119 protein-coding genes, 9 pseudogenes and 2 other annotated features (2 of these 130 only partly in view) are annotated in these 115,343 nt (G+C 39.9%); of the genes and pseudogenes, 36 read left to right on the plus strand and 92 right to left on the minus strand.

Features of this window, described 5'->3' with window-relative positions:
- The 5 genes from rsmH to AC1DVK_RS00855 all read right to left on the minus strand — a co-directional run.
- Positions 1 to 655, minus strand: partial view of a 16S rRNA (cytosine(1402)-N(4))-methyltransferase RsmH gene (gene rsmH, locus AC1DVK_RS00835; RefSeq protein ID WP_318680654.1) — the 5' portion only. Its footprint begins 278 nt before the window's first position; the window shows 655 of its 933 coding nt (coding positions 1–655); the start codon lies at positions 653 to 655; the stop codon falls past the left edge of the window.
- Between the two features lie 52 nt (positions 656 to 707).
- The gene (gene mraZ / locus AC1DVK_RS00840; RefSeq protein WP_061462319.1) at positions 708 to 1,139 is read right to left on the minus strand and encodes a division/cell wall cluster transcriptional repressor MraZ; all 432 of its coding nucleotides are present in this window, start codon (positions 1,137 to 1,139) and stop codon (positions 708 to 710) included.
- Between the two features lie 342 nt (positions 1,140 to 1,481).
- On the minus strand, positions 1,482 to 3,110 hold the full coding sequence (gene bshC / locus AC1DVK_RS00845; protein WP_477625672.1) for a bacillithiol biosynthesis cysteine-adding enzyme BshC: 1,629 nt from the start codon (positions 3,108 to 3,110) through the stop codon (positions 1,482 to 1,484).
- 109 nt (positions 3,111 to 3,219) lie between these two features.
- The gene (locus AC1DVK_RS00850; RefSeq protein WP_089362409.1) at positions 3,220 to 3,612 is read right to left on the minus strand and encodes a DUF3397 domain-containing protein; all 393 of its coding nucleotides are present in this window, start codon (positions 3,610 to 3,612) and stop codon (positions 3,220 to 3,222) included.
- A gap of 4 nt (positions 3,613 to 3,616) precedes the next feature.
- On the minus strand, positions 3,617 to 4,501 hold the full coding sequence (locus AC1DVK_RS00855) for a 2-dehydropantoate 2-reductase (protein WP_477625673.1): 885 nt from the start codon (positions 4,499 to 4,501) through the stop codon (positions 3,617 to 3,619).
- 469 nt (positions 4,502 to 4,970) lie between these two features.
- Between AC1DVK_RS00855 and AC1DVK_RS00860 the strand changes: the two genes are divergently transcribed.
- Positions 4,971 to 5,459, plus strand: a complete 489-nt coding sequence (locus AC1DVK_RS00860; protein ID WP_089362407.1) for an N-acetyltransferase — start codon at positions 4,971 to 4,973, stop codon at positions 5,457 to 5,459.
- Positions 5,460 to 5,501: 42 nt separating this feature from the next.
- Here the strand turns inward: AC1DVK_RS00860 and AC1DVK_RS00865 are convergent, their stop codons facing one another.
- The 4 genes from AC1DVK_RS00865 to AC1DVK_RS00880 all read right to left on the minus strand — a co-directional run bounded on the left by AC1DVK_RS00865 (position 5,502) and on the right by AC1DVK_RS00880 (position 7,875).
- The gene (locus AC1DVK_RS00865; protein WP_089362406.1) at positions 5,502 to 6,122 is read right to left on the minus strand and encodes an RsfA family transcriptional regulator; all 621 of its coding nucleotides are present in this window, start codon (positions 6,120 to 6,122) and stop codon (positions 5,502 to 5,504) included.
- A gap of 79 nt (positions 6,123 to 6,201) precedes the next feature.
- Complete coding sequence (locus tag AC1DVK_RS00870; protein WP_477625674.1) at positions 6,202 to 7,023, minus strand: enoyl-CoA hydratase/isomerase family protein; 822 nt, start codon at positions 7,021 to 7,023, stop codon at positions 6,202 to 6,204.
- A 91-nt stretch (positions 7,024 to 7,114) separates the two neighbouring features.
- The gene (gene rpmF / locus AC1DVK_RS00875) at positions 7,115 to 7,288 is read right to left on the minus strand and encodes a 50S ribosomal protein L32 (protein ID WP_034313929.1); all 174 of its coding nucleotides are present in this window, start codon (positions 7,286 to 7,288) and stop codon (positions 7,115 to 7,117) included.
- A gap of 65 nt (positions 7,289 to 7,353) precedes the next feature.
- Positions 7,354 to 7,875, minus strand: a complete 522-nt coding sequence (locus tag AC1DVK_RS00880; RefSeq protein WP_410860240.1) for a YceD family protein — start codon at positions 7,873 to 7,875, stop codon at positions 7,354 to 7,356.
- A 218-nt stretch (positions 7,876 to 8,093) separates the two neighbouring features.
- Here AC1DVK_RS00880 and AC1DVK_RS00885 point away from each other — a divergent pair, with 218 nt between their 5' ends.
- Complete coding sequence (locus AC1DVK_RS00885; protein WP_477625675.1) at positions 8,094 to 9,299, plus strand: nucleotidyltransferase; 1,206 nt, start codon at positions 8,094 to 8,096, stop codon at positions 9,297 to 9,299.
- A 114-nt stretch (positions 9,300 to 9,413) separates the two neighbouring features.
- Here AC1DVK_RS00885 and AC1DVK_RS00890 read toward each other — a convergent pair.
- The 3 genes and pseudogenes from AC1DVK_RS00890 to AC1DVK_RS00900 form a co-directional block, all read right to left on the minus strand.
- Positions 9,414 to 9,888, minus strand: a pseudogene (locus AC1DVK_RS00890) (DDE-type integrase/transposase/recombinase); the annotation flags it as partial.
- 183 nt (positions 9,889 to 10,071) lie between these two features.
- Positions 10,072 to 11,103, minus strand: a complete 1,032-nt coding sequence (locus tag AC1DVK_RS00895; protein ID WP_410860238.1) for a SepM family pheromone-processing serine protease — start codon at positions 11,101 to 11,103, stop codon at positions 10,072 to 10,074.
- Entirely contained in the window at positions 11,093 to 11,890 is a 798-nt protein-coding gene (locus AC1DVK_RS00900) for a patatin-like phospholipase family protein (RefSeq protein ID WP_061462309.1), read from the minus strand. Before AC1DVK_RS00900 ends, AC1DVK_RS00895 begins: the two co-directional genes overlap by 11 nt.
- 264 nt (positions 11,891 to 12,154) lie before the next feature.
- Here AC1DVK_RS00900 and ylbJ point away from each other — a divergent pair, with 264 nt between their 5' ends.
- Positions 12,155 to 13,372, plus strand: coding sequence for a sporulation integral membrane protein YlbJ (gene ylbJ, locus AC1DVK_RS00905; RefSeq protein ID WP_089362402.1), 1,218 nt, complete (start codon positions 12,155 to 12,157; stop codon positions 13,370 to 13,372).
- Positions 13,373 to 13,413: 41 nt separating this feature from the next.
- On the opposite strand, the gene coaD is transcribed toward ylbJ, so the two are convergent.
- The gene (gene coaD / locus AC1DVK_RS00910; RefSeq protein WP_061462307.1) at positions 13,414 to 13,905 is read right to left on the minus strand and encodes a pantetheine-phosphate adenylyltransferase; all 492 of its coding nucleotides are present in this window, start codon (positions 13,903 to 13,905) and stop codon (positions 13,414 to 13,416) included.
- Positions 13,906 to 14,481 (minus strand): 16S rRNA (guanine(966)-N(2))-methyltransferase RsmD, encoded by a 576-nt coding sequence (rsmD, locus tag AC1DVK_RS00915; protein WP_089362401.1) that lies wholly within the window; start codon positions 14,479 to 14,481, stop codon positions 13,906 to 13,908.
- 471 nt (positions 14,482 to 14,952) lie between these two features.
- Here rsmD and AC1DVK_RS00920 point away from each other — a divergent pair, with 471 nt between their 5' ends.
- Complete coding sequence (locus AC1DVK_RS00920; protein WP_089362400.1) at positions 14,953 to 15,342, plus strand: DUF7147 family protein; 390 nt, start codon at positions 14,953 to 14,955, stop codon at positions 15,340 to 15,342.
- Between the two features lie 53 nt (positions 15,343 to 15,395).
- Here AC1DVK_RS00920 and AC1DVK_RS00925 read toward each other — a convergent pair whose 3' ends face one another.
- On the minus strand, positions 15,396 to 15,671 hold the full coding sequence (locus tag AC1DVK_RS00925; RefSeq protein WP_048684554.1) for a YlbG family protein: 276 nt from the start codon (positions 15,669 to 15,671) through the stop codon (positions 15,396 to 15,398).
- Between the two features lie 137 nt (positions 15,672 to 15,808).
- Between AC1DVK_RS00925 and AC1DVK_RS00930 the strand changes: the two genes are divergently transcribed.
- A complete protein-coding gene (locus AC1DVK_RS00930) occupies positions 15,809 to 16,132 on the plus strand; it encodes a hypothetical protein (protein ID WP_289337897.1) in 324 nt (107 codons plus the stop codon).
- A 244-nt stretch (positions 16,133 to 16,376) separates the two neighbouring features.
- On the opposite strand, the gene AC1DVK_RS00935 is transcribed toward AC1DVK_RS00930, so the two are convergent.
- The 5 genes from AC1DVK_RS00935 to AC1DVK_RS00955 form a co-directional block, all read right to left on the minus strand.
- Entirely contained in the window at positions 16,377 to 16,826 is a 450-nt protein-coding gene (locus tag AC1DVK_RS00935; protein ID WP_061462303.1) for a YlbF/YmcA family competence regulator, read from the minus strand.
- Positions 16,827 to 16,886: 60 nt separating this feature from the next.
- Positions 16,887 to 17,312 carry a hypothetical protein gene (locus tag AC1DVK_RS00940; RefSeq protein ID WP_125162518.1) on the minus strand — a complete coding sequence of 142 codons (426 nt, stop codon included), beginning with the start codon at positions 17,310 to 17,312 and terminating at the stop codon, positions 16,887 to 16,889.
- Between the two features lie 60 nt (positions 17,313 to 17,372).
- Complete coding sequence (locus tag AC1DVK_RS00945) at positions 17,373 to 17,615, minus strand: YlbE-like family protein (protein WP_061462301.1); 243 nt, start codon at positions 17,613 to 17,615, stop codon at positions 17,373 to 17,375.
- Positions 17,616 to 17,627: 12 nt separating this feature from the next.
- The gene (locus AC1DVK_RS00950; RefSeq protein ID WP_176431877.1) at positions 17,628 to 18,059 is read right to left on the minus strand and encodes a YlbD family protein; all 432 of its coding nucleotides are present in this window, start codon (positions 18,057 to 18,059) and stop codon (positions 17,628 to 17,630) included.
- A gap of 620 nt (positions 18,060 to 18,679) precedes the next feature.
- Complete coding sequence (locus tag AC1DVK_RS00955) at positions 18,680 to 19,714, minus strand: CAP domain-containing protein (protein WP_286140806.1); 1,035 nt, start codon at positions 19,712 to 19,714, stop codon at positions 18,680 to 18,682.
- 343 nt (positions 19,715 to 20,057) lie between these two features.
- On the opposite strand from AC1DVK_RS00955, the gene AC1DVK_RS00960 reads away from it, so the two are divergent.
- The gene (locus tag AC1DVK_RS00960) at positions 20,058 to 20,420 is read left to right on the plus strand and encodes a YugN family protein (RefSeq protein WP_061462299.1); all 363 of its coding nucleotides are present in this window, start codon (positions 20,058 to 20,060) and stop codon (positions 20,418 to 20,420) included.
- Positions 20,421 to 20,528: 108 nt separating this feature from the next.
- On the opposite strand, the gene AC1DVK_RS00965 is transcribed toward AC1DVK_RS00960, so the two are convergent.
- The 7 genes from AC1DVK_RS00965 to cyoE form a co-directional block, all read right to left on the minus strand.
- Positions 20,529 to 20,990 carry a DUF420 domain-containing protein gene (locus tag AC1DVK_RS00965; protein ID WP_061462298.1) on the minus strand — a complete coding sequence of 154 codons (462 nt, stop codon included), beginning with the start codon at positions 20,988 to 20,990 and terminating at the stop codon, positions 20,529 to 20,531.
- 238 nt (positions 20,991 to 21,228) lie between these two features.
- Positions 21,229 to 22,131 carry a cytochrome c oxidase assembly factor CtaG gene (gene ctaG, locus AC1DVK_RS00970; RefSeq protein ID WP_061462297.1) on the minus strand — a complete coding sequence of 301 codons (903 nt, stop codon included), beginning with the start codon at positions 22,129 to 22,131 and terminating at the stop codon, positions 21,229 to 21,231.
- 148 nt (positions 22,132 to 22,279) lie between these two features.
- Positions 22,280 to 22,615: a cytochrome c oxidase subunit IVB gene (gene ctaF, locus AC1DVK_RS00975; protein WP_089362394.1), complete on the minus strand. Its 336-nt coding sequence runs from the start codon at positions 22,613 to 22,615 to the stop codon at positions 22,280 to 22,282.
- A gap of 3 nt (positions 22,616 to 22,618) precedes the next feature.
- Entirely contained in the window at positions 22,619 to 23,248 is a 630-nt protein-coding gene (locus AC1DVK_RS00980) for a cytochrome (ubi)quinol oxidase subunit III (RefSeq protein ID WP_410860230.1), read from the minus strand.
- Positions 23,248 to 25,119 (minus strand): cytochrome c oxidase subunit I, encoded by a 1,872-nt coding sequence (gene ctaD / locus AC1DVK_RS00985; protein ID WP_410860229.1) that lies wholly within the window; start codon positions 25,117 to 25,119, stop codon positions 23,248 to 23,250. The genes AC1DVK_RS00980 and ctaD overlap by 1 nt, the downstream gene beginning before the upstream one ends.
- Before the next feature lie 24 nt (positions 25,120 to 25,143).
- The gene (gene coxB / locus AC1DVK_RS00990) at positions 25,144 to 26,226 is read right to left on the minus strand and encodes a cytochrome c oxidase subunit II (protein WP_061462293.1); all 1,083 of its coding nucleotides are present in this window, start codon (positions 26,224 to 26,226) and stop codon (positions 25,144 to 25,146) included.
- 262 nt (positions 26,227 to 26,488) lie between these two features.
- The gene (gene cyoE / locus AC1DVK_RS00995; protein WP_061462292.1) at positions 26,489 to 27,427 is read right to left on the minus strand and encodes a heme o synthase; all 939 of its coding nucleotides are present in this window, start codon (positions 27,425 to 27,427) and stop codon (positions 26,489 to 26,491) included.
- 605 nt (positions 27,428 to 28,032) lie between these two features.
- Between cyoE and AC1DVK_RS01000 the strand changes: the two genes are divergently transcribed.
- Positions 28,033 to 29,019, plus strand: coding sequence for a COX15/CtaA family protein (locus tag AC1DVK_RS01000; RefSeq protein WP_089362391.1), 987 nt, complete (start codon positions 28,033 to 28,035; stop codon positions 29,017 to 29,019).
- A gap of 183 nt (positions 29,020 to 29,202) precedes the next feature.
- On the opposite strand, the gene pyc is transcribed toward AC1DVK_RS01000, so the two are convergent.
- Both pyc and AC1DVK_RS01010 read right to left on the minus strand, forming a co-directional pair.
- Positions 29,203 to 32,640 carry a pyruvate carboxylase gene (pyc, locus tag AC1DVK_RS01005; protein WP_089362390.1) on the minus strand — a complete coding sequence of 1,146 codons (3,438 nt, stop codon included), beginning with the start codon at positions 32,638 to 32,640 and terminating at the stop codon, positions 29,203 to 29,205.
- Between the two features lie 616 nt (positions 32,641 to 33,256).
- Entirely contained in the window at positions 33,257 to 33,538 is a 282-nt protein-coding gene (locus AC1DVK_RS01010) for an Fpa/YlaN family protein (RefSeq protein ID WP_034313996.1), read from the minus strand.
- Between the two features lie 221 nt (positions 33,539 to 33,759).
- On the opposite strand from AC1DVK_RS01010, the gene AC1DVK_RS01015 reads away from it, so the two are divergent.
- Positions 33,760 to 34,263: a hypothetical protein gene (locus tag AC1DVK_RS01015; RefSeq protein WP_089362389.1), complete on the plus strand. Its 504-nt coding sequence runs from the start codon at positions 33,760 to 33,762 to the stop codon at positions 34,261 to 34,263.
- Between the two features lie 66 nt (positions 34,264 to 34,329).
- Here AC1DVK_RS01015 and AC1DVK_RS01020 read toward each other — a convergent pair whose 3' ends face one another.
- On the minus strand, positions 34,330 to 35,661 hold the full coding sequence (locus tag AC1DVK_RS01020) for a PhoH family protein (protein WP_061462288.1): 1,332 nt from the start codon (positions 35,659 to 35,661) through the stop codon (positions 34,330 to 34,332).
- A gap of 266 nt (positions 35,662 to 35,927) precedes the next feature.
- Here AC1DVK_RS01020 and AC1DVK_RS01025 point away from each other — a divergent pair, with 266 nt between their 5' ends.
- The 3 genes from AC1DVK_RS01025 (at position 35,928) to AC1DVK_RS01035 (ending at position 37,271) form a co-directional block, all read left to right on the plus strand.
- On the plus strand, positions 35,928 to 36,524 hold the full coding sequence (locus tag AC1DVK_RS01025) for a YhcN/YlaJ family sporulation lipoprotein (protein ID WP_477625676.1): 597 nt from the start codon (positions 35,928 to 35,930) through the stop codon (positions 36,522 to 36,524).
- Positions 36,525 to 36,655: 131 nt separating this feature from the next.
- On the plus strand, positions 36,656 to 36,856 hold the full coding sequence (locus AC1DVK_RS01030) for a YlaI family protein (protein ID WP_061462287.1): 201 nt from the start codon (positions 36,656 to 36,658) through the stop codon (positions 36,854 to 36,856).
- Entirely contained in the window at positions 36,840 to 37,271 is a 432-nt protein-coding gene (locus AC1DVK_RS01035) for a hypothetical protein (protein ID WP_410860225.1), read from the plus strand. The genes AC1DVK_RS01030 and AC1DVK_RS01035 overlap by 17 nt, the downstream gene beginning before the upstream one ends.
- A 38-nt stretch (positions 37,272 to 37,309) precedes the next feature.
- Here AC1DVK_RS01035 and AC1DVK_RS01040 read toward each other — a convergent pair whose 3' ends face one another.
- Genes AC1DVK_RS01040 through typA form a run of 3 tightly spaced genes read right to left on the minus strand, consistent with a single transcriptional unit; the run spans position 37,310 to position 39,777 of the window.
- Positions 37,310 to 37,594: a hypothetical protein gene (locus AC1DVK_RS01040; RefSeq protein ID WP_477625677.1), complete on the minus strand. Its 285-nt coding sequence runs from the start codon at positions 37,592 to 37,594 to the stop codon at positions 37,310 to 37,312.
- Positions 37,595 to 37,598: 4 nt separating this feature from the next.
- Positions 37,599 to 37,907, minus strand: a complete 309-nt coding sequence (locus tag AC1DVK_RS01045; protein WP_053345193.1) for a YlaH-like family protein — start codon at positions 37,905 to 37,907, stop codon at positions 37,599 to 37,601.
- A 22-nt stretch (positions 37,908 to 37,929) separates the two neighbouring features.
- The gene (gene typA, locus AC1DVK_RS01050) at positions 37,930 to 39,777 is read right to left on the minus strand and encodes a translational GTPase TypA (RefSeq protein WP_061462284.1); all 1,848 of its coding nucleotides are present in this window, start codon (positions 39,775 to 39,777) and stop codon (positions 37,930 to 37,932) included.
- Positions 39,778 to 39,901: 124 nt separating this feature from the next.
- Here typA and AC1DVK_RS01055 point away from each other — a divergent pair, with 124 nt between their 5' ends.
- On the plus strand, positions 39,902 to 40,084 hold the full coding sequence (locus AC1DVK_RS01055) for a YlaF family protein (RefSeq protein WP_061462283.1): 183 nt from the start codon (positions 39,902 to 39,904) through the stop codon (positions 40,082 to 40,084).
- Between the two features lie 129 nt (positions 40,085 to 40,213).
- Here AC1DVK_RS01055 and AC1DVK_RS01060 read toward each other — a convergent pair whose 3' ends face one another.
- Both AC1DVK_RS01060 and AC1DVK_RS01065 read right to left on the minus strand, forming a co-directional pair.
- Complete coding sequence (locus AC1DVK_RS01060; RefSeq protein ID WP_089362386.1) at positions 40,214 to 41,017, minus strand: inositol monophosphatase family protein; 804 nt, start codon at positions 41,015 to 41,017, stop codon at positions 40,214 to 40,216.
- A gap of 415 nt (positions 41,018 to 41,432) precedes the next feature.
- Entirely contained in the window at positions 41,433 to 41,630 is a 198-nt protein-coding gene (locus AC1DVK_RS01065; protein WP_034314018.1) for a hypothetical protein, read from the minus strand.
- 199 nt (positions 41,631 to 41,829) lie between these two features.
- On the opposite strand from AC1DVK_RS01065, the gene AC1DVK_RS01070 reads away from it, so the two are divergent.
- A complete protein-coding gene (locus AC1DVK_RS01070; protein ID WP_477625678.1) occupies positions 41,830 to 42,450 on the plus strand; it encodes a YktB family protein in 621 nt (206 codons plus the stop codon).
- Positions 42,451 to 42,531: 81 nt separating this feature from the next.
- Here the strand turns inward: AC1DVK_RS01070 and trpA are convergent, their stop codons facing one another.
- From trpA to AC1DVK_RS01115, 9 genes are all read right to left on the minus strand, one after another.
- Positions 42,532 to 43,311 (minus strand): tryptophan synthase subunit alpha, encoded by a 780-nt coding sequence (gene trpA / locus AC1DVK_RS01075; RefSeq protein WP_410860221.1) that lies wholly within the window; start codon positions 43,309 to 43,311, stop codon positions 42,532 to 42,534.
- Complete coding sequence (gene trpB / locus AC1DVK_RS01080; protein WP_089362383.1) at positions 43,304 to 44,509, minus strand: tryptophan synthase subunit beta; 1,206 nt, start codon at positions 44,507 to 44,509, stop codon at positions 43,304 to 43,306. The genes trpA and trpB overlap by 8 nt, the downstream gene beginning before the upstream one ends.
- A gap of 4 nt (positions 44,510 to 44,513) precedes the next feature.
- Positions 44,514 to 45,128: a phosphoribosylanthranilate isomerase gene (locus tag AC1DVK_RS01085; protein WP_141133628.1), complete on the minus strand. Its 615-nt coding sequence runs from the start codon at positions 45,126 to 45,128 to the stop codon at positions 44,514 to 44,516.
- Positions 45,129 to 45,138: 10 nt separating this feature from the next.
- Positions 45,139 to 45,918 (minus strand): indole-3-glycerol phosphate synthase TrpC, encoded by a 780-nt coding sequence (gene trpC / locus AC1DVK_RS01090; RefSeq protein WP_061462277.1) that lies wholly within the window; start codon positions 45,916 to 45,918, stop codon positions 45,139 to 45,141.
- Complete coding sequence (trpD, locus tag AC1DVK_RS01095) at positions 45,919 to 46,941, minus strand: anthranilate phosphoribosyltransferase (RefSeq protein ID WP_089362382.1); 1,023 nt, start codon at positions 46,939 to 46,941, stop codon at positions 45,919 to 45,921.
- Positions 46,942 to 46,963: 22 nt separating this feature from the next.
- Positions 46,964 to 47,569, minus strand: coding sequence for an anthranilate synthase component II (locus AC1DVK_RS01100; RefSeq protein ID WP_061462275.1), 606 nt, complete (start codon positions 47,567 to 47,569; stop codon positions 46,964 to 46,966).
- Complete coding sequence (gene trpE, locus AC1DVK_RS01105; protein WP_410860216.1) at positions 47,566 to 48,960, minus strand: anthranilate synthase component I; 1,395 nt, start codon at positions 48,958 to 48,960, stop codon at positions 47,566 to 47,568. The genes AC1DVK_RS01100 and trpE overlap by 4 nt, the downstream gene beginning before the upstream one ends.
- 116 nt (positions 48,961 to 49,076) lie before the next feature.
- Positions 49,077 to 49,314, minus strand: a binding site (T-box leader).
- Positions 49,315 to 49,349: 35 nt separating this feature from the next.
- Positions 49,350 to 49,580 (minus strand) — a binding site (T-box leader).
- Positions 49,581 to 49,649: 69 nt separating this feature from the next.
- A complete protein-coding gene (locus AC1DVK_RS01110; protein ID WP_061462273.1) occupies positions 49,650 to 49,925 on the minus strand; it encodes a UPF0223 family protein in 276 nt (91 codons plus the stop codon).
- Between the two features lie 57 nt (positions 49,926 to 49,982).
- Entirely contained in the window at positions 49,983 to 50,942 is a 960-nt protein-coding gene (locus AC1DVK_RS01115; protein ID WP_089362380.1) for an NAD(P)H-dependent flavin oxidoreductase, read from the minus strand.
- Positions 50,943 to 51,345: 403 nt separating this feature from the next.
- Here AC1DVK_RS01115 and AC1DVK_RS01120 point away from each other — a divergent pair, with 403 nt between their 5' ends.
- The gene (locus tag AC1DVK_RS01120) at positions 51,346 to 52,803 is read left to right on the plus strand and encodes an aminotransferase class I/II-fold pyridoxal phosphate-dependent enzyme (protein ID WP_317776715.1); all 1,458 of its coding nucleotides are present in this window, start codon (positions 51,346 to 51,348) and stop codon (positions 52,801 to 52,803) included.
- 194 nt (positions 52,804 to 52,997) lie between these two features.
- Here the strand turns inward: AC1DVK_RS01120 and AC1DVK_RS01125 are convergent, their stop codons facing one another.
- Positions 52,998 to 53,123, minus strand: coding sequence for a GapA-binding peptide SR1P (locus AC1DVK_RS01125; protein WP_081108747.1), 126 nt, complete (start codon positions 53,121 to 53,123; stop codon positions 52,998 to 53,000).
- 308 nt (positions 53,124 to 53,431) lie between these two features.
- Between AC1DVK_RS01125 and AC1DVK_RS01130 the strand changes: the two genes are divergently transcribed.
- Complete coding sequence (locus AC1DVK_RS01130) at positions 53,432 to 53,866, plus strand: DUF1885 family protein (RefSeq protein ID WP_061462270.1); 435 nt, start codon at positions 53,432 to 53,434, stop codon at positions 53,864 to 53,866.
- A 26-nt stretch (positions 53,867 to 53,892) separates the two neighbouring features.
- Here the strand turns inward: AC1DVK_RS01130 and AC1DVK_RS01135 are convergent, their stop codons facing one another.
- From AC1DVK_RS01135 to AC1DVK_RS01170, 8 genes and pseudogenes are all read right to left on the minus strand, one after another.
- Positions 53,893 to 54,720 carry a polysaccharide deacetylase family protein gene (locus AC1DVK_RS01135; protein WP_477625679.1) on the minus strand — a complete coding sequence of 276 codons (828 nt, stop codon included), beginning with the start codon at positions 54,718 to 54,720 and terminating at the stop codon, positions 53,893 to 53,895.
- 45 nt (positions 54,721 to 54,765) lie between these two features.
- Positions 54,766 to 55,023 carry a hypothetical protein gene (locus AC1DVK_RS01140; protein WP_309145510.1) on the minus strand — a complete coding sequence of 86 codons (258 nt, stop codon included), beginning with the start codon at positions 55,021 to 55,023 and terminating at the stop codon, positions 54,766 to 54,768.
- Positions 55,024 to 55,291: 268 nt separating this feature from the next.
- Positions 55,292 to 56,704: a dihydrolipoyl dehydrogenase gene (gene lpdA, locus AC1DVK_RS01145; RefSeq protein WP_061462268.1), complete on the minus strand. Its 1,413-nt coding sequence runs from the start codon at positions 56,702 to 56,704 to the stop codon at positions 55,292 to 55,294.
- A gap of 3 nt (positions 56,705 to 56,707) precedes the next feature.
- Positions 56,708 to 57,658 (minus strand): annotated as a pseudogene (locus AC1DVK_RS01150) (dihydrolipoamide acetyltransferase family protein); the annotation flags it as partial.
- A gap of 243 nt (positions 57,659 to 57,901) precedes the next feature.
- A pseudogene (locus AC1DVK_RS01155) lies at positions 57,902 to 58,066 on the minus strand (biotin/lipoyl-containing protein); the annotation flags it as partial.
- Positions 58,067 to 58,186: 120 nt separating this feature from the next.
- The gene (locus AC1DVK_RS01160; RefSeq protein WP_061462266.1) at positions 58,187 to 59,164 is read right to left on the minus strand and encodes an alpha-ketoacid dehydrogenase subunit beta; all 978 of its coding nucleotides are present in this window, start codon (positions 59,162 to 59,164) and stop codon (positions 58,187 to 58,189) included.
- A gap of 3 nt (positions 59,165 to 59,167) precedes the next feature.
- A complete protein-coding gene (gene pdhA, locus AC1DVK_RS01165) occupies positions 59,168 to 60,283 on the minus strand; it encodes a pyruvate dehydrogenase (acetyl-transferring) E1 component subunit alpha (RefSeq protein WP_061462265.1) in 1,116 nt (371 codons plus the stop codon).
- A 640-nt stretch (positions 60,284 to 60,923) separates the two neighbouring features.
- On the minus strand, positions 60,924 to 61,586 hold the full coding sequence (locus AC1DVK_RS01170; protein WP_477625680.1) for a YkyA family protein: 663 nt from the start codon (positions 61,584 to 61,586) through the stop codon (positions 60,924 to 60,926).
- 267 nt (positions 61,587 to 61,853) lie between these two features.
- Between AC1DVK_RS01170 and AC1DVK_RS01175 the strand changes: the two are divergent.
- Both AC1DVK_RS01175 and def read left to right on the plus strand, forming a co-directional pair.
- Positions 61,854 to 61,958, plus strand: a pseudogene (locus AC1DVK_RS01175) (YjcZ family sporulation protein); the annotation flags it as partial.
- Between the two features lie 206 nt (positions 61,959 to 62,164).
- Positions 62,165 to 62,719 carry a peptide deformylase gene (def, locus tag AC1DVK_RS01180; RefSeq protein ID WP_061462263.1) on the plus strand — a complete coding sequence of 185 codons (555 nt, stop codon included), beginning with the start codon at positions 62,165 to 62,167 and terminating at the stop codon, positions 62,717 to 62,719.
- A gap of 48 nt (positions 62,720 to 62,767) precedes the next feature.
- Here def and AC1DVK_RS01185 read toward each other — a convergent pair whose 3' ends face one another.
- A complete protein-coding gene (locus AC1DVK_RS01185) occupies positions 62,768 to 63,535 on the minus strand; it encodes a Cof-type HAD-IIB family hydrolase (RefSeq protein ID WP_477625681.1) in 768 nt (255 codons plus the stop codon).
- A 953-nt stretch (positions 63,536 to 64,488) separates the two neighbouring features.
- Here AC1DVK_RS01185 and AC1DVK_RS01190 point away from each other — a divergent pair.
- The 3 genes and pseudogenes from AC1DVK_RS01190 to AC1DVK_RS01200 all read left to right on the plus strand — a co-directional run.
- A complete protein-coding gene (locus AC1DVK_RS01190) occupies positions 64,489 to 64,698 on the plus strand; it encodes a DNA-dependent RNA polymerase subunit epsilon (protein WP_061462261.1) in 210 nt (69 codons plus the stop codon).
- A gap of 3 nt (positions 64,699 to 64,701) precedes the next feature.
- A complete protein-coding gene (rnjA, locus tag AC1DVK_RS01195) occupies positions 64,702 to 66,372 on the plus strand; it encodes a ribonuclease J1 (protein ID WP_061462260.1) in 1,671 nt (556 codons plus the stop codon).
- A 298-nt stretch (positions 66,373 to 66,670) separates the two neighbouring features.
- Positions 66,671 to 66,813: pseudogene (locus AC1DVK_RS01200) on the plus strand (transposase); the annotation flags it as partial.
- A gap of 145 nt (positions 66,814 to 66,958) precedes the next feature.
- On the opposite strand, the gene AC1DVK_RS01205 reads toward AC1DVK_RS01200, so the two are convergent.
- The 8 genes from AC1DVK_RS01205 to AC1DVK_RS01240 form a co-directional block, all read right to left on the minus strand.
- Positions 66,959 to 67,618, minus strand: coding sequence for a potassium channel family protein (locus tag AC1DVK_RS01205; protein WP_089362376.1), 660 nt, complete (start codon positions 67,616 to 67,618; stop codon positions 66,959 to 66,961).
- Positions 67,619 to 67,676: 58 nt separating this feature from the next.
- A complete protein-coding gene (locus AC1DVK_RS01210; protein WP_477625682.1) occupies positions 67,677 to 68,807 on the minus strand; it encodes an N-acetyldiaminopimelate deacetylase in 1,131 nt (376 codons plus the stop codon).
- Between the two features lie 68 nt (positions 68,808 to 68,875).
- Positions 68,876 to 69,586 (minus strand): 2,3,4,5-tetrahydropyridine-2,6-dicarboxylate N-acetyltransferase, encoded by a 711-nt coding sequence (dapD, locus tag AC1DVK_RS01215; RefSeq protein WP_477625683.1) that lies wholly within the window; start codon positions 69,584 to 69,586, stop codon positions 68,876 to 68,878.
- 124 nt (positions 69,587 to 69,710) lie between these two features.
- Positions 69,711 to 70,595 carry a LysR family transcriptional regulator gene (locus AC1DVK_RS01220; RefSeq protein ID WP_061462256.1) on the minus strand — a complete coding sequence of 295 codons (885 nt, stop codon included), beginning with the start codon at positions 70,593 to 70,595 and terminating at the stop codon, positions 69,711 to 69,713.
- A 261-nt stretch (positions 70,596 to 70,856) separates the two neighbouring features.
- Entirely contained in the window at positions 70,857 to 72,383 is a 1,527-nt protein-coding gene (locus tag AC1DVK_RS01225; RefSeq protein WP_477625684.1) for an MDR family MFS transporter, read from the minus strand.
- A gap of 127 nt (positions 72,384 to 72,510) precedes the next feature.
- Complete coding sequence (gene cbpB, locus AC1DVK_RS01230; RefSeq protein WP_061462254.1) at positions 72,511 to 72,948, minus strand: cyclic-di-AMP-binding protein CbpB; 438 nt, start codon at positions 72,946 to 72,948, stop codon at positions 72,511 to 72,513.
- Between the two features lie 121 nt (positions 72,949 to 73,069).
- Positions 73,070 to 73,216: a hypothetical protein gene (locus AC1DVK_RS01235; protein ID WP_089362373.1), complete on the minus strand. Its 147-nt coding sequence runs from the start codon at positions 73,214 to 73,216 to the stop codon at positions 73,070 to 73,072.
- A gap of 123 nt (positions 73,217 to 73,339) precedes the next feature.
- Positions 73,340 to 73,579 (minus strand): YkuJ family protein, encoded by a 240-nt coding sequence (locus tag AC1DVK_RS01240; RefSeq protein ID WP_061462253.1) that lies wholly within the window; start codon positions 73,577 to 73,579, stop codon positions 73,340 to 73,342.
- A 184-nt stretch (positions 73,580 to 73,763) separates the two neighbouring features.
- On the opposite strand from AC1DVK_RS01240, the gene AC1DVK_RS01245 reads away from it, so the two are divergent.
- Entirely contained in the window at positions 73,764 to 74,723 is a 960-nt protein-coding gene (locus AC1DVK_RS01245; protein WP_477625685.1) for an MBL fold metallo-hydrolase, read from the plus strand.
- 94 nt (positions 74,724 to 74,817) lie between these two features.
- Complete coding sequence (locus AC1DVK_RS01250; RefSeq protein ID WP_061462251.1) at positions 74,818 to 75,051, plus strand: glutaredoxin family protein; 234 nt, start codon at positions 74,818 to 74,820, stop codon at positions 75,049 to 75,051.
- Between the two features lie 86 nt (positions 75,052 to 75,137).
- On the opposite strand, the gene AC1DVK_RS01255 is transcribed toward AC1DVK_RS01250, so the two are convergent.
- The 4 genes from AC1DVK_RS01255 to AC1DVK_RS01270 all read right to left on the minus strand — a co-directional run bounded on the left by AC1DVK_RS01255 (position 75,138) and on the right by AC1DVK_RS01270 (position 79,359).
- Positions 75,138 to 75,623 (minus strand): DUF3993 domain-containing protein, encoded by a 486-nt coding sequence (locus AC1DVK_RS01255; protein WP_477625686.1) that lies wholly within the window; start codon positions 75,621 to 75,623, stop codon positions 75,138 to 75,140.
- A 183-nt stretch (positions 75,624 to 75,806) separates the two neighbouring features.
- Positions 75,807 to 76,034 carry a hypothetical protein gene (locus AC1DVK_RS01260; protein WP_089362370.1) on the minus strand — a complete coding sequence of 76 codons (228 nt, stop codon included), beginning with the start codon at positions 76,032 to 76,034 and terminating at the stop codon, positions 75,807 to 75,809.
- Positions 76,035 to 76,108: 74 nt separating this feature from the next.
- Positions 76,109 to 77,314, minus strand: coding sequence for an EAL domain-containing protein (locus tag AC1DVK_RS01265; RefSeq protein ID WP_410860210.1), 1,206 nt, complete (start codon positions 77,312 to 77,314; stop codon positions 76,109 to 76,111).
- A 188-nt stretch (positions 77,315 to 77,502) separates the two neighbouring features.
- A complete protein-coding gene (locus AC1DVK_RS01270) occupies positions 77,503 to 79,359 on the minus strand; it encodes an SLC13 family permease (protein WP_250211770.1) in 1,857 nt (618 codons plus the stop codon).
- A 163-nt stretch (positions 79,360 to 79,522) separates the two neighbouring features.
- Between AC1DVK_RS01270 and AC1DVK_RS01275 the strand changes: the two genes are divergently transcribed.
- Positions 79,523 to 80,386 carry a metallophosphoesterase gene (locus AC1DVK_RS01275; RefSeq protein WP_410860209.1) on the plus strand — a complete coding sequence of 288 codons (864 nt, stop codon included), beginning with the start codon at positions 79,523 to 79,525 and terminating at the stop codon, positions 80,384 to 80,386.
- Positions 80,387 to 80,556: 170 nt separating this feature from the next.
- Here AC1DVK_RS01275 and crcB read toward each other — a convergent pair whose 3' ends face one another.
- On the minus strand, positions 80,557 to 80,919 hold the full coding sequence (gene crcB / locus AC1DVK_RS01280; protein WP_089362367.1) for a fluoride efflux transporter CrcB: 363 nt from the start codon (positions 80,917 to 80,919) through the stop codon (positions 80,557 to 80,559).
- Complete coding sequence (locus AC1DVK_RS01285) at positions 80,916 to 81,296, minus strand: fluoride efflux transporter FluC (protein WP_061462244.1); 381 nt, start codon at positions 81,294 to 81,296, stop codon at positions 80,916 to 80,918. Before AC1DVK_RS01285 ends, crcB begins: the two co-directional genes overlap by 4 nt.
- A 117-nt stretch (positions 81,297 to 81,413) precedes the next feature.
- Between AC1DVK_RS01285 and AC1DVK_RS01290 the strand changes: the two genes are divergently transcribed.
- Both AC1DVK_RS01290 and AC1DVK_RS01295 read left to right on the plus strand, forming a co-directional pair.
- Positions 81,414 to 81,761, plus strand: coding sequence for a hypothetical protein (locus AC1DVK_RS01290; RefSeq protein ID WP_375166246.1), 348 nt, complete (start codon positions 81,414 to 81,416; stop codon positions 81,759 to 81,761).
- Between the two features lie 282 nt (positions 81,762 to 82,043).
- Positions 82,044 to 82,550 (plus strand): YkyB family protein, encoded by a 507-nt coding sequence (locus AC1DVK_RS01295; protein ID WP_061462243.1) that lies wholly within the window; start codon positions 82,044 to 82,046, stop codon positions 82,548 to 82,550.
- 64 nt (positions 82,551 to 82,614) lie between these two features.
- Here the strand turns inward: AC1DVK_RS01295 and AC1DVK_RS01300 are convergent.
- The 4 genes and pseudogenes from AC1DVK_RS01300 to corA form a co-directional block, all read right to left on the minus strand.
- Positions 82,615 to 83,519 (minus strand): annotated as a pseudogene (locus tag AC1DVK_RS01300) (chemotaxis protein).
- A 244-nt stretch (positions 83,520 to 83,763) separates the two neighbouring features.
- Positions 83,764 to 83,937 (minus strand): RDD family protein, encoded by a 174-nt coding sequence (locus tag AC1DVK_RS01305; protein ID WP_477625700.1) that lies wholly within the window; start codon positions 83,935 to 83,937, stop codon positions 83,764 to 83,766.
- 114 nt (positions 83,938 to 84,051) lie between these two features.
- Positions 84,052 to 84,180, minus strand: coding sequence for a hypothetical protein (locus tag AC1DVK_RS01310; protein WP_477625687.1), 129 nt, complete (start codon positions 84,178 to 84,180; stop codon positions 84,052 to 84,054).
- Between the two features lie 77 nt (positions 84,181 to 84,257).
- Complete coding sequence (gene corA, locus AC1DVK_RS01315) at positions 84,258 to 85,223, minus strand: magnesium/cobalt transporter CorA (RefSeq protein WP_477625688.1); 966 nt, start codon at positions 85,221 to 85,223, stop codon at positions 84,258 to 84,260.
- Positions 85,224 to 85,381: 158 nt separating this feature from the next.
- On the opposite strand from corA, the gene AC1DVK_RS01320 reads away from it, so the two are divergent.
- On the plus strand, positions 85,382 to 86,524 hold the full coding sequence (locus AC1DVK_RS01320) for an aminotransferase A (RefSeq protein ID WP_410860202.1): 1,143 nt from the start codon (positions 85,382 to 85,384) through the stop codon (positions 86,522 to 86,524).
- A 102-nt stretch (positions 86,525 to 86,626) separates the two neighbouring features.
- Here the strand turns inward: AC1DVK_RS01320 and AC1DVK_RS01325 are convergent, their stop codons facing one another.
- The 7 genes from AC1DVK_RS01325 to AC1DVK_RS01355 form a co-directional block, all read right to left on the minus strand.
- The gene (locus AC1DVK_RS01325) at positions 86,627 to 86,992 is read right to left on the minus strand and encodes a hypothetical protein (protein WP_061462238.1); all 366 of its coding nucleotides are present in this window, start codon (positions 86,990 to 86,992) and stop codon (positions 86,627 to 86,629) included.
- A gap of 65 nt (positions 86,993 to 87,057) precedes the next feature.
- A complete protein-coding gene (locus AC1DVK_RS01330; RefSeq protein WP_477625689.1) occupies positions 87,058 to 87,960 on the minus strand; it encodes an NAD(P)-dependent oxidoreductase in 903 nt (300 codons plus the stop codon).
- Positions 87,961 to 87,966: 6 nt separating this feature from the next.
- The gene (locus tag AC1DVK_RS01335; protein ID WP_089362362.1) at positions 87,967 to 88,752 is read right to left on the minus strand and encodes an SDR family oxidoreductase; all 786 of its coding nucleotides are present in this window, start codon (positions 88,750 to 88,752) and stop codon (positions 87,967 to 87,969) included.
- Between the two features lie 317 nt (positions 88,753 to 89,069).
- Complete coding sequence (gene ptsP / locus AC1DVK_RS01340; protein ID WP_410860198.1) at positions 89,070 to 90,788, minus strand: phosphoenolpyruvate--protein phosphotransferase; 1,719 nt, start codon at positions 90,786 to 90,788, stop codon at positions 89,070 to 89,072.
- Positions 90,788 to 91,054 carry a phosphocarrier protein HPr gene (locus tag AC1DVK_RS01345; protein WP_061462235.1) on the minus strand — a complete coding sequence of 89 codons (267 nt, stop codon included), beginning with the start codon at positions 91,052 to 91,054 and terminating at the stop codon, positions 90,788 to 90,790. Before AC1DVK_RS01345 ends, ptsP begins: the two co-directional genes overlap by 1 nt.
- Before the next feature lie 208 nt (positions 91,055 to 91,262).
- On the minus strand, positions 91,263 to 92,048 hold the full coding sequence (locus AC1DVK_RS01350; protein WP_089362360.1) for an ABC transporter permease: 786 nt from the start codon (positions 92,046 to 92,048) through the stop codon (positions 91,263 to 91,265).
- Positions 92,048 to 92,677 (minus strand): ABC transporter ATP-binding protein, encoded by a 630-nt coding sequence (locus AC1DVK_RS01355; RefSeq protein WP_477625690.1) that lies wholly within the window; start codon positions 92,675 to 92,677, stop codon positions 92,048 to 92,050. The genes AC1DVK_RS01350 and AC1DVK_RS01355 overlap by 1 nt, the downstream gene beginning before the upstream one ends.
- A gap of 188 nt (positions 92,678 to 92,865) precedes the next feature.
- Between AC1DVK_RS01355 and AC1DVK_RS01360 the strand changes: the two genes are divergently transcribed.
- A complete protein-coding gene (locus AC1DVK_RS01360; protein ID WP_089362496.1) occupies positions 92,866 to 93,690 on the plus strand; it encodes a thermonuclease family protein in 825 nt (274 codons plus the stop codon).
- A 636-nt stretch (positions 93,691 to 94,326) separates the two neighbouring features.
- Positions 94,327 to 94,821: a sigma-70 family RNA polymerase sigma factor gene (locus AC1DVK_RS01365; protein WP_477625691.1), complete on the plus strand. Its 495-nt coding sequence runs from the start codon at positions 94,327 to 94,329 to the stop codon at positions 94,819 to 94,821.
- A gap of 41 nt (positions 94,822 to 94,862) precedes the next feature.
- On the opposite strand, the gene AC1DVK_RS01370 is transcribed toward AC1DVK_RS01365, so the two are convergent.
- Positions 94,863 to 95,057 (minus strand): hypothetical protein, encoded by a 195-nt coding sequence (locus tag AC1DVK_RS01370; protein ID WP_061462231.1) that lies wholly within the window; start codon positions 95,055 to 95,057, stop codon positions 94,863 to 94,865.
- 446 nt (positions 95,058 to 95,503) lie between these two features.
- Between AC1DVK_RS01370 and AC1DVK_RS01375 the strand changes: the two genes are divergently transcribed.
- Entirely contained in the window at positions 95,504 to 95,680 is a 177-nt protein-coding gene (locus tag AC1DVK_RS01375) for a YkvS family protein (RefSeq protein WP_064505160.1), read from the plus strand.
- Between the two features lie 197 nt (positions 95,681 to 95,877).
- Positions 95,878 to 96,495, plus strand: a complete 618-nt coding sequence (locus AC1DVK_RS01380; RefSeq protein ID WP_141133626.1) for a hypothetical protein — start codon at positions 95,878 to 95,880, stop codon at positions 96,493 to 96,495.
- A gap of 51 nt (positions 96,496 to 96,546) precedes the next feature.
- Here the strand turns inward: AC1DVK_RS01380 and AC1DVK_RS01385 are convergent, their stop codons facing one another.
- From AC1DVK_RS01385 to AC1DVK_RS01395, 3 genes are all read right to left on the minus strand, one after another.
- Positions 96,547 to 97,587 carry a YkvI family membrane protein gene (locus AC1DVK_RS01385; RefSeq protein ID WP_410860194.1) on the minus strand — a complete coding sequence of 347 codons (1,041 nt, stop codon included), beginning with the start codon at positions 97,585 to 97,587 and terminating at the stop codon, positions 96,547 to 96,549.
- Positions 97,588 to 97,884: 297 nt separating this feature from the next.
- Complete coding sequence (locus AC1DVK_RS01390) at positions 97,885 to 99,579, minus strand: M3 family oligoendopeptidase (protein ID WP_477625692.1); 1,695 nt, start codon at positions 99,577 to 99,579, stop codon at positions 97,885 to 97,887.
- 232 nt (positions 99,580 to 99,811) lie between these two features.
- Complete coding sequence (locus tag AC1DVK_RS01395) at positions 99,812 to 100,249, minus strand: MarR family winged helix-turn-helix transcriptional regulator (RefSeq protein ID WP_477625693.1); 438 nt, start codon at positions 100,247 to 100,249, stop codon at positions 99,812 to 99,814.
- Positions 100,250 to 100,341: 92 nt separating this feature from the next.
- Here AC1DVK_RS01395 and AC1DVK_RS01400 point away from each other — a divergent pair, with 92 nt between their 5' ends.
- The 3 genes from AC1DVK_RS01400 to AC1DVK_RS01410 all read left to right on the plus strand — a co-directional run bounded on the left by AC1DVK_RS01400 (position 100,342) and on the right by AC1DVK_RS01410 (position 104,128).
- On the plus strand, positions 100,342 to 101,901 hold the full coding sequence (locus tag AC1DVK_RS01400; protein WP_477625694.1) for an ATP-binding protein: 1,560 nt from the start codon (positions 100,342 to 100,344) through the stop codon (positions 101,899 to 101,901).
- Between the two features lie 145 nt (positions 101,902 to 102,046).
- Positions 102,047 to 103,270: an MFS transporter gene (locus tag AC1DVK_RS01405; protein ID WP_061462226.1), complete on the plus strand. Its 1,224-nt coding sequence runs from the start codon at positions 102,047 to 102,049 to the stop codon at positions 103,268 to 103,270.
- Between the two features lie 126 nt (positions 103,271 to 103,396).
- Positions 103,397 to 104,128, plus strand: a complete 732-nt coding sequence (locus AC1DVK_RS01410; RefSeq protein WP_477625695.1) for a ZIP family metal transporter — start codon at positions 103,397 to 103,399, stop codon at positions 104,126 to 104,128.
- A 329-nt stretch (positions 104,129 to 104,457) separates the two neighbouring features.
- On the opposite strand, the gene AC1DVK_RS01415 is transcribed toward AC1DVK_RS01410, so the two are convergent.
- Together AC1DVK_RS01415 and AC1DVK_RS01420 are read right to left on the minus strand one after the other, a co-directional pair.
- On the minus strand, positions 104,458 to 104,700 hold the full coding sequence (locus AC1DVK_RS01415; protein ID WP_318684406.1) for an aspartyl-phosphate phosphatase Spo0E family protein: 243 nt from the start codon (positions 104,698 to 104,700) through the stop codon (positions 104,458 to 104,460).
- 487 nt (positions 104,701 to 105,187) lie between these two features.
- Positions 105,188 to 107,347, minus strand: coding sequence for a PAS domain S-box protein (locus tag AC1DVK_RS01420; protein ID WP_477625696.1), 2,160 nt, complete (start codon positions 107,345 to 107,347; stop codon positions 105,188 to 105,190).
- A gap of 272 nt (positions 107,348 to 107,619) precedes the next feature.
- On the opposite strand from AC1DVK_RS01420, the gene AC1DVK_RS01425 reads away from it, so the two are divergent.
- Together AC1DVK_RS01425 and AC1DVK_RS01430 are read left to right on the plus strand one after the other, a co-directional pair.
- Positions 107,620 to 108,645: an acyltransferase family protein gene (locus tag AC1DVK_RS01425; protein ID WP_410860190.1), complete on the plus strand. Its 1,026-nt coding sequence runs from the start codon at positions 107,620 to 107,622 to the stop codon at positions 108,643 to 108,645.
- Between the two features lie 203 nt (positions 108,646 to 108,848).
- Positions 108,849 to 110,609, plus strand: coding sequence for a B12-binding domain-containing radical SAM protein (locus AC1DVK_RS01430; RefSeq protein WP_477625697.1), 1,761 nt, complete (start codon positions 108,849 to 108,851; stop codon positions 110,607 to 110,609).
- Positions 110,610 to 110,641: 32 nt separating this feature from the next.
- On the opposite strand, the gene AC1DVK_RS01435 is transcribed toward AC1DVK_RS01430, so the two are convergent.
- Together AC1DVK_RS01435 and AC1DVK_RS01440 are read right to left on the minus strand one after the other, a co-directional pair.
- Complete coding sequence (locus AC1DVK_RS01435) at positions 110,642 to 110,785, minus strand: hypothetical protein (RefSeq protein ID WP_167555972.1); 144 nt, start codon at positions 110,783 to 110,785, stop codon at positions 110,642 to 110,644.
- On the minus strand, positions 110,785 to 110,943 hold the full coding sequence (locus AC1DVK_RS01440) for a hypothetical protein (protein WP_089362349.1): 159 nt from the start codon (positions 110,941 to 110,943) through the stop codon (positions 110,785 to 110,787). The genes AC1DVK_RS01435 and AC1DVK_RS01440 overlap by 1 nt, the downstream gene beginning before the upstream one ends.
- Before the next feature lie 123 nt (positions 110,944 to 111,066).
- On the opposite strand from AC1DVK_RS01440, the gene AC1DVK_RS01445 reads away from it, so the two are divergent.
- On the plus strand, positions 111,067 to 111,402 hold the full coding sequence (locus AC1DVK_RS01445; protein WP_089362348.1) for a DUF3905 domain-containing protein: 336 nt from the start codon (positions 111,067 to 111,069) through the stop codon (positions 111,400 to 111,402).
- Positions 111,403 to 111,516: 114 nt separating this feature from the next.
- Here the strand turns inward: AC1DVK_RS01445 and AC1DVK_RS01450 are convergent, their stop codons facing one another.
- The 5 genes and pseudogenes from AC1DVK_RS01450 to AC1DVK_RS01470 form a co-directional block, all read right to left on the minus strand.
- A complete protein-coding gene (locus tag AC1DVK_RS01450; protein ID WP_410860188.1) occupies positions 111,517 to 112,080 on the minus strand; it encodes a TetR/AcrR family transcriptional regulator in 564 nt (187 codons plus the stop codon).
- Between the two features lie 70 nt (positions 112,081 to 112,150).
- Positions 112,151 to 112,755 (minus strand): annotated as a pseudogene (locus AC1DVK_RS01455) (AMP-binding enzyme); the annotation flags it as partial.
- A 2-nt stretch (positions 112,756 to 112,757) separates the two neighbouring features.
- Positions 112,758 to 113,094 (minus strand): annotated as a pseudogene (locus AC1DVK_RS01460) (SDR family NAD(P)-dependent oxidoreductase); the annotation flags it as partial.
- Positions 113,095 to 113,171: 77 nt separating this feature from the next.
- Positions 113,172 to 114,353: pseudogene (locus tag AC1DVK_RS01465) on the minus strand (acyl-CoA dehydrogenase family protein).
- An 89-nt stretch (positions 114,354 to 114,442) separates the two neighbouring features.
- Positions 114,443 to 115,343 carry the 3' portion of an ATP-binding protein gene (locus tag AC1DVK_RS01470; RefSeq protein ID WP_176431866.1) on the minus strand. The gene runs 437 nt beyond the window's last position, so 901 of the gene's 1,338 nt are visible here — the last part of the coding sequence; its start codon lies off the right edge, out of view — the gene reads right to left on this strand; the stop codon is at positions 114,443 to 114,445.

Raw genomic sequence — 115,343 nt, forward strand, 5'->3', positions numbered from 1 at the left:
CACCAAGTTCATCATTCACAGCGATTCTTATTGCTTGGAAAACTCGTTTCGCAGGGTGTCCGCCTTTACGCCTTGCTGGGGCCGGTATCCCATCCTTAATTAGTTCTACAAGCTCAAACGTCGTTTCAATCGGTTTTATTTCACGAGCCGCTTCAATTTTCCTGGCAATTTGCTTCGAAAACTTTTCTTCTCCATATTGAAAGAAAATTCTCATCAAATCATGGAATGACCAGGTGTTCACGACATCATAGGCAGAAATGGCAGCACTTTGGTCCATCCTCATATCCAAAGGAGCATCATGGTTATAGCTGAAACCACGTTCCGGTGTATCCAATTGTGGGGATGACACACCTAAATCATAAAGAATCCCGTCTACTTTCTCGATTCCCCGGGCATTCAACTCTTCTTTTAAGTATTTAAAATTATTAGGAACAAGAACAATACGTTCGCCAAATCTTCCTAACTTTTCCTTAGCATTCCGAATTGCCGTTTCGTCCTGATCAAAAGCATAAAGCCTACCATTGTCAGAGAGCTGTGAAAGTAAGTATTCGCTGTGACCGGCTCCTCCTAAAGTACAATCCACATAAATTCCATCAGGTTTGATGTTCAATCCATCAACCGTCTCTTTTAATAACACTGTTGTATGTTGAAACATGCTAGACATCCTTCCAATCAGTTATTGAGTGACTCTATTTTTGAGGGCAGCTTTAAATATCAAAGCCAATCATATTTTCTGCTATCTCAGCGAAAGAATCCTCCGAAGCTGAAAAATAGTTTTCCCAAAGGGATTTGCTCCAAATCTCAATACGATTGGTAACACCAAGAATTACACATTCTTTTTCCAATTGGCCATATGAAGTAAGCGGCGTGGGGATATTAATTCGCCCTTGTTTATCAATTTCGCATTCTGTAGCTGCAGAAAAGAAAAAACGGGTAAAGGCACGGGCATCTTTTTTTGTTAAAGGCAGGGCTTTAAGCTTTTCTTCAAGCAGCTTCCACTCTTCCATAGGGTAACCAAATAAACATTGATCGAGTCCGCGGGTAAGGACAAATTGCTCCCCGAGATCGTCCCTGAATTTCACTGGAACTATCAAACGGCCCTTTATATCGATGTTATGATGGTACTCTCCCATGAACATACCCACTACCCCCACATTCTAATCTCAATGTACCACATTCCCCCACCTTTCTCCACTTGTTTTTACTTTCTCCTTCCAAGTAAAAATTACCTTCTTTTCAACTTAAGTTTATTTAGTCAATTTATTTATTGAAACCTGCATTCCACTCGAATGGACTCAGACTAAGACGCAGTCCCACTATTTCTGTCGAAGCACTGCCAGTCAAGTGCCCTGGAACCAAAAAAAAAGACAGGCTTTAACGCCTGTCTTTTTTCCATTTTTCAATCCCTCCGTCAGATAGGGATGTGGAAATCCTCATTCAAAATGATTAGTCCACCACTTTTCCCCAAACGGATGGTTTTTCTACATGAAAATCAATTTATGCTGATTATTGAACCGGTATTCCAATTTCATGATATCCCGAACGAACTCTGGTCCATATAGATTCAAGTAATAAAAAACATTCCAAATCCTCTCCTGGGGTGATCCAAGAGGATACATCGAATTTGCTATCCGTTCATATTTTTTCAATATGACCGAATGACGTTCCTTTGTACGGTCACCAATTTTCCCATACATAAAATCCAGTTGCTTTTGGATGAATTCAATGTTTTTATTCAACATTGGCTCAAGTCCTCTATCTATAGAGACAGCGCGGACAAAAAGCTTTCCATGGTTCTCTTCAAGCTGTGATTTCAGCGTCCCAAACAGCTGGTCAATCGTCTCATCTTTCACGGAATCGAGATAACTTTTTACTGCATTAGCGGTTCCTTCAGTCAGAACAGTTTCCAAACTGAGTTCCATTTCTTCAAGATCTGCATGGACACTGCGCTCCACAAGCGTGATGTTTAACCTAGGAATGATTGGAGGCATCTTCATGGAAAACAACTCAAAAGCCTGTTTTAATTCTGCCCAATAGGCTATTTCCCCTGGCCCAGAAATGAAAGCCAAAACAGGGAAAAGCATTTCCTGCATAAGTGGGCGTGTAATGACATTGTTGCTCAATCGTTCTGGATGGTTTTTGGCTATCTGCAGGAGTTCCTGCCTGGAAAAAGATACCTCGCCGTTTTTCCCGCTGAAACCGCCTTCTACACGTTCGAGTAAACATCGGTCTTTTTTTTCTGGATCATAATAAAATAAATTCGCTGCCTGTTTATCCATTTCTATCATTTTTGCATACCCTTTAGCATGCATGAATGACTGCTGTTCCTCGACCACTTCAGCAATCCTTTCACTTTCATTGATCATCGATTCGAAGTAGGTCCTCTCGATTCGCCTTAATTCCGGATCTCCCGCATCGACTAGTAAAAGTCCATATTCTTTGAACCATTCATGAATCAGCCGGGCGAAAAAATCGACGAAGGTTTTTGATTGCCTGATGGTTTCTTTCATATCAATCAGAAGTTTATTCGTAAAGGCCGTTTCACCATATGTTTCAATGATTTCTTCAAACCACTTCTCTGCCTTTTCCGTTTCCAGTTCCACATCAGAAACCATTGTTTTATACGGCTGATAGGAAGGATAGGTTTTTTTGTAGGGTTTACCGTTTTTCATTACATAAACATGATTGACTTCAGCTAAATCATGATCTTCTCCAGCTATCCAAAAAACTGGAATCACTGGCTGCCCTAGTTCTTTTTCCTGTTCTTCCGCAAGCTTAATGACCGAAATCACTTTATGAATGGTATACAGCGGACCAGATAATAACCCGGCCTGCTGTCCTCCGATAACGACCACGGAATCATCCCTGCGCAACCTTTCAATATTTCCCTTAACGGACTCACTGCTTGAAAGACGAGACATGTATTGTTGTATGTAATCCGACAATTCACCACGTAAAAAAGAGCGGTTCATCAATTCATTATATCTATTGCGATAAATGTCAGGCTTAGACAAGTCATAGTGAAAATAATCTTCCGTTTCAAGGCGGTTTTGTAAATAGTCCGATGCAAAACGGTTTAACGATGGTAACGCGAGATCTTTCATCTCCATTTCTGTTCTCCCTTTCTCTGCAACTACAATTCTTTTTAGAGTATAACATTCCGGTTTAAGAAAACAAAAGAAGTTGCCCAGCAGCAGAAAATTGATGCGATGTTCTATGTTATGTAGTCAATATCTTAGTAATACTTGTAATTAAACCAATGGAAAATAACAGAAGATAAGCTAAGAAAAAGAAGGCGAAGTTCACTCTCCAAAAACCCTTTAATACCTTACGGAAAATGATTTCTTCCTTCACCTTGTAATGGACAAGGACCACCACGAATGCGTTGATGAGCATGATGAGCATGATCACCCAAAGAATTTGCTTATCCCAAATTGTAATAATTAAATAATGGACGGATATTACGAACAGCAGCGTACTCATGTCCATAGCAAATTGAACGGAGCGCCTATGGTTTCCAGTGAATTGTTTGGCACTTATAAAAAAAAGTATATACCCTACGAAAGGCAAGGTAATGAATATCGCGGCAAGGCTTGAAACAACGTTCGGCACACTCTCATCCCCCCTGAGACTCTTTTCCTTTGACCATCTTATATAGAGAAGACGTCAGGCAATCACTTTTCCCTTTACTCTTTGCCTCCGAGAGGATATGACCCAAAATAGCATCAATTTCCGTTTTTCGGCCATTTTCTAAATCTGTTAGCATCGACGATCGATTTTCCGCTGTCGCCATACAAACGGATTTCACATGTTCAAATGACTCTGTTCTATTTTGGATTTCCAAAATACCAGAGATTTCTTCAAAAAGGGCTTGAAACAATTGATAATAATAGGCATTAGTGATTAGACCGCCATTTTCCACAGCAAGGATCGCTGTTAATGGATTTATCACTGAATTAACGATAAGCTTATCCACCAGCATCGTATGATAATCTTCACTCTTAGTGAATGGGAATTGATCGAACATTTCATTAACTAACGAGAGTTGTTCAAGTTCCCCTTTAAATGAAGCGATTCTTGTAATGCCCACTCCAGTGTGTTCTACGGTATTCAAATCATGTTTCAATGCCCCATGCTCCACTACCCCCACATAGATGGCTTGGGATTGAAGCTGCCTCAAATAAGAAATATGCCCGTAGCCATTCTGCAAGAAAAGCAACGGAACCTGGATATCATTGATCCTAGGCAGTATTTGCGGCAGGTGATATTGCTTAACGGCCATTATAAGAAGATCCTCATCCGAAATCCCCTCATCCAAGCTCTTTGAAACGATGCCTGCCAGCAGACGGCTTTCACCATCCACAATAAGACGTATACCTTCATGATTGATGATGGAGGCCTGTTCCGCAGTATGGGTATAAAGAGTCACTCTATGGTTTTCACTCAAATGAGATGCAAACAGCAGCCCGATGGCCCCTCCCCCAATGATTCCAATTCTCATAATAACCTTCCTTACTATTTGAAATATATTAACTATTTTAACACATTATCCTTTTTACCCTGCATCAATTTTCACATCAACAACTTTGGAAAACCCCGCTAATCAACTTAAATGAAGTTCCCCAGCCCATCAACAAGGGTCGCAATGGAATTCAATGAAAAGAATTTTAAATACCCATTAGAAGATATATTTCCTTCTTCAAGCGATAATTTAATGGTATATTATATAGGAAAAGCTTACATTCTTTAGACTATATAGGAACAAAGATACCCCCAATCTTAACTATCGAGAAATCGAAGGGAATGGGCGGGGGATAAAAGGCGCTGTAGGCATTTAGTCAGCAAGGATAAATCGGTCGATGTCATACTAGATTTAGCCTTTAGCTGGAATTCCACATGGTAAAGATCGGTGGGATGACTTTCAATGGGAAATGGGAAGAGGTTTATCAGAATTAAGGGGGAGCTTTTTTATGGAATACAAGGTGGAACGATTACTTGTTAATTTTAAAACGCTTGAGGAATTCAAAAAGTTCAAAGAATACGGGATACAGGAACTGTCAATGCTAGATGATTTAGAGGGTAACATCATTGAAAATGACAGCCAGTCACCTTTTTATGGAATCTTTTATGGCGACAAACTTGTAGCACGGATGAGCCTGTATAAAAGAAGCGCTAAATTTGACCAGTATTTTGACAATTCAAGGGACTTCCTTGTTCTTTGGAAACTTGAAGTCCTGCCTAACTATCAGAAAAAGGGGTATGGAAAAGCTTTAGTCGAATTCGCCAAAAGCCTGAACATGCCTATCAAAACCAACCCAAGAGTCCATTCACAAGACTTTTGGAAAAAAATGGGATTTTCTGCAGTTTCCTATGATATGGAAAGGGACCTTGGAGAAAACCCACTGATTTGGAGCCCATTTGACAAACAAGAAAATAAAGAAATAGATACACAAGGATAAGGAAATATAGAAAATGCGGGCGGATTTTCCCACCCGCATTTTCTATTTACTTACCCTTTCCAAATTTCCATTCTTATCCATTTGAAAACTCACCTTCGGATTCGTTTTTTCATCTTCTTGTACACTAAGCTTTCTTGCCCGCTCCATAATCTGCATTAACGCACGATAATCTTCCTCTACCGCTTTCAAGTTTTCTTTAAGCAGTGAATTCTCTTCCCGTAATCGTCCATTTTCCCGGTCAAGTAATAGGGACCGCTCAAAAATCCGTTCTTTTTCCTTATTTTCAAGCTGAAAAAATTCATCCATTTTGGTTAAATATAATATAACTTCCTGGAGGGTGATAGATTCTTTTTCTTCCTCCTGGGGCGATTTTTGTTCAATAGTGTTATTTTCCACCACTGGAACGGAATCCCTTTCCAAATCAGGATCATTGACCACCTGTTCTTTCCTTTGTTTTTTTGCCAGCTCAATCCCTGATTTATATTGCTTCCTTACAAATGAATTCCAACGGAATCCACATGCAGCCGATGTCCTCGATAATTGTTTCCCCACTTCTTCAAAAGCCTTTAATTGTGTACTGCCTTCCCGTATATGCCTTAGTACCACTTCAGCCAACAACAAATCTTCATCGTGAGTCCATGCATCTTGTCTCGCAATCGACATCTCTCTACCTCCTTAGCAAGTTTTAATTCATAATATGCACATGCTAGGAAAGATAGAAGATATATAGAGCGGGTAATATTTATTTTTTCTTATTTAAAAAACGGTCAACTGCAGCATGATGCTCATCACTCGCCCACAGTTTAGAACATTCCCGGATTTCCGCATCCATCCTTCCTCTAAGCCCGCTATACTCCCATTTATGGACAAGCAATCTTTTATAAGCCATCAATACCCCTGTCTCATGGCGAAGAAAATCTTCTGCGAACTTCTCCCACCCATCCAATCCTGCTCCGACTATCTCATCTACGAAACCAAATTCCTTTGCTTCCTCAGCTTTATGTATTTTTGCATCCAATAATAGCTTCAGCGCTTTTTGCTCTGGTATTTTTTCAAGCAAAAGTGAAGCTCCGCCCCAGCCAGTCGTGATTCCTAGAGTTCCTTGTACAAATCCTAGCTTAGCTCCGCTCTTTGCCAATCTGAAATCACAAGCTGTCGCTATTTCGCATCCTCCGCCGACTGCGCTTCCGTTGATGAGCGCAAATGTTGGTTTAGGAAAAACTGCTAGTGTATAAAGTATTTCACCCATTTTCGATAACATAGTAAAGGCCTCTTCTTCTGTATGCAAATCCTGAAATTCACTTAAATCCCCACCTGAACAGAATGCCTCAGAGCCCGCCCCTGTCAGGACGAGTAACTTAACTTCTTCATCGTGTGCCGCTTCTGACAATATCGACTTAAGTTCGTCCATCAATTGATAATTCACGGCATTCCTTTTCTCCGGTCTATTAATTAGGACCTTCATGATACCGCGTATATCCTTTTCAACCTTAATCATCCGATACACATATTCACCTTCTCCAAAATCATCATCGAATATAGATGATTCTAAATATTCTGCCAAATAAATTTGCAAAAAAAACACAGAGATATATCTCTGCGCTTTTTTTAGCGTGTTGCATCAAGAAAGCAAAGCTCTCAAGTAGGTCAAGAAATTATTTTGCGACAACTTCTTTTCCTTTATATGTTCCACATTCTTTACAAACGTGATGTGAAAGAGTCATTCCACCACAGCTCGGGCATTCTACCATACCAGGTACTTGAAGCTTGAAGTGTGTACGACGTTTTCTTTTTACAGTTTTCGACGTTCTTCTAAAAGGTACAGCCATTATTCCCACCTCCTTAAAAAATATAAAAAAGCTGGAAAAATCGGATTAGCGATTTTTCGTTCCAATCAAGATTCTTTATTGTTGTCAAAAAAGTCGGCAAGCTTTGCAAATCTCGGATCAACCTTATGCTCATTTTCTACTTCAGAAATAACAGCCCAGTCTTTCCCAGATTGAGGAGCAGCTTCGTTTGAATCGACATCCTCACAAAAAACCTGCATCGGAATTTCTAGCAATAAATTTTCTTTAATTACCGGTATAAGGTCTACAACGTCACCTTCCACAACAGTGACATCATCTCCGTAGAAATCAGTGCCATCTGCCTTTAAAAGAAAGGTTTCCTTTGTATCAATATCAATCGGATATTTAACGTCTACCAGTGTACGGGAGCAAGGTAATGTTAATTCACCTGAAAGATGCAAGTGAAAAGTAATCTCGGTAGAGCTTATATCAGCTCTTCCTGTTACTCTAATCGGAGAAACATCGCGAATTTGCGGGTCTCTTTCTCTAATGTCTAAGACATCCACCAGTTCATCAAACCGTAAATCTTTGTCCCGAATTTTTTGAAGTTGACTAATTGTCCATTTCAAATGAAATCACCTCAAGGCAACAAAAATAATTATAGCTTTCAATTATAAGTTTGTCAATATTTTTTCTTTACACTATAATGTAGTCATCCTAACTGATTATCCATGGTTAAGAATCTTTTCAAACAAAAAATCAAGACGAATCATTATAGTAATTTTACTTGAAATACTATTTTAGCACTAAGTTGAAAAAATACAAAGTTTTTCTCTGAGGTGAACGAATGAAAGCTTGCGGTTTAGTTGTCGAATATAACCCTTTTCATAATGGACATGTTTTACATGCAAGAGAAAGTAGAGAAAAAACAGGGGCAGATATTGTTGTGGCAGTTATGAGTGGACCCTTTTTACAACGTGGCGAGCCTGCTATCGTCAGCAAGTGGACACGTGCCGAAATGGCCTTGAATGGCGGCATAGATCTTGTCATCGAGCTTCCCTATGCTTTTGCAACACAGAAGGCGGAGATATTTGCAAAAGGATCTATCTCTCTTTTGGAATCCCTTGGCTGTGATTCTTTTTGCTTCGGAAGTGAGGATGGCAGAATTGAACCATTCATCACCGCCCATAGAATTCTTACGGATAATTCCGCTGCATTCGATGCCGCCATTAAATCGTACATGGATGCCGGTAATAGTTATCCGTCCAGTGCTACCAAGGCCTATCGATCGATCACCAATGGTGATGCGGCACTGGATTTGACGAAGCCTAATAATATTCTTGGAAAGGAATATGTAAGTGCAGCCCTTTCTAACGGCTTTTCCATTCGCCCTTATACGATTCAAAGGGTTGCTGCCGGATACCATGAAACAAAGTTGTCTAAAGACCCTATTGCCAGCGCAACTGGGATACGTAAAGCCATCCATGAACAGCAGGAATTGAATCCCGTTTCCAGTTATATTCCTCAACCGACAATGAGTGCTCTTGAGCAATATTTATCGACCTATCATGCATTACATGACTGGGAAATGTATTGGACCATGTTGAAATACCGAATCCTGTCTTCCTCTTTAATCGAATTGGCAGAGATTTACGAAATTGAAGAAGGCATAGAACACCGAATAAAGGAGATGGCCAAACAATCTTCGAGCTTTACTGGATTCATGGCCGCTCTGAAGACAAAACGCTATACATGGACACGCCTTCAGCGGATGTGTGTCCATGTATTGACTCATACATTAAAGGAACAAGTGATTCACAATGACCAACCAGCCTATATCAGACTTCTTGGCATGAATGGCCGGGGACAAGAATATCTTCGTACCGTTAAAAAAGGCTTACCTCTCCCGCTCATCTCTAAACTTTCGTCCTATCAGAAGCAGGACATCGATATGGACTTACGAGCGGCACAGGTGTATGCACTGGGCTTGCCCGAACCGTATCAAGCTGACTTGATGAAACGGGAATATGAAGCCCCCATCATTATCAAATGAAGATGCATTTAAGCTTGGCCTGCCCGGTCCTTACATGTAAAATCAGCTAATCAAAAAAAGCGGAAACAGAAGATGACTGTGAAGTGAACACAAAAAGTTAGACACGTCATTTAGTTACGCTGCTCCTAAGGATTGAGTTCGGTATTGCACCGGACTTAGTCCTATTAATTTTGCCTTGATCCGTTTGTGATTATAGTATTCGATATAGTTTTCCAGCTCTTGTTTGAAATGGGACATCCTGTAGTATCCTTGCAGGTAATGTAATTTTGATTCAAATTTTTGATAACCGCGTCCTCGAGACAGTTTCCTTTACGGGACATACTTTGTGTAATCCCATGATCCTCGAGAGCTTGTACATATTGCCTCAATTTATTTGCCACCCTTGATCCGAATGAAGGACAGGGGTCTCTAAGCAAGCTTGATCTAACATCTTGGACACAAGCTCGAAAGACAGGGCGTGTTTCAATCGTATAAGAAATAATTTCACCATTGTATAAATCGAGAATAGGTAAAGATATCATTTTTCAACAAAGAGATGAAACTCTGTCACATCTGTCACCCATTTTCGTTCAGGTTTAATGCCGTGAAATTATTGAAGCTGGGCTCACGGAATGAGATGCATGGTACTCAGCGATTTAACGGGATCCTATCCTTCCAAGTACTGCGAAACCACTTCTACTTTATCTTCAAATAATCGCACCATAAAAAATACACCTCCAATTGCTAGACTTTTGTCTAACAATTGGGGTGCAGTTCACTGCCTGCGCTTTTTTTATTTTTCTTTTTCTTTTTCTTTTAGATTAGTTAAATAGGCTAAAGCATCCTCAAAGTTGTCAACCGGAACGATCTTCATGTCCGTTCCAATGTCCTTTGCAGCAATGAGTGCATCTTCATAATTCGAACCAGCCGCTCCGTTTTCATTTGGGGCAAAGAATATTTCTGCCCCAGATTTATCGGCAGCCACTATTTTCTGTTGAATCCCGCCAATTGGACCGACTGTACCATCATCCGACATCGTTCCTGTACCGGCAATATCATATCCTTTTGTAAGGTCGCCTTCTGTTAATTGATTATAAATCTCCAAAGAAAACATTAAACCGGCAGAAGGTCCGCCTATTTGTTCTGAATCTATGGCAATCGCCGGTTTTGTGGTCACCTTTCGATTATCATCTAGCGAAATGCCTATTCCAACCCTATTTGGGTCATCTTTAAAAGGCTGCAATGAAAGAACGGCTGTTTTCTTCGTCTCCTCCCGCTTATACACTATTTTTACTTCATCTCCAGCTTTTTTTCCATTAATGTAATCCATGAATTCCTGTGCAGACTTGAAATTAACATTATCGACCTGAATGATTTGGTCGCCCGCTTTCAGTACTTTAGCTGCCGGCATTCCTTTAAGCACGTCCAAAACATACACACCCAGGTACTTGTAATCAACTTCTTTCCCTGCTTTTTCATATGCTATCTGAATGGCATTATTTTTAGATTCATCCATTAAGTGAAGCTGCCTGATATTATATTCTTCATCTGTTTCATCTTCGCTTCGAATGGAGGTTTCCGGATAAAGCTCCTGATATTTGCTCCACTTCGCCAGCATATAGGAATAAATATTCGCCCGGCCCATCCTTACAGTGGTTAACATAAAGCTGCCTTTCGCTTCATCTCCTCCGGAAACCTCTATGATTGGCTCCAATTCTTTAGCCATTCCTGGTTTTGTTACATAAAAAGGTAGGGAATAAAGGGCTGATGCTATGAGAAGTATAGCCACCACCAGGAAAGTGCGTACATACATTTTACGGCTCATTTTCAAAGGACTCCTTCCAAGTAACAATGCTTTGCTTAATTTGATCTATCTTTCCTCTTGCAGCTTCTTCTCCAATACTAATTATTTCCTGAACGTTTGTAAATGATTTCGAGCTGTATTTCTCAACCCTGGGGCGGATCATGACGTCTGAAGCAAACTCCCTGCTTTTAACCAGCTCCATTTGCAGGATATCGAGGCTTTGCATAATGACATCATATATGGAGTTTATCTCCATATCCTGTTTCACGTGGGCTACATCCACTCCAATTATGATATCGGCTCCCATATCCTTCACGACGGAAACAGGGACCCTGTCAACAACCCCGCCATCAACAAGCAGCCGATTTCCAATTTTCTCGGGAATGAAAATGCCTGGAATGGAGATGCTTGCCCTTACAGCTGGAGCGATGGGACCTTCCTGAAAAATGACCTTTTCCCCCGTTTTTATATCAGTGGCGACCACTGCCACAGGAATATCGAGTTCTTCAAATTTCTTACCATATGTAAATACCCTGATTAAATCCTTTGTCCGTTTACCTGAAATGAGGCCCATTTTAGGTATGGTAAAGTCTAAGTAATACTTTCGCTTAAATGCACGGGACAACTTATACAGCCTCTCGATATCCGAACCTGCTCCATAAAAGGCCGCAACCATGGCGCCCATGCTGCTTCCAGCAATCATATCTATCGGAATGCCTTCTTGCTGTAATACCTTTATCACTCCAATATGTGCAAAACCCCTAGCTCCTCCTGACCCAAGTGCAAGCCCGACCTTTGGTCTCGACAAAGATATCCCCCCCGCTGAAATAACACTCATTCAAAGTTATGGTCTTAAACGGATTTATAGAAGCATATTATTTATATTGACAGTGAAACAAGCATTGCAGTAAAAGCCTATAACCATATAATTGAATGGCTACATTGAAATTTCCATTGTACGGATCATCCTCATTTCATCCTGTACATTACTTTTCGAGAAAAGGAAATTCATATTTTATTATATACGAAACGGACTGCCCTTATTTAGTAACCTTCAAGAGGAGGCTGAATTTTGCTAAAATCAAAATCTAAAACAGTACTGTTAGCTACCTCCGTCACGATGATGGCAGTTGGCTTGATCATCTTCCCCCAAGAATCTTTCGAAGCTTCCAAAAGCGGGCTGAATATGTGGTGGAAAATTGTTTTCCCTTCTCTTCTACCTTTCTTGATTTTCTCGGAGTTATTAATCAGTTTTGGGGTTGTCAGGTTCATCGGCGTCATTCTCGAACCATTTATGCGTCCATTGTTCCGTGTACCGGGAGTGGGCGGGTTTGTTTGGGCGATGGGACTTGCATCAGGGTTTCCAGCTGGAGCGAAGTTCACTGTAAGGTTGCGTCAGGAGGAGCAATTGACCCGCATTGAAGCTGAAAGACTTGTTTGTTTTACTAATTCATCAAATCCATTGTTCCTGTTCGTTGCCGTCGCCGTAGGGTTTTTCCACAATCCTCATTTAGGGATCATCCTTGCGCTTTCCCACTACCTAGGAAATTTTTTTGTAGGCATCATCATGCGTTTTTACCGTTGGAAAGAAGAAAAATCCCCTACAAAAGTAATGAACAAGCTCCCCTCCATTAGACAAGCGTTTAGCCAGATGCACAGAACCCGAATAAAAGAAACAAGACCATTTGGCAGTTTACTTGGAGATGCCGTGATCTCATCCATTCAAACCTTATTAATGATTGGAGGATTCATCATACTCTTTTCGGTGGTCAACAAGCTTTTATTTCACATGAACATTACCGGATCGCTCGCATCTTTGGTCGCAGGGATTTTACATATTTTTAATTTCCCGGATTCCTTAAGCCTACCGTTCATATCAGGCATGTTTGAAATGACTCTTGGTTCAAAATTAACCAGTTCGGTCGAAAATGCAAATCTCTTTCAGCAAACTGTGATGACAAGTTTCATCTTGGCTTTCAACGGATTCAGCATTCAAGCGCAAGTTGCCAGCATCATAGCAGCAACAGACATTCGTTTCACTCCCTTTTTTCTGGCTAGGATAGCACATGGCCTTCTGGCCTCCATAATCACCGTCTTGCTTTGGGAACCATTCTATAATGACAATAGGTACAGCGGCAACCCGATACACGCCTTCCCAGTCAGCGGATCTGGTGAACATGCGCATTCCCTTTATCAGAACATGCTTGATTTCGGTCCTATTCTTACCCTCGCGTTTTTGATCCTATACATCATCATATTTACCAAAAGGCTGTTCAAAGGCCTTTCTTAAACCGAAAAAAGAGCATTGCGCGGTTAGCAATGCTCTTTTTTCTATTCTTTCTGTTCCTCGTACTTTTTGGAAAGAGCTTTCTGGACAACAGGTGGCACTAGTTCAGAGATATCCCCGCCATATTTCGCAACCTCTTTCACGATACTTGAACTCAAGAAAGAATATTGATTTTTCGTCATGATAAAGAATGACTCTATTTTACTGTTAAGGAAACGGTTCATTGAAGTTCCCTGCATTTCATATTCAAAGTCGGAAGTCGCCCTCAGTCCCCTGATAATGGCATTCGCGGAAACGCTTTCAGCATAGTCGACCGTCAATCCTTGATAGAAATCCACTTTAACATTTGGCATATGTGCCGTTGCTTCAGTAATCAATTCTAGCCTCTCCTCCACTGTGAACAGTGAATTTTTCGCTGAATTGTTCACGATGACCACATATACTTCATCAAAAACATTCGCCCCCCTTTGAATGATATCAAGATGACCAAATGTTATTGGATCAAAACTCCCCGGACAAATCGCTATTTTGGACATTCATAGTTCCCCCTGTTCGTGTACGTTTCCCCATTGATAAATCGTAACGGCAATGACGCCATAAACCTCTTTTCTCTTAACGTTAAAATCGCCAACTCTTTCTGGCAATGTAACATCATGGCCATGTTCACAAACAATATATCCCATATCGCTCAGCAATCGGTATTTATGTATTTCTTCAAGAATCTCCACAAGCTTTTGTTTCTTATAAGGTGGATCAAGAAAAATTAATTCAAAAGTCATTTCCCTTTTCACCAAAGCTTTCAATGCACGCTCTGAATCATTTTTATAAACCTCAGCACGGTCTGAAAACTTACATAGTTCCAAATTGGCCTTAACCGTTTGATTTGCTTTAAAATCCCGGTCAACAAATATGGCTTTATCCATGCCCCTGCTTAACGCTTCAATTCCCAGTCCACCGCTCCCGGCAAACAAGTCCAGGACTTGCCCTCCTTCGAAATAAGGCCCAATCATATTGAAAATGGATTCCTTAACTTTATCAGTAGTCGGCCGGGTTCCTGTACCCGGTACAGCCTTAAGTGGTCTTCCTTTGCAAATTCCGGAAACGACCCTCATCATTCTCACCACATTTTTTGACAAATTTCTGTTACTTTCCTATCCTAACATATTAGAAAAAGCTAGCCAATAATAAAAGCCATTTCCTTCAATTCCTAGATGAAAATCAACTTATCATTTCGTACCTTGGATAGATGATATCCATTCTTTAGATAAATCACTTACATTTTGAATAATAAAGTGGTTTTTGGCAATAATAAGAATAACAACATTCCTTTTTAAGGTGTTGTTGCCAACCGCGGAGAAGGCTTACGTTTCCCCATAAGTTCTTCCTCCGGTTTCTCCTCTCCCTTTGCCTTCTGGTCCTTATTTAGACATAGAAGGACCCTGCAAATTTTTGCAGGGCTTTTTTTATTGATAAAACCTATGATACCTAAGTTTCTTTTTCATGATTCGTCAATGAAGTTGTCCTTCTCTTTTATGAGGGATAATGATAAAGTAATGAATAAAAGTTAGTTAGGAGAGGTTTAATTGATTCAACGTTTTATTGAACTTGGACAAGGATATTCCGATATATATGAGTTGCTGGAAGTAGGACGCAGCCAGAAACATCGGGTCGCAAGGCTTTTGGCTTTGCATACTACAATAAATGATAAAAAGGTAACGTCATTGGTTATCGTCATGCAGCCTACAGATCCAGGGAAATTCCAGCCGCTTTACATTTGCCGTGAAGGTATACCGAACCCCCATGCCACCAAAAACAAACGCTATGAGCTTTTTGAGAACTTGGCGGAGGAACTGGATAAATCCATAATTGAAATCGATATGAAACCTTCGGTGCTCTTTGCAGAAATCGAGTTGTACTACCAACACTTAATCGGAATTTTGCGAATGAACAGATATCTGCCTCCATTAGGTTGAGAGATATTGATGCACTAATTGAAAAAGGCTGACTCCGCAAGAGTCAGCTTTTTTTAAATTCCCATTTTATAATCATATTCTTTCGCTTTATCCGGTTTGGAGTTTTCGAATTCCACCTTCAAAAAAGGCTTGTAAGAAAGGTCCACTTTTTTTACGAACGAATAATTATTCAGCTTTTCCACCAGTGGTTCCACTTCATCCATATTCGTATAAAGGACTACGTATTTCAACTTTTTTGAAACATAATGGATATTCCCAAATTTCCTAAGCATTTTGGCTTGTTTTAATGTATGTAAATAGACGATGATTCCCTGTCTCGCTCCAAGCATATCAATAACTCCCTTTTATAAAGGTTTTAACTAAGTGTAGCATAGCAGAATCTTTACTTTCAACCAAGAAAAAAGATTATAAACGAAATTCTCTTACTATTATGAATATACATACTGTGAAGGGAGCCGAAAAAACGATGGATTTAGACCAAATTTGGCAACAATTTATGGATCATCTATTAGATAATGATGAAATCACCAAAGTTTCGATAAAAAAATTCACAGGTATACCATTTTTATATATCGATTTTCATCCGGCACAAAATGATAAAAGTAAGCTTTCTATCATAATAAAAAAAGCCGCAGGCCTTTCAATGCGTGGCAAGCAGCTCCATTGCGAAACCATTTTCGTACGGCAGGAAGAACCTTTATATGTATTCCGTCATCGTTTTTATGTGCCGCAGCAAAAGATGTTTTGCTGCGGCAATCTTTGTCCGGACTGTATCCTATACCGCAGTTAACCCCTTTTAGTCTTCAATCGCACTTGTAACGTATCCATAATATAAAAAAAGGCGAAAAACTGGTGTAAGATTCAATGAAGGAATTTTTTATACATGCATCGTTTCATTCCTAACACTTTCAGTAGAAGGTGCCGTATATGAAACAGCCACCGAACTCCGAAATAATATCGAATTTCGATGGCTGCAGGTTCTTTCCATAAACCACAAAAGCCGGGCAAATGATGGTTATGATCTGGCTATTTCATTAAGCAGAGCATCCACAACTTCCGCCGGTTCCGCAACTTCCCGTCGAACATCCACCTGATGATACAAAAAATGGATTCCCCGCAGGGGTTTTGACCTGTTCTGAAACCGCTCGTCCTATTCTTCCGCTTATTTCATCAAGAACGGATTGCAATTCGGTCTCCGCCCGCTTAAACTCGGCAACGGCAGGATGCATATCCATGTCTCGTTTAGCTTCCCTTGTCTCTAAATTGATACGCTTATAATCCGGATGATATTTACCGAACCTTTGAACATCTTCAAATAGATCCTTTAGTGAAGTAAACTTGGAAATTTTCCGCTGTGCCTCTTTGTCGCTCTGTAATTTATATAAACTAAGGAGATATTCTTCCCCTATTTCAGAATGAAGGATCATTTCAGCTAATCCTTCAGCCTGTTGTAAAATGTCGATGATTTCCATAGTAGCAAGCATTAACAAGCTCACCTCCATCACCATTTTACCATTTCTCTCTTTCACATGCTAATGGTTTGATTAAATCGAGGAAGTGATATGTACTTCAAACTCTTTTTGAAGCCCTGTTTTTTCACCTGAAGCATTCAAAATCTCCAGCTTAATTTTATGCATGCCATTCGGGACATCCTTTAAGATAAATGCAGCCGTTCTCATATCGACTTTCTTTTGATTATCAATAAATACAGATACAGTTGCCAATTGTTCAGAATTCGTTTCAGAAAACACATAGTTTTTCAAGTAGCACTCCACATAGACGGAGTTGCCTTTCACAAAAGTTTTTACCCGAAAGTCCTCATCTGAGTTTCGGACGCTCGATACAGTGGTGGCAGCTTTAAGGGAAGGTTCACCTTGTAGGGCTACTCCTGAATTTTCAGGTTCCGGTATTTTCTTTCCACATCCCGATGCTGCCATCAACACTGTTAGAACCACAATCAACTTTCTCATAACATCGTCCCCCTTTTGCCTTTATTGTTCGCCAAAAGGAGTAATTTACTCTTTTTTTCTTCATTCACCTGGAGCATTCATCGCTTGAAACATATGAAGCATCATGGAGGCAACCTGGACGCTTTCCGAAAATTTAGAAACCCGATGTGGAATAGACTTCTCAAAAAAATATTTCGCTTCAGTTTCAAATACATCCACTTCATGAGGATTACGCATTAACCTTTTGTACCAGGCAGGTTGAATCCTCAAGTAATTTCGCATATCATCATTCGTTTGAATGAATTCATATATATTCTGACGCATGAAAAACCCTCCTTAATCTTTAGTGAATAAAAAAGGGTTAGCTCTCTGCTCTCTTTCTTTTTTAGGGGGACTGGTATCTTCTGATTTATTCCCTTGGAAAGCAGATAGCACTCCTTGGATTGCACCAATGGCCTGATTGGCATTTGTAATATATTGTTGAATCTGGCCCATATCCATATTTTTAACTGCACTCATTAACGAACCGATCAACTCAGTACTTTGGTCTCCCTTTTCTACCGGCGGTGATGGGGCTTCTGAATTCACTTCGGACTTATCCACGCTTACATCAGCCTGCCAGCGTGGATGATCTTCTCCGAGTAAATACCATTCTTCAAAAAGTTCCTGCCATGTTGCTTGCTTGTTTCTCACTTCATTCACTAAAAAAGGATGCTCCTTGACAAACTCCCGAAATCGATCGACGGAGGGGCGCTTTCTTTTTGCCATTACTCTCACCTCACACTTAGACATCGCCTATTGCACCATATGCTATAAGCAAATAAAATGTGCATCAAATTCCGCTTCAAATGCAATTGGATTTCATATAGTAAAAAAGGATGTATTTTCATACCGGATACAAGTGAATTAAACAAGGATTTCCAGAACCCGGTTCAGTCTGTAGATGAAACGGAGTTATCGGTTTTATCTGGAATTGACTCAGATCTAAAAGCCAAAAGAGCCCCAAAGTAAATATTCTTGTATTTCTAACCTACTGCAATTAAAAATTGCAAACAGGGGAAGACACTTACAATGATCATGCCTAAACCCCTCTTGTACATAATGTATTGAAAATTACATATGGGGCATGATTGCTACCTTGTTAGATTCGGGGATGGGTGCCTTGCAAACTCAACATGTCCACAAGGGTACCGTTATTACGGATTTCCAAGTTCGATATGTGAAACCCTCCAATGGTGATTGATTAAAGTGTACGAGTAAATTAATAATAGAGGTAGTAAAACGATCATCATCGTGGGGAAGGTCAACCATGAAGACGGGGAACTTTATGCTGTATAGACAGGAAATTTTCTAGAACAAGAAAACGGACCCCAAACGGATCCGTTTTTTTATTTTTTTATAAAATTCTGGGTGTAATACCTTTTATAAACCCCAACACCCAGACCTGTAAATTCCTCGTTCAGCATCGCATCCCGATGCCCTTTACTATTTAGCCAGCCCTCCATGACTGCAGCCGCGTCCACATAATTGGCCGCAATATTTTCACCTGCTGCCTTGTATTTAACATGACCTGCATCGAGACGTTTTTCCAAATCCCCTTTTGTTTCAGAAACATGGGTTCCTTCAGGAGCGTCCGTCATTTCCCGGCTATGAAGGTAGGCAACCTCAGCAGTTGGACCATCCCATTCTAAAGGATTAAGTTTAAACCTGCTGCGCATTATATTTGTAATATCGAAAATTTGCTGCTCATTGCCAACTTCCACTTTCGCCAAGTCTTCTTTAGAAAGTTCCTTGACGGTCACAAGTTTACCATGATAGGTCAATTCATACGGCTTTTGTTTTAATAGGGCGGAATCATTCAAAAATCGGACGCTTGAAACAGTCCCTGTGAATTTATCCAAATAAAGCTGAACATAAATGTTCCCTAGATCAATCAATGGCCTCATGTTCATATCTTCCTCCGACAATTCAAAACGATAGGAACTGTCGCCAACTTCAATATCAACAGTAGGTTCCACATATAAGCTGGAATAGATGGCATCAATCGATTGTCCAATTTTAAAAGGAGCGACATTAACCTTATCACCGATTCCATAAGCAGATACCACTTTTCCATTCTCTACGGCCAGTTGAAAATAATTGTTATAGTCCTTTTTATAAACCCACCATTCATATCCATAGGCGGACATATCAATTCGATCCGGCTTACCGTATTCCTTTTCTATTTCTTTTGCCTTTTTTCCAATTGTTACTCCCAGACCTTCTGTCACTTTAGTCACCCCTTCTTTTTCGGAAGAAGTACTTTTTTCATTTATATGTCCATTGGGGTTAACGCCTTTGTTACCATCAATAAGAGGGTTACCTTCATTTTCATCGCCGATATTGAGATAAATACCTATTACGAAAAAAATAACGATTAACACCAAAACCTTTCCTAATCTGCGCAGAGGAACACTCCCTCTCTCTATCTAATTTATGTATCCAATGCAAAAAACATTCTGTCCTGATTATATCACTGTTCAATCATAATTTTCTAATTTACGATAGACTGCCCCTTCATTAAATTTATTTTAAAGTGGAACTTTTGTGAATCATTAAAATACCGTGGTTGAGTTCATTGCAACTTCCACCATTTCGTACTATTATAAAATATAGGATAAAATGGTATATTATAAACATACTTGGAGATTTTTAATATATTCATGTACATAATATTTTCCCGGTATGTCATTTTAATTCCCAATAGAAACATAGGAGGTACTATTCGTGAAATTTGAAAGCTTTGGAATCGAAAACATCACAGCCGACTTAAACCGATTAGATGACCTAATGCCGCAATATGGTTTAATACGTGCCGAACAATGGGATTACGAAAGAGTCAGTTACGATCGTAAGTTCGAATTAAAAGAAGGAACGTTTTACCTGCGAATACTTGGCTATGCTACAGAGGGCGATGTAGGCGCTCACAGAGCCGTCATCAAACTAATGGTTCCTCTATTAGGAAAACATTATTATCCACACGGAGTTGAATATGGCGAAGGGGAGGACTTCCCTGCATCATTAGTTAAACAAAGTGAAAAAATCCTCGCTCAGATCAAAGAAGAACTTACACAATTCACCGGCCTGTAAAAGCCGTTAGTAAAAAGTGCGGTACAAGGGAGCGGATCATGAGTGATGCTCTCTTTTTTTCCATTACAAAAGCCTGATGCTTTTTTTGCATCAGGCTTCTTCATCATTTTAAAATCCTAGGATCGCCTTTATTAAAGATGTTGTTTCGCCGCCATGATAGATGACATAAAGCAGGATGTAAACGGCTACTCCAGTAATCCCAGTGAAAAACCAAATGATGCTTGTCGTAGGTCCGATTTTTTTATGAATGGCGAATTTACCTTTAAACCCAGTGGTAAGCATGATGATCCCCAAAACAGCTCCAGTTGTAGCAAGTGTTATATGGAAGATTAAAAAAATCGTATAATAAATTTTAATGTCATCCGGTCCACCAAATGACGTACTGCCAATAAAGACCGTACGAGTAAGATATATAGTGAAAAAGATTACCGCAAAAACCGCAGCTACCATCATGGTTTTTTTATGAGTCTCGATTTTGCGTTGTTTAATTTGATACCAGCCTATTGCAACAGTGATGGCACTTAATACAATGAAGGCTGTACTTATCGTTGGAAGGATTGGTAAAGACATATGAATTGTAGTCCTCTCTTTATTTATTAATCAACTACCATTTTATAAAAGGTAATCATAAATTTCAATAAAATCAAGTATTTTTAACAGAATGCTCACTTTTATGGTGATATCCAAGACAAAACACTGGCTATTTGCTTAGCGATAACCATTTACAATGTCACCGGTAAAACCTAGCAGGCAATGACAACATATAAAAAACTTGCCTCCCCCCCAAGACAAGTCTTTTATGGTACAACTATTCCACATGCTGAAATTCCGAAGGTATCGGATCGATTTCATTTTGTCCGCCATTCTCCTTTTTGAACCAAGCAAAGAAAATGACACCTAATACATAGCCTAATACGATTTCTTGGATCACCTTCATAAGAACCCCACCAAGCTGTTGATCCTCAAGCAATGGCAGTCCATTGAACATTTCTGGACCGCTGAGTGTCAAACCCGACAGTGCTGAAGCGGGAACGCAAAGTTCCATGGCACTTGCCCAAGATTCCGCATTGGTAAACGTATCATACATCGGATCATTAGCAAAAATGATTAAAGCGCAGGCTGGGGTCATTAAAATGCCACTGCCGAAAATATAAGCTACTTTTTTTACACCTGTTAGACTTTCGTGTTCTGGCAATTGATTGACAAGTGGGAACCACATCAAAACTGCAGTAGTAAATAATAGCACCGTATATCCGGCATGTATCCACATCCCCGTTTTGATAAAGTCGAACACTAACGGGATATGGTACAACGAGAAAAGGACATTAAATAGTAAAAGGGCGACAAGCGGTCTCGTGAAAAATTGAAATAACGCCTTCACTCCCCTTGAATTTATGAAAGTTCTCAATAGCCAATCCGGAATCGCAATGATAAATAAAGGCGGAATCACAAGATAGAGCAATGCCATTTGAAACATGTGGGCACTGAACATAATGTGACTCAATAAATCCAGTGGCGAACCCTTTACCACATAAAGCAGGAACATGGCTGTTAAAAAATAAGTTGTCTGTTTAACGGAAAGCGGTGAACTGCCTGAAAACGCCTTCCCTTTTTTTGTCACAAACAAAAAATAGCCAAGGGTTATAAGTACGAGGGCGGCAAAATAATAAGGACTCCACAAAGCGCGAAATCCGAAAATATCAATGGACAAAAAATCACCTCGTTCAAAACAATTTTCTTACTTTCATTATAACTAAAATGAAACATGATAACAAATATAGATAAACTTGGATTCTTTTTCTAGTGAATCAACACATAAAGAAAACCGGCTATCATTCAATAGCCGATTTTCTTATGGTTTATAACCAAACGATCGTTGTGAAAACAAGGACAGTTATTAAGCCGACTGCAAGGCCAGAAAATAAAAACAATGCAATGGTACCATGCCCTTTGTGCTTCATGTGCATAAAATAATACAATTGGAAAACCACTTGTATGACTGCCAGTAGCAAAATGACTGGTTTAATGAACCAATGTGAAAACCCTTCGATTCCTACTGCAGCAAAAGCAAGTAATGTAAAGAAAATCATTAGTATAAATGTTATCACTTGATGTTTCATCTCTTCAGCATTTTTCTTACGGCGATATTTTAAATCGACATTCGGGTTCGCTGAATTTGATTGATCATTCGCCATCAGTTATCCCACCATTCCCATTAAGTATACGACTGTAAAGATAAACACCCAGACTACGTCAATGAAATGCCAATAAAGACTCGCAACAAAAAATTTAGGAGCGTTATATAAATTCAAACCCCTTCCTGCATTACGTACCATTAGAGTTATGATCCAAAGCAAACCGAAAGCAACGTGTCCTCCGTGAAAACCAACTAAAGTATAAAACGCAGAGCCGAAGGCACTACTCGTAAATGTATGATGGAATTCATGAACATAGTGATTAAATTCATAAATCTCGAGGGCTAAGAAACCAAAACCAAGGGCAACCGTAATAACAAGCCATGCCTGCATTTGTTTAAAGTGGTTATTTTTCATATGATACATCGCATACACACTAGTCAATGAACTGGTCAATAATAGCATGGTTGCAACAAAAGTAAGCGGTAGCTCGAATAAGTCTTTTGCTAGGGCTGCGTCACCATTTGGAACTTTATCCTTCAATGCAAGGTAAGTTGCAAATAGTGAGGCGAATAATACCGTCTCTCCACCAAGAAACAACCAGAATCCCAAATACTTATTTTTACCTTCTAAAGTCGCTTTCTCGGGAGAAGCAGGCCAAGTAGCATCCGTGAATCTTTCATCTGCTTGCATTATGCCTTACCTCCCTTGTCTTTATCGTCCATAAGCTCTTCTTTATGAATATGGTATCCATGATCGTCTTTAACGGAACGGATAAACATTGAACCAAATGTCACCAAAAGTCCAACAATGATAATAGACAGTGTCCACGACTTATCATCCATATGGTATAAAGCACCGAATGCTGCTATAAATAAACCGGAAGCAGTCGTCAGAGGAAGAATGGATGAATTTGGCATATGGATATCCCCAAGTGGTTCTGCAGGAGTCATTTCCTTTTTACCTTCCATTTTTTCAACCCAATAAGGATCTAATCCGCGGACTAGCGGCAATTGTTTAAAATTATAAAAAGGCGGTGGTGATGGAATGGCCCATTCAAGCGTACGGCCATCTCCCCATGGATCATTTCCGACTTTTTCATTCTTCACAGATGTAATGATGATATTGATGACCATAACCAAGACACCAAATGCCATCAAAAAGGCTCCAACAGTACTAATCATATTACCTGTATTGAGACCTTGATTGTCCAAGAATGTAAATACGCGACGAGGCATCCCCATCAGACCTAAGAAATGTTGGATGAAGAATGTTAAATGGAAACCAATCAAAAACGTCCAAAATGTGATTTTCCCCAATTTTTCGCTTAACATAGTTCCAAACATCTTCGGCCAATAGAAATTGATTCCAGCCAGTAAACCTAATACAACCCCACCGACGATTACATAGTGGAAATGGGCAACAACGAAATAACTATCATGGTATTGATAATCAGCAGGTGCTGATGCAAGCATGATACCTGTCACGCCACCCATTGTAAAAGTAGGAATAAAGGCAACTGCATAAAGCATCGGGACCGTGAACTTAACGCTTCCTCCCCACATCGTAAAGATCCAGTTGAATATCTTAATACCAGTTGGTACAGCGATAGCCATAGTCGCTACGGCAAAGATTGCATTGGCAATAGGACCTAGACCAGTGGTAAACATATGATGGGCCCAAACCATGAAACCTAAGAAACCGATTAATACGGTTGCAAAAACCATCGATGAATAACCAAATAATCTTTTTCTGGAGAATGTTGCAAAAATTTCTGAAAAAATACCGAACGCTGGAAGAATCAGAATATATACTTCCGGGTGACCGAATATCCAGAATAAATGCTCCCAAATAATCGTATTTCCCCCTGCTGCTACATCAAAGAAATTCGCGCCAAACATCCGATCGAACATCATTAACACCAATCCCACGGTAAGCGGAGGAAAAGCGAATAATATCAACGCAGAAACAACGAAAGTTGACCATGTAAACAGCGGCATACGCATATATGTCATACCAGGCGCACGCATATTAATAATGGTTACAAGGAAATTGATCCCTGCAATTAGTGTTCCAAAACCCGATATTTGTAGTCCGAGGACATAAAAATCAATGCCATGGCCTTCGGAATGCAGGGAAAGTGATGCATACGATGTCCAGCCTGCATCAGGAGCGCCCCCTAAAAACCATGAAAGATTTAAAAAGATTCCCCCAAAGAAAAATAACCAAAAACCTAATGAGTTCAAATATGGGAACGCAACATCACGTGCCCCTATCTGTAATGGTACAACCGCATTCATAACAGCAAATACTAATGGCATGGCCGCCAGAAATATCATTGTCGTACCGTGCATGGTCAAAATTTCATTATAAAATCCGGCACTTACGAAGTCATTATTTGGGATTGCAAGCTGGATACGGATAAACATCGCTTCCAAACCGCCGATTACAAAGAATAACCCGCCAGAGATAAGATATAAAATGGCGATTTTCTTATGGTCTACCGTCGTCAGATAATCCCAAATCGTAGCGCCAAATCCTTTTTTATTAGCGTACGTACTCACGATTTAACCTCCTTAATCAATGTTCTATTTTTCTTCCACCTTAAGCTCTAAAAGATAGGCAGCCAGTGCATTAATATCTGAATCTGAAAGTTGGCCGTAAGTACCGGTCATTGTGTTACCCGGTTTATACTTCTCAGGATCCTTGATCCATTTTTTCACATTTTCTTCCGTGTGATCCAATACGCCAGCTATTTTTTGACGTTCACCGAATGTAGCCAGATTCGGTGCCTGACGAGCAGCCTCAGGCCTGCTGTCATTTGGTGTCACCGCATGACAACCTATACAACTTTGATTAAAGACATCTTCACCCTGTTTTGCTAGATCACCTTCCACGACAGGTTCTTTTGCGGCTTTCATATCTTTAGTCCAAGCTACAAAGTCGCTTTTAGACTTCGGTACGACCTTAAAATCCATCAAGGCATGGGAAGGACCGCAAAGTTCAGCACATTTCCCGTAAAATAAGTTGTTCGAATCTTCTGCCTTTTCACTATCGAATTCTAAGAAAAACTGATTGACCCCATCTGTATTTGTATCCATCTTTCCTCCGGCAGCCGGTATCCAGAATGAATGCTTAACATCAGAAGCAGTAAGATTGAAGTACACTTTTTGATCGGTAGGCACAACCAGATCCTGACTTGTGACAACGCCAAGGTCAGGATATTCAAACTCCCACCAATAAAGATTTGCCCTAACATTCACGACAAGGGCATCCTTCGTTTTTCCATCCTTATCTTTCTTATCCATTGCCTTTGTGTCAGCTAGGTCGAATGTAGTGACGACGGTCGGAACAGCCAGAACAATTAAAAGAAGAATAGGAATAACAGTCCAGATAATTTCAAGTTTATGACTTCCTTCAATTTGTTTCGGTATTGTTTCGTCGCCTTTCTTCCGACGGAAGCGCAGTAAAACTACAACGAACAAAATAATCACAACAATAATTACCAGAACCATGATTAGTGTACTCAATATCAGTAAGTCATACTGAGATTGCGCAACATTGCCTGCTGGCTTCAGTGCGGATAGAAATGGTTCGCCACAGCCCGAAAGGACAAGTCCTACAATTCCCAGCAAAGCAATTAGGCGCCATTTGTGCAGCCTTTTTTTCATAGCTTCAGAAACCCCTCTTTCGTCAAAATTTTCTCACAAAAATAAAAATGGGCGCAATTGCGAATATTCTCTCTATGTCAATTTCTAAAAAGAAAGAATCCCTAATTTAAGGAATTATTATGATGATTCATGTAACCACCCTTATGAATGATCCTGTTGAAGTTCTCCGTTAATATGTATGAATGGCGGTCAATGCATTATATATAAGTAAGCTGCAGCCTGTAAAAAAACAGGCCGCGCAGCAACTTTTATTTAACAAAAACTAGATGAGTGTGACGATAACCATAGCTACAAATAAAATGGTCATATAATTTAAAGAATAAACAAACATGGATGTAGCCCATTTAACATCATCTTTCTTCCTATACCCCTTAATCCCCAAAATAAGCCAACCTGTGCTCAATAATGCAGCAAGAATAACCAGTGGAGTTCCTAATGGAGTTAAAAAGAAAGGAACGAACATTAAACAGATGATCCATAACATGATTGATCTTTTTGCGGCCTTGAATCCTTTTACAACCGGAAGCATTGGTACCCCCGCTGCACGATATTCTTCGACACGCCTCATTGCAAGTGCATAAAAATGAGGAGGCTGCCACAAGAACATGATCGCGAACAGGACCCAAGCGATCGTATCAAGGCTCGGGTCGACGGCAGCCCACCCGATAAGTGGAGGTACAGCTCCTGATATACTGCCTATTATCGTATTCGAGACAAATCTCCGTTTAAAAACCATGGTATATAAGACAACATAGGCGAAGACGCCGAATGCACCAAGTATAGCAGTTGTCATATTAGTCAAAGCAAGCAATACCAGTCCTGCAGCAATTAAGCCAAAGCTTAACGCCAATACCTTTGAAGGCTGTACTTTACCAGTTACCGTTGGCCGGTTTTTCGTTCTTTCCATTAAATGATCGATATCACGGTCATAATAATTATTGAAACTGCAGGAACCTGCCATTATGAGCGCCGAACCTGCAAGTGTATAAAACACTACATCAAGATTACTTAAGAAGCTAAGCCCCGAAAAATGAAGGGCTAACCATACGCCGGTAAAAGCTGTAATTATATTTGAATTGACAATCCCCACTTTTATAAGTGCGAGAAAATCCTTCCAAGCTGTTGTTTCCGGTATATCCGATTGAAGGGCGGCTTTACTGTCCTTCATGACAGCATCTGACAAACCCCTTGTTTCTGACATTTGTTTTCCTCCTTTAAATCATTCAGCACAGACGCAAATGCAAAAAATGCCTACTTACATATGCTATAGAACATTATTTCATACTTTTTGATATTTGTAACCAAGGAAGCGTACACAAAAAGTAAATTATTTACCAATGGCCGTTGTAAATGGAATCCATCGAGAGCTTTCATTCTTAATATCATGCTTAAAAACAGTAAAATTTAGTAAAATCATTTCTTCAATATATTAAAACACATTTTTGGAAGGTTTTGTGAAAATTTTTCGGTTATTTTTTGACCAATTTGTGTCTCAATACTTTCAATTCACTTGTTAGATGTTCATCAAGAACATGAATAGTATGCTGTTATCATCATCCCCTAGGCTCTGTCCCTATTTTGGTCCTACTTGAAGGTATACACTCCCTTTATTTCTATCAAAGTCTTTTGTAACTTTCAACTATTTCCGGCATTTTAATTAATAGCAATTATATTAACTGAACTTGTAAAATCATTCTAAATTGTGTAATATCGAGGAAGTTCGACAAATATTATGAAAAGTCTTATGCTATTATTAATTTTATTGAACAACCTATTTTGGCTACAGAGAAAAAGGTGGGACTACTAGTGAAATCGTCTCTTAAATGGTTTGCTGTTTTAACTACGATTGTAATGCTTTTCATCTTACTGGGTGGAGCTTTAGTCACGAAGACGGATTCCGGCATGGGATGCGGCAGGTCCTGGCCATTATGCAATGGCCAATTGATCCCAGACAAAATCACGTTAGAATTGGTCATTGAGCTTTCACATCGACTCGTATCAGGTGCCGGGGGGTTCTTGGTTTTAATTTTATCGTATTTGTCCTGGCGAAAAATCGGCCATATCCGTGAAGCACGTTTCTTATCCGTCCTTTCTTTTGGTTTTCTGTTATTACAAGGGTTGATTGGAGCTGCTGCCGTCCTTTGGTCTCAATCCGATTTCGTCCTTGCCCTTCATTTTGGCATATCACTCATTTCCTTTGCTGCCGTCTTTTTACTGACACTATTGATTTTTGAAGTCGACAAGAAGTTCGAAGCCGAAAAACTTATAGTTGATAAACGAATGAAATTCCATATTATTGGCGTATTGATTTTTTGTCTGGTAGTCGTATATACGGGTGCTCTCGTAAGGCATACGGAATCCAGTCTAATCTGTAAGGATTGGCCTTTATGTGTAAATGACAGCCTCGCGCTCCCCTCCAACCTTTATGAGTGGATTCAGATGGGGCACCGTGCAATTGCTGGCGCTATTTTCATTTGGGTTTCCTATGTGGCTTATATTGCAAAAAAATATTACAGGGATCAAAAAGTGTTGTATGGCGGTTGGATTGCTGCATTCATTCTCGTTTTTTTACAGGTTACCGCTGGAGCCTTTATAATTTTCTCAAGGCAGAACTTATATATCGCATTGGCACACGCTTTATTCATTGCCTGCTTTTTTGGTGTAATGAGCTATTTGATGCTACTGACTTCAAGAAGCAAAAAAAATGCCCTGGCCAAGCAAAAAGGGAGCCCCACCCACACGGTCAAAAGGCAGGGTGAACACGATATAACGCCAACGATACCCGCCCGTTAATGTCTGATTGTTCAATCAATAAGATAATAAGGTAAAACAAAAACCACCATAATGGTGGTTTTTGTTTTACCTTAAAGAGAGACCCGAGTGACCGTACATTGCCTAAAAGAGGGTACAGAGCAGCTTGAAACCTCAAGCATACCATTTACACCCGAAATCATTTACAAGCTCACAGTCACGGTATTACTTAGTTATTTCAATCAATAAATCACCAGTACTGATCGCTTCTCCATCTTTTACATAGATGTCTTTAATGGTCCCAGAGAATGGCGCTTGTACGGTAGTTTCCATTTTCATCGCTTCCGTAATGATCAGGTGATCACCCTGTTTGACCTGATCGCCTTTCTCTACTACTACACGAATAACCGTACCTGGCATTGTCGCACCGATTTGTTCTTTATTTTTAGGGTCAGCTTTCATTTTTGATATAACGGAAGATTTAATGTTTTCATCCTTGATGATCACTTCACGTGATTGACCATTCAACTCAAAATACACGACCCGTGTTCCATCAGCCAATGGTTGACCGATTGAAACTAATTTAACGATGAGCGTTTTACCCTTTTCAATTTCGACTTCGATTTCTTCACCTAGCCTCATACCATATAAGAAAGTCGCGGTATCAAGGTTGGAAACATCTCCAAACAGCTCAATTGTTTTATTGTAGTCCAAGAACACTTTTGGATATAGGGCGTAAGCAAGCGCATCGAAATCAGTGACAGCCCGTCCCAATTCCTTGAATAATTCTTCTTTAAGGGAAGTAAAGTCCACTTCCTCCAATAATTCACCCGGTCTTACTGTTATAGGTTTTTTCCCTTTCAGGATAACCTCCTGAAGCTCTTCAGGGAATCCACCAACAGGCTGACCCAGATAGCCTTCGAATAACTCTATGACTGAATCAGGGAAATCGATGGATTTGCCTTTTGTCAGAACATCTTCTTCAGAAAGGTTATTTTGCACCATGAATAAGGCCATGTCTCCTACAACTTTGGATGAAGGCGTTACTTTTACGATATCTCCGAACATTACATTGACGCGCTGGTACATTTCTTTCACTTCATTCCAGCGATCTCCCAGCCCCACAGCTTTAGCTTGCTGCTGCAGATTACTATATTGACCGCCAGGCATCTCGTGTTTATACACTTCGGTATGAGGTGCATTCATGCCACTTTCGAAGTCATGGTAGAATTTTCTTACCTCTCCCCAGTATTCGCCTAACCGCTCTAGTGAATCGACTTCCAATTTAGGCTGTCTGCTTGACCCCTCCAGAGCATAATGAAGCGTTTGTACACTTGGCTGCGAAGTAAGGCCAGCTAAAGACCCAATCGCCGTATCAACGATATCCACACCAGCTTCAATCGCTTTTGAATACATGAAAATTCCATTTCCGCTTGTATCATGAGTATGCAAATGGATCGGAAGGGATGTAGTTTCTTTCAGTTCCGATACAAGTCGGTAAGCAGCATCCGGTTTCAAGAGGCCAGCCATATCCTTGATCGCTAAAATATGGGCACCGGCATTTTCTAATTCCACCGCCATATTTTTATAGTATCCGATATTATATTTACTGCGTGATGGATCATTCAAATCCCCGGTATAACAAATGGCCGCTTCCGCAATTTTGCCGGATTGACGGACTGCATCAATAGCCACTTCCATCCCTTTAACCCAGTTTAAACTATCGAAAATCCGGAAAACATCAATGCCAGCATCCGCTGATTTCTCGACGAATTCACGAATGACATTATCAGGGTAATTTTTATAACCAACTGCATTTGAAGCCCTTAAAAGCATTTGTAAAAGGACATTCGGTGCTTTTTTCCTGAAACTTAACAGCCTGTCCCATGGATCTTCTTTCAAGAATCGATAAGCTACATCGAAAGTAGCCCCGCCCCACATTTCCATTGAAAATAAATCAGGAAGGAGTTTTGCTGTAGGCTCAGCGATATCAAGGATATCCTTCGATCTAATTCTCGTCGCCAGTAAAGATTGATGTGCATCACGGAAAGTCGTATCTGTGATCAATACCTCTTTCTGTTCTTTAATCCAATTGACCAGTCCCTCTGCACCTTGCTGTTCAAGTATATTTTTTGTACCCGAGATAAGCGGCAGGCCACCAACATTCGGAATTGGAGCTGGATCGAAAACAGGTTTTTTCTTTTTCTCGACGCCTGGGAAACCATTCACAGTTACATTTCCGATATATGAAAGCATTTTGGTCCCACGGTCTTTTCTGATTGGGAAGCTAAATAATTCCGGTGTTGAATCGATGAATGATGTATCGTATTCCCCATTTATGAATTTTTCATGTTTAACAACATTTTCAAGGAAGGGGATATTTGTTTTAATTCCACGAATCCTGAATTCCTTAAGGTTACGAACCATTTTAGAAGCTGCCTGCTCAAATGAAAGTGCATGAGTAGAAAGTTTAACGAGAAGGGAATCATAATATGGTGTGATGACTGCACCTTGGAATCCATTCCCAGCGTCCAGACGGACACCAAATCCTCCACCTGAACGATATACCATCATTTTCCCGGTATCAGGCATGAAATTATTCAACGGGTCCTCAGTGGTCACCCGTGATTGAATTGCGTATCCATGCGTTTTAATCCCTGCTTGTTCGGGGATCCCGATCTTTTTGCCATGGAGCTCATGCCCTTCGGCTACCATGATTTGAGATTGAACGATATCAATGCCCGTAATCATTTCAGTAATGGTATGTTCAACCTGCACCCGTGGATTGACTTCAATAAAGTAAAATTCGCCATTTGCCACAAGGAACTCGACCGTACCGGCATTTACATAATCAATATTCTTCGCCAACTTGACCGCTGCCTCACAAATCCTTTCCCTTAAATCCTCGGAAAGGGATACGGAAGGTGCCACTTCCACAACTTTTTGATGCCTTCTTTGAACGGAACAGTCACGTTCATATAGATGGACGATATTCCCATGAGTATCAGCCAAAATCTGAACTTCGATATGCTTTGGATTCTGTATGAATCTCTCTACATAGACTTCATCGTTACCAAAGGCTGCTTTAGCTTCTGATTTTGCGCGATCATATGCCTCTTCAACTTCTTCGATTTTTTCGACAATCCGCATTCCACGTCCGCCGCCGCCCAATGATGCTTTTATAATAATTGGAAAACCGTATTGTTTTCCAAATTCCTTTACTTCTTCAACATTGGTCACCGGTCCCTCGCTACCAGGGATGACCGGAATATCAGCTAGTTCAGCTTGTGTTCTAGCTTTCACTTTGTCACCAAACATATCTAGGTGTCTTGATTCTGGTCCGATGAAGATGATTCCTTCTTCCTCACAACGTTTCGCAAAGTCAATATTTTCTGAAAGGAAACCATAACCGGGATGAATCGCATCAACTCCGCTCATTTTGGCAATCGCGATTATGCCTTCAATATCCAGGTATGCATCAATCGGCTTTTTGCCTTCCCCAACCAAATATGCCTCATCCGCTTTATATCGGTGATAAGAACCATAATCTTCCTTCGAATAGATTGCAACTGTATGAATGTCTAATTCCGTACATGCCCGAAAAATTCGTATCGCTATTTCTCCACGATTTGCCGCAAGTACTTTTTCTATACGTTTCCCCATTGCTACCACCCTAATCAATATGTATTTTTATTGAATATATAGAAAAAAAAGCGTGATAGATTCACCACTTTTTATTCATAAGTTTATTTCCCCAAAAGGGAGACCGATCTGATAAGGCTCTTTTTGTTGCTGATGTAATTATTTCGATATATATTAATATTTTCGTTTTTTCATCCATAAATACAAAATAGGAACCTTACCAAATTAGCAAAAGAAAATTTAGTTATTATAATATATTATCAAAAGGTAATCAGTTGGATTTAAAATACAATTAATATAACCATAATACTAAAATAAACTGAATACAATAAAAAAATGAAAAATTACGAACATTCGTAGGTAAACACAAGGAATTCGCTGTTCTTTCGCCTAACGGATCGATTGTTAATTCAACAATGCCACCACAAGGTTTAAATGCTAGATTGAAAGTGTCGATGGGATTAAACTCTAAATTGAAAATTCAAAAAACAAAAAATAAAAAAAGCCTATTAAGCATATGCACATTTAATTAGTATGACATTATTTAATATAGTATAACACTTTCGACTAATAGATGTACATAAATAAAAAACTCAAACAATCATCGAGATTTGTTTGAGTTAGTATGTTTTATTTATTATTTTTTTAATGATGCTTCATGCAAAACTGACAATTCCTGTTCAAGGGTTTCCAAAAGAGATTTGCCCTCGGTTTCCTCTACCAAGCCTAAGCGTACGGCAAAATCAATTTCTCGTGATAGGCCGAACATTTGTGTATCAAGTACCTCTTCATATAAAGGACATTGAGGCATAGTGAGATTTTCCATTTGAACTTTTATCAGTTTTAGAATCTTGTCAGCATCTGCTTTTAATAAAGCATAAGCTTTTTCTCGATGATTGACAAGCATATCAGATGCCATGTTAAATCCCCCCGCTCAGAGCGATTAAATCTTATCTTTAAATTCTACCTTTAGTTTTATGAAAAAGCAAGGACATTGACAAACAATTTACCATCGAGATAGCCCACACACCCCTCAGCTGAAAATAGCCAGATATAGAAATTGTTCACCATCGTGCAGATGTGACATTTCAATTATAATTGATTATAATTATTAAAGAGCAACAGAAAGGAATGAGATATTTGGAACCCATCGTATTTATTAATGGAAAAGTGAAATATCCAATTACGCTAGATCCTGGAGTGTGGATTTTTGATGATCGTAAAGTTGAAATTGATACATATTTCCACGCTGAAAAAGTCCAAGTCAATGAATTAGAAGAATATACGATTGCCGCCTCCAAACACTGGCAAAAAGAAATACAGGAAGGCGCAACAATGCCACCCACATTAAAAACGGAACGAAAATTCGAGAAGCAAAGATTGCTGGAAGGGACCTTCGGCATCCCGTTTGAACCTTTTTTAAAAAATGCGGAACTTGAAAATGGGGTAACTGAAGTCATCGTTACGACCGATGATAAGGAACTTACATTCCCGTTGGAAGTTGCACTTGAATTTTTCCTTGGCTTTTCAAAGGATGGAAAGCCGCTTAAAGTATCCGAGGGTGGTCCTTTGGAAATTTATTTCGGAGATGCTTCCAACATCAATGATCCGATAAAAAATGTACGGTCTTTCACTGTTAAATAAGACTTAGCCCATAATGATCACAAAACTTTAAGGCAATCGGCAAGGGGCACTCCCTTGCCGATTGTATTATAAAAGTGTTGCAGCGAGTTGGGCCAATCCCGATCTTTCCCCTTTTATCAATTTAACATGGCCTGCAATACGCTCGGTCTTGAATTTTTCAACCACATAGGTCAACCCATTATTATATTCATCTAAATAAGGATGATCTATTTGCTCAGGATCTCCCATTAATACAATTTTGCTCCGCTCCCCGACTCTCGTCAATATGGTCTTAACCTCATGTTTTGTTAAATTCTGGGCTTCATCGATGATGATGAACTGATCTGGGATGCTCCTTCCCCTGATATATGTCAGGGCTTCCACTTCAATCGAACTCATGCCAGCTAAAATGGCATCCAATTCCCCTGGTTTTTTCGTATTGAACAAAAATTGAAGATTATCAAAAATAGGCTGCATCCACGGTCTTAACTTTTCTTCTTTTTCCCCTGGCAGATAACCAATATCCTTACCAACCGGCACAATTGGCCTGGCGACCAGAAGTTTCTTATATTGTGACAAATCTTCAGTTTGCATTAATCCTGTTGCCAATGCCAATAAAGTCTTACCTGTCCCTGCCTTACCAATAAGCGTCACAAGTTGAATATCCGAACGAAGCAGCAAATCGAGGGCCATCGTCTGCTGGACGTTTCTCGGTTTAATTCCCCAAATATGTTCCCCTTCATACATCAATTTCTTAACCAACCTGCAGTTCTCATCCACAATCCCAATCGCAGAAGCTGAACTGCCCAGCGTGTCCTTCATCAAAAGGAATTGATTTGGATAATAGGAATCCTTTGTAAGCTCTTCAAGTGCCAAAAAACTTTTCTCATAAAACTTATTCAGATTATCAATTGATACAAATACTTCTTTATGGCCACCGTATATATGATCCATTTCTACGACACGATCATTTAAAAAGTCCTCTGCCTCGAGTCCGATTGCATCGGCTTTTACCCTGACGAGAGTATCTTTGCTAACCAAAATGACCGTTTTCCCATTTTCCTTTGTCTCTTCTTCCAAAGATAAATTTTTTGCGACAGCCAATATTCTGTTATCGTTCGTTTTCTCCACGAAAATTTCCTGAAGCTTATGAAATGAACGATGATTGAGTTCAATTCTTAGGCTGCCCCCATTATGAAGCGGAATGCTTTGATGAAGCTTCCCTTTTTCACGGAAGCTGTCGATCAATTTCGATACTTGCCTGGCATTCCTTCCGATTTCATCCATATACCTTTTCTTCGAATCCAATTCTTCTAGTACGACTGCTGGAATGACAACTTCATTATCTCCGAATGAATAAATCGAATATGGATCCTGCAACAGGACATTCGTATCTAAAACATAGATTTTTTTCCCCAATATGACGCCTCCTGCCTGCTCTTTAGGATATGCCTTACCATTTACTACACTAAGCAGTTATGTAGCGGACGAGACTGTTGATAAAATATATGTTCCTTTGCATAAAGATAGAAGAACATTTACAGACTATAAAGAAAACTTCCAGCAAAGAATGCTTTACTCAACATGGATTACATCCTGCTTCGCTTCATTTTATACTTATATGCATCAGACTTAGCCGGTGTGGACAGGCTGTAACTAATGATAAACATTAAGGAGGTTGTACATTGCAAAAAATCATATTGTCACTCGCAGCTGTTCTGCTGATGACAGGTTGCTCAATGAATAATAAAAATGGAGCGTCTGAAAATAATGCTAAAAATAATATAACAAAAGTCAATAACTCGACCATCCAGGAAACAGACAGAACTACAGGTCAGGAAACGGCACAGAGACTCACAGATTTGGCTAAATCCATTCCTGAGGTGAACGATGCCACGGCAGTCGTACTTGGCAAATATGCCATTGTCGGAATAGATATTGACCAAGATATTGAGCGTTCACAGGTAGGAACGATTAAGTATTCAGTTGGAGAAACTTTAAAACACGATCCTAACGGTGCAAATGCCATCATCGTTGCGGACCCGGATTTAAATGAACGGATCAGGGAGGTAGCCAAGGATATTAAAGACGGTAAACCGGTAACAGGGATACTAAATGAATTGGCTGATATCACAAGTCGAGTCATTCCTGAGGTTCCTGGTGATATTTTAACCCCAACGCCTTCAAAGGCCATCGATAAGGAAAAAAATAAACTTGATAATTCGGAAAGGAAAAAACTTGATAAAGAGCAAGATGATCAATCCAATCACTATAAAGAATGAATTTTCCCAACCCGAAGTGAATCTTCGGGTTTTTGTCTACGATCAAATGTAGTTTCACTTTATCCTCGTTTTACCATAAAATTATTGGTATACTTAAAAGCATATTCAAATTGAAGTGGGGTTCAAATTATATGAAGGTTAAATGTGTAATATGCGATCAAATCGAATCTATACCTGACGATAGCCCAGAAGCAAAGAAACTTCGTAACCGTCCTATACATACCTATATGTGCAATGCATGCAATCAACGCATAGAAAAGCGTACGAACGAACGGATTGCAACTGGAAACTTCCGTCTTTACCGGACAATCAAAAATGAAGATGAATGGTAAAACATTTTATAAAGTTTCCCTGATTGGTCTCATAAATGGAATCATGCTTGGCTTGGCAATGAAGTTGGTTGAAATGTTTTCTGGTAAACAAGTCTATCAACTGTTATTGAATGTGGATTTCCTTCCTGTAATCGGAGCTGTTCCCTGGAGTGAGGCATCATTGTACTTTTTCCATCTTCTATTCTCATTGGCAATTACGTTTAGTTACGTTTATATCCTTCATCCCTTGAAGTTTTTTAGGGAATGGAACAAATACACACTTGCTTTTCTCACGATTATTCCTGCCATCATGCTTTACTTTCCATTATCGGCGCTGTCCATAACAGAAGTTGTCCTTCCTTCTGATTTGACAGCCTTCTTTTTGTGGTCACTCTTACATCTTTTTTATGGACTATTCCTCCCTAAAGCAATATAAAAAGAACCGTGCGGGAAATCGCACGGTTCTTTTTATCATCACTCGATATTTTTATACTTTTCTGGCTCAAGCTGAATTTGGTCTAGCATGATATCAATCAATTCGATCGGAAAACGCTGCTTTTTCATGTCGTCTCCCAATAGATACTCGACGAAATAAAAAGGTTCCGTTTTTGAAACTGAATCGATGATTACCTGATGATCGGCTTTCAACATCTGCATGAAAAACATTTCTGTATCGCGGGCAGCTGTATCATCAGGCCTTGCATCACAGACAACTTTGATCGTCAACCAATTGTATAAAGCATCCTGTAATGATTTCATCGTCTTAAGCCTGTTCTTCTTTTCTCGAATTATGAAGACGGATTCTATAAATCCCAAGAACAAGTGAAGCGATGACTAATGCTTCCCCCATAGGAAGAAACACCGCAAAGAAAGAAAGAAGGGTACATCCAAGTGCCATTACCGCATAAATGATCACATTTTTTAGCAAAGGTAACTTTTTGGCAAAACCTAACTGATAGACAAGGATGCATAATCCAAAGATCGTCAAATATAGATACCACATTCCTGCTTCAGGATTTTCATCCACTCTGTACAATGCTGCAAAAAATGATAATCGCTCTTGGATATCCAATCTTTTCTCCTCCTCTTGCTATTTATTTTTCTTCAACAGCAACTTTTTTTCTTTTAGCTGCTCTTTCACGTTCGTTTTTATCAAGAATTTTTTTACGAAGACGGATTGACTCCGGAGTTACTTCACAGTACTCATCGTCGTTCAAATACTCTAGAGCTTCTTCAAGAGACAAAATTCTTGGTTTCTTCATTGAAGAAGTTTGGTCTTTATTAGCTGAACGCATATTTGTCATTTGTTTCGCTTTTACGATATTAACAGTCAAATCGCTATCACGGTTATGTTCCCCGACAATCATACCTTCATAAATATCAGTACCTGGCTCAATGAAAATTACGCCGCGGTCTTCTACTTGCATCGTACCATATTGTGTAGTTTTTCCAGATTCCATTGAAACAAGTACACCTTGACGTCTTCCGCCGACTTGACCTTGGGCCATTGGTTGGTAGCTGTCAAATGAGTGGTTCATGATACCATAACCACGTGTGATTGTTAAGAACTCAGTAGAATAACCAATAAGTCCGCGAGCTGGGATCGTGAATAGTAAACGAACTTGACCGCTTCCGCTATTAATCATATCCAACAATTCACCTTTACGTGCTCCCATGGATTCCATGATAGAACCAGTGTGCTCTTCAGGAACATCGATTTGAACACGTTCAACTGGCTCACAACGCACTCCATCAATCAAACGAACGATAACTTCAGGTTTAGAAACTTGCAGTTCATAACCTTCACGTCTCATGTTTTCAATTAAGATAGAAAGGTGAAGCTCTCCACGACCTGAAACAATCCAGACATCTGGAGAATCTGTATTTTCAACTCTTAAGCTAACATCAGTTTGCAATTGGCTTTTCAAACGCTCTTCAATTTTACGAGCTGTTACAAATTTACCTTCACGGCCTGCGAATGGGCTGTTGTTTACAAGGAAAGTCATTTGTAATGTTGGCTCATCGATACGTAGAATTGGTAGGGCATCAGGATGTTCAATAGGACAAACTGTTTCCCCAACGTTAATATCTTCCATACCAGAAACAGCAATTAAATCACCGGCAACAGCTTCTTGGATTTCAACTTTTTTCAAGCCAATATAACCAAAGATTTTCGTTACACGGAATTGCTTAACCGATCCATCAAGTTTCATTAATGAAACTTGTTGACCTACATGCATTTTCCCACGGAATACACGGCCAACACCAATACGTCCTACATAATCATTGTAATCAAGTAAAGCCACTTGGAATTGAAGTGGTTCATCAGTGTTATCAATTGGTGCAGGGATCGTTTCGACGATTGTTTCGAATAATGGGGTCATGTCTTTTTCTTGTTTGGCAGGATCTGAATCCAAGCTTGCTGTACCAGCAATACCTGAAGTAAAGACAACAGGGAATTCTAATTGTTCTTCTTCAGCTCCAAGTTCGATGAATAAGTCAATTACTTCATCTACAACTTCGTTTGGACGGGCAGAGTCTTTATCAATTTTATTCACGACAACGATTGGCGTGATCTTTTGTTCCAATGCTTTTTTCAACACGAAACGAGTTTGCGGCATACATCCTTCATATGCATCAACAACAAGTAAAACACCATCAACCATTTTCATGATCCGTTCTACTTCACCACCAAAGTCGGCATGACCAGGTGTATCCAAAATATTGATTCTTGTATCTTGGTATTGAACTGCTGTATTTTTCGCAAGAATCGTAATTCCGCGTTCTTTTTCAATAGCATTAGAATCCATCGCACGTTCTTCCACATGTTCATTTTCACGGAAAGTACCAGATTGCTTAAGCAACTGATCCACTAATGTCGTTTTACCATGGTCAACGTGGGCAATGATGGCTATATTACGAATATTTTCTCTTAATTTCAAAAAATTCACTCCTAAAAAAGTTTGTGTTTAACGTATCACTAGTATTAACTTACATATTATATCACAAACATACTAGAAACAAATACAGAAATTATGTACAATAGATATATTAGGGGTGATATTAATGAATATTAAATGGAATTTCTTAATATTAGCGGTATTGGCAGCATCCAGCATTGGCTCCATTGGCATCTTCATTGCTGAAAAAAGCTTGCTTGGAATATTAGCTGCAATCGTTATACTTTGCGGAGTTATGGGGTTCGGTTTCACTCAAAAGAAGAAATTACGCGAAGCAGGAAAGTTATAATATTAAAACTCGCTGTCGGACAGCGAGTTTTTTTTGTTAATTATTTGAAATTCAGTTTTTAACCCCATACTTGCCGGAACCTGGAAAAACCATAACCTTTTCGGCTTACCATTAACTTTGGCCATGGCACTAATTGCCGGAAGTACCTGATAAGTATTTATCGAATACTTCTTTATGCAGCCTTGGTTTAGAGACGAAAAGTGAGTCACCTTCTAAAAAATCCAATTTGTCACCCTTAATATTACTAACTTCCCCGCCCACTTCCTCAACCAGTATAACTCCCCCGGCAAAGTCCCAGGGCATGAGTCTCATGGTTATGTATGCATCGATCCTTCCAGCTGCCACGAATGCAAGCTCCAATGCTGCCGAGCCATAGGAACGGGTCCCTCTTGCATCCCGAACAAGTGGTGCAAGAAGGCTCGGATCAATCCTACGGTTTTCCGTTACCCAGCTTGCATTAATGGAAACGATGGCTTTGCTTACTGATGCCTCTTCAAGGGATGGAAGCCTTTGATCATTCATGAATGCTCCCTGCCCCTTAATCGCATGATATAATTCATCGGTAACCACATCATAAACCATACCAATTTTTCCGATGCCATCCTCATAAACCCCAAGAGAAATTGCAAAATTCCGCTGTTGATGAATGAAATTCAAAGTTCCATCAATCGGATCAATAATCCATACAGTTCCTTTTAGGTCTTTAATATCATTACCCATTCCCTCTTCCCCAAAAATCCGGTGTTCAGGAAAGACTTCGCTAATCTTTTCACAAAAAAATTTTTCTATCGCTTTATCCATATTTGTAACTAAATCATTGGGATTCGTTTTCATTTCAATATTCAACTTGGTTTTAAAGGACGCCCTTAGCCTCGTACCCGCTTCTTTCATCCATAACTTAGCATATGTATCCATTTCACTAATCGATACCATTATAATATCCCCGTCCTTTTATGATCAGAAACTACATTAAAATGATCCTCTACTAAAGATTAAAGCAAATAGAGCTTGTCTTCAAGTTTTTAACATCTTAAATTTTCCATTATTAAAACAAAAATGAGGAATGATGGTTATCTTCCTCACCCATCCATTACGATTTCCCAATCATGAATAAGCCAGTACAAATACTTTCAAATCACTCTACCGGTTCCCTTCCTTATTAAATGGAGCCGCCCCAATGATGCTTGATAAAAAATACGCGGCCTTATATATATTGGACATTTAATGAAAAACGGACACATTATTTTTTAAATAAAATAAGTGTCCGTTCATCTATAATAAAATTCCTTGTATTGAAATTGATTCATTTCTTTCACTCATTCTCCTTCAAGATCTATGCAGCCAATCATTACAAGGCTTTCAGTTTCAACAGTTCCAACCGGATGCGTTCAAGCCTTTGCTTACATTGTGACCTCTTTTGGTCATTCTCTTCACCAATTGCTTCAAAAAGGGTTGCTAATTCATAGTCCATTTCCATTCTTAACACTGCAGCTCTATGTCTTTCAACTTCTTTAGCTTTTAATGCTTGGTTCATGACTTGTTTCATAATTAACATTCTCCCTTCATCAATTAACTTAATCTTCTGAATTTATTTTATTTTATCATATGACTTCCTACCACAAATAGCAACTAATTTGTGCTTTAACCTATAAGGAATTTTGCAGTGCCCATCCAAATCATATTTTTTAAATTTCACTTTTACTTATGCTACAATATGTGCAGATATTACGGTAGGAGAGATGATTATGAATATAGCTAGTTTTACAGCTGATGATTTTAATGTTTTTAAAATTGATGGATTGGAACCCCGAATGGATGCTTTAAAAGAACATATCCAGCCTAAACTACAAGCTCTTGGAGAGCAATTTTCACAACAACTGTCAGTTTTGACGGGCGATGAAATGTACCCTCACGTCGCAAAGCATGCCAGACGGAAAGTGAATCCTCCTAATGATACATGGGTTGCTTTCGCTGCCAACAACAGAGGTTATAAAATGATGCCGCATTTCCAAATTGGGTTGTGGGAAACACATATGTTCATTTGGTACGCCGTCATTTATGAAGCACCTAATAAAATTGAAATCGGAAAGCATCTTGAGCAGCAGGCGGCTCGGTTAGTGAATAGCATTCCCACCCATTATGTTTGGTCAATGGACCATACAAAACCTGATGTCATTCCTCACGATGGTCTTGGAGTCGATGATTTAAATTMAATGTTCACTCGCCTGCAAACTGTAAAGAAAGCCGAAATCCTATGCGGCATAAGAATTTCCCGTGATGACGCGATTAAGTTAAATGATAATGATTTCATTCAAACCATTCAAGATGCGTTTGAACATCTTTTACCCTTATATAAATTAAATTAAACACCTTTGATCAGTATTCAGGTGAATTATCGGAATTAAATTGATTAAGAAAAAAGGAGAGCCCTGAAGGCCCTCCTTTCCTTATTTACGCACTAACCCTTTACTAGCCTGTATCAAGTCACTAATTTGATCTTCTTTACCTGTTTCAAAGCATTCGATGATCTTGCTGCCTACAATGACACCATCGCAGTATTGCATTGCATCACGGACATGATCTGGCGTCGATATGCCGAACCCAGCAAGAACGGGAACGGGACTTAGCTCTTTTACCTTCTTTAAATAGCCTCCAACTTCTTCCCCGAAGGCTTCACGGGCGCCTGTAATGCCTTTGACTGTAACTGCGTAGATAAAACCCTCAGCCCCTGCGGTAATCTCGGTGATACGTTCTTTCGAAGACGTCAGTGTCACAAGTCGAATAAGAACGATCCCTGCAGTTTTGATTGATGAAAAGATGGCTTCTTCTTCAATCGGTAAATCGGGGATGATGCACCCGGAAATTCCTGCTTGAAGACAATCATCCGTAAACTCTTTAAGTCCATATGCCAGGATTGAATTCGAATAACCCATTAAAATAATTGGAATGTTCACATCATCTTTGATTTCCATAACTTTTTTCAGGACATCTTTTAACGTTGTTCCATTATTCAAAGAACGGATGCCAGCCTGTTGGATAACCGGTCCATCTGCGACAGGGTCAGAGAATGGTATTCCTAGTTCAACAGCTGTCGCCCCGTTGCTTTCAAGGAAAAGAAGCTGGCTCCTTAAGCGTTCAAGACCGCCATCACCTGCCATAATATAAGGAATGAATGCTTTTTCCTGCTTTACTTGACATTCTTCAAGCGCTTTTGTCAATTTATTCATGTTCACTACCCCCTATTAATGATTGGACTGTTTCTACATCCTTATCACCACGGCCAGACAGGCAAATCACCAGTCCTGTTCCTTTCTCCATTTGTTTAGCAAGTTTTAAACCATAGGAAATGGCATGTGAACTTTCCAAAGCAGGGATGATCCCTTCTTCCCTTGAAAGCATCACTAGAGCTTCCAATGCTTCATCATCGGTTACGGAAGTATACACCACCCGATTGGTATCCTTTAAATAACTATGTTCAGGCCCTACCCCCGGATAATCCAACCCTGCTGAAATTGAATGTGCCTCCTGGATCTGACCGTCCTCGTTCTGCAATACATACATGAATGCCCCGTGGAGCACCCCAGGTTTCCCCTTCGTCAAACTTGAAGCATGTAATGGTGTTTCCAGTCCATGACCTGCCGCTTCCACTCCATATAATTTTACCGTTTCATCCTCAATGAAGGGATAGAACATTCCCATGGCATTACTGCCTCCACCTATGCAAGCGACTACTGCATCCGGAAGGGAATGAACAGTCTCCGAATACTGACGCTTTGTTTCATTCCCTATCACACTTTGAAAATCTCGTACAATAACGGGGAATGGATGCGGTCCAAGTACTGATCCCATTATATAATGGGTGTCATCCACGTTCGCAACCCAATAACGTAACGCCTCATTCACTGCATCCTTCAGTGTCCCGCTTCCTTGTGATACAGATATGACCTTGGCTCCCAAAAGCTCCATCCTGAACACATTCAATTTCTGTCTCCTGATATCTTCTTCTCCCATAAAAATGATGCATTCCAACTTCAGCAAAGCGCACACAGTCGCAGTTGCAACGCCATGCTGACCTGCACCCGTTTCGGCAATCACCTTTTTCTTGCCCATTTTCTGAGTCAGCAAAGCCTGACCGATCGTATTATTAATTTTGTGGGCTCCGGTATGATTCAAGTCCTCACGCTTCAGATAAATATCTGCACCACCCGCTAGTTTCGTTAAGTTCTCCGCAAAATAAAGTGGTGTTTCACGACCGATATATTGTTTCAGGTAATAGTTTAGCTGTTTTTGGAATTCCGGATCCTTTTTAGATTGTTCATATGCATCTTCAAGCTCCATAATCGCCGACATTAAAGTTTCCGGAACGAAACGGCCTCCATACGCTCCAAAATGTCCAGTTTTATCAGGCTGTGTATAAGTACTCATCTATTCATTCCTCTTTTCCGGCTGTATATTTCGCCTCATTTATAAATGCTTTTATTTTTACAGCATCTTTTAATCCGTTTGTTTCAACACCACTAGCTACGTCAACTGCGAATGGTGAAACGGCACTGATCGCTTTTCCGACATTTCCAGGAGTCAGCCCACCCGCTAGAATCACCTTTCCCCTTGGCAGATCCGCTTTTCGGATCATTTCCCAGTCCAAAGTCAGCCCCTTACCAGATGAACCTTTAGGTAGATCCACTAAAATAAAATCTGCTGGGTACTGATGAAGGTTTTCAAGGTCTTGCTCTGATTCGATTGCAAAGGCCTTTATCACCGGTAGGGGCATTCTGCGGGCGAAGCTGGCAGACTCGTTGCCATGAAGCTGAATATAATCCAACCCTGCAATTTCAGCACTTTTTATCACTTCTTGTTCAGTTTGATTGGCAAACACTCCGACTTTTTTCACATGTCCAGGTAGATTAGCTCCGAATTCACCTACTAAATCCGGCTCGACTTTCCTGCTACTCTCGGCAAAAATGAATCCAATAAAGTCTGCCCCGGATTTAACAGCAGTCTGAGCAGCTGCCAATGTCTTAATCCCACAGATTTTCACTAACATATTAATCTCCTTATATACTCATTTGCAGTTCTGCCATCGTATGTGGAAGATTTGATGAAGTCATAAGCGTCTCCCCGACTAAAATCCCTTTTGCACCAGCTTCCTTCACACGCATTACGTCTTCTTTTGTCTTGATTCCACTTTCACTGATAATGATGTGGCTTTTTGGATCAAGTAAATTCGCCAGTCGTTCCGTTACAGCCAAATCCACTTTGAAGGTCTTTAGATTCCGATTGTTGATCCCTATGAGCTCTGCGTTTAGTTCGAGCGCTCGTTCCAGTTCGGCTTCATCATGGACTTCTGTTAATACTTCAAGCCCTTTATTTTTTGCATATTGATATAATTCATGAAGGCGTCCTTTAGAAAGTGCTGCGACAATTAATAGAATGATGGTTGCACCACTTTGATAGGCACGATCGATTTGGATTTCATCGATGATGAAATCTTTGCACAACCTGGGAATCCGTATGGCTTCGCTTACGTTTCTCAAATCGGCAATGGATCCTTTAAAGAAAACCTCATCCGTCAATACGGATATCGCTGCAGCTCCTCCCCTTTCATATGAAAGAGCCTGCTCGATTGGATTTACATTGATTTTAATGTCCCCTTTTGAAGGGGACGCCCGTTTTATTTCAGCGATAACCGCCATTGATTTTGCCATTTTCAAATTTTCCACCAGAGATGGTCTGACTATGTTGATCATTACCGAATCATCTAAATCCATTTCTTTTTTTAATTTTGCTACTTCGACCTTTTTCTGTTCGATGATTTTCGTTAAAATATTTTCCATTTACATGACCACCTTATTTCTTTTGCCATAAGCAATCAGATTTTCTAACTTTTCAAGAGCCGATCCGCTATCAATGCTTTCTTTGGCCATGGAGATTCCTTTTTTGATCGTTGCTGCCGTACCATGTGCGTATAATCCCAATCCAGCATTCAATAAAACGGTATCACGATAGGCCCCTTTTTCCCCTTTAAGAAGGCGGAGCATAATATCGGCATTTTGTTTGGCGTCACCGCCACGGATGGCATCATTTCCGTAAACCGGCAGATCCACTTCTTCAGGATGCAGCGTAAATGGGATAATCTCCCCTTGTTCCATCAGCACAAGTGAATTTTCACCCTGGAGGCTTGCTTCATCCATAAAACCGGCACCATTGATCACGACCGCACGTGTCCTGCCTAATTTATGCAGGACTTCCGCAAATAGCTCGAGCATATCGCGTCGATTAATTCCCAATAATTGAGTGTCAAGTTGGACTGGGTTTGTCAAAGGTCCGATAAGATTAAATATTGTCGGGATTTTCAATTCTTTTCTGACTTTCATGATTCGTGCAATATTAGGGTGGACGGATGGTGCAAATAGGAATGTGATCCCATTTTCCTCCAACAGTTCTTTTAACATGTAAGGCTCCAAGTACAAATTAACACCTAGCTCTTCCAATACATCCGCACTGCCCGTTTTACTTGAAATGCTGCGGTTTCCATGTTTGGCAACCTTGACACCTGCCCCTGCCAATACAAAAGCCGATGCGGTACTTATATTGAAGCTTTGTGATCCATCTCCTCCCGTCCCGCAATTATCCATTACATTAAGGGAGCTTGTTTGCACACTTCTTGCTTCTTTTCTCATGACTCGGACAAGGCTTGCTATTTCACCTGCCGTTTCCCCTTTGGATTTTAGGGCTATGATGAAAGCTGAAATTTCGCTTTCGGTGATATCTTTAGAAAATAACGCTTGGGCTGCTCTGCTCATCTCTTCTTCCGTCAATGTTTGACGCTCTGCTAACTTCGCTAAATACTCCTTCACCGCTAACTCCCCCAGTCGTTTTTTATAAAACGGATTTTTCCTTCCCTGATTGGAAGGTTCCGGCAATCTTATAAAATTGATGTAATAATTCCTTGCCGATTTTCGTCCCTATTGATTCAGGGTGGAATTGTAAACCGTATAGCGGGTAATCTTGATGTTTTAGAGCCATGATTTCCCCATCATCCAATGCTACTGCCGTCACAGTCAGTTCCTTTGGCAAACTCGCCCTTTCAACTACGAGGGAATGATATCGCATTACCGGGAATTCTAAGTCCTGTTTGGCAAATACCCCTGTTCCCTCATGCTTGATAACCGATGTTTTCCCGTGCATGATATGTTTTGCCCCAACCACATTCGCACCAAAAACCGCACCAATTGCTTGATGCCCCAAACATATGCCTAAAAGCGGGACCTTTTCATAAAAATTACGGATGATCTCCATACTGATACCGGCATCTTCCGGCCGGCCAGGTCCCGGAGAAATGACGATTGCCATTGGATTCAATTCCTCAATTTCAGCAAGAGTGATTTCGTCATTCCTTTTTACTAAGATTTCATTTTCCACTTCTCCTAAATATTGGTATAAGTTGTAAGTAAAAGAGTCATAGTTATCAATTAATAAAATCATTTTGTGTGAACCTCCATAAGAGCGCGTGCTTTATTTTGTGTTTCTTCATATTCCGTTTTTGGATCTGAATCATATACAATACCTGCTCCTGCCTGTACATATGCCTTGCCATCTTTTATGATCATCGTCCGAATGGCTAAAGCCATATCAAGATCTCCTCCAAAACCTATGAATCCTATCGATCCCGAATACATCCCGCGTTTACAATTTTCCAGTTCATTAATCAGCTCCATTGCCCTGATTTTAGGAGCACCCGAAACTGTCCCAGCAGGAAGGCAGACCGTCAGCGCATCTAAACTCGTGAACCCTTCCCTAAGCTTTCCGCTAACCTTTGAAGCAATATGCATGACATGCTGATATCTTTGAATTTCCATTTCCTCGGTAAGGTGGATTGAACCGATTTCGCAAACCCTGCCAAGATCATTCCTACCCAAATCAACAAGCATCTTATGCTCGGCAAGTTCCTTTTCATCCATCAGCAGGCTTTTTTCGAAGCCTTTATCTTCTTCATCCGTTTTCCCTCTCGGCCGTGTACCGGCAATGGGATTAACATGAACCATTCCTGATGAAACATTGATCAAACTTTCTGGAGACGACCCGATAATGGTATATTCACCAAATTCAATATAAAACATATAAGGAGATGGGTTAGCTAATCGCAGACGACGGTAGGCATCGAAAGGCTCCCCATCGAAGTCCGCCTTAAATCGTTGTGATAAAACAACTTGGAACACCTCACCAGCCACAATCGCCGCTTTAATTTCAAGGACCATTTTCTCGAATTCATCCTGACTGAAATTCGACTTGAATTCCAAATATTCCGACGATATTTCCTTTGACGGTTTGCTTGCCTGATTGATTTTTTCCTTCATCCCCAATAAACTTTTTTCACTATCTTCTTCCGCGGTCAACAGATGAATCTTCTGCAGGACATGGTCGAATATATACAATTCTTTAAAAAAAAGAAAATGTGCATCAGGCATCTGCAGAGAATCAGGAGGCACCGGGCCAATATTTTCATATAGGCGAATGATATCATAACCCATATATCCAATCGCGCCTCCATTAAATGGAGGAAGATGTACGGGGGCCTCACCTATCTCCACTAACAATTCACTTTTTAGAAACTCGATGATATTGATGTCCTTTACGAATTCGTCTCCTGTTTCAGGGTCTTTCACAATTACTTGATCAGCAAGTGAAGTCACCTCCAGGTATGGGTTTGAACCTAGATAAGAGTAGCGGCCGTTGTCATGATGCGAATTCGAACTTTCCAATAAAAATTTCTGTTCATCATCTAATTTTTGAAATATTGCGATGGGTGTATGAATATCCCCTTCAATTGTTTCCATTTTAAAGCGAAGTATTTTTTTTTCATCCAAATTGTTCATCCCAATTCCCTCCTGATTCTTAAACGATCATGTTAACTGCCGATGAAAACCCTTTTGTTCTCCAATGTATATTGAAAATCCATAAAAAAATCCCCTGCAAACACAAATATGTGTCTGCAGAGGACGGTATACCGCGGTGCCACCTCAAGTTGGAAAAACTCATCATTTTTCCCTCTTAAGCAAGAAATCAAAATTTCTTGCCAATACCCTTTAACGGTGGCAGCCGAGTTTCCCTACTTATTTCAAGAAACCACTCATAAGTCCATTCATCTTCTTATATCGTACCGGTTTCCACCTATTCCGGCTCTCTGTAACGCATCTAAAAAGATTACTACTCTTATTCATAGATTTAATTATCATTTTCATAAAAACGCAAAAAGGGCCCTCATCCAAAGGACGAGGAACCCGTGGTACCACCTTAATTAGCTAAATTAGCTCACTTTACGGCATTAACATGCCTATCTCCAATAACGATGAGATAATCGCCAAAGCCTACTCCGTCCATCCGTTTCGGTTTGGGGCTCGGAAGTCCATTCGCTTAAATTCGTTCACCAGTTTTCAGCAACCACTGGCTCTCTGCAGAACAGCATTAAGGTACTCTTCTTCGTCACTGCCTTTATCTTTTTCTTGATTATTATGTTAAAACAATCTTTTCAGTAAGTCAATGGAGTTCTCTAAAAATTATATTTTTAATTTTTCATTTTTATCCATTCTCCGTCTTCTATTCCTTTTGCCTTCTTAATTACAAGATATGATGAATAGTTGCTGACTGACTCAAACTCATCCGTATACTTTTTCTCATCCGCCTTACCTGGGACTATTTCCTTGAACCTTCGGTAGGCTTTCATAAATTCTTCCTTTTGTATTTTATTTTCATAAGCCTTTTCTACAGCTTCAAAGAATTTGATCACATCTACGATTTCTTCAGTAGACCAATCAAGATCCATTGGATATTGATAATCCATACCCTAAACACGCTCCTTCTAGATAGTTTTTCATGCTGTCCGGCAGACCATGCATCATCAGTCTGCCCATTTTGAACGAATTGCTTCCGCCTGGTGGATAATCCGGCTGATTAGGTCAGCAGTCGATGGTACATCATGAATCAGCCCCATCACTTGTCCAGCCCAGGCATACCCTTCACCTTCAACACCATCATGGATATAACGCTGGTTCGCTTTTCCACTTATGTAATCCTTCAGTTGCTCATATCCGCCATTTTCTTTTTCTATTTCAAGGATCTTTTCAGTCCAGCTATTTGCAATTACCCTTGCTGGGGCACCAATGGACCGCTTAATGACAACGGTATCATTTTCTGTGCCGGAAACCAAGGCATTTTTATATAATTCATGTGCGTGAACACACTCCTTGACTGCTATGAATCGTGTTCCCATCTCGATTCCATCGGCACCAAGTGCCAACGCTGACATCAAACCGCGCCCATCGCCAAAACCACCCGAGGCTATGACTGGAATTTTAACGGAATCCACAACTTGAGGGATTAACACGGAAGTTCCAATATCATCACGGCCTAAATGTCCACCGCCCTCCTGACCAACTACCATCACTGCATCTGCACCAAGCTGTTCAGCCTTCACTGCCTGTCTTCTTGCAGCAACAAGCACCAGTTTTTTCACCTGAGTACCTTTGACGTAATCAAGAAATGGTGAAGGGTTACCGCCTGTTACGGAAACAACTGCGATATCCTCTTTCAAGGCTGCTTCAAGCATGTGTTCATAAGGCCTTCCATGCTGACCGATTGCAAAGTTCACACCAAACGGTTTATCCGTCATTGATTTCGTTTTTCTTATTTCATCTACCAGTTGCTCTGGGTTGTCCAAGGACATGGCCGTTACCTGCCCTAGCCCCCCTGCATTCGAAACTGCCGCAGCCAGGTCTGCATATGCTAAATGAGCCAGTCCCCCTTGTACGATTGGGTATTGAATCCCTAACAAATCGGTCACACGCGTATTCCACTCCAAACTCCTCATCTCCCTTTTTAATGGTTTGTTTTATTTATAAGCAATCTATATCACAGCTTTATTATGGCAAATATAATTTACCCGTTCAATTTTTAAACTCATACCCATTCAATATTTATAAAAGAAGAATTCTTGGGTCAATCCAGTTAATACTAGGGATATAGACAATTATAACCGGCTGTTATTTTTATTGGGCCCCAGATCAAAGAAATTTAGAAATTGTTTATGTCAGTACATTAAAGTCACGCTAGGCATTTATTATAAGACGTGCTATAATTCATTTGTTTTATGTCTATCCAAAAGACCATTTGAATGGAATCGGAGAAACATGCGATCGTTAATATTTGGGAGTATATCTCCCCAATATTTCGTACCTATTATATTGAAAAGGGGCTACAAAGAATTGTCACAGAATGAAACACCCTTATACACTGCCTTATTGCAGCACGCAAAAAAAAATCCCGTTCAATTTCATATTCCAGGTCATAAAAAAGGAAAAGGAATGGACGCTGATTTCCGTGATTTTATTGGAGAAAATGCATTATCCATAGATTTAATCAATATAGCACCACTCGATGATCTCCATCGGCCAAAGGGCATCATTAAACAAGCTCAGGATCTTGCTGCTGAAGCTTTTGGTGCAGATCACACATTCTTTTCCGTTCAAGGAACAAGCGGAGCAATCATGACGATGGTCATGACAGTCTGCGGCCCTGGGGACAAAATCATCGTTCCGAGGAATGTGCATAAATCCGTAATGTCTGCCATTGTATTTTCCGGAGCGGTTCCCGTTTTCATCAATCCTGAAATAGATAAGGACTTGGGCATTTCACACGGAATAACCATCGATGCCGTTGAAAAAACTTTAAGTGAACATAGTGATGCAAAAGGATTGCTTGTAATCAACCCCACCTATTTCGGCATTTCGGCTGATTTGCAAAAAATAGTGGAAGTTGCTCATTCTTACCAAATCCCAGTACTCGTAGATGAAGCACACGGTGTCCATATTCACTTCCATGAGGACTTGCCGATGTCAGCCATGCAAGCCGGAGCAGATATGGCTGCTACGAGTGTTCATAAACTGGGCGGTTCACTAACGGGAAGTTCCATATTAAATGTTAAGAATGGACTGGTTTCTGCAAATCGTGTTCAATCAATTTTGAGCATGCTCACTACTACCTCAACCTCCTATATCCTTCTAGCTTCTCTGGATACAGCTAGAAGACAACTTGCGACGGTAGGCAGGGAAATGATCGATGAAGCCATAAATCTTGCAGGATATATCCGTGAGGCCGTGAATGAGATTCCTTATCTATACTGTGTCGGCAGCGAAATCCTAAGCAGTAAGGCAGCCTTTAGTTATGATCCGACTAAACTGATCATTTCCATTAAGGAATTGAATATTACCGGGTACGACGTTGAGAAATGGCTTCGTGAAAAGCATAATATCGAAGTGGAGCTTTCTGACTTGTACAATATCCTTTGCCTGATAACACCGGGGGACTCAAAAACAGAAGCGGACCTGCTGATTGCTGCCCTTAGAGACTTATCGAATGAGTTTAAGGAAATGGCTGCTGAACATGAAAAAATTGAAGTACTGCTTCCTGATACACCGCCACTGGCTTTATCTCCCAGGGAAGCTTTTTATGCAGAAACCGAAGTGGTTCCAATCGAGGAATCCGTCGGCAAAATCAGCGCTGAATTCATCATGGTTTACCCACCGGGAATCCCGATCTTTATACCCGGTGAACTGATTACCGAAGATAATATCAATTACATCCGGAAGAACATCGAGGCAGGCCTACCAGTTCAAGGTCCAGAGGATCCAGAGATAAAATATTTACGCATCATTAAAAACTGATTGAATTTCATCAAACCGGAGCAGAAACCTGCTCTGGTTTTTTTGCCCATTCTATTGTTTCAATTGTAATTGAGCAAAGCGCACTTGTCGAAAACGGAAGAATACTCCCTTATTAACTCCTATAAAAAGGGTGCTCCAGGTTGCAATCCTGAAACACCCTTAAATTCTATTTATCTTTAAGTTCCTTTTTCCATTTATTTTTCAGAGGCAGCTGTATCACAGCATTGGCAGTTGTGATTGTGTGTATAAAGTACACTTACTTTTTCATCTTCAAAATGTTCAATCGTGCTATTGCAAGTTTGACATACGATAGTTCCCATTTTTACAACCCCTTCCTCTATATTGTATGCATTATTAACGTAATGTAACCGCTTCATATGAATTATAATATAACACATTTATTATTTCAAGCCAAAAAGTATAACATATATATATTTTCCCATTTAATACATTTGAATTCAAAAAACACAGGGTTCTCGGGGCTGTTTTTTACACATTAAGCCATTCCAATCTCAGCCAAGCAAATTGAAAATGGAATTTTACCTATAAATATACATATAGATTAGTATATAATACGAACATAAAATGTTAATATATACTTACATCTATAGATCTAAGGGGGTTCCAAATGACTGAAAATGCCTATATCAAACTTGTTCCCGAGTCCGTGAAAGCGACAGTAACAATCGAAGACGTTAAAGAATTGCTGAATTATTATCAAATGATCACTGCGAAAACCGGAAAGCAACTGGATTGGGACTATGAAAAGAAAGCATTTCCATATGAAATGAAAGAACCTGAAAGAATGAAAGATAAGGCAATATACCTTCAATCCAATGAGGATCGTTACCATATGATATTGATAGGCGTTGACCAAGAAGTCGTTAGGGATGAAGATGGATTAGAGCGGATTCAATCCTATATTCAATTCACACTCCCAGAAACAGCAACATCCGGTGATAAAGGAAAAGCAAATGAATTGTGCAAGTTCCTTGCAAAGAAATTACGGGCGCAGCTGCATCTCTTCAATAATCGAGTGATGTATTACTATCCTAGGAAATAAAAAACCTGCTGAAGCCGAAAATCAGCTCATGCAGGCGTTTCAATTAATTTTGGATCAAGGATCTTATAACCTTTCTTTTGTAATCCTTTCACGATATCCTCTATCGCTTCACTCGTCCATTTCCGGTCATGCATCAGTAAGTTCGCGCCATTTCCTAAATAAGGGCTGTTCCGCATGATTTCAGTTAAAGCTTTTTTATCTTGATATTCTTTTTCCCAGTCATATCCATATGTCCAATTCATGACCAACATTTTTTCTTTCTCAGCGGCTTTTATTGAATGATCTGTATTCGATCCGAAAGGCGCCCTGAAATACTTAGGGCGTTCCCCGATAATACCCTCAACCAAATTGTTCAATTTTACGATTTCCCTCTCTTGTTCCTTTTCACTCAACTCTTTTAAATTCACATGAGAATATGTATGATTACCGATAGGAAAACCCATTTCATGAATTTCTTTTAGCATCGCTTTATTTTCATCATTTTCAAGAAAGTGACCATTCACGAAAAAAATCGCAGGTACCTCATGTCGTTTAAGGGTTTTGGCGATCTTTAGCGAATATTTATCAGGTGCATCATCAAAGGTTAACAATACAACTTTCGGATTTGCATTCCCAATGGGTTTAAATGACCAATCATCTTTGTCCAACCGATATTCTGCCTTAACATTCATTTCCCCATCTGTTTTTGATGTTTCTACTTTCAGATTTTTCTCGTGCTGGCTTTCATCTTGGACGGTAGTTGTCGTTTCCACACTTTTTTGATTCTCATGTTCAGTTTGATCGACATTGGTTTCATTGCAGCCCATAAATAAAAATGATACAAATGTAAATAATACTAATACTTTGTTAATCATAATTCCCCCGTGGATTCTTGTGTCGTTGTTGACCTTACGAAGATTTCAATAAACCGGTACAAGCGTTTCCAATAGGATTTGCAAAATTCCGTAACACAATAAACTTATCACGGTAACAAGCAAGGTGCGCTTATTCGATTTTAAAATCATTTTACCAATGTAAATGGCTAAATAAGAGAAGACCAGAAACATGAATACTTTGAAAACAAATCGATCATTTACGGAAAGCCATTCAACTAATGTATACCCACTCCAAACGATTAGTTGAAAGAGGATTACCAGATAATTTTTCAAGTGATCCACCCCATTTTAATATGAATATATCAGCAATAAACTTTTTATTGGAAAAAATATTCGTTCAGCAAATCGCTCTTCTTATTTTTTATCCTCTTTTACCTTATTCAAACCTTTTCAAGGAAAAAAGTAAGACGTCCTTTTTATAGCTTATGCCCTTTTTGTCCTTTTCATTTAACTAGTGTAAAGAAAAATTTATGAATTGGGGTAATCCTTCATTTTATCTGGCAAATAAGAAAAAGCGTACTGCATTTGCAGTACGCTTTTTAAAAAATAATTACTTAATGATGTGAATAGGAGTTCCAAGGGCAACTTCAGCAGCTTCCATTGTGATTTCCCCTAATGTTGGATGTGCATGGATTGTCATGGCGATATCTTCGGCAGTCATTCCCGCTTCGATAGCTAAACCAAGTTCTGCAATCATATCAGAAGCGTTTGGTCCTGCAATTTGTGCTCCTATAACCAATCCGTCTTCTTTGCGAGTGATAAGCTTCACAAATCCGTCCGTATTATTTAATGAAAGGGCACGTCCATTTGCAGCGAATGGGAATTTAGAAGCAAGTGCTTCGATTCCAGCTTCCTTCGCTTCTTTTTCATTATAACCGACAGAAGCAAGTTCCGGTTCAGAGAATACAACAGCCGGAATAGCAAGATAGTCGATTTCAGATGAATGTCCTGCAATGGCTTCAGCAGCAATTTTACCTTCATAAGAAGCTTTATGAGCCAACTGAGGTCCAGAAACGATATCTCCGATTGCATAAATGTTTTTCACGCTTGTACGGCATTGTTTATCCGTTTCGACCAAACCGCGGTCAGTCATTTTGATTCCGACTTGTTCCAAACCGATTTCTGCAGTATTAGGACGACGTCCCACTGTTACTAAAACGTAATCGGCTTCAACTTTTTTCTCTTCGCCTTTTACTTCATAAGTAACGGTTACACCTGTTTCAGTTTCTTCCACGCCTTTAGCATTTGCTTTAGTAACAATTTCAGCGCCCTTGTTTTTAAGGTTACGTTTAACAAGTGCTGCCATTTGTTTTTCAAAGCCTGCAGAAAGAATTTCTTCTGTACCTTCAAGGATGGTCACTTTAGTGCCAAAACTTGCGAACGCTCCGCCAAGCTCAGTACCAATATAACCTCCGCCGATTACCACGATCGAACTTGGAACTTCTTCCAGAGCAAGAGCACCAGTGGAATTAAGTACACGTTTCGTATATTTAAATGACGGAATCTCGATTGGCGATGAACCAGTAGCGATGATTGCGTTTTTAAATGTATATGTTTGCGCTGAGTCTTCATTCATAACACGGATGCTGTTTTCATCAACGAAGTAAGCTTCGCCAGTTACAACATCAACATTATTACCTTTTAACAGGCTGCTTACACCGCCAGTTAATTTTTTTACAACAGTACCTTTCCAAGCTTGTACTTTAGAAAAATCAACAGTAACTTTTTCTGCAAAGATACCCATGTCTTCTGAATGCTGAGCTTCATGGAAGCGGTGTCCTGCCGAAATTAAAGCTTTCGATGGGATACAGCCTACATTCAAACAAACTCCGCCGATTGTTCCTTTTTCAACGACCGTTACTTTCTGTCCAAGCTGCGCTGCGCGAATTGCGGCAACATATCCCCCTGGGCCTGAACCGATCACTAAAGTATCTGTTTCGATTGGAAAATCTCCTACTACCATTGTTTACGCCTCCATTAACAATAATTCTGGGTCGTTCAATAACTTTTTGATATGATTCAATGCATGCTGAGCAGTAGCCCCATCAATCATGCGGTGATCAAAGCTCAGTGATAATGCCAGAACTGGAGCGGCGATAATTTCCCCGTCGCGTACAATTGCTTTTTCGGCAATGCGTCCAATCCCTAGAATGGCAACTTCTGGATGATTGATTACAGGTGTGAACCATTGACCGCCTGCGGAACCGATATTCGTAATGGAGCAAGAAGCACCTTTCATTTCGTTAGGAGCCAATTTGCCGTCACGGGCTTTCGTCGCTAATTCATTAATTTCTTGTGAAATAGCAAAAGTTGATTTACGATCTGCATCTTTTACAACTGGAACGAGCAGCCCTTTGTCTGTGTCTGCAGCAATTCCGATATTGTAATAGTGTTTATGGATAATCTCACTAGCCTCATCATCAAATGATGTGTTTAGCATAGGGAATTCACGCAATGCACTTGTTAACGCTTTAACAACATAAGGTAGGAAAGTAAGCTTGATTCCTTTTTCTGCAGCAATTCCCTTGAATTTTTTACGGTGAGCAACCAATAGCGTCACATCGATTTCATCCATTAATGTTACATGTGGAGCTGTCTGTTTGGATTTAACCATTGCTTTGGCGATCGCTTTTCTCATACCGCTCATTTTCTCGCGAGTTTCAGGATATTGCCCTTCTGGAATTGAAACTTTTTGTTTTTCGGTTTTTTCCGTATCAGTTTGTTGTGAAGCTTCACTTTGAGCTGCTGGTTGCTGTGGAGCCGTTTTGCCGTTTTTGAAAGCATCGATGTCATCTTTCATGATGCGGCCGTTATCCCCTGAACCAGAAATCTCACGAATATTTACCCCTTGTTCGCGTGCATATTTTCTAACAGAAGGCATGGCGATAATACGTCGTGAAGGATCCGCCTCAACTTGTGGTTGTGATCCCGCGCCCGTTTCTGCACTATTTTCTTGAACCGGAGCAGCCTCTTTCTTGACTTCCTGTCCAGCTTCAGCTGTAGCTTGAACCTGGGCCTCCGTATTCTTAGCACCCTCTGCCTTCGCTTCTTCTCCATGATCCCCTTTAAACTGAAGATCTTCATATCCTGGAGCATCGAATGTTACAAGTACATCACCTACAACGGCAACCGTTCCTTCTTGAACAAGGATTTCTTCAACGGTACCTTCCACTGGTGATGGGATTTCAACAACGGCCTTATCGTTTTGAACCTCGCAAAGCACGTCATCTTCTTGAATCTTATCTCCTGGTTTTACAAACCATTTCACTATTTCACCTTCGTGTATACCTTCTCCGATATCAGGGAGTCTAAATTGGAATGCCACTGAGTTCAACCTCCTATATTAAATCATACTTAGTGCTTTGAATAAAGTCCTTTATCTTGCATTACCGTTAATGCGAAATTACTTTCTCAAGCAGGACATTCATTCCATTGCTTAAGATTGTTAAAACTTCAAGACTTTAGTCGCCGTTTCAATAATGTCTTTATAATTAGGGAGCCATACTGTTTCAGCTTGTGAAAACGCGAATACCGTATCAGCAGCCGCCACTCGCAGTACTGGAGCATCCAAGCTCAAAATGGCACGTTCGTTAATTTCCGCGACAACATTCGCTGCTATACCAGCTTGTTTTTGTGCTTCTTGAACAACGATTGCGCGTCCTGTTTTTTCTACAGAAGCAATGATTGTATCAATATCCAATGGAGATACAGTCCGTAAGTCGACCACTTCTACGGAATGACCTTCCTTAGCCAATTCTTCAGCTGCCTTGATTGATTCCTGTACCATCGCACCATACGTAATAATGGATAAATCCGTTCCTTCTCTTTTCACATCCGCTTTTCCTAATGGAATTGTATATTCTTCCTCAGGAACTTCCTGACGGAAAGAGCGGTACAATTTCATGTGCTCAAGGAAAATGACAGGGTCATTATCACGAATCGCCGAAATCAATAAGCCTTTAGCATCGTAAGGAGTGGAAGGGATAACTACCTTTAACCCAGGTTGCTGAGCCATTAAACCTTCTAAGCTATCAGCGTGCATTTCCGGAGTATGCACTCCGCCTCCAAAAGGTGAGCGAATTGTAACCGGCGCACTGTAACGTCCGCCTGAACGGTAGCGCATACGAGCAAGCTGACCGCTTACGGAGTCCATTACTTCATATATGAAACCGAAGAATTGTATTTCAGGAACAGGACGGAAACCTTGCAAGGAAAGACCGACAGCTAATCCACCGATTCCGGATTCAGCTAGAGGTGTATCAAATACACGATCTTCGCCGAATTCTTTTTGAAGATTTTCCGTTGCACGGAAAACTCCTCCATTAAGACCAACATCTTCTCCAAAAACGAGTACATTCTCGTCATTTTTAAGTTCTGTACGTAATGCTTCTGTAATTGCTTGAATCATCGTCAATTGAGCCATGGCTTACTTCGACTCCTTCTCTTTATAAATTTCATATTGTTCTTTTAAGTTATAAGGCATTTCTTCATACATGTTTTCAATAAGGTCTGTAACCTTTTGCTTAGGTTCTGCATCAGCCTTTTTGATTGCTTCTTTAATATCGTCTTTTGCTTTTTCTATTGTTTCGTTCTCTAATTCTTCATTCCAGAGTTTTTTGTTTTCCAAGAACTTGCGGAAACGAACCAATGGATCTTTTAATTCCCACTCATTATCCATATCTGAAGTACGGTAACGTGTCGGGTCATCCCCAGCCATCGTATGTGGTCCATAACGGTAAGTTAATGTTTCAATCAATGTAGGGCCTTCACCATTAATTGCACGTTCACGCGCTTCTTTAACTGCTGTATAAACAGCCAATGCATCCATACCATCAACTTGGATGCCAGGAATACCTGCAGCCACACCCTTTTGGGCCAATGTTTTCGATGCTGATTGTAAATCAACCGGAGTTGAGATTGCGAAATGGTTATTTTGCACGATGAAGATAGCTGGCGCTTTAAATGCACCTGCAAAGTTAATTCCCTCATAGAAGTCACCTTGTGAGGTTCCACCGTCACCGGTATAAGTGATTGCTACAGCTTTTTTTCCGCGTTTCTTCATACCAAGTGCCACTCCGGCAGCTTGGATATATTGAGCACCGATAATGATTTGAGGGGAAATCACATTGACATCTTCAGGAATTTGATTTCCTTTAAAATGTCCCCGAGAGAATAAGAATGCTTGCCAAAGCGGCAGGCCATGCCAAACGATTTGCGGCACGTCACGGTAACCTGGAAGAATGAAATCCTCTTTTTCCAATGCATACTGGGAAGCGATCTGAGAAGCTTCTTGACCGGCAGTCGGTGCATAGAACCCTAATCTGCCTTGGCGGTTCAGTGATATAGAACGTTGATCCAAAATGCGGGTATAAACCATACGTTGCATTAATTCCTGCAGTTGTTCATCACTTAAATCAGGCATTGCCGCTTCGTTAACGACTTCTCCCTCTTCATTTAAAATTTGGAAAGTTTCAAATTGTTCTTCCACTTTCTTAAGCTGATCTTGAACATTAATTTTAGCTTGTTTAGTTTTTTGAGCCATTTGGCACCTCATCCTTTCATTAAAAAGGTTTGCTATTATTATTCTCTAAAGCAAAAATAGTTTGCTTTATAGTTTCTTCAACAATTCATTGTTTTATTTTTCCCTTAAGACCAATCCCTCAAACGTGGATATGCTTAATATGTCTCAATCTTATTCTGTACCATAAAAAAAATCAAGGAAAATGATACAAGAACTTTTACAGATTTAGTTTACAAGATGAATTAACATCAAGTCAATCACTTGGAGTTCCTTATTTTTTTGATTTACGAGAATCTACAATACTCATACTTCTTCTCTGTATCAGTTTTCGTTTTACAACTGTACTATTAATCCCCCACCATTTTTCAATTTATGGATGAATAAAGATAATATTTCAATCCCTCAGCATATCCAATCGATTCCAAAACCGCTTTAACTAAAGGCATTTGAGCCTTTAAGATAATATTCTAAAAAAATATTCAAACGCTTTCATATCAGTCTGCTGTTAGATTTTCTATTTTCATTTTTTTTTAGTACAGGTACTGAAATTTACCCTCGGCTATCTGCATTTAAAAATCATTCTAGAATTTTTCAGTTTATAGAAAACTGGATCCACAAAAAATGGGCTGTGAGTGAGGATCACAGCCCATCATTACTTATATTATTTTGTTGAGTCAGCCATTTCTATGCCCGAACTGTCATAAAAACTTTCTTTTTTTTGATTGGACTTTACCGTTAATGCATTAAATTGCTCATTCGCTTTCAAAACTTTTGTATAGGAAGTATTGATTTTCTCGATTTGTCCTTGTAATTCATCCATTTTCAAATCCTCTTTTTTAAACAGTTCATATAATTCACGATCATTTGCCAGACTTTGCTGATAGGCATCATATAAGTTGTCGTAGGTGCTATAACGTTCACTCATGACCTTTTTCATTTCAGTCGCTTCTTTTTTTACCCTTTCATCCTCTATTTTCCCGATTTGTTCATCTATCTTATTAAATTGTTCTTTCGAGGATTGCATGCTGCTTTGTTCCTTTTCAATTATTTCCTCCCTTTGGTCAATATTTTTAGTTGCTTCATCTGAAAGCTCGACGATTTGTTCATACTCTTCCAAGCCAAGTTTAATGATTTTCTCATACTGTTCTTTTTCTTTTTTCTCCAAATCATTAAGTGGCTCCTGATTCTCGGTGAAATCACTTTCCTTTTCTGCAGTTTTCTCTAGGATCTTGTGGATTCTTTCTTCCGGTGAACCATTAAAACAACCGGTCAAGATCGCTAAAAAAAGAAGTAAAATAACATATGGACCAAAACGCTTCAACATAGACAGCTCCTTCTGATAGTTCTTTGTAGATTCATATTTCTCTAAATTTCTGTTTAAGCACAGACACTTGTACTAATCATATTCCGAACATGAATTTTTCATTACTGGGCGCAAGCCTACACCCTTTAAACCATACTGCATAGGCTGTAGGGACCGTTTCAAATCAGAGTGGTCAATATTTTACTAATACAAAAACGGAGGTATGAAAATATGTATGGAGGTTACAACCAGGATTGTAGTTATCCGGTTTCCGTTGAACCCAGCTTTGGTTACGGTGGTCAATGTGGTGGAGGCTGCGGCTTTGGAAGCGGCTTCGCCCTAATCATCGTCCTGTTCATTCTGCTCATCATTGTCGGCGCTTGCTTTTGCTAAACAGATAATTACTTTTACCTTTACCCGAAAATGTTATCTATTTACCCTATTCACAAAAAAATTTCTATTTTTTTTTAAAAGACCTCAACAAATAATGGCTGGGATAGGAATTTGTCGACCGATTCCATCCCTCCCATTAACTTTCAGCATTTTTTTTGTTAAAATAACCTATACATATTATAAGAATTTCTATGGGGTGAAAGATTATGCTTACTATGGATGATTTTGTTAAGGAAGACGATCCGATATTAAGGAAAGTCGCGCTGGAGGTTCCACTTCCGGCGTCAGATGAAGATAAGCAACTTTTAGCTAGCTTGATGGAATACGTCCAAAACAGCCAAAAGCCCGATATTGCTGCTTTATACGGGTTAAGGGCAGGAATAGGCTTGGCTGCACCACAGGTTAATGTTTCAAAAAGGATGATTGCGGTCCATTTGAAAGAAAAAGATGATCAACTGTATAGCTATGCACTTTTCAACCCAAAACTCATTAGTCATTCAGTGGAGAAAGCATACTTGACATCCGGAGAAGGCTGTCTTTCCGTTAATCGCCCCGTTTCCGGCTATGTACCACGTTATGCTCGAATAACGGTTGTGGGTACGGACCTGGAAGAAAATTCGGTTCAGCTCCGCCTTAAAGGCACCGCAGCCATTTGCTTTCAACATGAAATCGACCATCTTAATGGAATCATGTTTTATGATCATATCAATCAGGAAGAACCCTATGCCGTTCCGGAAAATTCCATTGCGGTGGAAAGGTAACGTATAAGCGACAAAAACTCCCGTCTTTTGGTTGACGGGAGTTTTTATTTAAATCAGTTCAAGTTCCTTCAAACCAAAAAGTATGYCATCATCATCGACATCCTTCGTTACAAAGTCGGCCTCTTGCTTCACAAGTTGACCGGCATTCCCCATTGCCACGCCATATCCCGCTACTTTTAACATTTCTATATCATTTAAGCCATCTCCAAAGGCGTAAACATCTTCAAGAGCAAACCCGACTTTATCCATTAATATTTTAATGCCTTCAGCTTTTGAACCCCCGAATGGAAGTACATCCGTCGAGTATTCATGCCATCTAATAAAGTGAAAGTCATTATATTTCCCAACAAAATTCCCTTCTTCATCTTCCGAGCAGAATAATAAGGCCTGGTATATTTCATGGTCCTCATAAAAGTCTGCCACATGTTCAGGGTGTGGGAACTTCAAGGTGCTTAATGCTTCTTCAATTCTGCTATGATGTGGGACACTCGATTTCATTGTCTCCTCATTCATGAAAACGATTGGTATTTTATTATTTTCAGCATGTTCGTGGAGCCTTTTTATCTCAGTTATGCTCAAAGGGTTTTTATAAACGACTTTCCCTTCAAAAACAACGTATTGTCCATTGAAACTAACGAATGTATCGATGCCCAGTTCTTCCCTTAAAGACTCGAACATAAACGGTGCCCTTCCAGTGGCAATCGCTACGAAAACCCCGCTATCCTGTAATTGCTTAATGGCTTTTTTCGTTGAAGCAGGTAACTTTTTTTCATGATCAAGCAATGTTCCGTCAATATCAAAAAATACGATTTTCACTAACGATTCACTTCCAATTCATTCATTTTTCCTTTTTTAATATGTACCCATTTAATAATTGTCATCAAGATAAGTCAAGTAACTCTACCGAATTCCACTCAAAGTTACGGTTTGTATTCAAGAATGAGCATATACTATTCTTAATAGAACTAAAACTCAGGTTTTCCATCTTACACTTCTCCCCTCCTTCTTGCCTCTGAAATCACAGTTGTCGGTATGAATGTGCCTTTTTTTTCAAAAATGGGCCAAGTACTTGTAAAGACATATTTACATTATTGAATAATCCTATACAATAATAACTAAGGGAGCGTGATCGCCATGTTAAAAAAGCTTCGTAAAAAGCTTGTTAAACAGTGGAATGATCTTTTAAGAAAAAAATCTATCGCATGATTTGCCATTCATATCCTGCCATGGCCGTCATCCATATGCGAATTTTTTTCGGACAGCCCTTCAAAAACTTGCGGAGGGCTTCTTCCTTGTTGTAAAGTTCTTGTTAAGCATTCTTTCTATCTTGGCATTGATATGCAAGGTGATTACATAATTCATCAAATTATTAGCCGTTGTCTTTTCATGAAACGCTGTACCCAATGGTACTATATAATTAAGAAAGAAATCGTCTGCGAAAAAGGATCCCATTTAAATAAGATAAAGTGAGTAAACTATTTTCGCATGAAAAGAAGCTTGCAGAAACTTTTCTTAGCGATTTAAGTTTTACACATAGTAAAAACGGATAGGATATATGATAGAGGAAGCTATAATTGGATTGATACCCGATATCTGCCATCTATTTTTTTATATACTTTTTTAGACATTGGTATATTTAATTCATCAAAACCCCTTCCGTTTTTATGGCGGAGCTGGGTTTATTTTTACATGATGTTGAAAAACATGAAAAAATTGTTGTTTTTATATATAATGAAAAAAGCAATGCAAACAAGTGAGGAGAGATTAAAATGGTTTTTAAGGTATACTATCAAGTAACCATAGCAGAGGTTCCCATCAGGGAGAATACTAAAACAGTGTTTGTTGAAGGTGAATCTGTTCGTGACGTCCGTTTAAAATTAAAAAAAGAACCTTATAACGTAGAAATTGTACTACCGGTAACCGGAGCATATTTAGAATATGAAAAACAAAATGAAGATTACAAAGTATTGGAGCTATAATTTATGAAATTTGTAAAAAATGATCAAACAGCTGTATTCGCCCTGGGCGGTTTAGGCGAAATCGGTAAGAACACATATGCTGTTCAGTTTCAAGATGAGATCATCGTCATTGATGCTGGAATTAAATTTCCTGAAGATGAACTTCTCGGTATTGACTATGTGATTCCGGATTACAGCTATTTAGAGAAAAATGTAGATAAAATTAAAGGTGTTTTCATCACGCATGGCCATGAAGACCATATTGGCGGGATTCCTTATTTACTTAGAAAAGTGAATGTCCCTGTGTACGGCGGGAAGCTTGCACTTGGATTACTTCGGAATAAATTGGAAGAACATGGCCTTTTACGTCAGACAACCATGATTGAAATCAGTGAAGATGAAGTGATCAAGTTCCGGAAGACTTCCGTCTCATTCTTCCGCACAACTCACAGTATCCCTGATTCTTATGGAATCGTTGTAAAAACGCCACCTGGGCAAATTGTCCATACTGGTGATTTTAAATTTGACTTCACACCTGTTGGCGAGCCAGCAAACTTGACCAAGATGGCTGAAATTGGCAAAGAAGGCGTATTGTGCTTACTCTCGGATAGCACAAATAGTGAAGTGCAGAACTTCACTATGTCTGAAAGCCGTGTCGGCGATACCATTCAAGACATTTTCCGTAAGGTTGACGGCCGGATCATTTTTGCAACGTTTGCATCGAACATCCATCGCCTTCAGCAAGTTGTAGAAGCAGCCGTGGCTAATGGCCGTAAAATAGCTGTTTTTGGCCGCAGTATGGATTCCGCCATATCAATTGGCCAAGACCTTGGTTATATCGTAGCGCCTAAAGATACATTTATAGATGTACAGCAATTAAATCGTATGCCTGCGAACAAAGTAACCATCCTTTGTACAGGCAGCCAAGGTGAACCAATGGCAGCACTGTCAAGGATAGCAAATGGGACTCACCGTCAAATTCAAATCATTCCTGGTGATACAGTCGTATTTTCTTCTTCACCTATTCCTGGTAATACAATCAGTGTTTCCAGAACGATTAATCAATTATATCGTGCAGGTGCAGACGTCATTTCAGGGCCACTGAATGATATTCATACTTCAGGTCATGGCGGACAGCAGGAACAAAAACTAATGCTTCGTTTGATAAAGCCAAAATTCTTCATGCCAATCCATGGTGAATATCGCATGCAAAAACTTCATGCCCGTCATGCAGTCGATTGCGGTGTCCCGGAAGAAAATTGCTTTATCATGGATAATGGTGAAGTTCTTTCCTTAAGTGAAAACACAGCACAAATTGCTGGTAAAATCCCTTCAGGCTCCGTTTATATCGATGGAAGCGGCATCGGGGATATCGGTAATATCGTCTTACGCGATCGTCGGATTCTTTCCGAAGAAGGTCTTGTGGTTGTCGTTGTCAGCATAAATATGAAGGAATTCAAAATTGCGTCCGGCCCTGACATCATCTCACGCGGATTTGTCTATATGAGGGAATCGGGAGACCTGATCAGTGATGCTCAATCCTTGATCACTAAGCATTTAAATAAAGTGATGGATCGCAAAACTACTCAATGGTCTGAAATTAAAAATGAGATTACAGACACTTTATCTCCATTCCTATATGAAAAAACTAAACGCCGTCCTATGATCCTACCGATCATCATGGAAGTCCAATAAACAAAAAAACCCAGCCATCATATGGCTGGGTTTTCAGACTGTGGACAAACTCGATTATAATTGAGTTTGTCCACAGTTTTTTTAGGTTTACTAAATTTGACCGGCGATTGGAACGTAGGGCACTTGCTTTCGGGCATGACTTGGTGAAAGATATTTATTCAAAGGTCTGCTTTCTCTACGATCGCGAAAAAAAATGGGCGGAGCTTTAAAGATACTGGCCTGTTTGAACAGATTTTCTATCGGGTATTGATGATAGCTTCCGAAAGTAAGCGGCGACACGCTATTTTTGGCAAGAATTATGGAAGAAGCAGATCATCTGCGTCATAATGAAGATGTAAAATCAATATATGCGAAACGTAAAGAAACGAAAGAGCGTGTATTCGAAAGACGCAAAAGAAGTATCGTATGCGTTGGACTACTTTAAGGGAACTTAAAAAAATTTTCGCTGCAGGCTATTCTCGGTATCTGCTTCAAAACCAATAAAAAAACAAAAAGGTTTCGGTATGAGACCATTCCGAAACCTTTTTGTTTTCCTTTGATAAAAGAAAGTGAGCGCTGCCTGATACTAATTTAGCAGGACGCTTGCTTATTCTACAATCTTTTTTTCGAAACGATTGATGTCCGAATCCGCTCCGATGACGATCAATATATCACCTTTATGTATTAAATCGCTTGCCTGTGGGGAGACATTTATTTCGTTCCCTCTTTTAATCGCGACGATATTCAGCCCATAGTGGGCTCGGATATCAAGATCAAATATCGAATTTCCATTCATCTTTTGGCTTGCAACAATTTCGACGATGGAATGTTCATCAGATAGCTCCAAATAATCGAGAATATTATTGGAGACGATATTATGTGCAATCCTTCTCCCCATATCTCGTTCGGGGTGCACAACGAAGTCGGCCCCGATTTTACGAAGAACCTTCTCATGATAATCATTTTGCGCTTTTACCGTAACATTTCCGACACCCAATTCCTTAAGCATGAGAGTCGTCAATATACTTGCTTGAATATTCTCGCCAATCGCTACGATGACGTGATCAAAATTACGAATTCCTATGTTTCTCAGCACATTTTCATCTGTCGTATCCCCTACTACGGCATGAGAAGCTATTTTGGCAAATTCATTCACTCGATCTTCGTCTGCATCAATGGCCAGCACTCCTAATCCCTCTTCAGCCAATGTCTTGACTATACTGCCGCCAAAACGGCCAAGTCCAATCACCGCAAATTCTTTTTTCACAATAAGCCCTCCAACATCATTCGTTCTCTCTTTAATGTTCCGTCCTGAAAAGCGTTTTTTAAGCTCTGTTTCCTTTAAACGTTATATAATCCGTCAAATGGTTAATCGCGAGTTCGATCGCACTTTCATCCGGACTCAACTTAGCATGGTGCAATCCGTATTCTGATGAAACCCCTAGCCAGAACATGAAACCTGGAATCTCCTTTAACATATATCCAAAATCTTCACCGGTCATCGCTTCAGTACAGCGATGCAAATGAACATCCGATGCCTTGTCTGTAAATTCCATGAATTCCCGGGTCAGCCTTTCCTCATTATACACCTGGTGATACATCGCACCATAGTCGATTTCTGCCAAGCACTCATATCCAACTTGTATACCATCCACAAGCGCTTTAATTCTTGACTTGACCTTTACCATCGATTCGGGGTTAAGGGTTCGTATTGTGCCTTCTAGCCGCGCTGTCTCTGCAATAATATTTTGAACGGTTCCTCCAGTAATCTTCCCAACTGTAATGACAGCTGAATCAAGTGGATTTACATTCCGCGAAACGATGGTTTGCAGTTGCCCTACAAGCGAGCAGGCCGCGATGACCATGTCTTTTGTTTCATGTGGATAGGCTGCATGCCCTCCTTTACCTTTCAAATCGATGTACAATTCAGATGTATTGGCAAATAGAAGCCCTTCTTTAACGGCAATCGTTCCAACTTGATACTCTGGAGCAATATGTAAAGCAAGGATCATGTCAGGCTTCCATTTTTTCATGGTCTCCGATTTAAGCATCGGTTCCGCACCACCAGGGCCTTCTTCTGCCGGCTGGAAAATGAATAGCAAGTCATCATCGATTTGATTTTCGGCGAAATACGTCAATAATCCCAAACCGATGCTCATATGAAAATCATGGCCGCAGGCATGCATATGTTCCTCATGTTTGGATGCGAAGGGCAGCCCAGTTTCCTCTTTTATCGGCAGACCGTCTATATCTGCCCTATAGCCAATTATTTTCCGAGGGCTCCTTCCCTTCACTTTTACGAATATCCCCGTTCGCCAAGTTTCTATTTCTATTCGCTCAGAGGCAAGACTCGTTATGTAATTCAATAGATATTGCTGCGTCTTATATTCTTTAAATCCTATCTCCGGTATTTGATGCAAATCACGCCGGATCTCGGCAAAAGGATTTGTTTTCACATTATTCCCTCCTATACAGAAAGCGTGGATAATTATATCCACGCTTAAGGCAATATTCACTTAAGAAATTAAAGTTGGCGAAGTTCTTGCATGATCTCTGTTTTTGATTTAGTTTTTTCATCAATTTGTTTAATGACCTTCGCCGGGATACCAGCAGCCACTGAGTAAGGCGGAACGTCTTTCGTTACAATTGCACCAGCCGCTACAACTGAACCTTGACCGATTTTCACACCTTCAAGAACCACCGCATTAGCTCCGATTAAAACATCGTCTTCCAAAATGACCGGTTGTGCAGAAGGAGGCTCGATGACACCTGCTAATACTGCACCTGCACCAACGTGACAGTTTTTACCCACTGTTGCACGTCCTCCCAGTATTGCATTCATGTCAATCATTGTGCCTTCACCAATGACGGAGCCAATATTGATCGATGCTCCCATCATGATCACTGCATTGTCACCGATCGATACTTGGTCACGGATTATTGCTCCAGGCTCGATACGGGCTTTGATGCCTTTTAGGTCCAATAAAGGAATGGCAGAGTTACGGCGATCGTTTTCAACTACATAATCCTCGATTTTTGTCCCCGCTGCCTCGATTGCCTCTTCGACATCAGACCACTCACCGAATACAACCCCTGTATTTCCTGTAATGAAGGTTTTAGAAGCTGGTCCAAAATCCATACCTTCTAAATCACCTTTGACATATACTTTTACTGGTGTCGATTTTTTACTATTTGAGATAAAAGAAATAATTTCATTTGCATCCATTTTATTCATTCCGGGTAAAACCTCCTAATATGTATCATTACTCGTCTTAAATTTAACAGACAAATGCCGGCAAGACAAGTTGAATGTCACTCTTAAATATTATTCTGCCCTATTGACATTTTCGTCATCGGACTCATAACATTCCTTGTTGGCGAATATGCTCTTTTACCACTTCCGTGAATGCTTGGACTTGCTTTAACTGGAAAGCAGATTCATAGCCGCAAAGCCATGTATCCCGTTCGATTGAGTGATTATGCCCATCTAGAAGAGGGATTTTAAAAACATTCGTATCTTTATCATGTAAAGTGATGGCAGGCAGGATTGCATATCCAATGCCGTTAAATACCATTTGTTTGCATGTTTCGATTTGATCCACGACTATGGTGTTTTTGGGTGTCGTTTTAAATTGTCGGTGCCACCAGTCCTGAATTTCCTGGTAATAATTCGAATCGCTTTTAAACTGAATGAATGGCCGGTCCGTTTCAAACACTTGATTCAGTTCCTTCATTTCAGTATCCACCAAATAAAGCATATCTGTAAATAAATGCTGTTTAACCCCTTTCCAATCCGGGGCTCCCCTTATGATTCCAATATGTACTTGCCCTTCATACAAAGACTTTAAAATCTCACTGCTCCAGCCAGTGATTAATGAAATTTTGGCATAGGGATATTTTTGAACGAATTTTTTTAATACTTGCGGAAGCCAATTTTGACCGACAATCGAGGCACAGGCTATTTTCAAAGTACCATATACTTCATGATCCATAGCTTGGATACTTTCCCTGACCTTTTCTTCTTTTTCTATTACCTCATTGGCCAAACGGATTACCGCTTCCCCTGCAGGCGTCAGCGACAGCCCTTTTTGTGAACGCAGAAACAGTTTCGATCCCCAATCCTTTTCTATTGATTGTAAACGCTGTGATAAAGCCGGCTGTGAAACGAACAACCGCTCAGCAGCTTTTCTCATATTCATTTCCTGAGCAAGTACAGATAATAAATGAAATTCTGAAAACGACATACACACCAACCTCTTGATAATTAATTCTTATCATGCTGACTTAATTTATTTACATTTAATTATCAACAAAGTCCGCATATATTACAAGGGAAAAGAAATGGAGTGAATATCCTTTTACGATCATATTATTGCTGGTCATCAGTTTTGCATCATTCAATGCAGGCACATCGACAGCAGAAATTCAACATACGGTCTCGATCGCATGATTGATTCCATGATCATCCGAGTCGCATTTCCCTTCCACTTAAATGCAAGCCCCGATTATGAGTCTGCCTTATTCTCATATGCCTTCTTATTCTTTCTTAGTCTTGTAAGTAACATGAAACTGATTACTGAGAAGACTAGAACAATGAGATAAATCGTTTGTAAAGACAATGTAAGTCCTTCCTGCAAAACTTTTACCACATTTTCAGGAAGCTTCGTACGTTCTTCACTGTTCAACAGTTTATTTGCCGTATCTATCGTCACTCCCGAACCGGATGGTGCATGCTCGTTTAAATAGGCTTGAAGTCTCGTATTCATGATTCCTCCAAGTAATGCTGCACCTACCGTATTTCCTAAATTACGCATGAACATATTAGAAGCTGTCGCAATCCCCCTGCGTTCCCAGCTGACTGTTTTTTGAATGACGACAATGAATGAGGTAGAAGTCAAACCCATCCCTACACCGACAAAGAAGGATCCCATGGCAGCAATAAGGGGCCCTGCTTCTGGCTTCATCCATACTAGGATCAAACTCCCAAGGATCAGCGAGCACCCTCCAAGGAGGGAGGTTGCTTTGAAGCCTATTTTCATCAATAACTTGCCTGATACCATTGAAGCGATCGGCCAGCCAATTGACATGGCTGTCAATGTAAACCCAGCTACCGTAGGAGAGCGTTCCATCACACCCTGAACGAATGTTGGGAGGAAACTTGATAATCCTATCATCATCACCCCTGTCGTCAGAGATACAAGATTCGCAATCAAGATGGAGCGCTCCTGCCAGATTTCAAATGGCATCATCGGTTCGGTTGCTTTCATTTCCTGAAGAATGAATAAGATAAAGGCGATTATGGCCACTAATGCCAGTGAAATGACTGGAGCTGAAGCCCATGACCATTTTACTCCCCCTTCTACGAGTATCACCATAAGAGTGGATATGGATAACGTCAATAGGGTTGCACCAAGGTAATCGATATCACGTTTTTTCTTTTCAATTTTTTCATGAAGGAAAAACCAAATCCCTATAAAAGATAGTAAGCCTAGAGGAATATTAACCCAAAATACAAGCTTCCAAGTCAGGGATTCAACGAGCATGCCGCCCAAAGCCGGCCCCATTACCGCTGAAATGCCCCAAACGCTCGATAGATACCCTTGAACGCGTGCCCTCTCCTCATTTTTATAGATATCACCAACAATCGTTGAAGCTACTGGAGCTACAGCCCCTGCCCCAAAACCTTGTACAAAGCGATAAATGATGAGTTCCGTCATGGAATTGGCAAAGCCGCAAAGAAGGGAGCCAATTAAGAAAACAACGATCCCAAATAATAAGACAGGTTTTCTACCGAGAATATCTGAGAGCTTTCCATATATCAAGACTGTCACAGCGTTCATTAACAAATAGCCTGAAAACACCCAGCTGTAAAGTGAAAAACCACCTAAATCGCTTACAATAGCTGGCATAGCCGTCGAAACGATCGTTCCTTCAATAGCATTCATAAACATAGCCAACATGATGGCAGCTAAAACGAAGGGACGTTTCAATTTTTTATTCTGCACTTTTGCTCTATCCACTGCTTGGCCCAATTTCCGCCATCCTTTCCTAATAAGCAATAACTGTTTTTAGATTTTACCATCAACTGGTACAAATATGTAAAAACAAGAAAACTCGCCAACTGGCGAGTCTTAAGGTTAACCATATTCAGCCACATTTTTATTCAGCTGTATTTTGTTTAAATACTTTTTTCAAGATTGCTCTTCTAGTTAAGATACCTTCAAATACATGTTCGTCATTCTCTACACAGACAAACGGATGATCGATTAACAATTCCACACCCTTTGTCAAAGTATCTTCAATATGCAGGCGAGGTATTTCTATATTCATTATTTCAGAAACTTTTTTATTCTCAAGATTATCGAATTCAATTCGTTCCAGTCCCAAAATTGAATCAAGAATGACTGGTGTGCTGATTAAGCCATGCAGTTTATACATCGGATCTAACACAGGAATGGCCGTATAACCGCTCTTTGTTAATACCAAAAGTGCATGTTCTAAATTATTGGTTACCTGCACGTGGGCCACGCGTTCAGAAGAAATCATTAAGTCTTTAACGCTGGATTCCAATAAATCCCCATCATGAGTACCGATCATGTTAAAACCCCTTACCATATGTTTTTATATACAGCTCTTTCATTAGTTTAACATATGTAAGCAGAAAAGGCTCATTCCTAGATCAATAAAATCCCAAACTGTGGGATTTTGACAAAGCTCCTTACCCCTTACTAGTTTTAATGTTAACCTGTTTAAAACCGCATTCCGGGCATTGATAAATCACATTTTGGTTTGATTGTGCCGTTAATACATTTTCCATTTCCCTTTCTTCTCCGCAAACAGGACAAATTACCATTGGATTTTTCATTTTTATCCCTCCAATTAATAAGATGTCGTAAAAATCACTTCTTCATTCAAAAAGTAATAATTGAACGGTTTCATGCACAATAAAAAAAGCCGCTTCCATGGGAAGGCGACTTTTAATAATTTTTTAAGATTGAAGAAGATCAAAGATTTCAATGGTAATCATATCAATATTATCGAATTGATATTTTGCTGATTTCCCTTTATCACTGTATACTTCAAGCTCGAACATTTCTGTTTTGCTGAAATATGTAACCTGGCACTTTTTCACACCATCTATTTCAAAAAAACGTTGAGCAGATTCAGATTCCTTCGCTTGCTCTTGAAGACTTTTCAATCTGGTAAGAATGCCCTGTAATTGAGACATACTCCCTCTCCTTTCTGAATAAAACCTTTTCGATAGGTTTCACTATACCATACTTTTCTATCCAGTAGCCACGCTGAAATAAATTCAGAATAATTTAAAACTTCATTCTTTACATGGTACTATTAACAGAATAAAATAAGGAATGGATTTTGTACATGAAAAATTTTCTGGAGGTAGATTCTAGTTGCAAAACATTAGTGAACTTGGTTATCGCATTTCATTGATTGATGGTTTTGATTTGAATAGAAGAAATCGAACAGGAACATATGTAATTGCCGATACAGACATCACTTTAGTCGAAACTTCCGCCAGCCCTTCCATCCCCCATTTAATGAAGGGTCTTGAAGATTTGGGAATCTCCCCTGTGGATATTACATATATCATTCTTACCCATATACATTTGGACCATGCAGGTGGAGCGGGACTTTTTTTACAGCATTGTCCGAACGCCAAAGTGATCGTCCATCCAAAAGGTGCACGGCATCTAGAAGACCCAACACGTTTGATCGCTGGGGCTAAAGCTGTCTATGGTGAAGAATTCAATGAGCTTTTCAATCCGATTTTACCTATTCCATTTGAAAGAATGCTGACTTTACATGATAGGGAAGCCCTAAAGACCAGTGATAATTCCTACTTGACCTTTTATGACACCCCAGGGCATGCAAACCATCATTTAAGCATTTTCGATTCCGTATCAAAAGGCATGTTTTCAGGTGACACCGTCGGCATCTTTTATCGTGAACTTGATGAAGAAGGTTTGGAATTTTATTTACCATCCACATCACCAAACCAATTTAATCCCGATGCGATGCTTGCTGCAGCGGAATTGTACGAAAGCATCGGCGTCGAGCGTATATATTTTGGTCATTACGGGGTATCGGAAAACCCTAAGGAAGTATATAAACAACTTCATTATTGGCTGCCCAAATTTGTGGAGACTGCCAAATCGGCATATAGGGAATATGATAGCTTTGAGGAACAAGTAGCGGCAACCAGTAAAAATATTTTCACGGAAGTCGCGGTTCATTTAGGTGAAAAAGGAATCATTACTGATCATCCCGTTTTTGAAATCATCGCCATGGACGTAAACGTTTGTTCCATGGGGCTGATAGACTATCTGATAAAACAGGAAAAGGTTAAGTAAAAAGGTTCCTTCAAGGTTTTTCCCTATTCAAATGTCCTGCGATTCTCTATAATGAAAAAGTACATCTAACATATAGCATACATGGAGGAATGAAATGAAAGACGTAACGCTTTATACCCAACCTGATTGCCCTCCCTGCAAAATCATGAAAATGTTCTTTGATGATAATAATGTCGTATACAAAGAAAAGGATATTAAAGCAGATGGACATGCACGTAAAGAACTAACGAATAAATATGGCGCCTATTCCACGCCAACGGTCGTCATCGATGGGAAAGCCATTATCGGTTTTGAACTGGACGAAATAAAAAAAGAACTGAATATATAGCAAAAAGTCTAGAGAAGGCTGCCCTCCTCTAGACTTTTTCAGGCTCCATATTTTTCAGATGAAGGAAGACTTTCCTTTTGTATACTTCATCTCATTTTTTCGCTTTCATACTTTACGTCCATTACCTTCCAAACGTCATTCTCCTTTTTCAATGTAACTGATTCAACATGTTTTTCCATCGATACCGGTCCGTCCCCAGTGCCCTGGAATTCCTCTTGAACATTAATGACATCACCGTTTTTCCCATATACAATTTCCGTATTCTTGTCATAACTGAAAAAAGGGATATAATACGGAGCGAAATCTGATCCAAATGTGGTATAACCGCCATCGACTTTCACTACATTCGCTTGGACAAACTTCTTGATGAAACCACCTGTGAAATGTTCATCCAGCTTCCCTTCAATCGCTTCCTTAGTACGTACTTCCTCACTGATCGAGCCTTGGTTCTCCATGGCATCTTGTACTAAAGATAGTACTTCCTCTCTATGTAAACCCTCCGCTGAAGCTGTTAACCCTCCTCCTAAAAAAAGAAGGACACTGGCAAGACATGCAACTAGATATTTCCTCATTACAATCATCTCCTAGTTATAGAATTTCTCCTAATGGTTCTGATTTTTGCCTATGCCTTTCAATACCCGTCAAAATCAAAGCCAAACTACAAAATCAAATTCTCCGGGATACCTTGATACCATTGCCCATTCCTTCACAATAAAAAAAGAAGATTTCATGAAATCGAAATCTCCCTCTTGCAATTATTGAAAAGCATAGTAAAAAATAAAACCGGCAACCAAAACCGTCCCGACAAAAAGGGAAACGAATACCGGGTTCTTTAAATACGGATGTTCTTTAACCGAATCATCAATCATCGAATCATATCTGGCTTTCACTTTCTGTGCCCTTGCTACAGAATAAGTATAAAAGAGCAGATATAGCGCCATGACTGTAACGATTATGATTAAAATCCAGATGTACGTGCTCAAAATATGTCTCCTCCAAGTGCATCATTTCTGCTTATGTTACACACTTCAAGGGATTATATACATGAACCGTTTTTCTATAAAAGGGCTTCATTTTCATATAAATAACTATAAGAAAGATCAAAGAAAATGTATTCCTTATCATTCAGGGGATATGAAAAGGTCCGGATGGTTTCTCCCGTTTCGATATCACTGTATAAATCGGATAAAATTCCTTTCTTCTCATTACGCATCTTTACGATGTTTTCGAGAAAATAAGGTCTCCAGCTCCAATTTTTATTCATATATTTGGGTTGTACTAACCATTGCCCGTCCTTATGGAGGATATTGGGTGATTTTTGATACCCCTCTTCATCACAAACATAAAGCCGAAAACATATGTAATCCAATTTTTTCGCCAAACTACGAAGAAATTCTTCATGGGAGCCAACTCGCTTTTGCTGTTTTAAGAAGCTTTGCATATTTTCGTTGAATTGCGAAGTCTTTTGATAAACGGCTTCAAGCTTCTTGGTCTCAAGTGAAATGAAGGACTGACATTCTTGATGGAATTTTTCACGCAATAAATCCTTATTGATGAACTCACCTTCCGGTTTCGCCAAAAAATACCCTTGATAATATCGTCCACCGTTTTTCCATGCAAAGCGAAGCTGGTATTCAGACTCAATGTTCTCAAATAGTAGATTGGCGCCTATTTTTCGCGCAAGCATGGTTAGAGAAAACAGTATGACCTGATAGGCATCTCCACCTGATATGCGAAGCTGGTCCAGGTTAACTTTTAAAATATTCGGAGAAATTTGTGCAATTCGGTCCAATTGCGTGTCTTGTCCTAAATGATCGAGAGCTATCTTAATCCCATATGTTTTAAAATAAGCGAGCACATGCTGCAAAGGGTCTAAGTTTTCCGGACTGATCGTGTCTGATAATTCCAGCACAATCCGGTGCATTTCCTCCGGTTGAAAATGACGATGTAAAATCTCCATGAATTCTTCGCCATGATCCAGCATAAGCAAATTTGGATCTCTGTTAATAAAGATAAGAAAATCTTCACCATAGTCTTTTATTCTTTCCAAGGCTATTTCAAGAACGTAATTATCCACTTCCACCCTGTACTCTTCCGGCACTGCAGAATCGTGAAAAAAAGGGCCAAGGCTTTTATATTCTGATTGTTCCTCATAACGCCCTAAAATTTCATATCCGATTACCTGATGTTGATCTGCACTGAAAATCGGTTGAAAGAATGGTGTCACCCTGTCTAAATTCTTCAATATTTTTTCTGTATCCATGATGCATCTTCCCCCTAATTACGAAACACCAATATGCAAAAATTATACCATTAGTTTCTAGTATTGATAATATATAATTTTAATTCCTACAACATAACTCTTTTTTCAGTCATGATTTTTGAATGAAACTAAACGATTCCTCGTCGAAAAGGCATTGTTCATAAATCGAACAATGCCTTAATGACTAATTAAAAAGGGAAGAACCATGGGATGGTGATCACCATGATAACGCCAATGAAGATCTGTATGGATATCCCGATCACGATAAAGTCCTTATACTTGTAATCACCTGCTGTCATGACAAGCGCATTTGTAGTGGCAACCCTAGGCGTGGATAACGCCAAACTGCCTGCAACTGCAAGGCATAAAAATACAGGAAGAGGATCGATTCCTTGATTCACTGCAGACGTCAGGGCAATGGGCGTCATGATTACCGTCGCTGCTCCATACGGGATGAATTGGCTTAGGATAAGTGTCAGGAGGTAAAAGAATGCTAAAATACCATGTGCCCCGATATTACTGAATAGAACGGCCAGCCAATCACTTATCATTCTTACTCCACCCGTATTATCCAATGCTGCCGTTATTCCGAACATGGCGGCGATCAATAGAACAGGTTCCCAGTTAATCTTTTGGTAAGCATCTTCCATCGAACGGACACAGCCAGTGATTACCATCAACAATGCGGCCGTCAAAACTGATAGCACAGCAGGGATTGACTCCATCGATAAAAGAATGACCATCAATGCAGTGATGCCCAAGGCAATCCATGTTTTACCTTTGGAGTTGACCGGAGAGCCATCTTCCGAAGTACTGCCAATAACGATGACATCCTGTAAATCCGAGGATATCCGCTCAATGTTCTCCCATTCTCCATGTATCAGGATTGCATCCCCAGGTTTCAGACGTTCCGTACCGACATCCGCTTGAATATATTCACCATTCCGATTGATTGCCAGCACATTACATTGGTATTTCTCACGAAAATGCACATCTATCAATGTCTGGTTTTCATAATCCGAATTCGGAACGATCAATATTTCCGTCAATCCAAATCTACTGCTTAGAAAATGTTTTTTTATTTGTTCGGTATTGAAATGCTTAAACTCCAGTTCATAGTTAAGTGCCAATCTCTCAACTGCTTCTTCTTCCCCAAACACCAAAATGATATCTTCAGGATGAAGAACTTCATCCGCTCTGGCTGGAATCGTCAGCTGTCTTTGCAACAGCGGCAATTGCTTATCCTTTGGCTTCCGCTGAATTTCAATCAAAGTCAATTCATACTGGATAGGAAGCTGAAGGTCTGACAGCCTTTCCCCAACAATATCGGAAGTAGCGGGTATATGCAGATAATGCAATCGGTCATACACTTTGTACATGCCGGCAAGCTCCCCTGCAGACAGTCCCTTGACACTATTGTTCGCGGCAATCGTTTTCTCGGGTAGTAACAGGCGCCCAAGTGTCAACATGAACAATAATCCTGCTGCAAAAGCGATTAAGCCCACTGGTGTAAAGTCAAAAAATGATAATGTTCCTATTCCGTTTTGCCGTAATACATCAGCAACGACCATATTGGAGGGTGTACCGGTAAGTGTTAATAGTCCGCCAATACTGCTTGCATAGGCAAGGGGCAATAAATACCTTGTCGGACTTGTTTTTTGTTGTAAAGCCATGCTCATAACGAGCGGAAGCAGTATGGAAACAATGCCCGTTCCACTTAAAAACGCACTTAATATTCCAGCTGTAAGCATGACGATAAGCAGCGATTTCCATTCACTGCCCCCGCATAAACCTAACAACTTATTTCCTGCCTTTTCCACGATTCCTGTATTTAAAAGGCCGGCACCGACGATAAATAGCCCAGCCAGCATGATCACCGCTTGATTCGCAAACCCGGCCACTAGCTCATCCAATGTAAGTATCCCCAGTAAACCAAGTATGGAAAGTCCACTAAGTGCAATTAAATCTGCGCGGAATTTTCCTTGTATAAAAAGCGCAATGGCGCATAGAAGTATAATCAGTGTAATAAACATTGGTTCGGTCATCATGTTACCTCCGTATAGATGTTCAATTTCAAACCGGATACGGTTTCATTAAACCCCAGTTTACATGTTTTTCATGTGCGTACAGAAGATATTTTCTTCATTTTATGAATATTGTTTGTTAGTATGAGGAAGTAACATTTTTATATTAGATAGGTTGATTAATTTGAATAAACCCATATCCAGAAGAACATTTTTAAAAAAAAGCCTTGGTACATTGGCTACCTTAACCGGTTTAGGTATTGGCGGCAGCTATTATGCCCATAATTTGGAGCCGAAATGGTTAGAAACCAAGCATAAAATCATTCGACATCCCCTTATCCCTGAAGGTTTCCATGGCATGAAAATGGTCCAATTCAGTGATACTCATTTAGGTTTTCAATTTCAGCTTAAAGATTTACAAGCAATTGTCAATAAGATAAACCAACTCGACCCGGATGTTATTTTATTTACCGGAGATTTAATGGACCAGCCTAATAAATACAAGGCTCAACAGAAAATCCCTCCTGTTTTGAATCAGCTCAAAGCGCCGCTTGGAAAATTCAGCATCTATGGCAACCATGATCATGGGGGATATGGCTCGGAAATTTACAACGATATCATGAATAAATCTCATTTTACCATGCTGCAAAATACCTCGACTAAGATTACCTTATTAACGGCAGAAGAAATATTCATTGCCGGGGTTGATGATGCTATGCTTGGAAAACCGGATTTTGAAAAAGCCCTTTCAGGCATTCCAGAAGAAGTGTTCACCATTATGCTTTCGCATGCTCCTGACCTTGCCGACATATCAAGGACTTACGACATCCAGTATCAAATAAGCGGTCACAGTCATGGGGGCCAAGTACAAATTCCCTTTGCCGGAGCACTTGTAACTCCCCCATACGCTGAAAAGTACCGAGAAGGCACGTATGAAATCGATTCGTTAACGTTACATGTTAATAGAGGGCTTGGCACTACCCGACTCCCTTATCGTTTTCTTTCGCGTCCTGAGTTGACGGTTTACGAATTCCAGGCCGAAAAATGATAAGAAAAGAACACAGGGGAAAACCGCCAGACTTATTAACAAAACCTGTGCGACTAAAACAACTTGTTCCATAAATCATTTGTAATGTATTCTTATGAATTATAGCATTAGATGTATATCTGAGAAAACCAGGTTTTTTTTACCAGCAAACATAGGTAAGCGGCATAAAGTCATAACATGCTTAAGTAGCCACACAGGAAAGTTCCGATACAACCTATAACCGACACCGTTATATAGATAAGACTATCTATATAACGGTGTTTTCTAATAAGTTCTAGTGTTTCCATACTAAACGTGGAAAAGGTCGTAAAAGCCCCTAAGAAACCTATTGTAATGAAAACTTGTAAAGATAAAGCCCAGCTTTCTTTCTGTGGAAATGCCATTCCTAAACCGAAAGATCCTATAAGGTTAATCAGTAAAATACTAATGGGTATTGAGCCACCTGGCAATAGCCTATTAAAAATAATCTGTAAGACATATCTAGAGGATGCTCCAAAAAAGCCTCCTATAAAAACTGAAAAAACTTCTATCATAAGGTCTCACCTCTCCTTATATTAGAAAGGCACAGTCCGAGGAAACCGGCGACCAAACCAAATAAAAGCGTGGACACAAGATACAGTCCTGCAAATGGCAGAGAAGTCTGTAATAGATTCACCATTTCTTGGGAAAACGTGGACATCGTGGTGAAACCGCCGCAAAACCCGCTTCCCAGAGCCAAAAAAACATACGATTTCTTTTTTGAGGCGAAATAGCCACTTATCATCCCAAGTAAAAAGCTGCCTACTATATTTATTAAGAGGGTTCCAAACGGGAAGAAGGAATGGGCAGTGGTCAAGATTACGCAATAACGCAATAACGCTCCCGCTGCTCCTCCGAAACCGACGGCAATAAAGCTTTTTAACCGATCCATTACAGTCACCCCAAATTTTTCTCACAAGTAGATTCATTATAACAGATTAAGATGAAACAGGCTCTTTTCTAAAAAAAATCCATACTATGTAAAGAATTAGAGAAAAGGAGGCTAATTATGCAAGTACAGCATTTTCCTTACTACCACTATCCACAAACCATGATGCTACAGAACGAATACAGAAATGCATATGGGAATGAATATGGACCTGAATATTGGAATGACGAGCGCTTCTTTCCTTTCTTTCCTCTATTGGCGCCTGTAGCTTTTGTTGCAGGATTGGCAATTGGACCGTTGCTATTCAATAACCGTCCACCAGTCTACGCTCCATATCCTCCCCCATTTCCACCCGCTTACCCTCCTTATCCTGCTTACCCTGCTTATCAAGGTTTTCAGGGCTACCAGCAACAACAATTCGGCGCACAGGCTGGAGTATCCGAAAATATCAATATATACACTAGATGAGGATTGGACAGAAGGCGTCATTAAACGCCTTCTTTTTCTTAGCTTAAAAGGCATCCGATTGAATTTTACTTCCTTATATATTTTGAAGTGGTATAATATGAAATGCATAGATGGTAAAGTGTTGGGAAATGATTGTCATAGCCTAGGTATGTACATGCATTAATTTTTAACTATTTCTTGCCTTATTGGCACACGTCTATATTTCACCCATTATAAAAACAGGTTTTTATTGAAGGAGTTTGCAATGCCCTTCTAACCTTATTAAGAAAAGGAGTTTCCATAATGAACCAAACGAAAGGACATTCTGAAAGGGATGAGTTTTCGATTAACTCCCTTGCCCAAGCCGTGTTTATTGTTAATAAGCACGCAAAAACTGCGTTGGAGCCTAAAAATTTATATAATTTGAAACGGCTCGCATTAAGCAAGCTTATGCAAGAAGGAAAAGCGAAGAAGATAGGACTTCATTTCTCTGATAACCCTCGCTTTGCAGCACAACAATCCGACGTGATTGTCGAATGCGGATCATATGTTTTTCATCTGCCTCCCACTAAGGAAGATTTGAAAAAACTACCCCACCTCGGCAGCCGGGCAGCATCCATACGTAATCCTAAAGCTGCGTTGTCATTATCCAAGGCCAAACAAATCCTGCAATCTTACGTTGGACAAGCAGGTGAAAAACAACCGACCCCAACCAATACCGAGAAAAGGGCTTACGGGCGTGGGTCGGTCAAGCAACCTTTTCACAATCCATTCCCATCCTCCTTTTTAGGAAAAGGTTCCAAGTATTAAGTATGAATTCCGGATAAATCAAACGGGCCGTGAGGTAATGCCTCATCGGCCCGTTTTCACACATTTATAATATAAACCTGTCTATCAATTTTATTAGCTCAGCAATTTCGGGTTTGCTGATTTGGGCGTCAGCCCCTACGACCTGCCCTTTATGACGCAGGCTGTCCGTAATCAAGGAAGAGAAAATAATCACCGGCAATACTGCGAGTTCACCGCTTTCCTTTATTCTTTTAGTCAAATGATGACCATCCATTTGGGGCATCTCAATATCGGTAATCACAAGTTGCACTTCTTTTTCGGCCACTTTTCCTGAATCAATCAAATTCTCCAGATAATTAATTGCATCAAGTCCATTTTCATAAAACTCCAAGTACTTGAATCCAGCTTCCGACAATGTATCAAAAAGCAGCTTTCTCAGTAATGGAGAATCTTCTGCAATCAGGATTTTTTATCTGAGTTTTGTCGGCTACCAATCTTTTTAACCTGCTGGATGTTTATTCCCGATTCCGGATTGATTTCGACCACTATTTTTTCAAAATCGAGTAACAGTAACATTTCGCTTTTTAATTTTATTACTCCGATAATCTGACTTTCAAGCCCTTGATACATATCCGAAGGCTTCTCTATTTGAGACCAGGAAATACGATGGATCTGTGTTACAGTATGAACATGGAAAACCACTTTTTGCTGATTGAATTCAGCGACTATGAATTTATCCTGCTCAGGGGTTTCAGATGGCGGAAATCCTAAAGCATCCGCTACATTCACAACCGGCAGGACTTCTTCGCGAAGCTCAATGATCCCCTCCACATTTGGATGGGAATGAGGTACAAGCGTGATAGGAACAGGATTAATGATTTCTTTCACCTTAATTACGTTAATGCCGAATTTATTTTTACCGATGCCAAATTCCACTATCTCCAGCTCATTTGTACCACTTTCCAGTAATATCCCTTTATTAGTTTCCATTTCATCTCGCCCTTCTCTTACTTTTTATAATTCCCTAAATCTTTTAACCAGCATAAAAATCCTGATTGTCAGTTACATGGACCTATCATGTTTTTTTATCATCAACACATACCTAATAATTCGGTTAATTTTGTCTTTTGTTTAGCGCAATGATAAAAAAGGATCAAGATGTGTTTATCTATTAAGGCCAAACAAAAAAGGGACCCATACAGGTCCCCTTTTTACCCAGCTCATTTTTTTACCATTACTGTTCCGCAATCATATCGTGAAGTGCCTGTTTCTTCGACGTAAACGCTGCCATGATATAACCAATATAAATGATCATACCTGATAGGATCGTTGCAAAATAACGCCCTGCAGCCCTTCCAAACCCGATTCGTTCTCCATATAAATCCGTAACTTTAATATTCAGGAGTATTTTACCGACACTCCCTTACCATTTAGAGGAATACAACAAACTATAATAAAGAAAGCTAAGCATGGTAAAAATAAAGGCTCCATTGTCTTTTCCTCTAATTCCATCAAAAAATACTCATAAAACCGATAAGATTCCAGCAGGGTTTCCTATTATAATTCCATCAATGATATTCGCGCCAAAGCGTAACCAAAATCCAGCATACAGCCCGCTTTCCTCTGGACTGTCAACAGCCGAAACTTCCATTTCAACACCTAGCACTCATAAATTCGGTATTTTTCCCATCATATAACTAACAGGTCAGTTGGGTATTTTTAGCTCTTTCATGACCTTTTCCTTGGATTGAGCCAACCTTTTTTAACAAAGTATAAAAACATCATCAAGGCAATTCCGCCCATCATTCCGAGGATGAGGAAATAGCCATAGTGCCAATTCAATTCCGGCATATACTTAAAATTCATCCCATATACGCCTACTATGAAGGTCAGCGGCATGAAAATGGTAGTGATTACAGTCAATGTCATCATCGTTGAATTCATATTATTAGAGTTCACCGACAAATAACTATCCCGGATATCGGAAGAGAAATCCCGATAGGATTCCAGCATTTCAGTTAATTTAAGAAGATGATCATACACATCATTAAAATATAGGTGCTGGTCTTTTAAGTAATTCAGCCGCTCTGATGAAATCATCCTGTACAATAAATCACGCATCGGTAATATGGTACGACGGAGCCTGGACATATCCGTACGTAAATCGAATAGCTGATCCATCAAGTCGTTTATCGTTTCATTTTCAGTATTGTCCTCAATGTTACCCAACTCGCCTTCTATTTTATAGACGGGAGGGAAAAATTCATCAACAATCCTGTCAATTATCCTGTGCATCAAGAAAAAGGGACCATGCTTCAACATTTTATTGTCAGAAATCTCTTCCCAGACCTTTTCAAGTTCAAGCATTTCTTCCTTATGAAAAGTGACTATCCATTTTTCGCCAACGAACATATCCAATTCAACCGCTCTAAAGGTCTTTTGCGTGAGAGCATGTATTACAAGAAATTGGTAGTCCTCATAAAAATCCATTTTGGGACGTTGGTTAAAATCATCCAGGCAGTCTTCAATTGCCAGCGGATGAAAGTGAAAATGACTGGATAAAAGTTTGATTTCATTGCTTGTGGGATTGGAAAAATCCACCCAATACCACTCGATATCCGGATTATTCATTTCTGTTAGAGGTAAACCGAAACTGATTTCTTGGTTAGCAGTAATTGCACAAGTCCTTATCATTTGTATCAACCCTCAAAATTTTCTTATCATTCATTATACCTTTAATTCAATAATCTCAAAAAGTATTTCTCCCCCATCCAAACTAAATGATAAAATAGAATGAATCCGTCAAACATAGTACATAATCTCATGAAGTATGAAAAGGGAGGATATTCATCATGGAACATTTAATAAACCCTTTAGTAAAAGACGTTCAAATATCAGGGATCCGTAAATTCTACAATATGGTCGCTGATATCGAAGGCACCATTTCCTTAACGATAGGACAGCCTGACTTTCCCACTCCAATGCATATAAAAGAAGCGGCAAAAAAAGCCGTCGATAATGATTATACTGTTTATACTCACAATGCCGGTTATCTGGAATTAAGGGAAGCTGCCTCTGAATATATAAAGGATAAATACAAGCTTGGTTATGATCCAGCGAATGAAGTCATCGTGACCTCAGGTGCCAGCGAGGGCATTGACATTACCTTTCGAACGATTCTCATTCCAGGGAACGAAGTCATATTACCAGGGCCGGTATATCCAGGATACGAACCTATCATCAAAATGTGCGGTGCAACACCCATTTACGCCGATACAACAAAAAATGGATTTCGTTTGACTGCAGATATAATTGAAAAGTACATAACTGATCAAACTCGTTGCATCGTTCTTCCATATCCATCGAATCCGACTGGGGTAACATTGTCTGCAGAAGAATTATTGGACATTGCCGAACTTGTAAAAGGCAAGGACATCTTCATATTGGCTGATGAGATATACAGTGAACTTGTATTCGATCAGGAACATGTATCGATTGCCACTTTCTTAAAAGAACAAACCATCGTCCTGAACGGTTTATCCAAGTCCCATTCCATGACCGGGTGGAGAATAGGCCTTCTATTTGCGCCGGTAGCCATCTCTCAGCATATTCTGAAGGTCCATCAATACAATGTGACTTGTGCCTCCTCCATATCGCAGAGAGCTGCCTTGGCTGCATTGACGGCAGGTAAGGATGATGCCATTCCCATGAAGACCGAGTATGCACGGAGACGGGATTACGTATACAGTCGATTAGAAGCGATGAAACTGGAAATAGTCAAACCAAATGGTGCCTTTTACTTCTTTATAAAGCTGCCTGAGGGCTATACCTCTTCCATTGACTTTTGCCTCAATCTTGTCAAACAGGAAAGAGTGGCGGTAGTCCCTGGTGACGCTTTCTCTCCACTTGGGGAAGGGTACTTTAGGATTTCCTATGCCTATTCCATGGAAACATTGGAAAAGGCTTTGGACCGTATAGAAGCATTTTTATCTTGAGCGATTCGGACAAAAAAAGTGGCCTTCAATGGAATGATTGAGGGCCACTTTCCTATTCTCAAAGATTTCAGGCTACTGATGGTTTTTCACCAGGCCGGACAACTAATACAATCTCCGTAAAAAACGAATTTCCCGATATCCTTCTTCTTTATTTGTCGTGGTAAGGCTCACTTCAACGATGGAACCGAGTAAGTCAGCCATCACTTCTTCAAATTCCTTTGCGGAGCGCGGCTTAGAAAGACCTAAACTTTTCAACTCGCGCATCAGGATCTGGAAACCGGCATTCGTTTCGATATGACTGAATTTCACCGGCAAGATTAGCGGACTTTCATTCATTAATTTCAGATCCCAACGAATGGGCTTTGTTTGGTGAATGGTTTTTTCGCGTTTATAACCTTCAATCCTGACAATATATCGACCATCTTCTAATTCCTGGAATTTCATGTTGATATCATCGAATTCGCCCATATCGATCGCTCCTTTTTATAAAGGCTGTCGCTATCAGCTTATTCATGAAAAAGAAATGATAGCACTTAATTATAGTGTTTATATAATGCCTGGGTACCGCTATTTTCCTCGCCAGCTTCTGCCAGCCCCTCATATAGGGATTTGCTCAGGCTTAATCCAGGCGCCTCCATTCCCATTCTTTCCGCTTCGTCAAGTGCAATCTTCATATCCTTAATAAAATGCTTGATATAAAAACCTGGTCCAAAATCCCCTTTGACCATTCGCGGCACAAGGTTGGACAGTGACCAGCTACCGGCAGAACCCGATGATATGCTTCTTAGAACCCGGTCTGGATCCAATCCCGCCTTTTTGGCATAAGAAATCGCTTCAGTTACTCCGATCATATTAGATGCAATGGCGATTTGATTGCACATTTTCGTATGCTGTCCTGACCCAGCTGGGCCTTGATGTACAACATTGCTGCCAATAATATCAAAAATGGGCCGAACCGCTTCAAATGCCTCACTATCCCCGCCCACCATGATCGTAAGCTTCGCATCACGAGCACCGATGTCTCCTCCGGAAACCGGTGCATCCAATGATTGCATTCCTCTTTTCTTGGCTTCCTCTGATATTCTCATGGCCAAGGATGGAGTGGAGGTCGTCATATCGATTAAATGGGTTCCTTTTTTCCCATTCTCGATAAGCCCATTTTCTCCAAAATAAATTTCCTCTACATCGCTAGGGTATCCTACCATGGAAATGATCACATTAGCTAACTGTGCTATTTCCTTAGGTGAAGATGCCCACTTCGCGCCCTGTGAAAGCAATTCACTTGCCTTCTCTTTCGTCCTAGTATAAACAAATACCTCAAACCCTGCCTTTAGCAGATTTACGGCCATGCTTTTTCCCATAACTCCTAAACCTATGAATCCGATAACTTCGTTTGATTTCGTCACTGCAAATTCCTCCCAATCATTTTGTTTCAAAAAACCTTAAATGGACTTTATCATTCCCCCGTCAACCAAATAGGACTGGCCGGTTAAATATGTATTCGCACCTGAAACAAGGAAAGTAACGAACTTAGCAAATTCCTCGGGTTCCCCGTAACGGGCAAGAGGGATTTTATTTATGGATTGTTCAGTTATTTTCTCGGGAGTGACGCCTTGTTTCTCTGCATTCATTTTATCAAGGTGCTGAATGCGGTCTGTTGCAATTCTTCCAGGACCGACTGTATTGATCAAAATCCCGTCTGGAGCTAACTCGGAAGCAAGCGTCTTTGACAATCCCACGATTGCGGTGCGGAATGTATTCGATAATATCAATCCTGGAATAGGCTCCTTAATGGATGAAGATGCAATATTAACAATTTTTCCGCCCTGTTTTTTTAGATGCGGCAAGCTCTCACGGATCGTCCTGATGAAGCTTAATAAATTAAGTTCAAAAGATTGTTGCCATTCTTCATCATTGAAATCTGAAAATGCCCCACCGGGAGGACCTCCGGCGTTATTAATAAGAATGTCGATACCGCCGAACTCCTCAGCTGTTCGTTCAACAAGGCTTTTAATATCTTCAGCTTTTGTTATATCCGTTGCCATATAAGCCACTTTACCCGCCCCAAGCTGTGATAATTCCCTTTGGACGGCGGCAAGCTTTTCTCCATCACGGCTGGCTATCATGACATTTGCTCCTTCTTTAACCAGTTCAGCTGCCATCGCCTTCCCCAAACCTTGGCTTGAAGCTAAAATCAAAGCATTTTTCTTTTTCAAATGTAGTTCCATATACTATCAATCCTCCATTTTCAATATATAAATTATAATTCCATTATATCGTCATAATCGAAAAGTGAAAAATTTGAATAATCATTCCCGTGTTTTTTTATTTCCCTTGGAAAAACTCAAAAAAACTGCCGGTTGGATTAACCAACCGGCGACAAAGGGGGAAATGAGAATGTCAGCTGCCCTAATAGAGCCAAACAACTGTGCTTGCTTCTTATTTACCCCCATTTTGTTGCAATAAACATTCTTTCTAAAAAGATTTAAGAAAAATTACAGGACAGCACCCCAACCAAAGGGGATGGGGTGCTGTTTGTCATTATTTATTGCTTCAAAGCGTTAATTACCGCTTCTTTCACATTATCATTCGTATCCAGCACTAAAACTTCTTGAGATAGTTTTTTCATCTCTTCAAGTGAAAGTTGGCTGATTAAAGAACGTGCTTTTAAAATAGAAGTGGCACTCATTGAGAATTCATCAAGGCCCATTCCGATCAAGATCGGGATGGCCACTTCATCTCCAGCCATCTCACCGCACATTCCGGCCCATTTCCCTTCTTTATGAGCTGCATCTATAACCATTTTAACCAGGCGTAAAATCGCTGGATTATATGGTTGGTATAAATAAGATACTCTCTCATTCATTCGGTCAGCGGCCATCGTATACTGAATCAAGTCATTGGTGCCTATGCTGAAGAAATCGACTTCTTTAGCAAATATATCAGCCATCACTGCAGTTGAAGGGATTTCAACCATAATTCCGACTTCTATTTTTTCAGCAACTTGAACACCATTATCAAGCAATTCCTGTCTAACTTCAGCCAAGACGGCTTTTGCTTCGCGGAATTCGCCTAGTGTCGCAATCATTGGGAACATGATTTTCAGATTTCCGTAGATGCTTGCACGAAGCAGGGCACGGAGCTGTGTCCGGAAAATCTCCTGCTCATTTAAGCAGAGGCGAATCGCTCGGTATCCAAGGAAAGGATTCATTTCCTTAGGAAGCTCTAAATACGGCAACTCCTTGTCTCCGCCTATGTCAAGCGTTCTGACGACTACAGACTTTCCTGACATTCCTTCCAGCACCGCTTTGTATGCCTCGAACTGTTCTTCTTCACTTGGAAAGTCATTTCTGCCCATATAAAGAAATTCCGTACGGTATAACCCGATGCCTTCACCGCCATTTTGATGAACGCCTTCTAGATCTTTCGGCGTACCAATATTTGCAGCCAATTCCACATGATGTCCATCTTTTGTAACCGTTTGTTCATGGACCAGTTTCGCCCACTCAGCCTTTTGCAAAGCATAGGCTTCCTGGTCCTCTTCGTAGCGTTTTACGAGTTCAGGAGTAGGGTTGATGTGCACTTCACCTTTTAACCCGTCAATAATGACCAAGTCACCATTTTCGATGGACGAGGTTACTGACTTTGTCCCAACGACTGCTGGAATTTCCAATGAACGCGCCATTATGGCTGAATGGGATGTACGTCCACCGATATCGGTCGTAAAACCTTTGACGTAAGCCGGATTCAACTGTGCTGTATCGGATGGAGTCAAATCCTCCGCAATGATGATCACTTCTTCAGCAATCATGCTTGGATTTGGAATATGAACACCTAAAAGATGTGATAATACCCGTTTGGTGACGTCTCGGATATCTGCTGCACGTTCCTTCATGTATTCATTATCCATTTGTTCAAACATCGTAATGAACATGCTTGCGGTTTCATTTAAGGAGAACTCAGCGTTGACGTTTTCTGATTGTATTTTATCCTGAATTGGAGTTATAAGTTCCGGATCAGCCAAAACAAGCAGGTGCGCGTCAAAAATAGCGGCCTTATCGGCCCCTAAGTCCTTTTCGGCTTTATCCCTGATTATCTCCAATTCAACTGTTGACTTTTGAATAGCATCCTTAAAACGGGATATTTCGGCCCCGACATCTTCTATGCTTCTTTTTTCAATCGATAGATCTGGCTCAGTCAGCCGGTAGGCTTTAGCGATGGCTATTCCGTTTGAAGCTGCTATTCCACTAATCAAAGTGGACATTATTCTGCTAATCCTTCTCTGTTCAATGTTTCAGCAAGTGTGTTCAGTGCATCATTTTCATCGCTTCCTTCAGCAGAAATCGTAATCTCTGCCCCTTTGCCAATTCCTAGTGACATTACACCCATAATGGACTTAAGGTTCACTTTTTTCTCTTTATAAGAAAGGTTTATTTCTGAATCGAATTTTCCTGCAGCTTGTACAAGCAATGTAGCCGGACGAGCATGAATTCCTGTTTCTGCAGTTACTGTAAATGTTTTTTCTACCATATAAATCAATCTCCTTTAAGATAAATTAACAAAATTAGATTATGTAAGGGACTTTCTCTATCCAATCAGGAAAGAAATGAAAAAACCCTTTTCCTTATCAGAATAGCATTATCATTCCCAACAAACAAACCAAAACTATCTGGTACCTAAAAAATAGTACAAAAATATAGATAGAACTGCAACTATTACTTTTCAGATTCTTCAATGATTAAATGGACAGCTGTGCATTTTTGGTGAAAAAAGCTCTGAAACTCAGCATAATGAAAAGGACAACTGTTAATGAAACACTCCCGAGAATCCCAATAAGTATGGCAATCTGGTATTCAATTGCGATGAGCGGGCTTATCCCCGACAGGATTTGCCCTGTCATCATTCCGGGAAGGAAAATAATCCCCATTCCGAGCATATTGTTCAAAGTTGGGAGTACTGCCGAATCGAATGCAGCATCCACATATTTCTTCACGGCCCTCGCTGGTGTCGCTCCAAGCATTAACATCGCTTCTACCTTTTCGCGATTACTGCTAATCCCATCATGGAGGTTTTTAAGCGCTAATGTCACTCCAGTCATCGCATTCCCCACAATCATCCCTGCTATTGGAATGAAATACCTTGGCTCATACCAAGGCGTGAAATGGATCACGACCAGATTAAAATAAAACAGGGCGGCCATGGGACCTGTCAACATACTTAGGATAACCATCCTTTTGATTTTCCCATTAAGCGTATAGGGCACTTGCTTAAAAATATTATGGATGGAGAACAGAGCCATTGCACATAGAAACCCTATAGAAAGTAAAGGGTGGGGATTTTCAAAGATATATGTCAAAACGTAACCGGCAAGAATGAGTTGGACCGTCATCCGTATCGTGGCTAGAATGATTTGCTTTTCCCTTGAAATCCCTCGCCATTTCACGATAATGAGCAGAACTACAACAAAGAAGTAGGCCGCACAAAGACGCCAGAACTCAATATCTATTATCCCATTCCCCTCCATTAATAGTCACTCCCCTTCACCTTTTTCAGAACGATCATCTTTTCAGCACAGATGTCCGCAAGTTGTTTTGAATGCGTTATCATGATGACCGTTCCTTTTTCCCGTTTTACTTCTTCTAAAAATCGGCTCATGATCCTCAGTTCGGTTTCCTCATCAAGAGCTGCTGTCGGCTCATCCAGTAAATACACTTCGGGTTTCAATAAAAGTAACCTCGCCAGTGCGAGCCTCTGTTTCTCCCCGCCAGAAAGATTCTCCGTTCCCTCGTCTAATGACTTCTGTAACTCGACGGTTTCAAGCGCCTTCACCAATTCGGATTTTTCCTTTTTTTTCCGTTCTGTCAATTCCAGGCCCAGCTGGAGATTTTCTTCAATCGTTCCGGGTAAAGTGAACGATGTCTGAGACAGCATTGTGACTTTACGCCGGAGCTCTATTGGGTTGAATTTATCCAGCAACTGATCTTGATAATAGATCGAACCGCTATCCGGGTCATCCATCCTGTTCAATAATCGGAGCAATGAGGTTTTTCCTGCTCCGCTTTCCCCAGTCAAACAAGTAACCACACAAGCGGATATTTCCAACTCATCAATATGCAGAATCCCTTTATACCTAATATTTTCAAGCCTAAACATCATTTTTCACGCCTGCCTCTCATATTCCACCCTATCATTATAAGAAACTATCATGATAGGGAGTAGCGATCCATGTAAAAATTTTTATGATTTTTCATTTTCTTTCCCTTTTTTATAGGTTAGTATTATTCCTGCCGAATATATCCATGACGGACATGGAAAACACCTTTGAAATGGAGGAACTTATCATGAACAAAAATTCCTTTTTACATTCTTATCTGTATGTTTTTTTCCTTACTGCCATTTGCCTGATCTCTTTGTCTGGCTGCCAGGCCGCATCAGATAACCTGATTAATGAATCCAAACAGGATAATTCGTTGGTAAATGAAGACATCCAATCCAAAACGGATTCTTCCAAAGAAGAAAAAGGCAAGACATTCACAGCCAAGATCGTCAGGGTTGTTGACGGAGATACAGTAAAAATCAAAATGACTAACGGAAATGAAGAAACGGTCAGGCTCCTTTTGGTAGATACCCCGGAAACCGTGCACCCTTCCAAGCCCGTTCAGCCTTTTGGACCTGAAGCAAGCAAGTTCACCAAGGATTTAATGCCTGCTGGTTCTAAAGTGGAAGTAGAAACCGGCATTGGTGAAAGAGATAAATACGGCCGGCTGCTTGCCTATTTTTATGTTGATGGAAAAATGGTGAATAAGCTCCTGCTTGAAAAAGGACTGGCCAGGGTAGCCTATGTATATGCACCGAACACTAAATATCTTGATGAATTTGAAGATATTCAGAAACAAGCCCAAAAAAACGAAATCGGTATATGGTCAATTGAAAACTATGCAACTTCAAGAGGGTTTGATGATTCGAAGTCAGGGGAAAAATCAGAGGAAAAAACCACTGTGAACTCATCTTGCAGTAACCCCAAAATTAAAGGCAATATAAATTCTAAAGGCAATAAAATATATCACATTCCTTCGGGCCAATATTACGAAATAACTAAACCAGAAGAAATGTTTTGTACCGAGCATGACGCACAGGATGCTGGATTCCGAAAATCGCAGAGTTAACAAAAATAATGGTTTTATCAATATGCCTACTTTGGAAATTGCAATAGAAATGTTCAGGGGGATACATAATGAAATACAACAGGGATGAAGCTTGTCAGCTTTTCTCCCCCACTTCCTGGTTTTTTTCAATATAATAAAAGTGCCCAATATAGATAATGAAAGCCGAAATGGGACATGCCCGTTCTCGATATCAGCCTCCGTGGAGTAACCCAGTGTTATCTTGAGCTCCATGTGAACGGAGACTTTGAGCTATTGCTGACGTTTATACTAAATGATGCTTGCGAGGAAAAGTATCTGTAAAAGAAAAGTACATCATCTTCATATGAATATAGGTTTAACTTGAACGAAAATGAAAACGAGAAGGAGTCACCATTAAAGAACTTAAAATCTTTCGAAGAAGAATTGGCACATCCACTATCCGGATGTGTTTTTCTTTTGGTCATACCCACGCTCAAAACACTTTCAATACTCCCGAATCTCCCTTTTCCTTTCAATTTAGTTTCTGGTTCACGCCTGATAACCCACTTTTCATCCCATACATTTTTCCGTTATGCCATTTCGCAATAGCCGAACGGATCATTTATGGTAGAAGCACCCGGGAATACTGAAAGTGCACTTTCTAAAGGTAGCTGCTCAATGGATGATTTCTCAGCTCTAAAGACTGAATTCACCCCTATGATCCATCATATTATCCGTTCACTTGCCATCTATAAAAATAAGGAAGAATATTTTCAAGTAGGATTGATTGCTTTATGGGATTCATTTAGAAGTTTCAATGAGGAATACGGACAATTCTCTAACTATGCCTACACAGTAATCAAAGGCAAAATCCTGAATGAATTGAAGCATCATCATAAATATGAAGCCTACAGCAAACCACTTGATTCCACCATACTAGAGATTAAAGATCCTTTTTCAATGCATGAAGAGGCCTTCGCCATCGAAAGCATCTTACACTATACTGAAGGCTTGACATTGAATCAGCAACGCTGGCTTTTGCAAACCTACCTGAAGAATAAAACAGTGACTGAAATTGCTGAGTTATATCAAGTCACTACAGCATCTGTAAAATCGTGGAGAAAGTCCACTTTAATTAAATTAAGGAAGCAAATGATTTTCCACTGTAAATAATAGGGTGGCCCAGTCATGAGCCACCCCAATATATCCGGGCATTAACTTCTCGCTTCTTCTAAATACGTATAAATTATCACACCGTTATGTTGAGCATTCCCCCGAAAATGTTTAAAGTCGTCCCTTTTTACAAGAACCTCACGAAAAGCTAAAAATTCTTCCTTTGTTATCCTGAATTCATCCATTTCCCGATTTGCCAGTTTATCGAGCACATCTTTTGCTTCTTCAGCATTCATAATATTATCCTCCTTAATTATCAAATGTTCTATCCATATTCATACAGGAGAAATTCCGTTTCCATTTTATCATAAACATGCCGCTTAATATAAATCGGAATTTTTTAAGGGCCTCTTGCTACATTATTCTTTACGAATGCTTTAAAATAGTGCAAACTGTATAGTAAAATATCATAATGTAAAATGTTTGGCATTTTTTGTACATAGGATTACATACTGGTATGCATAACTGTGCTCTCAAGATATACCAAATTATGCCACATCATTACATCTGCTCCATACAAGAATTGCACCTCCTTTAACAGTTTAGCTTACTGTACCGACAGAAGAGAATCTAATTCTCTTACTTGCACTTCCCACGTCAATATCTAAACGGCAAGATGTTCGAATAATCCAATTACTCCATAGTTTGATCATTGGAAACGAAATGGGAAAGGATGATTACCATGAAGAAAGCGGAAGTTGGAAATATCATTGAATTTAGAGAAGGCTTAAAAGGAATCGTCGAGAAAGTGAACGAGAACTCAGTAATCGTGGACGTCACGTATATGGAAAATTATCGTGATTTGGAACTTGAACAGAAGACCGTCGTCAACCATAAAAATTATAAAATCATAGGATAAGTCAATGTAAACAAACGGGATGGTTTCTTAATGACCATTCCGTTTTCACTTTTTAGAAGCATGCCAATTCATTCTCCTGCTTTTTTGTAACAATATTCACTCCATACCGTCTATCTCATTAAAGGTCCTGCATTTGTGATTGCGGGGATATCTATTATATGAATTTTTATTTCTATCAGAGAGATGAGGGAAAAGAAATGACTAGTTGGGCACGTTCTATTGGCTGTGCCGCATTCGCCGCTTTGCTGACTGGCTGCGGTATGACCACAGACAAAAATGCAGATGGGCCACAGGGAGATTCAGTAAACGAGGAGAACGAAGGCAATTCTTCTCAAGGTGGCAATGACGGAAACAACAACAAAGTAAGACTGATGGAGCAAAACCTGCAATATACAAGTAATGGGAAAGAAATAGTAAAAACAGCGTTCTTAAAAAGAAGTGATAATCAACCGTTCAGCCTCTATGTTTTGCAACAATTTAAATTAAGTGCCGAAGAACCTGGAAAGGATATTATTTTCCTGACTGAAGATGACTCCATTTATATGAGAATCGAATTGTTGACAGCGGATGTCAATTGGGATGAGGTGGAAGAAAATGTTCATACCCAGCTGAAAAGCCATTCAAAAACGATTAGGGATCCGGCACTTGATATAGAGAACGGCGCGGGATTTGAAGTCGAAAGTGGGGATGATGTGATCACTTCCATATTGCTCAAGGATGAGAAAGCACCCGTCCGCTTAACTATTTTCACGAAAAAAGATATGGATTTCCGGGATGCTTTTCTAGAAATGGCTAAGACGCTTATGAAAGGATGAACCCCCATTTCCCCTGGGACGGAGGGCAAATATCTTGCCCCCCGTACTTCATTACTTCTTTCCTGCCTTGCTTTTCCAGACCAGAATTAAAAAAAGCAGGCTTATGTATCCAAAAATCGGATAAATGTATCCTAATAACCTTCCATATCCGAATTCACTAATGATCAAAGCTATTAAAAAAATCACAGCTATGATTAGCATGCTTGGCAATTTGATATAATTGCTGATTTGCCTTTGTAATCCATATATGTTTCCGATGACCGAAGTGAATATCTCCCCGTAGATCACCAAAATGAACATCCAATATAATTGACCGGCTGCCGTTCTCATAATAACTGCCGAAGGAATTTCATAACTATTCACGTCAGGAAGTGTCATAAGTGAAAAATGCCCCGATAATAAAATGATGGTTAGGAATATCCCCCCAAGGATTGCTCCATGTTTAATGACCTTCTCATCCCGGACTTCATAAGCCACCGGAACCAGCACAGCCTGTGCCAAAGCAAGATTAAAGGCTGTATAGGCAAATGGTGACAAAATCACTTTCAAGGTAATCATTTCATCGGGAACTTTAGTAAGGTTCTTGAAGAAATCCCCATTTCCCAAAGTCGAGAAAAAAAGGATCAAACTAAAACAGATCATGATTGGTACTACAAAAGAGTTTACAGTGAATACCCCGCGCATACCCATCATCAAGACCAAGGATGCCAGGATGATCGTAGACCAGCTTCCTATACTTTTCGGAACGCCAAGTTGTTCCTCGAAAACGGCGCCTGAACCGGAAATCATGACAGCCGTCACCCCTAGCAGCATGATAAGGAAAAAAATATTGATGATTCCTGCTATTTTCTTTCCAAAAAGAAATTCATTGAATTCCTCATAAGAAGATGCTCTGATTCTTGCGGAAATGAGCATGATTTTCGTTCCAGTAAAAATGAAAATATAACCTGCTATTAAAATACCAATAAAGCCATAAAAGCCATAACGGGTAAAAAACTCGACAATCTCTTTTCCAGTTGCAAAACCTGCACCGACGACTGTGCCTACATATACCGCTGCAATCTGAAAAATCCCTGACCACCTTGACAGCATACTCTCCCCTCCTCCCTACATTTATATGTAAGGAAGGGACATTTAAGACAAGCCAAGCAATATTCCTTATGTCAGCTGTTTTTTACCATGACTTAAAGGCATTAAAGAAAAAGTTCTCTCCATCATTGCACCCTATTCACCTCTTATGCATTTCCCTAAGGCTAAAAGCAGTTGATTTGTTTGTGCCCTGCCTAACTTCCTGAATGTGATGAAAGATTAAAAACGCTTAAGGAGTAATTCTCAAGCGTTTTTTTAAAAGCATTCAATTTTTTACCGTATCATATAAAATCTCATCTTTTATAATGCTTTATCATCGACAGTTGAAAGCCATTCGTCTATCACCTTTACAACGGACTGAACAGTACCTTCAACAAATGGGGATTTCAAATTCGCAGATTCAATGAGACCAAGGAAAGATTTGCTGCCTCCAAGTTGGCACAGGTTCAAATAATCCCTCCAAGCCGTTTCATCTTTTTCAGCCGACCTTTTCCAAAACTGGAAAGCGCAAATTTGAGCCAATGTATAGTCGATATAATAAAAAGGTGCCTGATAAATGTGGCTTTGCCGCTGCCAATACCCACCATTCTCCAAGAATTCATTCCCTTCATAATCACGATGCGGCAAATATTCCATCTCGATCTTACGCCAAGCCTGCTTTCTTTCAATTGGGGAGGCATCAGGATTCTCATAGACAAAATGCTGAAATTCATCAACGGCTACCCCATACGGGAGAAATGTAAGTGCACCACTTAAATGGGAAAACTTATACTTTTCCGTATCTTCCTTAAAAAATAGCTCCATCCATGGCCAGGTTAGAAATTCCATACTCATCGAATGGATTTCACACGCTTCATAGGTAGGCCAATAATACTCCGGAATGTCAAGATTACGGCTGCGATACACTTGGAATGCATGGCCTGCCTCATGTGTTAAAACATCTATGTCCCCTGAAGTCCCGTTGAAATTTGAAAAGATGAATGGAGCTTTATAGTCTTCTATAAAAGTACAGTAGCCCCCGCTTTCTTTTCCTTTCTTCGCCACAAGGTCCATCAGGTCATTATCGATCATAAAGTTGAAAAACTCATTCGTTTCAGGTGAAAGCTCTTGGTACATCTTTTTCCCATTTCCGATGATCCACTGAGCATCGCCTTTCGGAACGGCATTACCCGTTCTGAAATGAAAATTCTCATCATAATAGTTCAAATTCTCCAAGCCAAGCCGTTCACGCTGACGTCCCTTCAGCCGGGTTACAAGCGGTACCACTTCTTCTTTCACCTGCTTGCGGAAAGCAGCAGCCATTTCAGCATTATAATCAGTCCTTGTCATTCGATAATACCCAAGCTCCACGAAGTTTTCATAACCTAGCGCTATCGAAATCCCATGCCTCACCTTGACAAGTTCATCGAATATACGATCCAAATCCTCCTGCTTTTCTTCAAAGAAACCGTAATATGCCTTACTTGCATTTTTCCTTAACTCACGGTCCGCCGACTCCATAAAAGGCTGAAGCTGCGCAAGTGTTAGCTCTTTTCCATCAAAGTGAATTTTTGCAGAGGCAATTAATTGCGAATATTCACTTGACAATTTATTTTCTTTTTGCAGTTGCGGTATGATTTCGGGCGAAAATGTTTTAAGCTGTGCCTCTGCCAAGTCAAATAGTTGATTTCCCCATTTCCCCTCAAGCTCCTGACGATATTTCGAGCGGACGAGTTCTTTGTAAAATTTTGATGTTAACTCTTCCATTTCAGGGGAGAATTCATCTAAATAATCATTCTCCGCTTTATAAAATTCATCATTGGTATCAATGGAATGTCGAATATAGACCAAATTAAACATCGTACCCACATAATTTCGAATTTCACTTATTTCTTCCATGGATTTTATTTGTGCAGCAGCATTTTCAGCGTCCGTAAACTTTCCCAAGGCCTTCATGAACCGGGTTTTAATCTCATCCATTTCAGGACGTCTATACTCATACTCATTAAATTTCATATATACACTCCTTTTCACGATATAACAAAATTTTTTTTGACTGTAAAATCTAGATTAACGTCAAGACACATTCTTCATTATCGCGGTTATCGTAATATAATTTAATTCGCCACAGTGTTAGTAAAAACCTTCATGTCCTTTGAACAAATTAAGGTTGTACCAGCATTGCACAACATCCAATTAGACATAAAAAACCAGCACCTGCAGTAAAATCGGGGTGCTGGTTCTTAAGCTAATTTTGAGCGGAATATCCAATCTTCTTAAGTAATTCTATCACGGTGGCCTTTTCATCTTGAGTAAGTACACTCATAATATCATCGATTCTTTTTTCATGCTCAGGAAATACTCCTTCAATAAAGGCCTTTCCTTTATCCGTTATTTTTRCAAAGGTTACACGGCGATCCTCTTTACATGCTATTCTCTGTAGATATTCCTTCTGTTCAAGTTTATCCACGACATAGGTAATGCTGCCGCTCGCTAGCAGGATTTTTCCGCCTATTTGCTGAAGAGGCTGATCGCCTTTATGATAAAGTAATTCCAGTACGGCAAACTCAGTTGGATTCAAACCTTCCTCGGCTATATGTTTATTCACCACATCATTAATTGATCGATGAGCTCTAGACATCACAATAAACAGTTTCAAAGACTGTTGGATGTTATTATTCTCCATAACTTCACAACCTTAAAGTTTTTAATTAAAATATCTTGAATTAAAAGTTATTATATGGCATTATGACTTTTTTGTCAATCTGCTCTGTTAGTATGCACTATTGTTTAATCACTCAGTTTGATATACTTGAAAAAAAAGTTAAAGTAGTGACGAACATGAAAACCAGGCATAAATTCACCACATATCTACTTATTGTTATTCTACCATTAATTATTCTATCCATCATTTATTGGATGTATTTAGAACGTTCCATTCAAAAAGAAAGACGGGAACAAGCTGTATGGGCGGGAACGGTTTATCAAGAATACATAGATCAAGTTATCAGTGAAACAAAGGAAAACCTTGAGCTGCTTAGCCTTAGCAGTTCTGTTCTTTATATGGATGATAAAAAAACCGAACACCTTATGAAATGGATCAAAGATACAGATTCCAGGTATGCCGGAGTATATTGGCTAAATCAGGATGGCGTTTCCATCTCGGGGACGAATAAACATTTCAATAATTACCATTTAATTGAACAGGATGATATAAAGCGTGCAGTAAAAACTCAAAAAGCCGTTGTTGTAGGAACCCAGGAGCTGTATGACCCGGATTTCAATTATTTTTCCATTTTTGCTCCCATTCTGGATCATGATAAAAAGGCGCAAGGGTTTTTATTGGCGCATATTAGGCTGGATCATATGGAAAAAATATTAAAAATGCTCAGCCCTGGTCATACCTTTAGATTGGAAACAAACGATAAAACCCGAATTTTAGATATAAATGCCGAAGAATTTACTGAACATCCAACATGGGTGGATGTTCCTTTAACCGAAGTGGACTGGAAACTGTCCGTGAAGATACCTGACAAGATTAACACAAATAACATGAATGTCTTTTTAATGCTTGTCTTTTTCACCTTCTTCTTTACTCACATAATCTATACCGTCGTGGAGGAACTGATCGTACGCAGAAATACGAAAAACCAAAAGTTATTAAACGATAAACAAAAAATAGATTTTGTCGGCACATTGGCTGCTAGTACTGCACATGAAATAAAAAACCCACTAACGGGCATAAAGGGACTGGTACAGTTACTGGTTGAAAAACATCCTGAAGAACAAGATCAGTTTTATTACTCTGTCATCATGAAGGAAATTGAACGGATCAATAGTATCGTAAGCGAGTTTTTGATTTTAGGGAAACCCATGGTCCAGACCTTATCCTTATATGATATTCGCAGTATCATTGCCGAATTGAGACCAATAATAGAATCAGAAGCACGTCACTTCAATATTGAAGTGGAATGGAATATCGTAAAGGAACCGATCCTGGTTCATTGTACAAAGGACCAACTCAAACAAGTCATTCTTAACATTGCCAAAAACGGATTCGAGGCCATGGAAGTTGGAAAAAAGTTAAGGATACGAATCCACCATGAAAATGAACGGGCTAAAATCATAATCATCGACACCGGGCAAGGACTGAATGAACAAGATATCGGTAAAGTGTTCGAACCATTCTATACATCGAAAAAGGAAGGAACCGGATTAGGACTTTTTGTGTGTAAACGAATAATTGAATCTTTTAACGGAACCATCGAGCTTACAAGTAAACCTCTCAACGGTACAACCGTGACAATCAGCCTACCACTAATTAATGACCATCCTTAGTAATGCATTGAGGAGTTTCATTTATAAATGAAGCCAGGACTAACGATTCCGATTTTTTTTAAGGTGTCATGCAGACGTACCTTATCGAATCTATTTTAATTATGGAATGGGTAAAATTCTTAATCAGGAAGAAGGAAATATACATATGGGACGCATCGCTGCCATTAAAGCAAAACCCCAAAAACAAGATATGACTCTGAAAATCATGATCATCATAGGCATATGCCATTTAATGAATGATTCTCTTCAAGCCGTTGTACCGGCCATGTTCCCAATCCTCGAGAAATCAATGTCTCTAACGTATACTCAGCTGGGGATGATTGCATTCTGCCTGAATATCGTCTCATCCCTTCTGCAACCCGCAGTTGGGTTCTATACGGATAAAAAGCCCCTTCCTTATGCATTGCCCATTGGATTGACCAGTACATTAATTGGGGTCATCATTCTTGCAATTGCCCCAAACTATACCATAATCCTTGGTGCAGTCATCTTGATGGGCTTTGGATCAGCCATTTTCCATCCGGAAGGCTCTAGGGTTGCCTACATGGCAGGCGGCCCCAAAAGAGGCCTGGCACAATCAATTTATCAGGTAGGCGGGAATAGCGGGCAGGCCCTTGCCCCACTCATCACAGCCATCGTGCTTGTTCCATTTGGTCAAAAAGGTGCACTCTGGTTTGGCCTAGTTGCCTTAACGGCCGTTATCCTATTGCTGTATATTGCCAAGTGGTATTCTCAAAAATTAGTTCATTTCCAGCCTAAAAAGGTTGCGGCAAAAGTAATCAATAAAGAGCGGTCCCATAAAGTGGCCAAAGCCTTGGTATTAATTTTATTCATTATATTTGCCCGTTCCTGGTATGTATCATGCATGACGAACTTTTATAGTTTTTATTTAATCGAGCAGCATTCATTCACGATAAAATCCGCTCAGATTTTCCTATTTGCCTTCTTAGCCGCTGGAGCTGTAGGTACGTTTTTCGGTGGTCCGCTTGCGGATAGATACGGTCGCAAAAATGTGATTCTCTTTTCGTTCGCTGCCAGTATGCCATTAACCGCACTCTTACCATTCGTACCACCTACAGCCGCTTTTATCCTATTATTGATGGCAGGCTTTATTATAATGAGCAGTTTTTCTGTCACAGTAATATACGCACAGGAATTGGTCCCGGGAAAAGTCGGAACAATGGCCGGCTTGACTGTAGGGTTAGCCTTTGGAATGGGAGCCATTGGATCCGTTTCACTGGGTGCCATTGCTGATATAATCGGGATCGAATCCATGATTAAGCTAGTGGGATTCCTGCCATTGCTCGGGATCATCAGCGTATTGCTGCCGACTGATCTAACATTGAAAAAGTGGTATGCAGAAGAATGATACAGATCATTCATGCATGACTGCAAAATGGGTGTTTCCTGGAACATATTTTTTTACCATCCCATACAATGAAGTATTGTTTAAGTTGATAAATAAGTTGATATGGACCATACAAAGGAGAAATTCATGAGTGGAGTTCTATTAGGCAGCATCCTATCTGCCATGTCTACAGGGTTCGGTGCGTTACCGATCTTGTTCATTCAAGATTCAATCACACATCGATTCAGAGACACGCTTCTGGCATTTACCGCTGGTATTATGATGGCTGCTTCGTTATTGAGCCTGATCCCGGAGTCTATAGCCACCGGAGGGTATATACAGCTTGTCATTGGGGTTTTTCTCGGGGTAATGACATTGACGATCATGGAGAAAAACATTCCGCATATCGATCTCAGCCATACGAAAAGTGGTATTCAGTTTGATGAAAAGGCTTTGCTTATCATCACTGCCATTACACTCCATAATATTCCTGAGGGCCTTTCTGTTGGTGTCAGTTACGCCTCTGATTCAGCTGATACAGGTAACTTGATCGCCTTTGCCATCGGCCTGCAAAATGCTCCGGAAGGTTTACTAGTCGCTTTGTTTTTAATCAATCAAAAAATCGGTAAATTCACTGCATTCCTGATAGCAACCTTAACTGGTACCATCGAAATAATTACGGGCTTATTGGGTTATTATTTAACCTCTTACATTGGGTTCCTGGTTCCTTACGGCCTAGCTTTCGCCGCCGGAGCCATGCTTTTCATCGTTTATAAGGAGTTGATTCCTGAAAGCCATGGGGATGGTAATGAACGCACCTCAACCTATTCCTTCATTGTTGGTCTTTTGTTCATGGTAATATTATTGGGAATTTTGTGATTTCCGGACCTGACAATGGCTGGCTCCATTATTTGGGTCAGCCTTTAGTTTTTATTTATCAGTGTAATCCACTCAGTTAAATTCGACTTCTAAACTACTCCCGATGTTAGAAAGGACACCTTCTGGTGGCCTCCCCTCAATGTATGCCTCATACCCATAGGAATTTCAAAAGAAAATGATTGTCCTTTATATGAGTCTTTCTTGACATTATTTATGAAATGCTTGTAAAGTTCATTTCCATCAGAAAACGGTCACCTGATCATTAGCCCTAAAGGTGATTATCTCCAATACCGCCAATTTAAGTAGACATGGTGCATTCTCAGTTCCATTTAAATTGTAATATCATCATTAAAGGGCTTCTGTACAATAACAACCATTTCTTCGCGCTTATTTCTCACTTCCACTGACGAATGATGTTGAAGGATCAAATACTCATTTATAAGTTTATCAAGTTGCTCGCTTTGGCGAAGGGTAAACTCATGGCCTATTCCATACATTTTTGCCAGCTCCATCATTTCCCAACGCTTCATTTGAATCTCAGAACAAATTTCCGTTACACACCTAGAATTCATAACTGCATTCACTACTCCTGCCCTTTTAAAGTTACATCATAATAAAGAAGTATTACAAAATATGCCTTATATGTAAATAGATTCGCAAAAAAAGACAAAACTTCTTAAATTGCGATAAAGCTTGACCCACCAGCAGACAGGATATGACGGAAATATCTAACCCATATTCCTCTTATAATGATTAGGAGGATTTGATATGAAGCCAGCTCCGAACCTCGAGTCGAAAGTTCTCCCATTTGATTTTTCACTGTTCGTTTCCTCTTAAATAATTCAGCAGTTTAACTCAATATCAAACCGTACAAATTTATCAAAAATGATAGTACCTTTAATGTGAGCCCAATATTTTTTGGACAGGTACAATCCAAGATAATAATGATGGAAAATGGAAACTAAAAAAAGGAATCCATTGAATAAGGACCCCCATATACTATTAGGATTTTCCATACTTTTCTGGTTACTGGGCAAAGGGCTAGAACATTTCCACCTCTCACTCGAATGGCAAATATATATGAAAGCTCGTCCCTATATCTACTTCGCTTTCCACTTCTATAAAGCCCTTGTGCTCTTCAATGATTTTATAGCTGACCATGAGCCCCAGCCCAGTTCCCCTATCTTTCGTCGTATAAAAAGGTTCACCTAATTTTTTTAGCTTTTCCGTTGAGATCCCCATGCCTTGATCGGTAATAGAAATACAAATATATTTCTCTGAATATCGGGTTGTTTTAATTCGTACAGATCCGCCATCCGGCATGACTTCCAATGCATTTTTGATTATGTTAATGAACACTTGCTTTAACTGGTTCGCTTCACATAAAACCTTAAACTCATCTTCTTCAAAATCTGTCTCGAATTGAATATTTTCCAACAATGCCTGAGCGGCCAGTAATTCTAGCGTCTCTCTCAAAATGGTATGGACATCCTGTTTAAAAACTTTTAGCGCCTGTGGCTTTGCCAGTACCAAAAATTCCGTGATAATGGTTTCGATTCGCTTAATTTCAGATGTAATCACATGAAAATATGTGGAGAAATCTCCCTTAACACCATCCTCAAGCAACTGGATAAACCCTTTTAATGCAGTCATTGGATTCCTGATTTCGTGGGCAATCCCTGCAGCCAATTCACCAACGACATTCAAAGTATCTGATTTCCGGATCTGTTCCTGCATTTCGAGATTTTTACTCACATCACGGAAAATACTTAGATTCAAGTTCGAATATAAATTCTTTCTCGTTAAAAATTCAATATGCTTAATTGTTCCGTCTTCGAATGTTATCGGAATGATGGATGAGTAGACCTCATGCTTGTAAACATTATCAATATGTGCGTTCAAGGCAGGAACATTTCCAGGGATTTTCTCGATGAATCCCTTTACAGATAAAGAAAGCAGTTTACGCTTCGATATTTCCAATATTTCCTGACCCGCTTCATTAATATCCGTGAACCCTTCATGGTTCCATAAAATCAAGCCGTCTAATGTCCCCTCAAAAATCTTCCTGAATTTCTTCTCACTATCCCTTAATTCCTTCTCAATCAGCCAGCGTTCACTGACATTTCGAAATATCGTTACGTTATACCCATCACCCTCATGTTTTTTGGCAGTCAATTCAAGTAATTTTATTTGGTGATTCGGCATTTTATAAATCAGTTCCCCCCTCACTTGGGTGTCCCTTTCAAACGTTTCCATTATCTGATCAAAATGATGTTTGTTGCTGTATACGTATTTCCAGATATAACTGCCTATCAATTCCTCTCTGCTTGATTCAAATATTTTACATGCTGATTGATTGACTCGAAAAATGATTCCGTCATCATTCCAGAATATGATCGCATCCATGGACTGGTCGAATAATTCCGCAAAAATCCGTTCGCTCGTCTCTAACTTCTTTTCTATTAAATTTGATTCTGTAATTCTTCGAAGCACCGACATGTATAATTCATTTCCTACCGCTGAGCTGATAGAAAAAGTAAAATGATGCCGCTCAACCCCGATCATTATCTCCACCTCTCCTTTGAAGTTCGACTCAACAAATGCTCTTTTTATGCTCTCGTCCCAATATGCCTTATAATCAGGGGAAATGAGGTCCCTCATATTCTTGCCGACAATCTCTTTTTTCGGGATGCCCATGGCATGGATAAAAGCATGGTTCACTTCCATGATTATTCCTGAACCATCGAATAGGACGATGCTTTCTACGGCCGTATCAAAAAGGTCCAAAAACATCTGCCTTGACATTCTTGTTTCCCGGGATGATGAAAGATCCAATGTCACATCCCCTAAACGATAAAATTGCTGTCCTTCGGAAGGAGCCCCTATTGGTATAAACTCTATATGCTTTAGGGCACCGGTATGGAGCTGGATCATCTGTCTTTCACTTTCACTCGGCTTTTTTGGAGTACCGGACTCTTCCTGATCATTTAAAGGGCTAACCTCGAGAAAATCAGTTATCTTCATGGACAACAGCTGATTTTTCGATGTTTCCAGCAGTGCACAAGCGGCATCATTTACATAAGTGAGCCTTAGTTCCTCATCAACCCTAATATAAGGCTCTGGCATTGAATTGAAAATGTTCAAAAACCCTTCGATCTGTTTATTCAATTTTATAATTTCCTGTTTATTTTCCGTTTCATTCCCATAACCGATATTCATATTGACACCCCTTTTCAAAACCCATACTTATCAAACTTTATTCGACACCCATCTTGATTTTCCTCGGTATTATCGAAAATCCGTGCATTCATCGAAAACCTAAATTATCCTTTATGTCAAATAATAGTATGTTGAATCACTTAAAACTTAGCGTTAAGCTTAATTTAATATTATTTTTATAAATTTTATAAATATTGATTTAGATCAATGTATTTAGGGTATAAGAAATAACAATGCTCTCTAGCTACCTTAAAAATTTTTAGGAGGCAACTATGAAACAACGTGATTTTTTCTTTGATAACGCCAAATTCATTCTCATGGCTTTTGTCGTCTTTGGACATTTGCTGAATACGTATATACATGATAGTGAAACGATTTACGCTTTATATAAAACCATTTATTCCTTTCACATGCCGGCCTTTATTCTAGTTTCAGGTTTTTTTGCGAAAGGTTTTTATCAAAAAGGGTATTTAGCTAAAATTACAAAAAAACTAATTTTACCCTACATCATTTTCCAATTGATATATACCGTTTACTATTATTTTTTATATGAACGTTCTGCAATCACTGTTGACTTGCTTGATCCCCAATGGTCGCTTTGGTTCTTGATCAGTTTATTCTGCTGGAACATCATGCTGCTTGGTTTTTCAAAGCTAAAGCCATCAGTAGGCATAGGTTTATCCATTTTAATCGCTTTATTGATTGGGTATATTGACAATGTCTCCAATTACCTTAGTCTCTCGAGGACATTCGTTTTTTTTCCGATGTTTTTGATCGGGTACCATTTAAGCAAGGAACACTTACAGAAACTGTTCACACCCAAGGTTCGTTTGGCTTCACTTAGTGTCATGTTAGTGATTTTTATCGGTTTTTATTTAAATGCCGATGTCAATTATAAATGGCTCCTCGGTTCGAAACCATATACCGAGCTTGAAGATGCGACAATCGTATCCATGTTTAAACGCTTGGGGTTTTATGGATTGAGCGTAATTTCAGTGTTCAGCTTCCTTTCATTCATCCCACGCGGACAATATTTCTTTACGAATTGGGGTAAACAAACCCTTTATGTATATCTGCTGCACGGATTCTTCATCCGCTTCTTCCGTGAAAGCACTATACATGACTACTTCAGCAATACAGAGAGCTTTATCATGCTTGCCGGTCTATCCTTCTTGATTACCGTGTTATTATCAAGCGAAATGATTGCCACAATGGCACAGCCGATCATCGAATTGAAGGCGACCAAAACAAAACGATTCATGATTAAAACGAAAGAATATATAAAACAAGCATTTTAAATAAAACGGATAAAGCATTTTCTGCTTTATCCGTTTTTTTCAAAAAGTAATTCCAGTTCGGCTTTAAAGCTGAAAGATTTCCGTTCATTCAATAACTCATTTTTCAAATGGAGCGCACTATGGTAAAATTACTCGTTAGTGCTTGTTGGCTTAAAAAGATATGTACACGAAAGGAGCCAGGCGTTTCTTTTACGCCCTTTAACATGAATATAATAATCAGTACTCTTAATGCAAAATATATCCATACATCGCTATCCATCCGCTATTTAAAGGCTTATGCCCAGCCAGATTATAATGTACATCTAGCAGAATATACGATAAAAGATCCGATTATGAACATAGTTGGTGACCTTCATTCCAAAAAACCAGATGTCATAGGATTCAGCTGCTATATTTGGAACATCGAGGAAACAATGAAGGTAGTAGCCATGCTGAAGAAAATCAATCCAGAATTGGTCATCATTCTCGGAGGACCTGAAGTCACATATGATGTTGGAGAATGGCTTGATCAGATTCCCGGGGCTGATTTCATCGTAATTGGCGAAGGTGAGGTCACCTTCAAGTCCCTTTTATCTGAAATTGAAGGTTCGAATGACTATAAGAAGGTCGGAGGCATTGCGTATCGACTGGATGGAAAAAAAATCATCCAGCCTCAAAACGGCAAGGTTGATTTGAAATCGCTCCCTTCTCCTTATCGTTTGGAGGAAGACCGTGGCGATCTATCTAAACGTGTCACCTATATCGAAACTAGCCGAGGATGCCCGTTCAGCTGCCAATTTTGCCTGTCATCGATTGAAGTGGGTGTCAGATATTTTGATCGTGAAAAGATTAAAGAAGATATCAGGTACCTTATGGCTAATGGTGCAAAGACCATTAAGTTCGTTGACCGAACCTTCAATATCAGCCGAAGCTATGCCATGGAAATGTTTCAGTTCTTAATCGATGAGCATCTTCCCGGTGTGGTTTTCCAGTTCGAAATCACTGCGGACATCATGCGTCCGGAAGTTATCCAGTTCTTGAACGATAATGCCCCTGCAGGATTGTTCCGCTTTGAAATAGGGGTACAATCGACGAATGACCATACAAATGATCTAGTTATGAGAAGACAGAATTTCGAAAAACTGACCAGGACTGTAACTATGGTAAAGGATGGGCAGAAAATTGATCAGCATTTAGACCTGATTGCCGGTTTACCTGAAGAAGATTATCATTCTTTCAAAAAGACTTTCAATGATGTTTTTGAGCTGAGACCCGAAGAGATGCAGCTTGGCTTCTTAAAGATGCTCCGAGGTACGGGTTTACGGATACGTGCCAATGAACACCAATATATTTACAGTGATCATGCTCCTTATGAAATCCTAGGAAATAATGTTTTAAGCTTCGATGACATTGTCCGCATTAAACAAGTTGAAGATGTCCTTGAAAAATACTGGAACGATCATAGAATGGATCACACCACGGAATACCTTGTCAAAACGGTATTTCAATCACCATTCGACTTTTTTCAGGATTTCGGTACCTTTTGGGATGAACAAGGCTGGTCACGAATCGGACACCAGCTTGAAGACTTGTTCAGACGCTTACAGCAGTTTTTGGCTTCCCGGGAATCTGCTGAACTGAATAACATTATCGGACTCATGAAATTGGATTATTTCATGAACCAAAAATACAAACCACGTAAACCTTGGTGGGAAGCTTCTCTGGATAAAAAAGGACGGAAAGTGATATATGAAGATATTCTGAATAAACCTGAACAGCTTGGTTCCTCTTTCACAGCCTTGGCACTTAATGAAAAAGAAATACACAAACATACCTTGCTCGAGGCACTACCCTTTGATTTGGAAACGTATTTAGCAGAAGGTACAATCGTCGAGAAACCATCGATCATGCTTGCCTATTTTGATCCGAGTGGAAAGGGATCAAACATTTTCCCGCTCCCAAAATCTAGAAATGCCATTTTTTAAAGATTAAGGGCGGACCCAAAATGGGTCCGTCCTTATTTATTATCACGTTTTTTATTTTCTTTTGCTAATATTTCATAAATTTTGGTTGCGTTCATATCGCCACTGAATTCGATTCCAAATTCAGTTCGTACATGTTCCCCCACCTTTTCCTGGGAGTTCCGTTTTTCTTTTTCCATTAACTTCTTCCTTTTCTGCCTTGCTTTGAATTGCGGTTGGCACCTTTTATTGGGTTTTCCTCTAATGCGAACTCATTGGAAAACTCGTTTTCAGCTTGGTTTCTTTTTGGCGTTTTACTTGCTTTGACAGCACCATCTACATTAGCTTTCCGTTTCATTTTCATCCACCCTTTTTAATATAGTTTACGTTTTAGAATGGGGTAAAACTGCCGAAAATTATTCAGGGATATTATAGGGACAGACGAGAAAAAATAACCGTAAAACGGAAAGGGAGATTCTAGATGAAAAAGAAATTGGATTCACCAATTATCGATGATACACAACCCCACCAAATTAACGCACCAAGCTATAAAGGGACCGGCATAAAACCACGAGCTCCATTTGTCAATGATTATGGAGTCGTCATTGGCGACAGTAAATATGCATCAGAAAACTCACCACTCGAAAATTGGAGCGAAGATACAGACCCGGAAATCATGGCTGGAGACGACTGGATACACCCCACCAATGATATAGGCTGGAATTCAACTGAAAACCGTGAACTGTTAGAGGCTAAAAGAACGCCGCAGCCTTCTTTTATGCATCCTGATAAAGATGTTAGCATTGATTCGGATTGAGTGATTCTTGAAGGGTCAATGGTACAAGTGAAATCCTTGTTAACAACCAAGGGGTGTATAGCTCATCCGGTATATACCCCTTATTCTCATTTAACTTGTAGGTATGTAGCCTGGTCAAGCTTCAATGCCCTGTAGAATCATCCCCATAAAAATGTCTGCAACTTCCTGTTCGTTTTTTTCAACTTCAGAGTCGAACCAATGATAGCTCCAATTGGCCACACCCAAAATAGCAAAAGAGATGATGGATGCATCAAGGTTGGAACGTAGTTCTCCGCTCTCGATGCCTTCCACCAGCACCTGTTTGATTTTATTACGGAACTCATCCCGCTTAGGAAGGATTTGTGCAAGTTTTTCGTCACTTAGATTTTTCATTTCACGGAAAAAGACCGTGGCGCTTGATTTTTTTGTTTTGATGCTTTTTAAAAGCATATATACCATAACGAAAAGCTTTTCCTTACAGTTTTTCCTAGTATCCGAAATGATGATTTCCTGCTCACTAAGCAACTCGTCTATATACGCAATATGAATATCCATAAGCAACTGCTCTTTGCTCTTAAAGTAATAATAAAATGTTCCCTTTGTCACTCCAACCGATTCGACGATATCAGAAATCGAAGTTTCACTAAAGCCCTTCTTTTCGAATAAGCGCATGCTATGTTCTGTCATTTTTTCTTTCATGTAAGCATCCTCGCAATCTGTAAAAATTCAGCTGAATTGATATCATACGCTCCGCACTATCAAAGCCTTCTTATTTCTTGGAAATTTCCTCCCTTAAAGCACGCCTTAAAATCTTCCGACATTTGTTGTTGGTAACTCCTCACGAAATTCAACGAAAAGCAGAACTTTATAAGCCGATAGATTTGTACGGCAGTACTCGATGATTTCCCGTTCACTTGCCTTTTTATTATTTTTAAGTACAAGCACTGCTTTTACCGACTCCCCTCGGTAAGCATCTGGAACTCCAAAGACAACCGCTTCCTGGACAGCAGGATGTTCATAGAGGACTTCCTCGACATCACGCGGGTAGATATTATACCCACTTGCAATGATCAAATCTTTTTTCCTGTCAAACCCTTCTTCATCAACTTTGGCGATATCACCCGTATAAAGCCAACCATCCCTAAGAGTCACCGCCGTTTCCTCTGGCATATTCCAGTAACCCTTCATCACTTGAGGTCCTTTGATGACCAATTCCCCCATTTCGCCTGGGGCCACTTCTTTAGTCCCGTATTCTAGATCCATCACTTTATATTCTGTCGAAGGGATTCCGATCCCGGCACTCCCATGCTTCCTTTCAGCAAATACCGGGTTGCAATACGTAGTTGGCGAAGCTTCCGTAAGACCATAGCCTTCCTGATCCTTCCTACAGTCTGGCTCATGATAAAAGTTCCGGTTACATTGACATTCATCACCTTCTGCCAGGCTTCAAGGGACATGTCGACGGCCAGAGCCCCAAGGATGCCCCGCTATTGTTCACTAAAATGTCAATGGCACCGAATCCCCGGTAAGTTTCGTTAACCACTTCCTGTACATCTGACGGATTTGTGATATCACACTTGAAGGACAGCGCCCTGCCTCCAAGTTTTTCAATTTGCGAGCAACTTCACCGCATGCTTCCTTCTTCCTTGAACAAAGCACGACATTCACCCCTGCATCGACAAATCAGGTCGCTATTTGTACTCCCAATCCCATCCCTCCACCAGTTATGATCGCCGTCTTTCCAGTTAAATTGAATAGGCCGGTACCTTTTATACCTTCACCTCATGCTTTTATTTTCGAAGTTCTATTTTAGCTACTTGTGAACGGTTCATCAGGACCATCAGCAAGCCTCAACGTCCGTGCATTTGCCCAATGTGCAGCAAACGGTAAATCGTTGAAATCCCTGCAGCTCCAAACCCTTGAATTGCCCTGTCCAGCACTTTTAATGCCCTAGTTGGTGCCACCACTTTTTTCATGGCTATCTCCCGCCTTCTCTCCCTTGTTCCCGACAGTATCCATCACATACAGCCTATAAAGTAAGAAGCCTTGCTTGTTCGATTTCAATCCGTGAATCGGCAACCCATTCCATGATCACACCTTGCCTCGCCAAAGGTTTACCAAACGTCACGGGTTTGAATGCGCTTACATAATTCTTCAAGTGCTCTTTCAGCAGCACCGATCAGCCTCATGCAGTGGTGTATCCTTCCAGGCCCGAGTCTTCCTTGGGCAATCGCAAACTCTTTACCTTCTCACCATAGTATATTCGTTGCCAGGACCCTCACCTTTGCAAAATTGATTTCCGCATGGCCATGCGGAGCATGATTATAACCAAACAGGGGAGCATTCCCTCGATTTTGAAAACCGGTGTGTCCAGCTGTACAAGAATCATTGACTGTTGATCATGCTTGGACGCTTCAGGATCTGTCTTACCCATAACGATGGCAATCTCGCATCGGGGCTCTCCTGCTCCTGAAGGGCACCATTTCCGGCCGTTTATGACATATCATTACCTGCCTTTTCAAGACTGCACTCTACATTGGTAGCATCGAAGACGCCACTACTGGTTCTGTTAGCGAGAAGCATGAGCGTATTTCCTTGGCAAGCAATGGCTTCAGCCAGCGATCTTTATGTTCATCGGAACCGTATCTCACCAATACTTCCATATTACCGGTGTCCGGCGCGTTACAATTGAAGATTCCAGGTCCTATCATCGTCCTTCCCATGATTTCACAAAGCGGGGCATATTCTAGATTTGTTAAACCTGCTCCATATTTGCGATAAGGTAAAAATAAATTCCACAATTTGCTTTTGCCGTTAATTCAGATAAAAGCGGCGGTATATCACTCATCGGCTCTTCTGTGAATCTAGCTGCTTTTTTGATATACGGATTCATTTTGGAATACGTACTTTTCCATGAATTCCGTTAACTTCTTTTCCAGATTTTGCACCCCTTGATCATGTTCAATTTGCAAATTGAATTCCTCCTTTAAAACTGACTAACCGGTTAGTATGTTATTACCGTTTTAGTACACGAAATATTCTGACTTTTATAACGATCGAATTATATATTTTCATGTCGTTCTTGTCCCGTTATCTGGACATTTTCGTTCCCGTTATAATCACTTGGTAGGACTGCGGGGAATACACAAACGATTTTCGTACCTTTTTTCAGTTCGCTTGTTATGAACACTTTTCCGCCGTGCTTTTCGATGATTCTAAAACAAACGGAAAGACCCAATCCCGTTCCTGATGTTTTTGTAGTGAAAAATGGTTCTCCTACTTTTTGAAGGGAGTTTTCCGGGATACCCTCCCCTTCATCCAAAATGCTCAAAAAAACTTCCCCATTTTTTTCGTTTACGCTCACAAAAATATTTCCGCCATTCGGCATCGATTCTATGGAATTTTTTATCATGTTTATTAATACTTGCTTGATTTGGTTTTCATCAAAGTAAATAAAAATGGGTTCTGTATCGTAATTTTTATGAATTTGAATATTGTTCAATACGGCATTTGTCTCCAACAGTGTAACGACATGGTTACAGCTTTCTTTTAAATCCTTCTCAAGAAAAACCGCCTCCGCGGGTTTCGAAAGCAGCAAAAGTTCATTCAGGACTTGCTCGATTCGATTTATTTCCGAAAAAATAATATCATAATATTCATCTTTATCAGCACCGCCATCTTTAATCAACTTTACAAACCCCATTATGGCTGTCATCGGATTCCTGACCTCATGTGCAATCCCTGCCGCAAGTTGTGCAGCCGTTGATAACTTGCTTGATGTGATTGCCAAATGTTCGTTTAGGCTAACAAGCTTTTCTTCTGCATGTTTACGTTCATTAATTTCCGATAATATGCCTGCCGTCCCTATGAATTTCCCTGCGTCATCGTAAATTAGTTTAACGAATGCTTCAACCCAACTGGTCCCTTTTTTCGCATTCAGTTTAATGTCCACTCGAAAATAT

This window comes from Peribacillus sp. P4_B1 (assembly GCF_056402395.1).

Excerpts from the sequence above, each read along its gene's own strand:
- cbpB (WP_061462254.1), bottom strand. The coding sequence starts at position 72,948 with ATGATCGGTACTCATGATGGGGATTTATTGGAATCCAGCGTTAAAGAC.
- AC1DVK_RS01415 (WP_318684406.1), bottom strand. The coding sequence starts at position 104,700 with ATGAATTCTAGGTGTGTAACGGAAATTTGTTCTGAGATTCAAATGAAG.
- AC1DVK_RS01255 (WP_477625686.1), bottom strand. The coding sequence starts at position 75,623 with ATGAGGAAATATCTAGTTGCATGTCTTGCCAGTGTCCTTCTTTTTTTA.
- trpC (WP_061462277.1), bottom strand. The coding sequence starts at position 45,918 with ATGGAAAATATTTTAACGAAAATCATCGAACAGAAAAAGGTCGAAGTA.
- coxB (WP_061462293.1), bottom strand. The coding sequence starts at position 26,226 with ATGAAAAAAAGGCTGCACAAATGGCGCCTAATTGCTTTGCTGGGAATT.
- AC1DVK_RS01290 (WP_375166246.1), top strand. The coding sequence starts at position 81,414 with ATGCAAGTACAGCATTTTCCTTACTACCACTATCCACAAACCATGATG.
- AC1DVK_RS00855 (WP_477625673.1), bottom strand. The coding sequence starts at position 4,501 with ATGAGAATTGGAATCATTGGGGGAGGGGCCATCGGGCTGCTGTTTGCA.
- AC1DVK_RS00950 (WP_176431877.1), bottom strand. The coding sequence starts at position 18,059 with ATGGCAAAAAGAAAGCGCCCCTCCGTCGATCGATTTCGGGAGTTTGTC.
- AC1DVK_RS01345 (WP_061462235.1), bottom strand. The coding sequence starts at position 91,054 with ATGGTAGAAAAAACATTTACAGTAACTGCAGAAACAGGAATTCATGCT.
- AC1DVK_RS01360 (WP_089362496.1), top strand. The coding sequence starts at position 92,866 with ATGAACAAAAATTCCTTTTTACATTCTTATCTGTATGTTTTTTTCCTT.
- AC1DVK_RS01380 (WP_141133626.1), top strand. The coding sequence starts at position 95,878 with ATGACTAGTTGGGCACGTTCTATTGGCTGTGCCGCATTCGCCGCTTTG.
- AC1DVK_RS01385 (WP_410860194.1), bottom strand. The coding sequence starts at position 97,587 with ATGCTGTCAAGGTGGTCAGGGATTTTTCAGATTGCAGCGGTATATGTA.
- AC1DVK_RS01430 (WP_477625697.1), top strand. The coding sequence starts at position 108,849 with ATGAATATAATAATCAGTACTCTTAATGCAAAATATATCCATACATCG.
- AC1DVK_RS00860 (WP_089362407.1), top strand. The coding sequence starts at position 4,971 with ATGGAATACAAGGTGGAACGATTACTTGTTAATTTTAAAACGCTTGAG.
- AC1DVK_RS01350 (WP_089362360.1), bottom strand. The coding sequence starts at position 92,048 with ATGGAGGGGAATGGGATAATAGATATTGAGTTCTGGCGTCTTTGTGCG.
- crcB (WP_089362367.1), bottom strand. The coding sequence starts at position 80,919 with ATGATAGAAGTTTTTTCAGTTTTTATAGGAGGCTTTTTTGGAGCATCC.
- AC1DVK_RS01405 (WP_061462226.1), top strand. The coding sequence starts at position 102,047 with ATGGGACGCATCGCTGCCATTAAAGCAAAACCCCAAAAACAAGATATG.
- trpE (WP_410860216.1), bottom strand. The coding sequence starts at position 48,960 with ATGAACAATTTGGATGAAAAAAAAATACTTCGCTTTAAAATGGAAACA.
- AC1DVK_RS01365 (WP_477625691.1), top strand. The coding sequence starts at position 94,327 with ATGGATGATTTCTCAGCTCTAAAGACTGAATTCACCCCTATGATCCAT.
- AC1DVK_RS01135 (WP_477625679.1), bottom strand. The coding sequence starts at position 54,720 with ATGATTAACAAAGTATTAGTATTATTTACATTTGTATCATTTTTATTT.
- AC1DVK_RS01335 (WP_089362362.1), bottom strand. The coding sequence starts at position 88,752 with ATGGAACTACATTTGAAAAAGAAAAATGCTTTGATTTTAGCTTCAAGC.
- AC1DVK_RS01125 (WP_081108747.1), bottom strand. The coding sequence starts at position 53,123 with ATGGGAACTATCGTATGTCAAACTTGCAATAGCACGATTGAACATTTT.
- trpB (WP_089362383.1), bottom strand. The coding sequence starts at position 44,509 with ATGAGTACTTATACACAGCCTGATAAAACTGGACATTTTGGAGCGTAT.
- mraZ (WP_061462319.1), bottom strand. The coding sequence starts at position 1,139 with ATGTTCATGGGAGAGTACCATCATAACATCGATATAAAGGGCCGTTTG.
- AC1DVK_RS01440 (WP_089362349.1), bottom strand. The coding sequence starts at position 110,943 with ATGAAACGGAAAGCTAATGTAGATGGTGCTGTCAAAGCAAGTAAAACG.
- AC1DVK_RS00885 (WP_477625675.1), top strand. The coding sequence starts at position 8,094 with ATGAAAGCTTGCGGTTTAGTTGTCGAATATAACCCTTTTCATAATGGA.
- AC1DVK_RS00865 (WP_089362406.1), bottom strand. The coding sequence starts at position 6,122 with ATGTCGATTGCGAGACAAGATGCATGGACTCACGATGAAGATTTGTTG.
- rnjA (WP_061462260.1), top strand. The coding sequence starts at position 64,702 with ATGAAATTTGTAAAAAATGATCAAACAGCTGTATTCGCCCTGGGCGGT.
- AC1DVK_RS01190 (WP_061462261.1), top strand. The coding sequence starts at position 64,489 with ATGGTTTTTAAGGTATACTATCAAGTAACCATAGCAGAGGTTCCCATC.
- AC1DVK_RS01295 (WP_061462243.1), top strand. The coding sequence starts at position 82,044 with ATGAACCAAACGAAAGGACATTCTGAAAGGGATGAGTTTTCGATTAAC.
- AC1DVK_RS01085 (WP_141133628.1), bottom strand. The coding sequence starts at position 45,128 with ATGTTAGTGAAAATCTGTGGGATTAAGACATTGGCAGCTGCTCAGACT.
- dapD (WP_477625683.1), bottom strand. The coding sequence starts at position 69,586 with ATGAATAAAATGGATGCAAATGAAATTATTTCTTTTATCTCAAATAGT.
- AC1DVK_RS01370 (WP_061462231.1), bottom strand. The coding sequence starts at position 95,057 with ATGAATGCTGAAGAAGCAAAAGATGTGCTCGATAAACTGGCAAATCGG.
- AC1DVK_RS01065 (WP_034314018.1), bottom strand. The coding sequence starts at position 41,630 with ATGAAACAAGTCATGAACCAAGCATTAAAAGCTAAAGAAGTTGAAAGA.
- AC1DVK_RS01100 (WP_061462275.1), bottom strand. The coding sequence starts at position 47,569 with ATGATTTTATTAATTGATAACTATGACTCTTTTACTTACAACTTATAC.
- AC1DVK_RS01450 (WP_410860188.1), bottom strand. The coding sequence starts at position 112,080 with ATGAAAGAAAAAATGACAGAACATAGCATGCGCTTATTCGAAAAGAAG.
- AC1DVK_RS01390 (WP_477625692.1), bottom strand. The coding sequence starts at position 99,579 with ATGAAATTTAATGAGTATGAGTATAGACGTCCTGAAATGGATGAGATT.
- coaD (WP_061462307.1), bottom strand. The coding sequence starts at position 13,905 with ATGTCCAAAATAGCGATTTGTCCGGGGAGTTTTGATCCAATAACATTT.
- def (WP_061462263.1), top strand. The coding sequence starts at position 62,165 with ATGCTTACTATGGATGATTTTGTTAAGGAAGACGATCCGATATTAAGG.
- AC1DVK_RS01030 (WP_061462287.1), top strand. The coding sequence starts at position 36,656 with ATGAAGGTTAAATGTGTAATATGCGATCAAATCGAATCTATACCTGAC.
- corA (WP_477625688.1), bottom strand. The coding sequence starts at position 85,223 with ATGATAAGGACTTGTGCAATTACTGCTAACCAAGAAATCAGTTTCGGT.
- AC1DVK_RS01035 (WP_410860225.1), top strand. The coding sequence starts at position 36,840 with ATGAAGATGAATGGTAAAACATTTTATAAAGTTTCCCTGATTGGTCTC.
- AC1DVK_RS01420 (WP_477625696.1), bottom strand. The coding sequence starts at position 107,347 with ATGAATATCGGTTATGGGAATGAAACGGAAAATAAACAGGAAATTATA.
- AC1DVK_RS00945 (WP_061462301.1), bottom strand. The coding sequence starts at position 17,615 with ATGCGTCAGAATATATATGAATTCATTCAAACGAATGATGATATGCGA.
- AC1DVK_RS01170 (WP_477625680.1), bottom strand. The coding sequence starts at position 61,586 with ATGTTGAAGCGTTTTGGTCCATATGTTATTTTACTTCTTTTTTTAGCG.
- pdhA (WP_061462265.1), bottom strand. The coding sequence starts at position 60,283 with ATGGCTCAAAAAACTAAACAAGCTAAAATTAATGTTCAAGATCAGCTT.
- AC1DVK_RS01320 (WP_410860202.1), top strand. The coding sequence starts at position 85,382 with ATGGAACATTTAATAAACCCTTTAGTAAAAGACGTTCAAATATCAGGG.
- AC1DVK_RS01235 (WP_089362373.1), bottom strand. The coding sequence starts at position 73,216 with ATGAAAAATCCAATGGTAATTTGTCCTGTTTGCGGAGAAGAAAGGGAA.
- AC1DVK_RS00980 (WP_410860230.1), bottom strand. The coding sequence starts at position 23,248 with ATGCAAGCAGATGAAAGATTCACGGATGCTACTTGGCCTGCTTCTCCC.
- AC1DVK_RS01325 (WP_061462238.1), bottom strand. The coding sequence starts at position 86,992 with ATGGGCGAATTCGATGATATCAACATGAAATTCCAGGAATTAGAAGAT.
- AC1DVK_RS00895 (WP_410860238.1), bottom strand. The coding sequence starts at position 11,103 with ATGAGCCGTAAAATGTATGTACGCACTTTCCTGGTGGTGGCTATACTT.
- AC1DVK_RS01400 (WP_477625694.1), top strand. The coding sequence starts at position 100,342 with ATGCACTATTGTTTAATCACTCAGTTTGATATACTTGAAAAAAAAGTT.
- AC1DVK_RS01435 (WP_167555972.1), bottom strand. The coding sequence starts at position 110,785 with ATGGAAAAAGAAAAACGGAACTCCCAGGAAAAGGTGGGGGAACATGTA.
- AC1DVK_RS01250 (WP_061462251.1), top strand. The coding sequence starts at position 74,818 with ATGAAAGACGTAACGCTTTATACCCAACCTGATTGCCCTCCCTGCAAA.
- AC1DVK_RS01310 (WP_477625687.1), bottom strand. The coding sequence starts at position 84,180 with ATGGAAGTTTCGGCTGTTGACAGTCCAGAGGAAAGCGGGCTGTATGCT.
- bshC (WP_477625672.1), bottom strand. The coding sequence starts at position 3,110 with ATGGAGATGAAAGATCTCGCGTTACCATCGTTAAACCGTTTTGCATCG.
- AC1DVK_RS00925 (WP_048684554.1), bottom strand. The coding sequence starts at position 15,671 with ATGCTTGGAGCGAGACAGGGAATCATCGTCTATTTACATACATTAAAA.
- AC1DVK_RS01265 (WP_410860210.1), bottom strand. The coding sequence starts at position 77,314 with ATGGATACAGAAAAAATATTGAAGAATTTAGACAGGGTGACACCATTC.
- AC1DVK_RS00965 (WP_061462298.1), bottom strand. The coding sequence starts at position 20,990 with ATGTCTTTACCAATCCTTCCAACGATAAGTACAGCCTTCATTGTATTA.
- AC1DVK_RS00935 (WP_061462303.1), bottom strand. The coding sequence starts at position 16,826 with ATGCTTGCTACTATGGAAATCATCGACATTTTACAACAGGCTGAAGGA.
- AC1DVK_RS01010 (WP_034313996.1), bottom strand. The coding sequence starts at position 33,538 with ATGGCATCTGATATGCTTGTCAATCATCGAGAAAAAGCTTATGCTTTA.
- AC1DVK_RS01270 (WP_250211770.1), bottom strand. The coding sequence starts at position 79,359 with ATGACCGAACCAATGTTTATTACACTGATTATACTTCTATGCGCCATT.
- trpA (WP_410860221.1), bottom strand. The coding sequence starts at position 43,311 with ATGAATAAATTGACAAAAGCGCTTGAAGAATGTCAAGTAAAGCAGGAA.
- AC1DVK_RS01445 (WP_089362348.1), top strand. The coding sequence starts at position 111,067 with ATGAAAAAGAAATTGGATTCACCAATTATCGATGATACACAACCCCAC.
- cyoE (WP_061462292.1), bottom strand. The coding sequence starts at position 27,427 with ATGTCAGAAACAAGGGGTTTGTCAGATGCTGTCATGAAGGACAGTAAA.
- AC1DVK_RS01060 (WP_089362386.1), bottom strand. The coding sequence starts at position 41,017 with ATGGTATCGATTAGTGAAATGGATACATATGCTAAGTTATGGATGAAA.
- AC1DVK_RS01160 (WP_061462266.1), bottom strand. The coding sequence starts at position 59,164 with ATGGCTCAATTGACGATGATTCAAGCAATTACAGAAGCATTACGTACA.
- AC1DVK_RS01110 (WP_061462273.1), bottom strand. The coding sequence starts at position 49,925 with ATGGATTATCAATATCCAATGGATCTTGATTGGTCTACTGAAGAAATC.
- AC1DVK_RS01410 (WP_477625695.1), top strand. The coding sequence starts at position 103,397 with ATGAGTGGAGTTCTATTAGGCAGCATCCTATCTGCCATGTCTACAGGG.
- rpmF (WP_034313929.1), bottom strand. The coding sequence starts at position 7,288 with ATGGCTGTACCTTTTAGAAGAACGTCGAAAACTGTAAAAAGAAAACGT.
- AC1DVK_RS01375 (WP_064505160.1), top strand. The coding sequence starts at position 95,504 with ATGAAGAAAGCGGAAGTTGGAAATATCATTGAATTTAGAGAAGGCTTA.
- AC1DVK_RS01055 (WP_061462283.1), top strand. The coding sequence starts at position 39,902 with ATGAATATTAAATGGAATTTCTTAATATTAGCGGTATTGGCAGCATCC.
- AC1DVK_RS00930 (WP_289337897.1), top strand. The coding sequence starts at position 15,809 with ATGGATTTAGACCAAATTTGGCAACAATTTATGGATCATCTATTAGAT.
- AC1DVK_RS01220 (WP_061462256.1), bottom strand. The coding sequence starts at position 70,595 with ATGTCGTTTTCAGAATTTCATTTATTATCTGTACTTGCTCAGGAAATG.
- lpdA (WP_061462268.1), bottom strand. The coding sequence starts at position 56,704 with ATGGTAGTAGGAGATTTTCCAATCGAAACAGATACTTTAGTGATCGGT.
- AC1DVK_RS01040 (WP_477625677.1), bottom strand. The coding sequence starts at position 37,594 with ATGAAATCATTACAGGATGCTTTATACAATTGGTTGACGATCAAAGTT.
- ctaF (WP_089362394.1), bottom strand. The coding sequence starts at position 22,615 with ATGGCGAATGATCAATCAAATTCAGCGAACCCGAATGTCGATTTAAAA.
- AC1DVK_RS00940 (WP_125162518.1), bottom strand. The coding sequence starts at position 17,312 with ATGAGAAAGTTGATTGTGGTTCTAACAGTGTTGATGGCAGCATCGGGA.
- AC1DVK_RS01240 (WP_061462253.1), bottom strand. The coding sequence starts at position 73,579 with ATGTCTCAATTACAGGGCATTCTTACCAGATTGAAAAGTCTTCAAGAG.
- AC1DVK_RS01355 (WP_477625690.1), bottom strand. The coding sequence starts at position 92,677 with ATGTTTAGGCTTGAAAATATTAGGTATAAAGGGATTCTGCATATTGAT.
- rsmD (WP_089362401.1), bottom strand. The coding sequence starts at position 14,481 with ATGAGGGTCGTTTCCGGAATTTGCAAAGGAAGACCACTTAAGGCTGTA.
- pyc (WP_089362390.1), bottom strand. The coding sequence starts at position 32,640 with ATGGGGAAACGTATAGAAAAAGTACTTGCGGCAAATCGTGGAGAAATA.
- ptsP (WP_410860198.1), bottom strand. The coding sequence starts at position 90,788 with ATGTCCACTTTGATTAGTGGAATAGCAGCTTCAAACGGAATAGCCATC.
- AC1DVK_RS01130 (WP_061462270.1), top strand. The coding sequence starts at position 53,432 with ATGACTGAAAATGCCTATATCAAACTTGTTCCCGAGTCCGTGAAAGCG.
- AC1DVK_RS01425 (WP_410860190.1), top strand. The coding sequence starts at position 107,620 with ATGAAACAACGTGATTTTTTCTTTGATAACGCCAAATTCATTCTCATG.
- AC1DVK_RS01285 (WP_061462244.1), bottom strand. The coding sequence starts at position 81,296 with ATGGATCGGTTAAAAAGCTTTATTGCCGTCGGTTTCGGAGGAGCAGCG.